Below are 86,351 nucleotides of genomic sequence, written 5' to 3' on the forward strand. Positions count from 1 at the left end.
CGGCCGCTGCACCAGGAGATTGTCGGCAGGTTATATGTCGCGCTGCATAACTTTCTCAAGCAGCGGAACATACAGGGAAAAATTTTTCTCGATGTGGACGTGATTTTTGGCAATCAGGTGGTTTCTCCGGATATAATCTACATCATTCCTGAACGCTTGTCCATTATATCAGAAACAAACATTCAAGGGCCACCGGATCTGATCATCGAAGTCCTCTCCCCATCCACACAAAAATACGACCGCAAGCAAAAAAGCCAGCTCTATTACGCCAACGGAGTAAGGAGTACTGGCTCATAGATCCGGCAACCCAGCTGGCGGAGGTTTTTTCCCGGGAGGATAAAGGCTGGTACCGGGCGGGTGTTTACGACGAAGAGGATACGCTGGTTTCCCCCCTCCTGCCGGAGCTGGAAATTAACATGAAAGAGATTTTTGACGTTTCTTAAAAGGGTTTAAAAGGGTTTTAAGGGACGGGACGCAAAAAGAAGGGACTGTCTTATATGACCGCCAGGGAGAGGAAAATAGCCCGCTTAAAACGCCTGATATCGGAAATAAATGAAGACTTGCGGACAATTGATCAGATTGCCGGTAAAGCCAGGGCATTATTTGAGGAAGTGAATGCCAGAACCGGTCCCGTGCCCGACCGGGATCTGATGGCCATGGCGGCCTATTTGCATCATTTTTACACGGGTGTGGAATCAATGTTCGAGCGCATTTCGCGCCAGATCGACGGCGGGCCGGTTAAGGCCGGAGACTGGCACCGGGAACTTTTAAGAAGCATGGCCGTAGAACTGGAAGGACTGCGGCCCGGGGTCATATCCCGGGAATTAATGGAAGAGCTGGATGAATACCGCCGCTTCCGCCACCTTTTCCGCCATGCCTATGCCGGTGAGCTGCGCTGGATGAAAATGTGCCACCTGGCGGAAAATATGGGCGATATCCTGAGTCTTTTGAAGAGCAAAATGGACCAGTTCAAGGCATTTGTCACGGGTGTGATCGAAGAACTGGAAAAGAACATTGAATAATCGCAGTTTTACCAGTGGGCCTGTTTTTTACAAAAAGCATTGGTGAATGGGTGATTATACGCATGGGCGTCTACCTGGGATTGGACATTTTGCCGTGGGAGATCGAATTGGCGGAGTGGGAAGGTTTTTATGATGAAGTTATGAAAATAATCAATGCCTTTCCCCTACCCGTCCTGCGCCTTGGCTACGAAGAAAAGTTTGGTTATCGCCGGCTTCTGCTCAGCCGGAACCCGGAAAGCCAGAATGAAAGAGGCCGTTACCTGGCCATTTGCGGAGATGCCCGGACAGGACAATGTGCGGAGCAATTTATCATTTTTCGAGATCTACAGGTCTACAGGAAAAGATATGCACCGGACGATTCCCAGGTGAAGAAACCGGAAAGAAAAAACCAGGCCGACTGGCCTATCCTTTTACGGGAAGAAGATTCAGTGCGAGTGTTTTATGAAAAGACGCAGTCCCGTCCCTACCATGATCTAATCTGGTCCATAGTCACCCTGGCAGAGAACCTTTTCCCCGGCCGGGCCTGCGCCACCGGCAACCTTAATGCACGGAGATGGCAGGAGACACTACAGTGGCTGGAAAGCGTTACAGACCGGCGACTGCAAAAACCCCTGCTGTTAGATGCAGAAAGGCTCTGGTATGCCTTTGGTACCGCCTTCACTGCTCTGGAAAGAGCCCAAAAGGTAACAGAAAAATTGGTTGGCGGTCCTGCGCCCTTTTACAGTTTTTTAAAACTGAAAGATCCTGCTCTTTTACGTGTTCTGGTCAAGAATAGACTTAAGGAGTATAACTCCAGGACTGTTGGTGCCCTTTCAGAATGCCTGTACATTCTCGATGGCACGGAAGATTTACGGTTCCTGGTCGAAGTAGCTTGTTTAGAACCGGATGGTCCCCGCTGGGAGTTGACCGATGTCCTGTCTTCTGCCTATTACCTTGGCGCCTTTGTACCGGAGGGAAAAGCGCCCGATGCAACTCTGGCCCTTGGTTTTCTGCCGGCCGAATTTTTACCGAAATATTACCATACCGATTTTTATCTGGAAAAGGAATTGGCCTGCCGGCAAGTAGCTGAGGTGACAGGCTTGCCCGTGCAAAAGATTGAGGAGATGATCCTGGAGATCGAAAAAGAGAACAAATCAGACTCTAACAAGGAGGACAAAGAAAAAATACCTTTTTATACTGCGGACAGTGAGCAGCCATCATCTGATAAACCTGACCATACAGGAGAACCTGCATACCGTAATCCACAGGTAGAAATTCCATACCCGCAGGAATTGATCAATACTCTTAAGGAGCAGGTAGCCGCCATTGGTAAGAATTGGGACAGCTCCACGCTCCATCATCTGGTGGCTGCAATAGCCTCGAAAAAAAATGTTGTGCTTACCGAAGAAGCCTGGAAGATTGTTGATGAGGAAAAAGACCCGGATCTTCTGGCGGTTATTCTGGGGATCATGAACAATTATCACAAATTTGAGAGAGCTACAAATGTTATCGAGTTTATACTGAAACAATTGCCGGATATAAAAGAGTCCTGGGAAAATGGACGGCCCTGGAAATATCCCGGTGGGCATCGACCCATTCCCCTGCATTGACACTTCAATTCCGCATAATGGTAGACTCCTCCGGCACCGGCGGTGTGCAGCCGGTAGCGCCCGTCTTCCCCCAGGCGGTAAAATTCCGCCTGCTGCCGGTCAGGATCGATCAGCCAGTACTCCTTAACCCCCGCCGCCTCGTACTCCACGTATTTCTCGCCGCGGTCCCGGGCGAAACTTTCCGGGGAGGTGATAGGAATTCCTCGAAGGTCATACGGCCCGGCGTCTCTTCGGATTCCCGGTCAACCGCATAAGCTCCGGCGGTCTCCCGCACCGCTTCTTTTCCGGCCTGAGTGCTCATTTACTCACCTTCCTGAAGTGCCTGGCACCAAACACTCATAACCTAATATCTACTAGCCTGAAATATAAATTCAACATCACCCGTTGCCCAGCCAAGCCCTGCCAGTATTTTTAATTCTCCTCCCCATTGCAGTTCTTTTATTGCTTGTGCTAATTCTTTTTTTGCTTCTTCAAAATTTTCATTTCCCTTGTTATTAACTTCGAGGTATCCGCGAGTTAATCTGTTTAACGTAGACTGTTTGGGTTCCCACGGCTTATTAAATATTATAGAGCGAATAAACTCAACCGCAGTCATTTCTCTCACTCCCTACTTATTTCAGTACCCTGGATCTCATTTCTTGAATTTCCTTAAAGCATTCAACCAGGGTATTTTTTAAATCAAGCAAGCTTTCCGGTCTCATTTCATAGACAAACGCTCTCTTAGAGGCAATATCAAAAGGCAGCCTTATTTCTTCTCCCTGCCTCCAAATAAGAATAACCTCATGAATCCTTTTAAAGCAATGGGTTAAGCCGAGTTCATACATTACATTCGGGTTGTACCCGGTTACGTCTACTATAACCTGACCTGCTACGAACAATGCCCTTAAAATGTCATTAATAATATCCCCACCCATTTTTCTGTTATCAATTCTGTAAACCCATAGTCCACATTCCCTGGCGGCAGGTTCAATGGCATCCATTAACACTTTGTCGCTATCATTATTAAACGGTGAAAATACCAGGCACATTCTCTGATCCTGTTCAAACTCACCAGCTAACAAATACTTTCTTAAATCCAGCGGGTACACAATTGATTTATAGGCATCTGCAATAAGCATATTCGATATCAACTCCTCAGTAATTCATCCGGGCCTTTTGTACTTCTCTTTTATCTTCCAAATTATTCCATTCAAGCTTAAGTTTTAAAACTTTTTTGGCAACCTTTCCGCAGATTGCTGGCATCCTCTCCCAGCACCACTCAGTACAGCAATCTATCTTTTTCGTTTATATCAATCTGCGATAATGCCAAGCCACTCATTACTGATTTTGACTTTTTCATCGGGCTGTGGAGGCCGGGGATAACTTCGGAATGGTAGACTCCCCCGGCACCGGCGGTGTGCAGCCGGTAGCGCCCGTCTTCCCCCAGGCGGTAAAATTCCGCCTGCTGCCGGTCGGGATCGATCAGCCAGTACTCCTTTACCCCCGCCGCCTCGTACTCCACGTATTTCTCGCCGCGGTCCCTGGCGAAACTTTCCGGGGAGGTGATCTCCACCACCAGGTCCGGAGCGCCGTCGAAATAAGTGGGCGTCAACCGGTGCAACCGCTCCCTGCTGATAAACACGATGTCCGGCTCGCGCCCCCGTTTTAGTGGTGCAGGCAGCTTGATGATAAAAGGCGCCGGGATTACCTCGCCCAGCTGCCGCATGAGAACGAAGTTTCCCAGCAAATCCACCAGGAACCTGGCAATCCGCTGGTGCCTCACCGCCGCCGGGGTCAGGACCACCACCTCCCCGTCCACCCACTCCGCCCGGGTATCCTCGTCCCCCCACGCCAGGAACTCCTCGAAGGTCATACGGCCCGGCGTTTTTTCGGATTCCCGGTCAACCGCGTAAACTGCGCTGGTCTCCCGCACCGCTTCTTTTCCGGCTTGAATGCTCATTTACTCACCTCCCGACCGGCAGGACTAATGAAATACATTGATATACTAAGTTTACAACAACCCAACAGGCCGGGCAAGGTGACCCAAGGTGAGAGGGGGAAAGACGTTCTGGTCAACGAGGGCAAACAAAATTTTGCCGGCAATAGTTTTACCGGCATGGCCAGCAATTCCATCCATGCGAAGTCCAGCTTAATCCAGACCTGTTACACTTTCCATTCCTGAAGGGCAAACTCAACCAGGCGGGTGGTACGGGCATTGATGAATTTTTCAGCGTCGTTAAGCATCCACCTGGTCCGGTAAGCGCCAAATGAAGTGTAGGTGGCAAGTTTTTCGAAACCTTCATCATTGGCCAGTTCCCTGACCATAGCCAGGTTCGAGCCTATTTTTTCACGATTTAAATATTCGTCCCTCTTCTGGGAGGGTAGACGGTTAGAAAGGGAAGCGTTCCACGATTGGTCAAGCAGGATCAAATTACCCAGCAGGTCCACAATTTTGGTGTGCTTTTCCTTAAGCTCGGGGCGCCAGTTCCCGTAATCGCTGTCCGGCGGAATCTGCGGCCAGACGTGTTCAACCTGCATATTTCTTGCCTCTTTCCAGTCCAAAAGGGAACTCTGTCCGCTTTGCCGCGCCAGGTGCAGCTCCCACCTGTATAAAAAATAACGTCTCTCCGGACCGGAAAGAGTGTTCCGCTCCAGGTTGTCTTTAAAAATGTTGTCCCCGCCGTAATATTCAATCAACTGTTTAAGACTGGCGGTAATCTCCTCCAGCCCGGTCTGGCCGTGCCAGAGCCGGTGGGCCAGGGAAGAAAGGGTGCCGATGCCCGCATCGCTGCGCCGGTTGCACACGCGGTAGGCCCGCCAGGAAAACAGGTAGCAAAGCCGGAGAACTTCGCAAACATCCTCCGGGGAACCCGGCATGAACCTTTTAAAGACGGCCATCAGCAGGGGGGCGAAGTTGGCCATGGTGCCGATAGCCGGGTCGTTAAGTAATTCGAAGTACTGCCCGGCAGCGCCACGGACGGCGCCAAAGCGGGCTAAATCAGGCTTTCTCAGCCCTGCGTACAAATTCGCGGCTTCCACCAGGTTTTCCACGTAATCCCTGGCGTGGCGTAAAACCTCATCGGAGTTCGGTGCACGGTTTTTCTCATCCCGGTGCTTGTCCTTCAACGCCCGGTAAACGTCGTAAATATTATAGACCCCTGTCAATACTATCCAGTGGTATCTGGCCAGGCTGTTTTCCAGGTCCACCGTGTCCTCGGCGTACCCCTCAATGCGGTAAAGGTTCCGCAGGATCTTCTCCCAGGCCGCACCAACGGCTGCTTCCAGATCTCTGCCCGCCACCGTGTCAGGAGTTCTGGCCGCCAGGTATAGGAGATAATTCTTTATTTTATCCAGTTCAGAAAGGGGCTTACCGCGGTCGTTGGTGGTTTCGAATACCACCCCCGCCGTTTTGTTATCTTCCACCTGATAGGTAAGAAAAACAATTTTTTCGGCGATGTCTTCAAGAAAGGTCCGGAGCGATTGGCCTTCGTTACCGTAAACCTGGAAAATTTTCTGATCAAAATAGGCGCGGGCTTTCTGTAAACGGACTTGCCCCGGCGTTTCGGGGTCCCTTGTTTGCGGCTCCGGGGAAAGCACGCAATGCCAGAAAAAGTCGTCATCGGTGGGGGGCGCAAGCTGTAACCTTCTCAAGCCGTAGCTGGGCCTTCGATCGTGGCAGCCACAGACGTATTTCTCAAAGAATTGCCAGCTGACGTCCTCAAAACCGGCCTGCTTGCGCAGAAACCGGCAGGCACAGGCAAAAAGAAATCACCAGTGTGGTAAGGCGCTGCTGACCATCCACTATTTCAAAGCTACCTGGCTCAGAAGAAGGCTTAAAGATAAGCGTACCCGTAAAATGGGAGGACACTTCGCGGAGATTCTCCATGTCCTGCCAGATATCTTCAAGCTGCTTCTCGGTCCAGGCATAGGACCGTTGATAGGGTGGAACCAGGAACTTCACACCACCGTTAAAGAGGGCGGAAAAGGTTAACGGCTCTGATGAAATGTTTTTCATTTTTTTGCCTCCCGGGATAATACTACCATAGAGTGGGCTATGAAACCGATCTCTGGAAGCCTTGTCATTCCTGAATTTCTCACGTGGCATTATTTGGAGGGTCTGAAAGTTAGAAGTGCCTTAGTGCCTACAGCCACAAGTATTTCTAATCTTTAGATTTCAAAGTCAAGTAAAACCGTTAAAGCCCGTGTGTATTCCCATTCAGACCCGCTCCTAAATGTGACACACCCGGCACGAGGCATGCTCTGGTTGCTGCCAACAACTGTACCGGGTGTATCATTGACTCAACAACCATAATTCCCAGCTTACCACTATTTGAAGCATATTATTTTGCAACATATATAAGTTAATAAGTTAAGTGCCTGGCACCAGGTTCCTAAAGGGGTTTCAAGGGACGCGGGACGATGAACAATTACTGGAAATACATGCAGGGCCACCTGAAAGAAGTGGCCCGGGAAGAAAAAGAGCTGGAGCAAAAAGCAGGCCTGGCCCGGGAAAAGGCCGGGGAAATAGCCCGGCAGCTGGCCCGCCGGTTCGGCGTGACAAAGGTCTGCCTTTTCGGCTCCCTGGCCACGGGTTATAGGGAGATGAAAATAGCCCGTTTAAACGTCTGATATCGTTAATGGGTTTGTTGCTCAAGATAAAAGGTGACCTGGCGGGCGAATTCTTCGAAATCGCCCAATTCTTCGGTAACGGTTTTATAAATTGCCCGGTAATCCAGGCGCCAGTAAACGTGAACGATGGCATTGCGCATACCGGCCATACCTTTAATCCGGCGGGCGAAGCGGTGATCCAGCAATCCTTTTTCCCCGGCCAGTTCGATCAGGCTGGTGGTATCATACTCACTCAACGCCACCCCTTTGACTGCCAGAAAGTGCCGGCAAATATCCAGGACACTTTCCAGGGCGATACGCAGGTGATGCACGCACAGGTCCCGGGTGTCAAGATCAAACGTAAACTCCTCGTAGGACGAAAAGCGTGCCTGCAGGTCCTTTAACCGCTGAACCGCCTGATCCATTTGAGATAAGCAGGTTTCAATCCGCTCGCGGTTAAGCCGCCTCCCGGCCACAAGCAAGCCCTCCCTCGCCCGTTCCCGCCAGCATGTGTTGTACTCGCACTTAAAGTAAAGGTAGTCTTCGAAATCGAAAAAAGTATCCGTGGCAAAGCGGGCAAAGCTTTCCTCATCTCTACTGTAAAGCAAAATACCTTTAGTTAAAGCTTCCATCTTCAGCGCCGGACTGCACAGGTTCAATGCGACCAGGTCTACGTCCCGGCGCTTTATGAGCGCGGATAGTTCATCAAAGGTCTTCAGGTAACGTTGAAAATGATAGTCCGAAAAAAGTACGGCCACATCCAGATCCCGGGGAGTCGCCGGGGGATCTTCAACGGCAGAACCGAATAAAAAAGCCAGTTCTATCCCGTGCCGCTCATAAAAGGGCGCGGGTATTTTTAATAACTCTTTTGGCAACCTTTCCGCAACTGCCGGCATTGCCCCTCAACACCTCCCCGAATACTCACCTGTTTTTCATTTGTACCAATATCCGGGATAACAACCTCTTGCGGTTTCCGGTTACGGCTTGCCTCGCGCCACGTTAACGGCCGCGCGATTTTGTCATACCGGGAAAATATCTCTCGCCCTTGCTTCCAAACCGGGCAGTACCGTGGAAGCGATAAACTCTTCATCCTCCTCCTCGTATACCCCGGTGCGCTGCCAGTCTTTTTCGCCGGGCACAAACACCTCCACCAGCCGTTCCTGCGGGTCTACAAGCCAGAATTCCCTGACCCCACTTTTTAAATACTGCCGGCTTTTCCTGCCCCGGTCCCGCCGGATGGTGCCCGGGGAAAGAACCTCCACCACCAGATCCGGAGCGCCGTTGATCCGTGTTTCTTCTATAATGCCAAGCCGCTCATTGCTGATAAAGATTACGTCCGGCTGGAAAGTGTTCATTTTTACCGGTTCGTCCAGGACCACATCCAGGGGAGCAAAAAAAACCTGCCCGGAGCCGGTCCTCTGGGCATACTGGTCAATGATCTTAAAGAGCCTGCCCACCAAAAGCTGATGTCGTGTGCCCGGCGATGGCGCCAGGACCAGTTCCCCCTCGATCAGTTCATAACGGTTGCCATCGTCTATCTTCAAATAGTCGTCGTAGGTATAGAACTTTTTGACCTCTCTAGCGGGTTGAGTCGCCACTGGCTGTCCTCCTTTCATCGCAACGCTGCCCCGACAGACATCACTGTTTCATTTTTGCTATCAACTTCTATCAAGTAGCGATAAAAGTGACAGCAAAAGCAGTTCACGCTCTCCGAGAGGCCGGGTACCCCCACCTGCCCGGCTGACGGGGCAGGCGGACCACGGGCTTCTGGAGTCCCGCCCGAAACAGTCACCGCCAAACCGGTACGTCATCCGGCAGACTCACAGGCCCACCGTCTTTATCCAGCCCGACGGCTTCCAAACGGCGGGGTGGTCTTATCGCCTAAAGGCTCCCACCTGAAGGACAGGGACGGTTTGGCCGACCGGAATGCCGTTTCCCGTACACCCCAGTGCACGGCTACCCGGCAGTGCTCAATCCCCCAAAGGAAACCTCATCGTTAAAGCCCGCTTCGCGTGCGCCACTACCAGCCAGCGCACGTTCCGTCGGAGCTTTCTCCCACCGGGCCAGCCCCTGCCCTTTCCCGGGAACATCCCGGGAGAATAAAGGATTAATTGGCCTGCTGTTTCTGATAATAACGCTGGAGTAAAAGTTCTTTTACTTTCTTATATGGCATATACCGGGTTATTTCTTCATCGTGCAATCTCATCTTCAGGTTTATGCCCGAAACCTGGTCAGCGTCGCATGTAAAACCGCATTTTTGGCATTTGAAAACGTCCCCGTGGCGGTTCTTCGCGTCCACCCACCCGCACACGGGACACGTCTGGCTGGAGTACGCCGCGTTCACCGGACCGGGGTCGGTGACGGAGTAAATGTAATTTTTGTATCCCAGCCGCTCTTTGATGATGCTGCGCTGCCAGCCGCTCACCTTGCGGGAGAGACCCCTGCTCCCGGCCTTCCCGCGCAGATGGGCAAGGTCTTCGTAGGCAATTATCTTCGGTCGGCGTTCTTTGTAGAATTCGTTAAACGCCCGGTTGATTTCGTTCTCGCACCTGGTTCGGTATTTTTTGTTTCTTTTGGTTTGCTTGGTAAGGCCCAGGTTGTGTTTTAAGATCCGCCGGACCTTGTTCGGGTCCTGTTCGAGGAACTTCCGGCGCAGCGCCCACAGCTTGCCGCGCTTCCGGCTCTTGTCCAGGATGTGGTCGGACATTTCCTGCAGGGCCTCACCGTATTCGGGCCGGTATTTTTTGCCCGTGTCGTCGGTGAACACCTCAGTCACGCCCAGGTCGATGCCCGCCTCTCCCTCACCGGGCGGGAAAGTCCGCGGTTCCCTGGTCAGATGGATTTCCACGCAGTTTTCTTCGGGAATCAGAACCACCCGCACGTTGCCTTCTATGGCGTGCACGCCAGCCAGCGGGATGATCACCCTCTCGCCGGGAGTTAGAGTCGCTACAGCAATGTACTGCCGCTTTTCACTGGTGAAAACCCGGTACATCTGCTGGTCGACGGTGAAGCTGCGGGCTTTCTTGACCCGGGGCTTTCTGCCCAGAACGCGCCGAAAAACGCGCTTTAAGTACTTTCTCACCCTGGCGCGGCCTCCCGCGTCCAGCTTTATCTCTTCGCTGACAATATCTTCACCGGTGAAGACCGCCCGGATGCGTTTCCAGTCGCGACCGTGCTTCACGTGCCTGTACAGCAACCAGAAGGCGTAGTGCTTTTCTTCATCGGTCAGCCCTTCGTGGCGGTAAAGGTACTCTTTGACTTCGGCAATGGCGGCCTCCCACTGCCTCTCCAGGGTGTAAAGAGCATCTTCCAGGGCCAGCTTCCACTGCCGGGCCTGCAGGCCAAAGGGACTGACGAAACCGGCGGAAACCAGTTCGTCCCGCAGCTTGCGCTTTTCGCCCAGATAGTGCAGGTATTTTACATGCCCGTACTCCACCAGGAAGGCGTCCTTCTGCCGGGCATATGCTTCGGCAGTTTCAGTTATCCTGGCCCACTTCTCATTGTTCAGCGGCAGGCTCTTCTGCCTTACTGTCTGCTGCATCTTTCAGCGCCTCCCGGACGGTTCTGGTGAGCTTTCGCGCCTTATATGTCCTCTGGCCGTACAACCTGGCCGCGAAGTGCTGGACGATGCTGATCAGGTCTTCGGTCAACTCCCGGGCCGGGGACATGTCGTAAAGCAACCAGTTTACCCTCTTTATCCCAAGCGCGGAGCGTTGATACGCTGACACCAAGTTTTTCGGCAAACTCGCTTATTGTGTAAAGTTTCATAAAACACCACCTGATATTAATTTATATCAGATGGTGTTGGTTGGCAATGCCTATTTAGGATAATTATTAAAAGAGAAGAAGCTGTTTTCTACCTCCTGATACACAAAGTTTACAACATCCAGCCTGTTCGTGGCAAGACGACGCAAGGCGAACGGCGCAGGACGTTATGCCCGGAAGGTCCTTCCAAAACCACGTCGGCGGGGGCAAACAAAACCTTTCCGTCAATGCTTTTGCCGGAGTATGCTTTAGTCCTGCCGCTCATTTTTTTCCAGTATATCTGATGCCGGGAACAGCGCAATAAACCTGGCCAGGCCCAGTAAAAGTGCCTGGCACCAGATATAACCGGGCTATTATGCTTTTCGTGTTTTTGGAAAGGTCTGTTGTCAAAACCTGGTGATAGGGGGTATAATTTAAGCATCGTGGATATTCCGGTTACAAGGGACGTGGGACGATGAACAATTACCGGAGATACATGCAGGGCCACCTGAAAGAAGTGGCCCGGGAAGAAAAAGAGCTGGAGCAAAAAGCAGGCCTGGCCCGGGAAAAGGCCGGGGAAATAGCCAGGCAGCTGGCCCGCCGGTTCGGCGTAACAAAGGTCTGCCTTTTCGGCTCCCTGGCCACGGATGATTTTGATCAGTTTTCGGACATAGATCTGGCCGTGGCCGGACTCCCGGAAAGGGAATACCTGAAGGCCTACGGGCTGGCGGAAGAGATAGCCCGCCCTTTTGCGGTGGATCTGGTGCTCCTGGAAAATGCCGTGGAAACATTAAAGGAACGGGTGCAAAAAGAAGGGATTGTCTTATATGACCGCCAGGGAGAGGAAAATAGCCCGCTTAAAACGCCTGATATCGGAAATAAATGAAGACTTGCGGACAATTGATCAGATTGCCGGTAAAGCCAGGGCTTTATTAGAGGAAGTGAATGCCAGAACCGGTCCCGTGCCCGACCGAGATCTGATGGCCATGGCAGCCTATTTGCATCATTTTTACACGGGTGTGGAATCAATGTTCGAACGCATTTCGCGCCAGATCGACGGCGGGCCGGTTAAGGCCGGAGACTGGCACCGGGAACTTTTAAGAAGCATGGCCGTAGAACTGGAAGGACTGCGGCCCGGGGTCATATCCCGGGAATTAATGGAAGAGCTGGATGAATACCGCCGCTTCCGCCACCTTTTCCGCCATGCCTATGCCGGTGAGCTGCGCTGGATGAAAATGTGCCACCTGGCGGAAAATATGGGCGATATCCTGAGTCTTTTGAAGAGCAAAATGGACCAGTTCAAGGCATTTGTCACGGGTGTGATCGAAGAACTGGAAAAGAACATTGAATAATCGCAGTTTTACCAGTGGGCCTGTTTTTTACAAAAAGCATTGGTGAATGGGTGATTATACGCATGGGCGTCTACCTGGGATTGGACATTTTGCCGTGGGAGATCGAATTGGCGGAGTGGGAAGGTTTTTATGATGAAGTTATGAAAATAATCAATGCCTTTCCCCTACCCGTCCTGCGCCTTGGCTACGAAGAAAAGTTTGGTTATCGCCGGCTTCTGCTCAGCCGGAACCCGGAAAGCCAGAATGAAAGAGGCCGTTACCTGGCCATTTGCGGAGATGCCCGGACAGGACAATGTGCGGAGCAATTTATCATTTTTCGAGATCTACAGGTCTACAGGAAAAGATATGCACCGGACGATTCCCAGGTGAAGAAACCGGAAAGAAAAAACCAGGCCGACTGGCCTATCCTTTTACGGGAAGAAGATTCAGTGCGAGTGTTTTATGAAAAGACGCAGTCCCGTCCCTACCATGATCTAATCTGGTCCATAGTCACCCTGGCAGAGAACCTTTTCCCCGGCCGGGCCTGCGCCACCGGCAACCTTAATGCACGGAGATGGCAGGAGACACTACAGTGGCTGGAAAGCGTTACAGACCGGCGACTGCAAAAACCCCTGCTGTTAGATGCAGAAAGGCTCTGGTATGCCTTTGGTACCGCCTTCACTGCTCTGGAAAGAGCCCAAAAGGTAACAGAAAAATTGGTTGGCGGTCCTGCGCCCTTTTACAGTTTTTTAAAACTGAAAGATCCTGCTCTTTTACGTGTTCTGGTCAAGAATAGACTTAAGGAGTATAACTCCAGGACTGTTGGTGCCCTTTCAGAATGCCTGTACATTCTCGATGGCACGGAAGATTTACGGTTCCTGGTCGAAGTAGCTTGTTTAGAACCGGATGGTCCCCGCTGGGAGTTGACCGATGTCCTGTCTTCTGCCTATTACCTTGGCGCCTTTGTACCGGAGGGAAAAGCGCCCGATGCAACTCTGGCCCTTGGTTTTCTGCCGGCCGAATTTTTACCGAAATATTACCATACCGATTTTTATCTGGAAAAGGAATTGGCCTGCCGGCAAGTAGCTGAGGTGACAGGCTTGCCCGTGCAAAAGATTGAGGAGATGATCCTGGAGATCGAAAAAGAGAACAAATCAGACTCTAACAAGGAGGACAAAGAAAAAATACCTTTTTATACTGCGGACAGTGAGCAGCCATCATCTGATAAACCTGACCATACAGGAGAACCTGCATACCGTAATCCACAGGTAGAAATTCCATACCCGCAGGAATTGATCAATACTCTTAAGGAGCAGGTAGCCGCCATTGGTAAGAATTGGGACAGCTCCACGCTCCATCATCTGGTGGCTGCAATAGCCTCGAAAAAAAATGTTGTGCTTACCGAAGAAGCCTGGAAGATTGTTGATGAGGAAAAAGACCCGGATCTTCTGGCGGTTATTCTGGGGATCATGAACAATTATCACAAATTTGAGAGAGCTACAAATGTTATCGAGTTTATACTGAAACAATTGCCGGATATAAAAGAGTCCTGGGAAAATGGACGGCCCTGGAAATATCCCGGTGGGCATCGACCCATTCCCCTGCATTGACACTTCAATTCCGCATAATGGTAGACTCCTCCGGCACCGGCGGTGTGCAGCCGGTAGCGCCCGTCTTCCCCCAGGCGGTAAAATTCCGCCTGCTGCCGGTCAGGATCGATCAGCCAGTACTCCTTAACCCCCGCCGCCTCGTACTCCACGTATTTCTCGCCGCGGTCCCGGGCGAAACTTTCCGGGGAGGTGATAGGAATTCCTCGAAGGTCATACGGCCCGGCGTCTCTTCGGATTCCCGGTCAACCGCATAAGCTCCGGCGGTCTCCCGCACCGCTTCTTTTCCGGCCTGAGTGCTCATTTACTCACCTTCCTGAAGTGCCTGGCACCAAACACTCATAACCTAATATCTACTAGCCTGAAATATAAATTCAACATCACCCGTTGCCCAGCCAAGCCCTGCCAGTATTTTTAATTCTCCTCCCCATTGCAGTTCTTTTATTGCTTGTGCTAATTCTTTTTTTGCTTCTTCAAAATTTTCATTTCCCTTGTTATTAACTTCGAGGTATCCGCGAGTTAATCTGTTTAACGTAGACTGTTTGGGTTCCCACGGCTTATTAAATATTATAGAGCGAATAAACTCAACCGCAGTCATTTCTCTCACTCCCTACTTATTTCAGTACCCTGGATCTCATTTCTTGAATTTCCTTAAAGCATTCAACCAGGGTATTTTTTAAATCAAGCAAGCTTTCCGGTCTCATTTCATAGACAAACGCTCTCTTAGAGGCAATATCAAAAGGCAGCCTTATTTCTTCTCCCTGCCTCCAAATAAGAATAACCTCATGAATCCTTTTAAAGCAATGGGTTAAGCCGAGTTCATACATTACATTCGGGTTGTACCCGGTTACGTCTACTATAACCTGACCTGCTACGAACAATGCCCTTAAAATGTCATTAATAATATCCCCACCCATTTTTCTGTTATCAATTCTGTAAACCCATAGTCCACATTCCCTGGCGGCAGGTTCAATGGCATCCATTAACACTTTGTCGCTATCATTATTAAACGGTGAAAATACCAGGCACATTCTCTGATCCTGTTCAAACTCACCAGCTAACAAATACTTTCTTAAATCCAGCGGGTACACAATTGATTTATAGGCATCTGCAATAAGCATATTCGATATCAACTCCTCAGTAATTCATCCGGGCCTTTTGTACTTCTCTTTTATCTTCCAAATTATTCCATTCAAGCTTAAGTTTTAAAACTTTTTTGGCAACCTTTCCGCAGATTGCTGGCATCCTCTCCCAGCACCACTCAGTACAGCAATCTATCTTTTTCGTTTATATCAATCTGCGATAATGCCAAGCCACTCATTACTGATTTTGACTTTTTCATCGGGCTGTGGAGGCCGGGGATAACTTCGGAATGGTAGACTCCCCCGGCACCGGCGGTGTGCAGCCGGTAGCGCCCGTCTTCCCCCAGGCGGTAAAATTCCGCCTGCTGCCGGTCGGGATCGATCAGCCAGTACTCCTTTACCCCCGCCGCCTCGTACTCCACGTACTTCTCGCCACGGTCCCGGGTGAAACTTTCCGGGGAGGTGATTGGAACTCTTCGAAGGCCATGCGGCCCGGCGTCTTTTCGGATTCACGGTCAACCGCGTAAGCTCCGGCGGTTTCCCGTACCCTTTCTTTTTCGGCCTGAGTGCTTACTTCCTCCTCACCTCCCGGTCAGCATGACGGGTGGCAGACATCAGAAATTTTCCATAGCAACATTATACCATTCAAATGCTTCTCCTAAAGGGTTCATGCCAAAAAAACCCCTTCAAGATGTCGATAAACTGTTCCTTTGTCAACCTGGCATAAATCTTTCTCCCCCGCTCCTGCAAATGCACCGCGGCCACGGGATTGTCGCCGCTAATGTAGTTGCGCCAGTTTTGAACAGACGGTCGTGGTCAATCTGATTTTTGTTCATCAGGCCGTATCCTTTTTTATCCTGGTTACAGTCTATACCGGGCGGGTGCGGGCCGACAAGGGTTTTTCCCAGCGCTACGTCGCAGGGCAAGCCGGGTTTGCAGTGTTCTCGTTATGCTGTAAAACTGTTTAAACCCATTGCCCGTTCAGACATAAGTTAATAAGTTAAGTGCCTGGCACCAGGTTCGACATTCGGATGTTACCCTGGTCGGCTGCTGGGCCCACGCCCGTCGCAAGTTTGATGAAGCCTTAAAGGCCCTGCCGGAAGATAAACGCAATAAAGCAGTAGCCGCCCGGGAGGGGCTGGAGTTCTGCAACCGGCTCTTTGCCATTGAGCGCGAGTTGAAAGAGGCAACACCGGAAGAACGCTATCAAATACGCCAGGTGCGCAGCCGGCCTGTGCTGGGCGCCTTTTTGGCGTGGCTAAAAAAACAGAAAACGCAGGTACTGCCCAAAAGTTCCTTTGGTCAGGCAATCAACTATTGCCTGAGCCAGTGGGATAAACTTATTGCCTTTTTGCAGGATGGGCGCCTGGAACTGGATAACAACCGGAGTGAGCGGTCGATCAAACCCTTTGTCATTGGCCGCAAGAACTGGTTGTTTGCCAATACCCCGCGGGGTGCCCGGGCCAGCGCCATTACTTACAGCATCATAGAAACGGCGAAGGAAAATGGTTTAAATCCTTTCCAATACCTCAGCTATCTTTTTGAAAGACTTCCCAACCTGGACCCCACAGACGGTAACGCCCTGGATCAGTTACTCCCCTGGTCCGATTCGCTGCCCCCTGTCTGCAGGGCCAGTAAATAAGCTGGATTTTGTCCCCACCTGATTGCAAGGTGGGGATTATTTTACGCTTACGTCACCCCGAATAAAGGCGGTAAATTCCCAGGCATTAAATGGTATTGAGTGGAATTTATTTTAAACCGATCACGCATCAACTATTCCCTGGTTTTTATAGCCATCTGCCCATAATAAGGGGGTTTGCGGAAAAACCTCTGCTCCTCATCAAACAGTGCACTTTCGGGGGTTCTCTGAATTTGCCTTAAAGGACTCAACGGTAATTCAATTGTCACTGCCGACTCCACATTGTTCCCCTCCACCTGATAGACCAACCGCTCGTAGGGCTTGCGATAGGGAGCATATGCCAGCGATCCGCCATATCGTCCTGTATTACAGATTACTACGTTACACAATAAAAGGCGAATGTCAGTCTCTGCCAGGGCTTTAAAAGCAGATACGTCTTTATTAAAAGCTACGATAAATAATGTCTGGATAGAACTTTGCAAAAGAACCTGAACGGGGAGGTTCATGAAATCAAAACAGATTAACACGGCAAATTCGCCCAATATTTCACTTTGAAAAATATATATACCATTTCCCTCACGATATTTATAGTTATTTTTTAAAATTATCTTTTTCTCCTCAGGAGCAAGACTTAATTTAGTAATTTTCACTATGGTTGCTTCTTTGCGGTAACGGAAGGAATAGTTGTCTGGACGTAAGAGGTTTTTTGGAATAATCACAAATGCCTGGTTAATTAAAGGATAATTTTTGTCGTTGTCATCACACCATCCTGGTCCGTATTCCATTCCCCCGATAATAATAGCGCCTAATTTTCCTGCCCACTGTTCTAAGTTGGGTAAATACTTGCGCGGTACACAAAATTCCGGCAAAAGCACAAAATGTGCTCCTGACTTTCGCGCTACCTGTAATACTTTTTCTATTGACTCATAATGTTTTATGGGGTTTTTTATTCTTAAACGGCTTTCCGGTATAAAATCCTCTTTCTTTAAACAGACCTGTCCAATGGTAACTTTCACTTTTTCAAGCATTTTCCCAATCAAACCTTCCCCTTTCAACAAAAAGATCAAGATTAATCAGGACAATTTCTGGTAAACCATATTGCGAGGTGTACCTTTGTTTTATCTCCTCAAGATGAACTTCCAGTTGTTTTTTAAAATTTCTTAAGGTTTTGATTGGCTCTACTTCAATAGGTAAAAGAGGTAAATTTACACCCCACTCCTCCGCAATTTTCCTATTATAGAAGTACCGGTAATTCAACGCGCCGGCAATAAGGATTAGGAGACCAGTAGATGGGTAACGGGAAAGGCGCAGCAATTTTTCAAGTGAATACCAGTTATTAAGCCGGGAAATTTTTTCTCCCCAGGTTCTAAAACTTCTACCGGCTAGTATACGTAAAAGCAGCATGGACAGAGAGTAACAGACATGATATTCCCGGTATTCTTCATCATCAATTTGCAAATAAGAAACAGGCGTAAGATACCATTCATATGAAGGACGGCTATGTTTGAGAATGAGCTCAAGTTCATTATTAGGTAGCTCTTCCTTCCGGAATTTTTGCCATTGGTCGGGAGTTAAAAAAATATTACCGGCGTTGATTTGAAATTTATTTTCATACTTGCTATCTAGTACCTTACAGATAGCAAGCATTAATTTTGTAATTTCCATTTCGTTTAACGCGCGTTTTTCCAGCAAAGTGTCCGTACCGTTTCTAATATTTGTCTCAATCATTAATAACCAATCATCAAGCGATATCATCATGTCTTTTTCGAAAACCATCTCGGAACAAGGTTTTAGGCCTTCTACCAGGGCGGGAGTAGCCTCCCAGGCACCTATGGCACTTAAATAATAGAGGCGAGACAAGATTGTTTTAGCAGATTCAGTGCTACTCTCTTTAAGCGCACCAAGAAAATCCCTTACATCTTTTTTATCCAACACCAGCGCCTCAAGAGCAGCATCTACCAGCTCATAATAACTTATTTCCTCACTTGTCCAACCAGTTAAATTATTCAACTGAATTTCATCAATTTTTGTAAAAACTTGTTTCCATAGATGCTTGGGAAATAAATCAATCTGTAACAAGCCTAAGCGCACAATAAGCCTTGGTGAATCAGCAAGATTAAGCTCCCGGATAATACTCCAGATCCACTTTAACCATTTTTCCCTCTCATCTAATTTATGTTTTTGGCTATCAGCCCAGGACGGCTGTAGCTTCCGTTTAACAAAATCTGCAGTCGCAATAACCGCCAGATTTTCCTTTATATCACCAGATATATACTCAAATCTCTGAAATAAGTATACCTTGCCGAGTTCTTCATTTTTCCAGTCCTCTTTTTTGATCAATTCATGCAAATCCAAATCAAGCACGGCAGAGACCCACATGAGCGCCATCTTCTCATACCATAAAAGCTTTGCAGATTCGTTCAATCTATGCCAGTTCCAAAGCTTAATCCCTTTAGTTATTGCACTGATTATCTCGGGTCGAACATTCGGTAAAACTCTTTGCCAGTTAGCAGCAACTGTATATAAAAATCTTGTCCGCAAAAATACGGGATCCTTTTTCCATTCTTTGCAAGGCTTCATTTTTGCCATCATTCTTTCAAGCCGCGTGGCTACGTCCCTTGGCGCACATTCCAGGAGAAAAATTACATAGGAATCTAACACACCGGGTTTAAATAAAAACCTATTGAACGACTTTTCCAGTGCGTTTGCAATATCTTTCAGTTCGTTCTGGAAAATATCTTCCAATCCCCGCTCTTGCACTTCTCTGCTCCATTTTCTCAATCTCCAATCCGCAAAAGAAATGCGCGTTTCTGTTTTAATTTCTTCCTCGGTAAAATCTGATTCCAATAGATCCTTGACTAATTCCAGGTAGTCCCGTAGTTCATACCGATCCATAGCCTTCAATTGCTGATCTCCTATCTGAGATAAGCGGTCAATAGCCCTGGTACTTTTAGGGAGGCGGTCATTTTCGGTTACATAGGGACATTCTCCTTGGCTCTTCAGGAGTTCTAAAATCTTTTCCTTCTCCTCATCGGAAAGATCTTCTTTCTTGATAATACCCAATTTACTTTTAAGTTCCTCAATATCAAGACGCGGTTTCATTTTCTGCTCAGATAGTTTCAGACCTGTGATATTTTTCACACATTCATTTAATTTTTTAAGACCTTCTATAACCACCTCTTTTGATGAAGAAATGATAGTAAAATCATCAGTGTATCTGGTTATGTAGGTAGGAGTTCCCTGCCTTGTTTTCTCCTTGCAAAATTTATCCATCTCTTTATCGACTTTTTCTGTAAGGACACAATTAGCCAAAAAACCTGCTGCTATTAAGCCTGTCGGCAAAAATTCTTCCGGCGATCCATTTTCCCCAAACATTTTTTCTTCTTTTATTACTTCATAAAGTTCCTTTGCGCTCTCTTTCTCATCAAGTTTAAATGTACAAAGTTGTTTTAATAGAATAATCCATTGTTCTGCTGCATATTTACATTGATATTCTGCGCTTAATTCATTCAACCTTTGCTCTAAAACTTTATGCACATGTTCTAACTTTAACGTTGGATAAAATTTCTCTATATCAGCATTTCCGTAATAAGCTTTTCTTTCTTCTCTGTCCTTTTTGCTTTTAAAAACCTCTCGAAATTGTTTCTCCTGCAATTCTCTCCATCTTCTAAGACTCCATTGAAAGCTTTCATAAATCTCTTTACTGGAAAGATTTATAAACATACGCTCATATTGAAACACATTCCCATTCCAGATCGGGTAATATACTCTGCGAAGGCGATTATTGCAACTCCAGGAAACCATCCACTCCAGTTTTTGGTGTTCCAAAGAATTGGTAAAGTTATGCGTATCAAACCATTCCCCAATAGCAAGCATGACTGTTGCCCACGCCACCTGATCGCGAAGAGCGATTTGAAACACGGGCCGGTATTGCATGTTTCCGTCTTCAGCGAGAGCTTTTGGAAAAAGAAGTAATTTGATCGGACTCGTATTATAAATACACCTTTTAAAATCACTTTGGATATCCCTTAATTCCCTTTCCAAGTTTAGTTCAAACCTTTTTAACTCTACTGGATCATAAAAACCTGTGTTCTTTAGATAAAAATTGCGTGCTTTCTTCCAGCCAAAGTAGAACAATGAGATTGGAAGCTCTTCTGGAGAAGGGATAATCTTCATAGCATCACTTCCTTCTGGTGAAGCGTACCCGGCGGCGCTAAAACCAGTTCCCCCTTGAATCAATTGGGGCCTTTATTAAATTAACAAATCCGTAAAATTATGTATTTGGCGCTTGGCTTTATCTTTGCTCACTTTCTTACCCCGGTTAACACCGTGGGCGGCAGACATCGTTCCTGATACAGAGTTTACAACATCCAACGAGGTGAGGCAAGGATACCGCGCAAAAAGTTATACACGGACAGCTTTTCCAGAATCACGCCAGCGGAGATAAATAAAATTTTCCCGGCAATACTTTTGCCGGCGTATGTTTTTAGTCCTGACGTTCGCCTTTTTCCAGTGTACCTGGTGCCGGGAGCAGCGCAATAAACCTGGCCAGGCTCAGTAGCGTCATAAACAGCCCGGTTATCGACTGCGCCCACAAAACATACAGACCAACCACTGTCTGCGCTTTTATGCCCGGAGAACCGAAATTGGTCATGACCACAAAACTGGAGTATATTACCCCAACCAATGACCCGTTCATATTTTCAAATCTAAATTCACCTGCCAGGACAAGGTAAGCTGCCGCAAACCAGAATATTATTTCAAAATAATTATGCAAAAGCAGCAGAACGGTCCGGCGGTAGCTTCGCACGGAATAATCCCTGTTCCGGGCCCTGGCCCTGTGCTCATCAAATAAAAGGACGTTTACCTGGTAGACGATAATTTTTCAAACATCCTCAGGAAGGCATAGAACAGAATAAAATACCGCAGGGGGTTAAAATCTATATACCTGATCAATACTACGGCTAAAAAAGAGGCGATTAAATGACCCAAAACCCACCCATCCACAAAAAAATAACCAACCCGGTCACGGGAGAAATGGCGGATGAGCTGGAATAAGGTATCCACCTTAAGAAAGCGAAAATCCTGGCCCAGAAGTCTACTATAAACGTTCGTTCCTCCCGGCTGTCCCTCATTCGCTGTTCCATATTTTTTGAAAAATGCCCGTCATTCATTCGCCCGTTTTCCTGGACGTCTTTCCACAACTTATATTGTACGACAATAACCTAAATTTCTATTTGTTAAGAATGGTTTATCAACTTTTATGAGGGTACTCACCTTACTTCTTTCCGCGTCAAATCTAACTTTATCGATTCCTTTCCCCAGATTAAACGTTACGGAGCCAGCCGGAAGGCTGGCTCCACGTGCAAATGCCGCAATTACCGCAGGAGCTGGAGGACTGCCTGGGGCAGCTGGTTGGCTTGACTGAGCATGGCCGTGGCGGCCTGCTGCAGGATGTTCATCTTGGTGAACTCCATTATTTCCTTGGCCATGTCCACATCGCGGATGCGGGATTCGGCTGCGGTGAGGTTCTCGGAAGCGGTGCCCAGGTTGTTTATGGTGTGCTCGAGGCGGTTCTGAATAGCACCGAGTTTAGAGCGTTCGGCAGATACTGTTTCAATAGCGGCCTCTATTTTGGTTATAGCTGTATTTGCGTTCTGCTGCGTACGAACATCTATACCTTTTACGGCAACGGCCTCTTTGTCCAGTACACCGTCACCATTTGAATCTACAGCCGCCGAAGAAGTGCCTGATGTGTAATCAGTATTCACTACAGTAAATGTAGCAGTATTACCTATTGCAGGTGTATTGTTACCAGTAGTAAAGGTAAGCGTCTTGCCGTTAGATAGCGAAATAGTGTAAGCGCTATTTACAGCAAGATTAGAGGTATAAGTAGCAGTAGCAATAACTTTCCCATTGCTATCAGTAATTTCAGCTATATCAACCTTTGTACCATCACTACTTTTAATTGTAAGTGTATAAGTTCCATCTGCCAAAGCATCTTTTGCGCTAACTTCTACTGCCACAATATTCGTGCCCGATGTCAAATCAGCACCCGACGCACCAATATAAATAGTTGCTGTCTCACCAGCGGCCATTGCAGCATCATATGCTAACGTAATAACATCTGTCCCACTGTCATCGACTAAGGTTACAGGACCTGCTGCAGCCGTATGACCAGTTTTGGACGCAATAACATTGCCTTCAGCATCTTTTAGTGTTATGTCGACACCGGCTGTAGCATTTGCTGCAACTTCAACAGTATAGTTACCTTCCGTCAAATACTGAGTTCCTACGATATCTGCACCTACAAGTTTATCTCCGGTACTAGACACAACTTTTGCACTTATGGAGGCCACATCCTCAGTTAACCCGAGAGTATAGGCATCCATCGCATTAATGCTTAAAGACAGGTTCTGGTTTTCGTTCGCACCGATATGGAAGATACCTGCAAAAGCACCACCCAGAAGATTCTTGGTGTTGAACTCTGTATTATTGGAAATACGGCTAAGCTCTTTTGCCAGCTGGTCTACTTCCTTCTGAAGCTCGACACGGTCAGCCTCCGTATTCGTATCGCTGGCTGATTGCACGGCGAGTTCTCGCATTCTCTGCAGGATAGAGTGAGTTTCGTTCAGTGCTCCCTCAGCAGTCTGGATCAGGGAGATAGCATCCTGCGCATTTTTGGAGGCCATCTCTAGTCCGCGAATCTGTCCGCGCATTTTTTCGGAGATGGCCAAGCCTGCCGCATCGTCTCCAGCACGGTTGATCCTTAGACCCGACGACAATTTCTCCAGCGACTTGGCCGCCATCATGTTGTTAATCGACAACTGACGATAGGTGTTTAGGGCTGAGATGTTGTGGTTGATGATCATCCCTTCTCATTCCTCCCTGAATTTTTACTCGCCGCCTTCCCTGGCGGCGGCTTTGCGAAGGCGCCGCTACCGTCGGCCGCCCGGTACCGGTTCCTTCTAGTTACTTAATTCGGAAGGAATTTGAGAAGGTTTAGGGGGGAAGAAGGCACTTTTTAACGAACCGCCCCGCCGGGCACGGCAAGAAAGCGGCCTGACCTCCCTTTTAAGCCACTCCCGGCTGCCAATTACAACCCCCTGGCGGCTGTTTCCACGGAAAATGGGCGTGCGGGCCGGCCTTTAAATGTTCCCTTATAAGTCAATATCCTCTTCAAAGGGATTCAAAAAAGTTATGCCTTCCACACTGCTGCCGGAAGCAAAGTCTTCACTTAAAACCACCGGTATCTGGTTCAACCGGGCTGTGGCCCAGATCTGGGCGTCCCAATATGAAAATTTGTGTTCTCGAACGCCGCGAATCGCCTCCAGGATAATCAGGCCGGTAAGATCAAACACGGTCCAGGAACACAGGTAATTTTGAACACTATTCCGGGCAGCTTCAAAATCAAGGGGTTCGGCAATCTTCCGGGTAACCGCGACGACAAATTCCGCCAGCACCTGAACGCTTAGCGCACCGGTACGGGAAGAAGCAAGTTTGTCCAGCGTCTTTATGGATTTTTCTTGTTTAAGGGGGTTTGCCGGATCGTAAGCGTAAACAAGAATATTAGTATCCACCAGCACTTTAGCGCTCATAAAGTTCCTCCCGCCGCCACCGCCGCCCCTGATCCTGTTTGCTACCGGGCTCGACCTGCGCTCTCAGCTTTGCCGCCAGCTCCCTGGTGACCAGGGCGGTGAGGTTTTCCTCCTGCACGTCCCGGTAGATTTCTTCCCGGAAGACGGCCACTTCCGGCGGCGCCTCGATGCCCAGGCGCACGAAATCGCCGCTGACCTCCACCACTACGACGCGGATGTCCCGGCCGATGACCAGGGACTGGCCTTTTTTTCTGGTGAGCACCAGCATTTATTTCCCCTCCCCGGCGGGGCCTGCCCCTTTGCCCGTTCCGGCATCGCCCGGCGGGGATTCGGGCCCGGTTCCGGAAAGGTACCGTGGCGGGGGGTCTTGCTGGGGCCGGGGGCGGTTGGGGGAGACCGGCCGGGGCTGGGAACGGGAATGAGCCGGTGGACAGGGTTCGCCGGCCGGCCCGGCCTCAGGTCCGGCCGGGTCCCGGTTTTCCGACCGCTGTCCGAAAAGCGGGTGCCTGATGGAGTAGCGCCCGTCCACCAGCACCACCTGGCGGGCCGTGCCGGTGGCCGCGTTCACCACCACCGGGGCCAGGAGGTTGACGGTGGCGCGGGCCAGGCCCCGGCTGGCGTTGACGATGCAGAAGACGGCCACCTCTTCCGGGGCCTTTATGCCCAGGGCCCGGGCATCCTCTTCGGGCAGGTCGAACTCGTAGTCCGGGAAAAAGGCGAAAGGGTTCACCAGGATGAAGCCGGTGTTTTCGTCCTGCAGGCACTGCAAAAAGAAAAAGGGCGAATCTTCCGCTGCGGCTACCAGTTCGAATTCGGTCAGTTCCGCGGGCAGGCCCGGCAGCCCGGCGGGAAAAGTGATGGTTTTATTTTGACCGGCAGACAAACTGATTCCTCCACTCATCAGCCAAAATTTGCATATTCAAGGTACCGTCAAGGGTAATGGCAAGCCCGTTCAGCAGCTAAACAATCAGACTTTCAGGCCAATCTCACCCTGTCTTTTAATATTTCCCGGAGAAAAGGATTGTTTTTATGTTTCTCCAGCTCCTCCCTGGTGTATGGAAAAATGTCCACCCCTATCCCCAGGCCGCTGAAAAATCCATAAAATCTGTTACCCGCTCGAGGGGTGGCCTGGGAGAATTTTTCAAGACAATTAAGATGTCGGCGTCACTTCCCGGCACGGCCCTTCCCTTTGCCAGGGAGCCGAAGAGAGAAACTTCCAGGACGTTTTCATCAACCTGTCTCAATCTCCTGGCGGCAGACTGCAGGCCCTTGAAAATCCGGTCAACATCAAGCGAGATTATCCGCACAGAACCGGATGATCTGCTCCGCATAGCCGACGTCCTCGCGGGCTTCCTTTTCGGTAAAATAATCCATCGGAGCACCCGTGACAAACCCGTTCGGATACCTTGCGGGAATGCAATATTATCAACACCCCTGCTCTAATAGTACAATGAACCGGTAGAATTTACAACTTAATCAAAGGATCTTGGAAGGTACCGGTGTATGCTTCTCAAGTTTTGCTTTCTCCTGCCGAGCTTATAAGTAAGGAAAATTATTTACGCAAGGGTGAGCAATATGGTCTCCAGCCTTTACACCAGCTCCAGCCTGCGCATCGGCGGGCTGGCGTCGGGCATAGACACAGATTCTATCATCAAGGAACTGATGAAGGCGCAGAGGATACCCCTGGACCGCTTGAACCAGGACAGGCAGATCCTCCTCTGGCAGCAGGAGGACTACCGGGCTATCTACGACAGCCTGCGCTCCTTCCGGGATAAGGTCTTCAATATGAAGCTGCAGGCCACGTACCTGGCGAAGAAGGCTTCTTCGTCCAACGAGGCCGCTGTAACCGCCACGGCCAACCCTACCGCCACGCCCGGGACGTATACTGTAACGGTAAATAAGCTGGCCACAGGGGTGTCCAAGGTAAGCCAGATAAAGTTGAATGACGAAACCAAGGACGGGACCATCCTAACCCTGGCTGAGCAGTTTGGAATAACGGGGACTATCTCCTTTGCCCTCGAAGGCAGCAAGGGGAAGAAGGGCACAGACTACTTCAATTTTGACACCACCAAGGACACTATCTATGACGTCGTCAAGAAGATCAACGACGCAGACCTGGGGATAACCGCCTCCTACGACTCCAACTTGAACCGCTTTATTCTTGCCACCACCTCTACGGGCACGACGGCGATAATAAAGGTGACCGAAGATAGCTCTTATTTCTTATCCGGCGACAAGGACCTCAAGGATCCGACCCAGAAAAACGGAAATAACTACCTAAAGCTGCTTTTAAAGGGTGATGGTACGGCCGATACCGGCCAGGACGCTGAGTTCAACCTCAGCATCGGTGACGCCACCGTGCAGAACTATACGAGCCCCACCAACACCCCGACGGTGGCCGGCATCACCCTCACCCTGAAACAGGGAGGGGGTACTTCTGCCACCATCACCGTCTCCAACGACACCGACGCCGTGTTCAACGCCATCAAGGATTTCGTCAATGCCTATAACGAGCTCATCGATAAAATCAACAAAAAGCTTACCGAGCCCCGCTACCGGGACTACCTGCCGCTTACCGACGAGCAGCGGGAACAGCTTTCCGACGAGCAGGAAAAGAAGTGGGAGGAAAAGGCCAGGAGCGGCCTTTTGCGGGGCGACAGCCTCCTGGAGAGCGTGGTTTCCAGGATGCGCGCTACAATGTCCGCTATTGTGCCGGGGCTGGCTGCCGGGTGTGATGCGCTGGCCGATGTTGGAATCACCACCCTTTCCTATGAGGAAAGGGGGAAACTCTACATTGACGAAGCAAAGCTGAAAGACGCCCTGCAAAAGGACCCGGACGGGGTAATGAATTTATTTACGAAGAGTGCGGAGAAGTATGCGGAAAAGGGCATCGCCATGCGGCTTTATGACGACGTGAACAGCGCCATGGACCTGATATCCGACCGGGCCGGTACCAGCAGTTCCTACAGCACGGCGGACAACAGCGCCATCGGCCGGCAGATAGCCGCCGTGAACGAGCGCATCAGCATCATGGAAGAACGACTGCAACAACTGGAGGACCGCTACTGGCGGCAGTTCACCGCCATGGAGCAGGCCATCCAGCAGATGAACGCCCAGAGCGCCTGGCTGGCCATGCAGCTCGGCATGGGCCAGGGCCGTTAAGGGCCGTTTCCCGCAGGGAATAAGTATTCAGTCAAACCAAACGGTTGAAAAGCGGCAAGAAGAAACGCGTATCCAAGGGGTGAGTTTTAAAAATGCAGGCGGCTTCAAACCCCTACCAGCAATACCTCCAAAACGCCGTGCTCACCGCCGACCCGGGGCGGCTGACGCTCATGCTTTACACCGGCGCGGTCAAATTCATCCGCCAGGCCAAAGACTGCCTGGCCGCCCGGGACATCCCCGGCGCGCACCGGGCCTGCCTGCGCGCCCAGGACATCATCATCTACCTCCTGGAAACCGTCAACCGGGAGATGGAAGTCGGCAAAAACCTTTCCGCCCTCTACGATTACATGTACCGGCGCCTGGTGGAGGCCAACGTGAAAAAGGATGCGGCCGTCCTGGACGAAGTGGCCGGGCTGCTGGAAGACCTGGCCGGCACCTGGGAACAGGCCCTCAAATTGAAAGGTCAACAGGCGGCGGGCGGCTGATCAGGTATAAACCCCAGAGTGTAACTCAGGGGTAAGTGTTAAGTGACCCCGCTATGGTGCCGCCCAGCACTCACTAAAATACGGCTCTGCTCCTGATATTTCAGGTTTAATCGTCACTTCCGGTTTTATGTAGAGCTACTATGCCAGTGAGTGCTGGGTCCACGCTCATTCCAGTGCTCCGCGTAAGATGCGCACCGCGGCTCGCTTCTGACTGGACAAGCGGCTTGAGCCGAGCAGAAAGACAAAGGGATGATTCCACAATGCCCCCACAAAATCAAGACGAAAAAAAACTCAGGCTCCTGCAGAAAATGCGCGGTGAAGTGCTGGCCCTAAAGGCCGTACTCGAGCGCCTGTGTGCGCTCCAGGATGGGCTGGCGACGGAGGAATCACTGGGTGCTGTTTCCCGGCACCTTGCCGCCATTGAAGAGATAAGAGCAGGGATTGATGAGCTGGACAGGGCGGGGGGCTCCGGCACGGGCGGGCCGGAAGTCTCCGCCCTGCTCCTTGAAATCGATGAGATCCACCGGCAGAACCTCCGGCTGGCCGCAAAGGTTAAAGAACGCCTGGCCGCTGCCCTGGCCAACCTCCACAAGGCCGGGCAGGCCAGGGCCTACATGAAGAAAAAAGGCGCCGCCGAAAGTTATTTTCTGGACCGGCGGGGGTAACAAAGAAAAAGGGGATTGTGGCCCGGGGATGAACGGTGGGAACTCATTGACGGGAAGGGACATCCAGGGCATCGAAGTTCCCCTCCGGGAAATATTTGAGACAGTGAAGCCTGCGGGAAAAAGATAATTGATGATTTTTAAAGATACCGGTCCAGGAGCAGGCCGATGGCTTTTTCTGGCTCCCGCGCCGCCTCCAGCACAACCTGTCCGGGCACTTCCCCTTTCACCGTACCCGTATCCTTTTCCACCACTTCCACCCGGAGGTTTTCCCCGTCTTCCCGCACCAGAAACTCCAGGGGCTGGTTGTAGGCCTCTGCCGCCTGGTTCAGCCGGCCCACTGCGGCCACCAGTTCCTCCCGGCTGAAGCCCCCTTCTTCCGGTGGAGGCGCACCCTGGGGAAAGACATCCTCCCGCTTTACCGCCGCCGGAGGCTCAACCCGCCGCAGCGGCGCCACTTCCTGGGAGGCCAGAGACTGCAATCCACCCGCACCCACTTTCATAATCAGCCCTCCTCTCCTGACTGGTTCAACAGCCCTTTACACTCTCTCACACGGTCCGCACCAGCCTCACCATCTCCCCCGCCACTTCATCCAGGGGGACCACCTTCAGCGCCGCCCCCAGGTCAATGGCCGCTCTGGGCATGCCGAAGACCACGCAGGTGGCCTCATCCTGCGCGATGGTGGGGCCGCCCTTTTCCCTGATGGCGGCCATGCCCCTGGCGCCGTCCCGGCCCATGCCTGTGAGGAGCACCCCCATCACCCGGCCCCGAAAACTTCCGCCGCCGAGAGCATCACCCCGTCCACCGAGGGGCGGAACCCCCCGGGAGGCACAGGCCCGCTGCCGGCATCCAGGTGCACGGTGACGCGGCCGGGGTGCCCCCGGAAAGTCAGGTCGAAGCCGGCCGGGGCCACCAGCACCCGGCCCGGGACCACCGGGTCGCCCTCCTCCGCGTGCTTCACCGGCAGGCGGCTGCGCCGGTTCAGGTGCTCAGCCAGGGGGCCGGAAAAGCCCACCGGCAGGTGCTGCACCAGCACCACGGCGGCGGGAAAATCCTCCGGCAGGGCGGGGATGATCACCTGCAGGGCGGCCGGGCCGCCGGTGGAGGAACCCACCACCACCAGGTCGACGCGGGGGGAGCGCTTCGGCAGCAGCACCGGCCGGGGCAAAGAGCCGCCGGCCACAGTACCCCGGGCCGCCTCCGTCCTGCCGGCGCCGGTAACCCCGGCAGCCGCACCGGAAAAAGCCCCGGACGGTAAAAAGCCCGGAGGCGGGAAGAGGATTTTCTCCCGGGCGGGCTGGACCCCGGAGGGGGATGTTCCGGCGCGCCGCTCCGGAAGGGTACCTGAGTCCGCCGGAGCCGCCGGGGATGCACCCCTTTTGCCGGAAGCACCGGGGCGGCCGGCCGGCCCGCCGGGGGCCGGCCGGGCATCCGGGCGCCTTTTTTCTGGCAGAGAAGGCCGTACAGGTCCGGCCTTTCCTGCGGCAGGCGGGTGCAACACCTCGCCCGCTCCCGGGCGGGCCAGTTTTCCCGCGGCTACGGAAGCGGCGGCGTGCAGCTTTTCCACCAGCTCTCCAACCACGGCCTCCAGCTGGTCCCGGCTGGGGGGCTTGGCCACAAAGTCTACCGCCCCCAGGGAGAGGGCCTGCATGGTGGCCCGGGCGCCGGCGGTGGTCCGGGAGCTGAGCATGACCACCGGGACCGGGCACTCCCTCATCACCCTGCGCAGCACCCCCAGGCCGTCCAGGACCGGCATTTCCAGGTCCAGGGTGACCACGTCGGGCTTTAAGGCGCAGATCCTGGCCACCGCCTCCTCCCCGTCCGCCGCAGTGCCGATCACTTCAAACCCCCGGCTTTCCAGCAGGCGGCTGAACAGGCGGCGCATGAGGGCCGAGTCGTCCACCACCAGCACGCGAATTGCCGCCAATTCCCATACCCCTTTTCAGCAGATTTTAACCGTAAAACCGTCCTACCCGGCCCTGCTCATCTCCAGGGCGGCGTCCTCCACACCGGTTTCCTTGACAATGGCCCGGGCGTCCACAATCAGGGCCACCTTCCCGTCCCCCAGGATGGTGGCGCCCGACAGGCCGGGCACCTGGCCCAGGTAGCCGCCCAGGGACTTGATCACTATTTCCTGCTCGCCGATGAGCCGGTCCACCACCACGCCCACCTTCTTATCCCCGGAGCCCAGGACAACCACGGATAGCCGGCCTTCCTCCCTGCTCTTTTCTTGAAAAAGGTGGGCCAGTCGCACCAGGGGCAGCACCTGCCCGCGCACCACCACCACTTCCGCGTGGCGCACCCGCTGTATCTCCCCGGGCTTGAAGGTGAGGGTTTCCAGCACGTTGGTCAGGGGAAAGGCGTAAACATGGTCCCCCAGGGTCACCATCAGCGCCCGGATGATGGCCAGGGTCAGGGGCAGCTTGATGGTGAAGGTGGTCCCCCTGCCGGGAGTGGTGGTAAATTCCACCGACCCGTTGATCTGCTCGATCTGGTTGCGCACGATGTCCATGCCCACTCCCCGGCCGGAAATGTCGCTCACGCTGGAGGCGGTGGAAAAGCCGGGGGCGAATATGAGGTCCAGGACTTCTCTTTCCCCGGCCCGGGCGGCCTGTTCCGGGGTCAGCAGACCCTTCTCCACCGCCCTCTGCCGGATTTTTTCCGGGTCCATCCCCCTCCCGTCGTCCGAAAGGGTGATTACAATCTGGCTCTCCACATAGGCCGCCTTCAGGAGCAGCCGGCCGGCGCGGGGTTTGCCCAGGCGGACCCTCTCTTCGGGCGGTTCAATGCCGTGGTCCACGGCGTTGCGCAGGAGGTGGATCAGGGGGTCGCTGATGACTTCGATCACATTGCGGTCCAGTTCCGTTTCCCGGCCCTCGATGATGAAGTCTATTTCCTTGCCCAGCTTGTGGGCCAGGTCGCGCACCATCCGGGGAAGGCGGTTGAAAACGTGGGCCACGGGCAGCATGCGCGCCTTCATGATTTCTTCCTGCAGGTCGCCGGTCACCTGGCCCAGATGGTTGGAAATTTCCACAATATTCTCCACCAGATCGTCGGAGCCGTAGCGGCTCTCGAAGACCTCCACGAAGCGGTCCAGGCGGGTGCGGTCGATGACCAGTTCCCCCACCAGGTTCATCAAATTGTCCAGCTTCTGCACGTCCACCCGCACGGTCTTGATATTCTCCCGGCCCGGCGAAGCGTTTGCCTCCTTCCTGGCCTGCTGGCCGGCGGCTTCCCGGGCGGCGGGCTGCTCCCCGGAACGCAGCTTGATGGGGCGGACCTCCACGCTGCTCACCTCGGCAATGGAAAAGACCAGATCGCGCACCTGACCGGCGTCTTCCCTGGTCAGCAGCACCACGGTGAACCCCTCGCCGTACCGGCCTTCCTGCAGGTCCTCCGCCGGGGGCACGCTTTTAATAATTTCACCGGCCTGCTGCAGGGTCTCAAAGATCAAAAAGGCCCGCACCCCTTTCATCTGGCAGCCCCGGTCGATGCCGATATCCACCTGGTAGGCCTGGAAACCCCGCACCTCCGCTTCCCGCACCACTTCTTCCACGGCTTCCTCCAGCTCCAGCTCGAAGCGGTAAGCGGAACCCCCGGCGGGCAGTTCATCCGCTGCCGGTGCCGGCGGCAGCTCACCGCCGGCCGGGGCGGCATCGGGCTCCCCCGCCCCGCAGCCGGCCCGGCAGGAACGCAGCTTTTCTATTACCGCCGAAACGTCCACCCCGCCGCCGGCGCCGGTAATCTCGTCCTTTAATAGCTTGAGAGCGTCCAGGGCCTCGAACAGGACATTCACCAGGTTTTCGGAAACTTCCATCTTGCCCTGGCGCAGAAGGTCAAAAAGGTTTTCTATCTCGTGGGTCAGGGAAGTAATTTTTTCATAGCCCATGACGGCCGAAGAGCCCTTTATGGTGTGGGCAGCCCGGAAGATTTCCTGAATTACTTCGGGACTGCCGCCCTCCCGCTCAAGCAGCAGAACATTGTCGTTGATTGCCTGGATTTTTTCCTCCAGCTCTTCCAGGTAAATGGCAATTTCTTCACCGGTAAACATCTTGGCCACCGTCCTTCCCCAAGCTCATTGCGCGAGCGGTCAGATCGTCTATAATTCGGGAGAAGCAGCTTTTCAGGCTTCCCGGGAAAGCTCCCGCAGGGCTTCCTTTTCCTCCCGGTGGAAGATACGGGTCACATCCAGGAGAATTACCAGCCGCTCCCCAACCAGGGCAATGCCCCGCAGGAAGGCGGCGGAAACCCCGGCCACCATGGCCGGGGGCGGCTGGATGTCGTCCGGAGAGAGGCGCAGCACCTCCGACACCCCGTCCACCACCATCCCGGCTGTGGCCCCGCCCACCTCGACGATGATAATGCGCGTATTCTCAGATCTGCCGGTGGTTCCCAGGCCCAGGCGGCGGGCCAGGTCTATTACCGGTATGACCCGCCCCCGCAGGTTGATCACCCCTTCCACAAATGCCGGGGCACCGGGAATAGCCGTAACACCGGCAGCCCTGATTATTTCCAGGACGTGGTTTATATCAACGCCGTAAACCTGCTCCTTTAAACGGAACACCACCAGCTGCAGCTCGCCCCGCCCTTTATCCATGCCATCCTCCCCTTTGTCCAGCAGGTCCGGGTGTCTTCTGGGTCCCGGCCACTCCTTTTACTCTTCTTCTGAACGGCTCCTTTCCTCTTCCCGCCTGGCTTCGGGCTTGAGGAAAGCGGTCAACCGCTCCCGGATCAAGATGGGGTTGTAACCGGCCTGCAGGGAAACAATACCCTCCAGCATCAACTGCCGGTGCAGCATCTCCTTCTTGCTCAGGTTCTGCAGCTTGGCCGCCAGGGGCAGCCAGAATATATTGGCACTGGCCACGCCGTAAAGGGTGGCGATGAAGGCCACTCCAATGGCCGGCCCCAGGGACTCCGGGGATTCAATGGAGCTGAGCACGTGGACCAGACCCATCACCGTCCCGATAATCCCCATGGTGGGGGCATAGCCTCCAGCTGCCTCAAAGATGCCCGCCCCCATACTGTGGCGCTCCTGGGCGGCGTACAGCTCGGCCTCCAGGATGCTGCGCACCAGCTCCGGGTCGGTGCCGTCCACCACCAGCTGGATGCCCTTGCGCAGGAAGGGGTCGTCAATATCACCCAGGCGGTTTTCCAGGTGCAGCAGCCCCTCCCTCCTGGCCTCGTCGGCCAGGCTGACAATCAGCTCAATGGTTTCAATGGGCTCGGGAATGTTGCTGAAAAAGCTCACCCGCAGGAGCTGCGGAACCTGCTTCAGATCGTTGAAGGTAAAACTGAAAATGGTGGCACCTATGGTGCCGCCGAAGACAATCACCGCAGCTGTGGGCTGCAGGAGGGCGGTGGCGTGTCCCCCCTCCATCAAAAATCCGCCCACCAGGGCTACAAAGGCAATTACAAATCCAAGTACGGCTAAATCCATCCTTCATCCCTTTCCCCAGATTCAATTCCCCGTTGCCTACGGCAGGGAAGCCGGCTCAGCCCCCTTGTACTTGCTGCGCAGGATGACTATATCAACCCGGCGGTTCAACTGCCGGTGGGCTTCCGAATCGTTGGGAAACCGGGGACGGTACTCGCCATATCCCACGGCGGAAAGGCGCCCGGGTGGGAAACCGGCCGTGCGGATCAGTTCCCTCACCACCGCCGTGGCCCTGGCCGCAGACAGTTCCCAGTTGGAAGGGTAGAGCTCCGTGTGAATGGGCAGATTGTCGGTGTGTCCTTCAATGCGTATGTAGTTGGGGGTTTTCAGCAGCACCGGGGCTACCGCGGCAATGATCTCCCTGGCCCGGGGGGTGAGTTCCGCCGAACCCAGCTTAAAAAGGACCTCTTCCTGGAAGCTGAGGACTATGCCCCGCTCTTCAATGGTAGCCGAAACCCTGGCTCCCAGGCCCTGGGCCTGTACTTCCCGCATCAGCTCCCTGCGGATATTCTCCATCTCCGCCCGGTCGGCCATATCCTCCTGCAGATCCGCTTCCGTTTCCGTACCGCTGATCCCGGGGACTACCGAAGGCCCCAGGTTATCCAGAACAACCCCGCCGCCCCCCATGGCCTCACTTAAAGATTCGGCCAGCATGCGGAACTTCTTGATATCAATCTGGCTTAAGGAATACATGACAATAAAAAAAATCAGCAGCAGGGTAATCATGTCGGCATAGGTGATCAGCCACCTTTCCATGCTGCCGTAACTGGTTTTGCGGCTGCTTCTTTTCACGCCATAACCCCCTTTTTACACATTTCACCTGCCGCCTCAAATACACTTCCAGTATTCTCCTCAAAAAGGAAACTTCCTCCCGCAAAAGTTTTTTTGACGACAATTTTCTTACTGTCTCAAGAGCCAGACAAAATGTCCGAAAATTTTATATAAGAAAACTGCGCACGGAGGGATAGAATGTGGGTAAATTGCGCCGCCAGCTCGTTCTATTGACTTCCGCCCTGGCCCTGCTGGCCGTGGCGGCAACGCTCCTGGCAGGCTGGTTGGCCCGGGGCAGCGTGCCCGCCACTCTGGCCGGGGCAGCAGCAGGGATTCTCCTGGCCGGAGTTCTGGCAGCCTTCGCCTTCGCTTCCCTGCAGGCCACCGTGAACATGGTTATCGTCAACACAGACAAGGCCATTGCCGGTGACCTTACCGGAAAGATTGAGGACCGCCATTTCGGCTGGGGAGAAATAAACAGGCTGGTAACAAATATCCGCAAGGTTTTAAAAGGCGTGCACAAGTGGTTTGGCCTGGTGCGGGAGTATTCGGATCAGCTGACCGCCGCCACCGCCCAGATCACTTCCGGCACGGAGCAAATCAGCACCGGCAGCCAGGAACAGGCCGGGCAGGTACAGAAACTTCTGCAGGAAATTGAGAACCTGGCCCAATCGGCCCGGCAGTCGGCGGAAAAAGCCCGGCAAACGGCAGATGTGGCCCGGGAGACAGACCTGACCGCCCGGCAGGGTGGTCAAGCGGTGGACAGGGTTATCGAAAGCATGAATCTGATCCATGAAAAGATCAAAACCCTGGATGAAAGTTCCGCCCGCATCGGCCAGTTCGTTCAGGTAATTGAAGATATCGCCGCCCAGACCAACCTCCTGGCCTTAAACGCAGCCATTGAAGCAGCCCGGGCAGGAGAGCACGGCCGGGGGTTCGCAGTGGTAGCCCAGGAGGTGCGCGAACTGGCGGAAAACTCCGCCCGCGCCACCCGGGAAATCACCCAGTTGGTGGCCGGCATCCAGGGAGCCGCGGGGGAAAGCGTGGCGGCGGTAGAGCGGGGCCTGCAGGTTACCGGGGAAGTTCAGGAAGCTTTCCGGAACATCGTATCCCAGATCGAACGCACCGTGGAGAGCATCGAGGAGCTGGCTTCCGCCTCCCAGGAACAGGCGGCCAGCACGGAGCAGATGGTGGGGGGAGTGGAAGCCATTGCGGCTGTCGCCGAACAGGCGGCTGCCAGCTGCCAGGAGACGGCCGCCATTACCGGCGAGCTGTCCGGCCTGGCCGACAGGCTGAAATCCGTGGCCGACATCTGGAAATTCAACCAGGACGGAGGGGAAGACAGGCGCAAGGGCGGGCCTCACGTTGATGCGCAGGAGCATAAAAACGGTGCGGCAGCATAGGCCGGAATGCCGGGGGCCGGCGGGATCTCCCACACCGGAACGAGCACCAATGCGGCCCCGGGTTTACCCTTTTAAGTCCCGGCCTTTCGATCCGGCCTTTTCCGGGGAGAGTGCAATTGTTAACGCCCGGAGATCAGGCTGCCGGAGGGAACACTCGACCCCGCCGCGGGCTGCCTGACGGCAGAACACCTCCACCACGTGCGGGTCAAACTGGGTGCCCGCACAGCGGTACAGCTCCTGCAGGGCCTCGAAGCCGGATTTTGCCGGCCTGTATACCCGGTGCGAGGTCATGGCGTCGTAGCTGTCCGCCACCGCCAGGATACGTGCTCCCAGGGGGATTTCTTCCCCTTTCAGCCCCGCGGGGTAGCCCCGGCCGTCGTAACGCTCATGGTGGTAGAGTACCAGGCGGCTGACGGTTCCCATTTCTGGAATGGGGGAGAGAACGTTAAAGCTGTACACCGGGTGGTTCTTCATCTCCTCCCACTCTTCACCCGTGAGCCTGCCCGGTTTGAAGAGAATACCGCCCGGCACCCCCATTTTGCCAATATCGTGGAGCAGGCCGGCAGTATAAATTATTTTTTGTTCTTCCTCCCCCATCCCCAGCCAGTCCGCCAGCAGTGCGGCCAGGGAAGCCACCCGCCCCGAGTGAAGCCAGACAACTTTCAACCGGGCCTCCAGCATCCTGTACAGTGCTCCAACCACATGCGCCATGGAACCCACAGAATCACCCCAAAAAATTTTTTCAACTGACTGCTCAGGCAAAACAAAAGCTACAGGAGAAAAGCACTTCCCTGTAGCCACTTTTCTCCCCTGCAGCCCAGCCGTCATAGTTCTCCGCATATAGCGTTCTGCGGGAAACCTTAGACCTGTGGCTTTGCGTCCCCGGCTTTCGCGCGGGTTTGCCCTCCGGGAGCCGTTTGATGCCCCTCCGGTTTTGCATCTTTGCGGTTGAGACCTTTTTTAGATCTTAAACTCGTTGGCCGCTGACTGCAGCCTGGCCGCAATCTCCGCCAGCTCCTGGGTGGCCCCGGCCACCTGCTGGATGGTGGAGGTTACCTGCTCGTAGCTGGCAGATAGCTGCTCCACCCCCTCACCGGTCTGCCTGGTGCCTTCGATGATTTCTTCCACCAGCTCGATGTTTTTCCCAACGGCATCAATAATACCATCAAGAGCCTCGCCTGCCCGGGAGGCCAGGGCCACGCCTTCCTGTACTTCGGCAGAGCCGCGCTCCATGGCTGCTACGGCCGCTTCCACCCCCGCCTGGATCTGGCTGACCAGCCGGCCTATCTCCCCGGCGGCTCCGGCCGATTGTTCGGCCAGCTTCCTTACCTCTTCCGCCACTACAGCAAAACCGCGTCCCTGCTCGCCGGCCCGGGCCGCTTCGATGGCTGCGTTCAGGGCCAGCAGGTTGGTCTGGTCGGCTATGCCGGTGATGATGCCGGTAATGTTACCGATGCGCGCCGAGAGTTCGCCCAGGCTCCGGATGGACTCGCCCATGCGCCCGGCAGAAGCAGCAATGGAGTGGATCTTACCGATTGTCTCTTTCACCGTCTTTCCGCCGCTTTCGGCCACGGCAACCACCTTCTTCGACTCACTGGAGGTGCGGCTGGCGTTTTCCAGACTCTTTTCCGCCGTTGCGGCCACCTCGCCGGTGGTACTGGCCAGTTCTTCCACGGTTGCGCTGACCTGCTGGGTGGAAGCAGCCAGTTCCTGGCTGTGGGCAGCCAGGGTTTGAGCCTCCCTGACCAGGCCTGAAAGCAGTTTCCTCACACTGTCCTGCAGCCGGTTCACGGCCAGGGCCAGCTTTCCTATCTCGTCCTTCATACGCAGGATTTTTTCCGGCACCGGCCGGGTAAAGTCACCGCTGGCTATGAGCCCCAGATGGTCCACCATTTGCACCAGGGGTGAGGTAATTCTGCCGGCCATCATTAAGGTCAGCCCCAGGGCAACAAGAATTATCAGCAGCGATAAGAGCAGCATAGTTTGCTTTAATACCGACACCCTCTCCAGGACCTCGGCAGTGGGAACATTGATGCCCACAGACCAGCCGGTAGATTTAATGGGGGCAAATCCCACAAACCTTTCCTGCCCCTGGAAGACGTACCGCCCCACGCCTTCCTCCCCTTTCGCCATCCGGGAAACCACCGCTGCCAGCTCCTTCAGGGAGGAGTCGGTTCTGGCCTGCTCGATGAAATTCTCCTGGGCTGCCACCCGGGTAAATTCCTTATGGGCTATGACCTTGCCTGTGTTGTCCACGGCAAAACCGTAACCCGTGCGCCCGTAATTGATGGAAGAAACCAAAGTGCTCATCTTGCTGCCATCCATAACCCCGATAACCGCGCCGTTTACCTCTCCAGTGGCATAATGGCGAACCGGAGCGGAAAAAACAAAGACCACAGCATTATCCAGCCTGCTCACCAGCGTGCTGGAAACGGCGGTCTTTCCTTCCAGGGCCGCTTTGAAATAATCCCGGTCGGCAACCCTGGCCTTACTGCCATCGCTGAAGAAAGCATTTCCTTCCCTGTCGGCAATGCCCAGCTGTTTGAAGCCCAGGCTTTCCGCCCTTTTCCACTCCTCGCGCAGGGCCTGCAGTTTTTCCTCCAGAGTGGCCTCCCGGTCACCCCACCTGCCGCGGATGACGTTCCTGCTGGCTATGCTTTCAACCGCATATTTTCGCGCCTGGATACGGTTGTCCAGTGTTTCGGCAGCCTGCCTGGCCGTCTTAAGCAGGGCCTCCTGGCTCTGTTCCTGCAGGGCCTGTTCGGCGTAATGATCGCTCACCAGCCCCAGCACCAGGCACCCCATGAGCACTATAAAGCCGAAGAAAACGGCCATCCTGATCCGCAGGCTTCCCGCAAGCTGTCCCGTAAGTCTTCCCTTCATCCCTGTCTGCAGCCGCCCCTGCACCGTGACGGCAAGCAGGAACAGCGCCGCCAATCCTCCTTCCTTACAATTTTGCTTCTTCAGGCAGTAACCGGAACCGGCAGATCCCGTTTAAGGGTATAGAAACAACCGTTCCCCGGTCTTAAACTTCTATATTTTTATTTCGGCATAATTCAGGGTTACTTGAGCCCGCTGCCAGAGCTTATAGCCTTTTTTTAAACCATAAAAATAGCCGGCAGTTGTGACGGCCGGCTTTAAATAAAACGCTAAAATAATTTTAGTTGTTGGTGCCCTAAACCACCAGCTCATCGGCCAGCTTCTTTAGCCGCGCGGATACCGCCGTCAGCTCATTCACCGAAGCGTTGATTTCCTGCGACGAAGCGGCCTGCTCCTGCACCGCGGCAGATAACTGGGTAATTGAATCCGTCAGCTCCAGAACGGACTGCTGCACCTCCTGCAGGGTCTCCAGGATTTCCCTGGCCGAGCGCTGGGTATCCTGGGATAACTTGCGTATTTCCCCGGCCACCACGTTGAAACCCCGCCCGGCATCGCCCACCCGGGCCGCTTCGATGGCCGCGTTCAACCCCAGCAGGTGGGTTTGCTCGGCAATTTCCTCGATGAGGTTGACAATGCCGTCGGTTTTCTTGATTTCATCCCTGATCTTCTGCGCGCTGCTGTTCAGGTTTTCCGTTGTTGCCGCCACTTCTTCCGAGGTGGCGGAAAGGTTGGAGGTAGCCATGGCTATCTGGTTGATCTGGCCATCCATTTCCTGCGACATTGCAATCAGATTTTCCTGGCGGGTGATGGGGGTGGTCATGCCAATGGTGCCGATTACTTTACCTGTACCGGGATCGGTAATGGGGTAGGAAACGCCGATGTAAGGTATGCCGTAGACCTCCTTCCCCGTCCGCCTGGCCTGCCTGCGGCCGGTGCGCAGGGTCAGGGCGGTTACGCTGCCTTCATTGATGGTGTCACCCGCCTTTAAAGAAAGGCCCACCTGACCGGGGTCGCAGTAAATATACCGCTCCAGGTCCGATACATAAATTCCCATCTCTTCCCCCAGCATCCCCTTAATAAAGGGGGCCAGCTTCAGGGCGCATTTTAAAAGGTCGGGCTCCGCCTGCTCCGCCCGGCGTTCACCCCCGTTATCGCCGGCAGCTGCAGCGGGTTCCACCGGCTCGACCGCTGGAGGTGGAGATATTTCTTCCGGTTGAGCTTTCTTGTTTTTAAATGAAAGCAGGTTCACTAAAGAACACTCCCCTTTCTTTTATCCGCAATCACATCTGACGCTGATGAGATATATCACCAACCTGAAGGAAAACAAGAACATGGGGCAGAACAGGAAGAAACAAACTGGAGGTAGAAAATAAAGCCCCCCTTCCAGGAACGCAAACAAAGAAAAAACTACAGGGAGAAAAGCATCCTGCCCCGTAGTTACTTTTCTCCCCTGCAACCCAGCCGTCATAGCTCCCCGCTAAAAAGCGTCCTGCGGGAAACCTTAGACCTGTGGCTTTGCGTCCCCGGCTTTCGCGCGGGTTTGCCCTCCGGGGTTAAACTTTATTCGCTATTTTTCTACTTATTTCATAATTAATTCTATTGAACCAGCACAATTTTCCTGTGTCAAGTAAATAATGTCATTTTATGTCGAACAGCAATAGTTTGCAGCTTCCACACCAAAGCAAAAAGCCCCGTTTTCCGGGGCTCCCGTTTTTATAGTGGGCGCACCAGGGATTAAACCTGCGACCTCTTGAATGTGAGTCAAGCGTCAGAAAAAACTAATGGACGGTAAACGCCGTATTCTTTCGCATCGTCTATCTTTTCGAGGCACTCTTTTTGGTAAAAACGGAGTTCAAACATTTATTTATCCCCCGTTTCTGGTTGCGAACTTTCCTGGGCTGGTATATACTTTGTATAAACACCTCTTCGAAAGGGTGGGGCACATGCAAAGCCAGATCGCAAAGTGGGGAAACAGCCTGGGCATCCGTATTCCGAAATCAATTATCGAAAAAGTCGGCTTCACTGAAGGAACGCCAGTGATATTGGAGATAGTGGACGAGGCTATCGTCATCCGTAAAAAAAAATACGACCTAAAAGCACTTCTCTCCCAGGTCACTTCCGAAAATCTTCATGCTGAGATAGATACCGGTTATTCGTTAGGGCGGGAAACATGGTAAGCGACAAAAAGCCGTATATTCCGAAACGCGGCGACATAGTATGGTTGCAATTCAATCCACAAACCGGCCACGAACAAGCGGGAAGGCGGCCGGCACTGGTTGTCTCCCCCCGTGTTTACAACGAAAAGGTCGGTCTGGCCCTCTTTTGCCCGATAACCTCAAAAATAAAAGGGTATCCTTTTGAAGTTGAACTGCCGGAAAAATTAAAGGTCTCCGGGGCCGTCCTGGCGGATCAAATCAAGAGCCTGGATTGGCGGGCAAGACGAGCTGAATTCGCCTGCAGAGCCCCGGCGGAGGTTGTCGCAGAAACTCTCGCCAAAATCCGTACATTAATCGAGTGACGACCGGGCATTGCTACCGCCGCCCCCAGCTGCTTTCACCGCTTCTTCCTAAAATTTGCTCTGCTTCCCGAAATGGGAAATTGTTATTTTTAACGAAGGTTTCGGCCATGTGGCGGCCGTCAAAACCCCGGCAGGCTTAAGGTTTTTCGAGCAAAGCAAAAGCCCCGTTTTCCGGGGCTCCCGTTTTTCTGGTGGGCGCGGTAGGGATTGAACCTACGACCTCTTGAATGTGAGTCAAGCGCTCTCCCACTGAGCTACGCGCCCACTTGAAGTTTTACCGCTGCAGGTGTTATTTTAACACATTTGCCGGCCGGGTGCAAGGGGGGCCGGCCTGTTTTTTTATTCCCGGACAGGCGGGGCGCACAGGTATCAGCTCCTTACAATTACGGGGCAGCCGGGAATTATTTCCTTCCCCTCCCCAACCACCGGCACCACCTCACAGGTGTTCAGGGAAGCGCACCAGTCCAGGTCGGCCGCCAGGCCCATGCTGAAAAGCTTGCGCCCGTGCAGGGAATGGTCAAAAGCTCGCCGGGGGTTGTCTTTATAGGCCAGGGCCAGGTGCAGGGCAGCCACGGCAAAGTCGGACAGATCCAGCCCGGACGCTCCGGGAGTAGGGCAGTACAACCAGCCCGGGTCCGCCATTTTCATCATCTCCAGCACCACCATTCCAGCCCCCAGGGCATCTTCCAGGGAAAACTCGCCCTGCGTGCCGGCGCAGGCCAGGATTACGTCCCTGCCCAGCCGGCAGGCCTCCCGGGCCACCGCCCGGGCATTGAGCAGGCTTCCCACCAGCACCGTACCGGCTCTTCCTGCCGCGAGGTTCAGGGCGCGGGTGCCGTTGCTGGTGGTGAGAACCAGCATCCTGCCGCCCACCACTTCCGGCCGGAATTCCAGCGGGGAGTTGCCGTGGGGGAAGCCGGGAATTTTTTCGCCGCCCCTTTCACCGGCCAGCAGTACCGGTATATTCCCCCCGGCCAGCCTGGCTGCAACTTCCTGTGCTTCCGCCGGATCGACAACGGTCACCACACCCCGGCAACCATGGGCCAGGGCGGTAACTATGGTGCTGGTAGCTCTCAAAACATCAAAAACCACCGCCGTCCCCCCGGCCAGAAAGGCCTGTTCCAGGCTTTCAGCTGTTGGATAAAGGGTCACACGCATATTTAAACCTCCACGCGTAAATATTATACTGTTTCCTATCCCGGGCGGCAAGAAAATATTCTCCAGCAGTTTCCAGGCCGGTGAAAGCCCGTACGCTCAAAAGAAGGGTTTTCAAAATCACCCGTGGAAAAAATAAGTAATAAGGGTGGTTCCTGGCGGCAGGGAGGTGCAGTGAAATGCAGCTATACCTGCGTAAAAGATATAAACACTTTGCCCGTTACCGGGAAATTACCAATATACTGGTCCGCCACGGCTTTGGCTACCTGGCTTACCAGCTGGGGTTAACCGAATTCTTGAATTTTGGCCAGCGGTACAGGCTGCGCCGGCGGCTACCCGGCGAAGGAGCCCTGACCGTCAGGGAGCAGCCCTCACCACCTGAAAGATTGCGCCAGGCTCTGGAGGAACTGGGCCCGGCTTTTATCAAGCTGGGGCAGGTGCTTTCCACCCGTTCGGACCTGCTGCCCCCGCAATACATTGCGGAACTGGAGAAGCTGCAGGACCAGGTACCTCCCTTTCCCTTCGCCCAGGTAAGGGAGCGTATTCAAATGGAACTGGGCGCCCCCCTGGAAGAAATATTCGACCAGTTCGAGGCAACTCCCCTGGCTGCCGCTTCCATCGGCCAGGTTCACAGGGCAAGCCTCCGGGATGGCAGGCCGGTGGTGGTAAAAGTTCAGCGTCCGGGCGTCGAAAAAACGATTTTGACCGACATTGAGATTCTTCATGACCTTGCCCGCCTGGTGGACAGGCACGGCCCCTGGCGGGAACTTTATCGTTTTGAAGAGATGGTAGAAGAGTTTGAAAAATTCCTGCGGGAAGAAATGGATTTTACGGTGGAAGGCCGCCATGCCGAAAACTTCCGGCAGCTCTTTGCAGGGGACAGTACCGTCTATTTCCCGGCAGTTTACTGGGATTATACCACCAGCAAAGTATTAACCATGGAGTTTGTTGAGGGGATCAAATTAACCCACCCGCAAGAACTGGCGGGCAGCGGGATCGACCGGAAACTGGTGGCCCGGAATCTGGCCGGTGCTTTACTGCGCCAGATCCTGATGCACGGTTTTTTTCACGGCGACCCCCACCCGGGAAACCTGGCCGCCCTGCCGGGTGGGAGGGTGGTTTTTATGGACTTCGGTATCGTGGGACGACTGGATGAAGAGACCCGGGAAAAAATAGGCAACCTGGTTCTGGGTTTGCTCCGGCGCAATACCGCTCTGGTGGTAAGAGCGGTGGAAGAACTGGGTGTTGTGCCGCCGCATGTGGACCGTACCGCCCTGCAGCAGGATATTGATGCCCTGAGAAAAAAATATTACGAAATTCCCCTGAGCAGGATCAGCCTGAGTGAGTCCCTCAGAGATATCATGGCCGTAGCCTATAAATACCGCATACGCGTTCCCACCCAGTTCACCCTGCTGGTAAAGTCTCTGGTTACCGCAGAGGGCGTGGTTGCCCAATTGGACCGGGAATTAAGCATGGTGGAGATTGCCCGCCCCATGGGCAGGCAACTGCTGGCACGCCGGTTCAGCCTGCCCGGAATAAAAAAAAGGCTCCAGAATTTCCTGGAAGACTACTGCGGGCTCCTTTCCGGGTTACCCCACCGCCTGGACAGGGTGCTGGAGCTGGCTGCTGCAGGTGAATTAAAAATAAAAGCGGTAAACCCGGACCTGGACCGTATGATTGCCCAGCTCAATGCCATGGTCAACCGCATGGTTCTGGGTATCCTGCTGGGTTCTCTGATCGTGGGTTCTTCCCTGCTGATGGGAAAGGGTTACACCATTCTCTGGGGCCTGCCCCTGGCAGAAGCTGCTTTTATTGGAGGAGGGGTACTGGGTTTAGCCCTGGTTTTTTCCATCCTGCGTTCACGCAAGTTTTAGCTCACCGGTGGACGCAGGCCCGGGATCATGAGAACCATCAGGGCCAGGAGCAGAACAAAAAAGATAAACCTGCGCACAAAGGCACCTCCCGTTAACAGTACCGGTCACGGTTAAGATTTTACCTTAAAAGTGTGTCATTTCTACTTAATTTTTGTTAAATTTTCATTAAATATTCTGGTCAATAAAAAACCCTGCCCGCGGCAGGGTAAACATGATATCCAATTTAATCTCTAATAGGTAAAGGTGAAACTATCCAGGATCAGGCTTACAGGGCGTGATTGCAGCCAGCTATTGGGCACCCAGGATTCAAAGAAGTACAGCGCCCCATTGGTGGGGTCAACGCCATTCAATGCGTCCAGGGCAGCCCGCCTGGCTTCCTCGCTGGCCGGGCGGTTAATCCAGCCGTTTAAAACGGGTTCGAACTGGTAAGAACCCGTTTCATCCACCTGGTAGATAACCCCGGGAATGGAATTGGGGAAAATACCGCTCTTTACCCGGTTCAATACCACCGCCCCTACGGCCACCTTGGTAAGGTAGGATTCGGAATCAGCCTCCGCGGTAATCAACCGCGCCAGGAGGTCTACATCGGAACGGCTATAATTAACGGGACCCGAGCTGATGGTACCCCGGCTTACCGGTGCCGGGCTTGTCCCCGCGCTGCGGTTGCCGGGGATAACCAGCTTTTGCCCCGGGTAAATTATGTCGCCGGTCAATCCGTTGGCTGCTTTTATTGACTGATAGGTTAACCCGTAACGCAAGCCAATGAGGTAAAGGGTGTCTCCGGGCTGGACGGTATATGTACCCGGGCTTTCATCTGGAATATAAAGCTTCTGCCCCGGATAGATGAGGTCGCCGTAAATACCGTTGGCCCGGCGCAGGGCGTCCACAGTAGTCCCATAAGCGCGGCTGATCAGGTAAAGGGACTCGCCGGGACTGACTGTGTGGGTGGCTGCTGCTGCAGCACCCGCGGGCAGCAGTAAAAATATGGCCGCCACCGACAAAAGGTAACGAAAGCCGGTGAAAAACCTGTCCATCCTTTCCCCTCCTCGGGCCTCCGGGGTTAGCTGATGGGTTCGGGTAGAGGGTACACCCTTCCACGCGTCCTGCCCTCACCTCCTCAAAACGCGTGGATTCACCCCGCTCGGGATAGAGATTCCCCCGTACCCCGCCTTCTGCATGGCGGGGATTCGGCCGCTGGTAATTCTGTTACCAGTTAGTAATTATACAGAACAGAACCGCCGTTGCCAAGTGACAAATAATGCCAGGTTGGCAGCTTTCCCCCTGGCCCTCAAAAGTTGTTTTTAAACTTCCCCCTGCCTGTTTTTCCCCAGCCTTGCCCTGATCCTGGCATTAATCTGCTCCATTAAAAAAATGGTATTAAAAACATGATGCAGCTGAATGGCAATACTTACCACCGGCCGGTCCAGGTTAACCAGGTGGGGCTCGATAACCAGCTCCACGCCATAAATGGATTCCATCCGCTTTTTAAAGGCCTGCAGGATGGCTTCCCTGGTGCCCGCATCACCCACCTCCAGCCAGGGAGTGGAAGGAAGAATATCTTCTTTTTTTACCATTTCTTTAATTAAGACCAGCAGGTCCTCCTGGAATTGTTCAAAACCGGGTCGCCTGACTGCCGTCATAAAATCCCCCCGTATATTACGAGATTCTGGATTTTATTTCCAGAGCGCGGGCGCCAATGGAGCTGGGCTCCAGAACCAGCGCCCGGGCCGGGATACCGCTTTCCCGGAAAGTATCTTTCATTACCCGGGCAATGAGCTCCGTATTGCTGTCGGCCAGGGCAATTATGCTCGGGCCGGCGCCGCTCAGGCATACCCCCCGGGCTCCGGCCAGGCGGGCGGCTGCCAGCACTTTTTTCATCCCGGGTACGAGGGAAGCGCGGTAAGGCTGGTGAAGCCTGTCCTCCATGGCGGTGGCCAGCAGATCCAGCCGGCCCTGCTGCAGGGCTGCCACCAGGAGGGCCGCCCGTCCCAGATTAAAAACGGCATCCCCCAGGCTGACATGCTGGGGCAGAACCTCCCGCGCCGCCCTGGTACTCAGCTGGAAATCCGGTATCACCACCACCACCTTCAGGCCGGGGGGCGGGTCTATCTTAACGTAACGCACCTCCCCCTCCACGATGGCGGAAATAATAACGCCGCCCAGGAGGGCTGGAGCCACGTTATCGGGATGGCCTTCCAGCTGCGAGGCCATGGTGAGCAGTTCCCGGGGGGAAACCTTGTTTCCGGAAAGCACGTTAGCCGCCACCAGGCCGCCCACGATGGCTGAAGCGCTGCTGCCCAGCCCCCGGGCCACGGGAATATTGTTGAGCAGGCGGATGCGCAGTCCCGCAGGGACAAAGCCCACCTGTTTGAAGAGGTGCATGGCCGCCCGGTAAACGGTGTTGCTTTCGTCCCGGGTTATATCCTGAACCCCTTCCCCGTGCACTTCAATGCTCAGGCCGCTGGACACCTGTGCCATCTCGATAATGTTATAGAATTTTAAGGCCATACCCAGGCAATCAAACCCCGGACCCAGATTGGCCGTAGTGGCGGGCACCTGTACGCGAACCATTTTTATTCACCTTCTACCCGGATGCAGCAGTCTATCCGGTCCACCGAACTCAAGCATTCCACCAGGCGCAGGGCATCCTGCAGGTTCTGCTCCCGCACCCGGTGGGTTACCATCACGATCTCCGCCCTGTCACCATCGGTGTGTTTCTGAATTACCGAAGCCAGGCTGACTTCCTTATCACCGAAAGCGTAGGCAATGGACGCCAGCACTCCCGGCCTGTCGGAAACCGTCAGGCGGATATAATACTTGCTTTCCGCAAGGGCCACGGGTTTGACCGGCTTTTCCTCGTAACAGGTACAGCCCATAAAGGCCGGCACCCGGTGGACTATATGGCGGGCAGCATCCATAATATCGGCCACCACAGCACTTCCCGTGGGCAGCTCCCCTGCCCCCCGGCCGTAAAACATCACATCTCCCACCGCATCACCCCGGATAAAAATGGCATTAAAAACATCGTTAACCGAAGCCAGGGGGTGATATTGGGGGATCATGGTTGGGTGTACCCGTACCTCCACGCCTTCCGGTGTTTCCTTGGCAATGGCCAGCAACTTGATGACATAATTTAACTCCCGGGCGTAGGCAATATCCCTGGCCGTAATTTTACTTATGCCCTCCACGTAAACATCATTCAAAGTTATCCTGGAATTAAAGGCAATGGAAGCCAGGATGGCCAGCTTGCGTGCCGCATCCAGCCCCTCTACATCGGAAGTGGGGTCGGCCTCGGCATAACCCCTGGCCTGGGCCTCCCTCAATACCTGGTCAAAATCCATTCCTTCCAGGGTCATCTTGCTCAACATATAGTTGGTTGTCCCATTAATAATACCCATAATTTCCTGAATCCGGTTGGCCGCCAGGCACTGTTTGAGGGGGCGGATAATGGGAATTCCCCCGGCAACGCTGCCTTCAAAAAAGAAACCCGCCCCGCTGGCCCCGGCAGCGGCAAAAAGTTCTTTACCGTGCAGGGCAATCATATCCTTGTTGGCCGTAACCACACTTTTGCCCCGCTTCAAAGCATCCATAACATAATCCAGCGCCGGGTGAATGCCTCCCATTACTTCCACAATAACATTAATTTCGGGATCATCAATTATATCCTGATAACTATCGGTAAGCAGGGACGGGTCCAGCTGGATGCCCCGGTCCCTGGTCAGGTCGCGGACAAGGATGCGGGAGATTTCTACTGGCGCACCAACCCTTTGCGCGATGTTTGCCGCATTCCCGGTGAGAATGCGGTAAACCCCGCGGCCAACCGTTCCCAGACCTAAAAGCGCTACTTTAACCGGCTGCAAGAAATCCTCTCTCCTTCCTTCCAGCACTTGTCCCGGGTTTGGACATGAATATTTTATCATCGCCTGCCGGTTAAGGGCAAACAAAAAACCGGCCCGGGACCGGTTATTAAATAATTATGCAAATGAGTCCGCCACTTCCTTCATTAACAATACGCTGAATGGTTTCCTGCAGTTTTGCCCTGGCGTTTTCCGGCATGCGGTACAGTTTATTCTGTATTCCTTCTCTAACCAGATCGTGAACCGACTTGCCAAAAATCTCCGATTGCCAGATTTTCTGCGGGTTGGATTCAAATTCATTGAGCATGTATCGCACCAGCTCTTCACATTGTTTTTCCGTTCCAATTATAGGTGTTATTTCGGTAGCAATATCCGCCCGGATCATATGAATGGAAGGAGCTGTTGCCTTCAATTTAACCCCAAAACGATTACCCTGGCGGATCAGCTGGGGCTCTTCCAGAACCATTTCATCCAGGCTGGGAGTTACCACACCGTAGCCCGTTTCCCTTACCTCTGTCAGCGCGTGGGCCACCTTATCATACTCGCGTTTGGCAACGGCCAGCTCTTTAACCAGCCTGAAAAGTTCATGATCCCCGCTGATACTGAAGCCCGATTCTTCGCTCAGCACCTGGAAGAAAAGCTCCTGGGGTGAGGTTATTTCAATGGCTGAAACCCCGGTGCCCATATCCATCCTGGTAATTTTAACGGAAGAAGCAAAGTCGTATTCCCCCAATCTTTCCACCGCGCTATTGATGTCACGCAGGCGGCGCACGTTCTGGATGGTTTCACGAACCGATTCTTCCACCTTCTGTCTCAACCAGTGGCCGCTGTCCAGCTCCTCCACCCACTGTGGAAGCACCACATTAACCTCATTAACAGGGAATTCCATCAGCACAGTTTCCAGAATAAACAGGGCGTCCTGCTGGGTCATCTGCAGGCAGTCCACCGGCAAAACAGGCACATCGTATTTCCCGGCCAGCTCCTCGGCCAGGCTCACCGTCTGGGGATCGAGGGGATGGGTGCTGTTCAGCAGTACCACAAAAGGACGGTTAATGTCCTTGAATTCGGCAATAACCCTTTCTTCAGCTTCCACGTAATTCTCCCGGGGTATATCGGTTATACTCCCATCCGTTGTGACCACCACGCCTATGGTGGAATGGTCCGTAATTACCTTGCGTGTGCCGATCTCCGCTGCCTCCTGGAAGGGAATAGGCTCTTCAAACCAGGGCGTTGACACCATCCGCGGGCCGTTCTCGTCCTCATAACCCAGAGCACCTTCAACCCGGTAGCCCACACAATCCACCAGGCGCATCTTTACCACCAGGTTGGGTGAAATGGTAATTTCCACCGCCTCATTGGGTACGAACTTGGGCTCGGTTGTCATCACTGTCCTGCCGGCACCGCTCTGGGGCAGTTCATCCTTGGCCCGCTCCCGGTCGTAAGGGTTCTCGATGTTCGGAATCATCAGCAGTTCAGCAAAACGCTTGATGAAAGTGGACTTGCCCGTGCGCACGCCGCCACTGACGCCCAGGTAGATATCGCCGCCGGTCCGTTCCGCGATATCCCGGAAGATATCCACTTTCTCCATAATGTATTCCCTCCTTAATAAAGGTTTTTCGGCCGGAATCCATAGGACCAGTTTATTCCAATGGCATACATTAACAATATATATATATTAAGACCCCGGCAGGTTAATAACCGGGGTAAAAATTTTTGTGAACATTCCAGCAGGTATTTCAATCAGAAAAAATTGGTTTTAAAGAAGGATTTTTGCCAGCACTGTCGAATACAATCCATGTCATCTCAAAAAGTTGTCAGAGAGGGGAGTGATGCATGCAAAAATTACCTTACCCGCCCCCCAGGAGCGGGCGGTGGTGGCTGGTTCTTCTCCTGGGTTCCTTAATGCTATGTCTGGTTCCTTCAATTTCCTGGGCCAACCTCAAGCATACGGTAGCAGCCGGGGAAACACTTTATGGCTTGAGCCAGAAATACGGGGTTACCGTAAATGCCCTGCAGGCAGCCAATGGTATCAGCGGGCATTTAATCTACCCCGGCCAGGTGTTAATTATCCCCGGCCAGAGTACAGCAGGGCCGTCCCGGAACAACGCGGTAACCGGGAACGGCAGCACCTCTGACGGGGTTAGTAAATATACGGTTCGTCCGGGAGATTCTCTGTATGCCATTGCCCTGCGTTACGGCGCAAGTGTGGAGGCATTGAAAAATGCCAATAATCTCACCTCCGACCTGATTTACCCCGGGTGGGTTTTAATATTACCCCGGGGCAGCCAGGAAGCCAGCAATGCTGCACCCCGGGTTTCCCGCAGTGGAACAGGCAGCATTAGAGCGGTACTGGCCACGGCCGATTCCCTGCTGGGAAGTCCCTATACCTACGGGGCCAGCGGCCCCGGGGCCTTTGACTGCTCAGGTTTTACCAGCTATGTTTTCCGGAAGGCAGCGGGGATAAACCTGCCCCATAATGCGGCTGCCCAGGCCCAGCTCGGAAAGCGGGTGGAGCGAAGCGACCTGTCACCGGGAGATCTGGTCTTCTTCAGCTACTACGGCAGCGGGAACATTAATCATGTAGGTATATATGTGGGCCAGGACCGGTTTATTCATGCTTCCACCACCCGGGGAGTAATTTATTCTTCCCTTAATGATTCCTATTACGCTGCTAACTACAGGGGGGCAACCAGAATCCTGCCCGGCTAAGGAGTGTACGGTCCGCAGTACCGGGCCCTGCACGCATGCACCTGAAAAAAGCCCGCTTTTTGAAGCGGGCTTTCAGCTTGCAGATAAAAACGGGCTTTTTCTTTTTTACTTGTAGTTCTGGTAGTTTTTCTCGCGCAACTGCACTGCAGCCAGGGCTACCTCTTCCATTTCCCGCCTGCGGCCCCTGCTCATCAGGTTGATCACCGCTTCCCGGGGAGGCATTCCTTCAAAAAGCACCCGGTACATCTGCTCGGTAATGGGCATTTCCACACCGTAACGGCCGGCCAGGCGGTAGGCCGCCCGGGTGGTCCGCACCCCTTCCACCACCATCTGCACCGCAGATATTGCCTCGGAAAGGCTTTTCCCCCGGCCAATCTCAATCCCGGCCCGGCGGTTACGGCTGTGCATGCTGGTACAGGTGACAATCAAATCCCCCACGCCGGCCAGACCGGCAAAAGTCAGGGGATTGGCACCCATGGCCAGACCCAGACGGGTAATTTCGGCCAGGCCCCGGGTCATCAGGGCCGCCTTGGTATTATCACCAAAACCCAGCCCGTCGGCAATTCCCGTACCCAGGGCGATGATATTTTTCAAAGCTCCTCCCAGCTCCACCCCGGCCACGTCGGGGTTGGTATAAACCCGGAAGCTGCCCGTCATAAAAAGTTCCTGGGCAGCCTCAGCCGCAGCCATATTCCGGCTGGCCACCACCACTGCAGTTGGCATCCCCCGCCCCACTTCCTCGGCGTGGCTGGGACCGGAGAGGACCACATAACGGCTGTTATTTTCCTCCCCGGCTTCCCCGGCAAAGACCCGGGAGAGAGGCAGGAGGCTATCTTCCTCAATACCCTTGGCCGCATTGATCAACAGCGCCCGGGGAGAAAGATAGGGAAGCGAAGCCCGCAGGACTTCCCGGAAAGCATGGGAAGGGACACTGTAAATGACCGCCCGGGCATTTTTAACCACTGCGGAAAGATCCACATTTACCTGGACGCCGGGGGGCAGGTAAACTCCCGGCAGGTAACGGCTGTTCTGGCGTTCGCTGTTAATTTGAGCGGCCAGACCCGCCCGCCGTGCCCACATCTCTACCGGTATTCCTTTGCCGGCCAGGAGCACGGCCAGGGCAGTGGCCCAGCTGCCGGCGCCCAGAATGGCCACTTTTTCATTCACCACTGCCAACCCTTTCCTTTAACGAATTTTGGATTCTGTACCTGCCAGCAGCCGGCGGATGTTGGGTATATGCTTGTAAACGGCTATTACCGCCACCAGCAGGGCAAAGAACAGGTGTTCACGGGGCCGGCCCAGCAGGAGCATCCAGAGGGGCATTGAAACGGCAGCCACGATGGAACCCAGGGAAACGTAACCGGAAGCCACCACCACCAACGCCCACAGTCCCAGGGCCAGAAGGGCCGCCACCGGCGCCAGGCCCAGAAAAACCCCCAGCCCCGTAGCTATAATTTTACCCCCCCTGAAACCCAAAAACACCGGCCAGCTATGACCGGCAATTGCAGCCAGACCGCAGGCCAGTTCCAGACCTCCTCCCCCCAGGTAACGCCCCAGGAGCACGGCTAAAAGTCCCTTGCCGGTATCGCCAATAAGAGCAATGGTGCCTGCTACCGGGCCCAGGTTGCGCCAGACATTGGTGGTACCTATATTGCCGCTGCCGTACTTGCGAATATCAATCCCCCGGATTCGTCCCAGCAGGTAGCCCACAGGAATTGAACCAATCAGGTAGCTGACCACCACAGCCAGAACAGCCATTTTCTCCCCCCTTTTTCTTTTTCAATCCCGCTGCCGCAGGATGAAACGGATGGGCGTACCTTCAAAGCCAAAGGCTGCCCGGAGCTGGTTCTCCAGGTAGCGCAGGTAAGAAAAGTGCATCAATTCCGGGTCGTTGACAAAGAGGATGAAAGTGGGTGGCTTCACCCCGCCCTGGGTGGCATAAAATATTTTCAAGCGCTTGTTCTTAGCGGCAGGCGGCGGGTTTCGTAAAACAGCATCCCTGATCAGCCTGTTCAAATCTGAAGTGCTGATGCGCAAACACTGCTGTTGGGCCACCAGGTTCACCATTTCCAGAAGCCTGGATATCCGTTTCCTGGTAAGTGCAGAAACGAAAACTACCGGGGCGTAGGTCATGAAGGCCAGTTCCCGGCGAATAAGTTCGGTAAACCGCTGGTGGGTATGGCTATCCTTATCCACCAGGTCCCATTTGTTGACCACCAGCACGCTGGCCTTGCCCTGCTCATGGGCATAACCCGCTATACGCTTATCCTGATCGGTAACCCCTTCCAGGGCATCCAGCACCACCAGGGCTACCTCGCAGCGATCTACGGCCTTGAAAGAGCGAATCACACTGTACTTTTCCACAGCCTCTTCAATGCGGCTCTTCCGCCGGATGCCCGCCGTATCCACCAGGATGTAGCGCTGCCCTTCCCGCTCAAACCAGGTGTCAATGGCATCCCGGGTGGTCCCGGGAATTTCGCTGACAATCACCCGCTCTTCTCCCAGAATGGCATTGACCAGGGAAGACTTGCCCACATTGGGCCGCCCGATAACGGCAATGCGAATGGTGTCCGCTTCTTCTTCCTCCCCGGTTTCGGGTGGCAGAACCGATACCAGGCGGTCCAGCAAATCCCCGGTATTCATTCCCTGTGCCGCCGAAACGGGGATGGGCTCGCCCAGGCCCAGGCGGTAAAATTCGGCCAGCTGGCCCGGGCGCTGGAAATCCTCCACCTTGTTGGCCACCAGCAATACCGGTTTCCTGGTTCGGCGCAAGAGGGCAGCTGTATCCTCATCTGTGCTGGTCAATCCCGCCCGGGCGTCCACCAGAAAGAGTATGACATCCGCTTCCTCTATGGCCAGCTCAACCTGCCGCCGCACCTGACGGGGAATGTCACCCGATTCTGCAAAATCCAATCCACCGGTATCCACCAGGGTGAAGACGCGCCCGGCCCATTCCGCATCCCGGTAGAGCCGGTCGCGGGTTATCCCGGGTTCATCTTCCACAATGGCGACGCGATTTCCCACCAGGCGGTTAAAAAGGGTGGATTTTCCCACATTTGGACGGCCTACAATTGCTACTACCGGTTTTGGCAAGGGGAGGGCCCTCCCTTTTTCTCCGTAGTTTACTGCTGCGTCAGTGATAATTTAAACAAACTTCTACCAGTCCGGCAGGTCCATCGACCACAAACACGGGGCAATCCAGTCTGGCGGACAATTCCTGCACAGTCATACCGTCGAGAAAGACCTGTTCCGGCTGGCGCACCATAACCCCAGGCAGGATTAACGCCTGCCCCCTGTCCCGGCCTTCCAGGGCTGTCACAATATCCTTCCCGGAAATAAGGCCGGCCACAGTCACCGAAGGGCCAAACAAACCGCTGGGAACGACGGCCAGGTTCACAACCAGGTTATTAACCTTATTCAACCTTTCCACAACCGGCGCCAGGATACTTTCTGCCAGCACCCCTGTAACCACGGTCAACCTGCGTGAAGAGGGCAGCGACGGCGGCAGGGACCTGGATACCCGCTCCCATTCATCCAGAAAGAGGCGCACCAGTCCCACACCGTTTTCCGTCTGGGGAAAATCATCATAACGCAGTCCCGAGGGGATCTCCCTCCCGGCCAGCAGGTAGAATTCATCGCTGGCATAGACCATTGCCCGGGCGAAACGTTCCAGACAATGATCCTGCCACGACTGTACCCGCTCCACCACCTCAACTGATTCTTCACGGTTAAAGGTACGCAGGGGGGTCAACCCTTCCCGGTAACGGGTAAGCCCTACCGGAACAATGGCCGCAGAGCGCACCGCCGGCCAGAGGTTTATCAGGTCGCCCACCGTACGTTCCAGCTCCCTGCCGTCGTTTATCCCCGGGCAAAGGACCACCTGGGTATGCATCTCAATCCCCCCCTGGCCCAACCGCCGCAACTGCTCCATAATTTCCCCGGCCCGGGGATGTCCAAGCATTTTCACCCTCAAAGCAGGGTTGGTGGTATGCACGGAAATATAAAGGGGGGATAACCTGAGCCTGATAATACGCTCCAGATCCCTTTCCTTCAGGCCGGTCAGGGTAATGAAGTTCCCGTGCAGGAAAGAAAGGCGGTAATCGTCATCCTTCACGTACAGGGTGGGACGCAGCCCCGGGGGCATTTGATCCACAAAGCAGAAAAGACAGCGGTTCTGGCAGCGGCGGATGGGTCCCAGGCCCCCGTCAACAAATTCCAGACCCAGATCGTCGTCGAAATCCTTTTCCACATCGCAGAGCCATTCTTCACCGCCGGCTTTGAGCAGGGTAAGCGTCAGTTCCTCCTCGCAGGTTAAAAAGCGATAATCCAGGATATCTTCCACCGGCTGGTTGTTTACCGCCACCAGCCGGTCCCCTGGCTCCACGCCCAGCTCCGCGGCAATACTGCCCGGGGCTACTTTTTCAATTACCAGGCCCTGTGCCGTCATCATGGTCACCTTTATAGAAAAACGTTAGAACACGTAACATTACACTGGGAAAAGTTACGCATACGTAACAGTATTATATTGTAACAACATACCAAATCGCAAGTACTGGAATGCCGCAGCTAAGATTCAGGGTAATTCGCCTTCTGTTTGTCACGGATACAGCGTGTCTTAATCTTTACATCGAGTGCAAAACTACCGGGCGCATATGCAACGCTGCCAGGTTCGCTCCGAGACAAGCCGATGTTTCGCCCGGCCCGGAGCACTGGAGCGACGAGGGACGGCCGTCACCGGCCCGAAACGAACCGCGGCGAAACATCTTACCTAAAAGCCAGGGGATAGCTGTCCAGCGCCGTCTCGTTATTCGTGCTTCACAATGATATACACGCCGTTTTCCAGGTCATGCACCATGGCGTCCAGGGTACGGGCCAGGTAACGGGCCATTTTCACCTGCTCCTCCTGGTTGCGGGCAAAAAAAATGGGCGCTCCCCCGGCCACAATATCCATATTCAAAGTTACCAAAGCCATTATGCGGTTTTCCATAACACCACCATCCATGCCGGTTTACCTGGCGGCCATACGTCCCGCTTCAGTTTTCAATGGCCTGGAACGGGCGCTTTCCAGCACGGGAGTACGCTTTACCGCCAGGATTAACGCATCCTGATCCCTTTCCACGGGTACCGTATAAAGCCCCACCACCCCGCTATCGGGATCAATACGGGCAAGGGGGGTGAACTCTGGAATATCCACGTCTTTCTTGGTTCCCAGAAGCACCGTAACTGTATGCGCTATGGCCTGGCGCTGCCCCAGATCGTGAATGGTGGCCCGGGCATCGGAATTCCTGGGTATAATTAAAACAGCCAGCCCCTCGGCCAGGATCTTCTCCCGTATCTCCTTCAAGCCGACATTGATAAAACCGATGTTTTCCACCATCAGGATAGAATTGTCAAACCATATTCGTGCCGGCACGACTTCGCAGATATCCCCCACTGTCTCCCCGGCCATAAATGTGCGCACAAAGATTATGGAAAGTAAGGCAATAAGAACGGCCGCCGGAAATCTCCCCAGTTCATAGGCAATGCTGGTCAAAAGGGCACAGCCCATGGACAGGTAATTACGGGCTTCAAAGGTACGGGCTATTCCTTCTATATAATCACTGCCCCGCTTGACCAGTTCGTTTTCATCCAGGTGTTCCAGGGTTTTTCTTTCAATACCCCTTATTTCCCGGAACTGACTGGCAGCCAGCGCCAGGAAAGTTACCGCGGTATAATCCGGTTTCAAAATAGCCGGAATGGCTACCGCTCCCAGGGCAGAGGCGATAAAACCCAGGAAAAGGTGAGAAAGATAACCATGAGGGTAGCCGGGATACTGGCGGTAATCCAGGTGCAGCATAACCATCCTGGCTATCGTACCGGCCATTGTCCCGGCTATGATGGTGCCCAGGTAATGTTCCAATTTCCCCCACCTCTAGTCCTGGCGAATACGTTCCAGATGATCCCTGGCCGCCTCACCCGCATCCGGATCCCGGTGGCCTTCTGCCGGCGTTTCGGTTGCCTTTTCAGCGGTATCCAGGTCCGGTTTTCGGGCCCGCCGGGGAGCGAAGAAACTCGCAAATTCCCGGCCAAAGAAATCGCTTAACCTGCTTTTGGCCCTGTCCCAGCTTCCGGCACTGATGAGCAGAAACGCACCTCCCCCCAGCAGGGTCAGGGCAATGATCCAGCCCAGAGCCTTCCAGCTGCCGGGCGTTCCCGCCGTACGGTCGGTAACCGGTTTGGGTGCTCCCCCGGGGGCTGGTCCGGTGAGGCCCAGGACAACCGGCACAGCATCGGCCAGAAGAGCGATGCCTCGCTCGGCCTCTCCCTTCGTGTTGGTGTGGGTGCCCGCTTCGATGAGCAGGGCGGTAGGCATCAGGTCCTGGTTATAATTGCCCTGTGCGGTAAATATTTCTTTAACCACCGGTTTATGCAGGCTGTTGGCGTAGGACATCAACCTCTTGGCAAAATCAAGGTTGGCCTGCATCCGCGGATTTTCCCGCCCCACCACCAGCCGTGTCTGGGCCACATCCTCATTGGAAATATAACGCTGGTAATAGCTGGGATCGGAAATGCCGTCCCTGTGCACGTCAAAAATGGCAATGGGGTTATTCTGCATCAATTTTACAGCCGTTCTCCGGGAACGGTAATAGGCGTTATCGTCATGGGGGTCATGGGGGGTCCTGTCATAATCCACCCTTACACCGCTGTTCTTTAAGCGGTTTACCAGGGCTTCCCCCACCTGGTAAATACCTCCCTTAAAGGGAATGGATTCCGAACCGTCTGTGGGCACATAGGATTCATCGCTGTGGGTGTGGTAAATACCTACCGGCCGGGTACTGCGGGCCATCATCCGGACAGCGGGAACGCCCAGGTGACTGTAATACTCATTATAGGCCAGCAGGTCCCTGTCCATTCCCAGATAACGGGCGTAAGCGGTGTTACCCTTTACCCCGGTAACCCGGTAATGCCGGCTTTCAGCAGTAAAAATTTCGTCTCCCACCGTAACCCGCCGGGAAGCCTGGCTGATCACGCGTCCCTGCTCGTCCTTTACAGTATAGACAACGCCGGCCTGGTGGTCGTTTTCTGCCTCTTTAAAGAAGGTGGTTACCGACCATACCGGCCGGGTAAGCCGTGAAACGGATAACCCCAGGAGCAGGGATATTCCCACCAGAAGCAGGCCGATTCCCCAGATAATCCTGCTTTTTGCCCCGGTCACTTTAAAGTTCCCCCCTCGTCATTCTCAGGACTTTCCCTGCCGATCCTGTTCCCGCCATTCTCCACGGTAGCCATTTCCGGTTTGCGCAAAGCCCTGAGCAAGGCTTCCGGCCGTCCTTTCGATACCGGTCCTCCCTGCAGGCGCTCTCTCACCTCGCCTACCACTTCGGCCAGGAGCACGGCCAGGATCCCGGCCAGCACAATGGCATCGAAGGCGCCAGCGCCGCCAATAGCCACCCGGCCTGCCGGGGCACCGCGGCTGACCAGCCAGAAATAGTAACCCACATCCAGAACCAGCAACCCCAGCGTGGCGGAAACAAAGGCAGCCCGTCTTGAACGCCCGGCAAGGTAACCCACCAGCCCGGCAACCAGAGGATAAAGCCACAGGGCATCCAGAATTTCATACCTTCCTCCGGGTTCGGGCAGACCCCTCATTACCAGGGAGCCCACGGCATAGACCACCACAGCAGTTATCCCTGCCCCCACCAGGGCACGGATACGCTCCGCAGCAGTCCCCGCCCGGGAGAGCAGGTAAATAGACAAACCCAGCGGGATCAGGCCGCCGCCGACGTTTATGGAAACCGGGTAACGGCCGCCGGGAATGGGCAGGGAAATGAAACTGCCCACAATCATGGCCACAATTACGGCCAGGGCACCCCGGTCAGTCAGGCGCATGCGATCCAGGGCCCGGTGGGCCAGGCCCAAAAAGATCAAGAGGGAGATAACTATCAGTGCCGTGATACCCACAGGAAAACCGGTCATGTACCATCCTCCTCTATACTTAAGCTTTTTTTAGCGTGCCCCGGCCAGGTATAAATATGCACAAAAAAAGTGGCGCTTTGCACGCCACTATGCTTTGCCACCGGAAACAAGCTTATTTTTCAAAAAGATCTCCCACCACTTCCCCTATAGTTACGCTGGCACCGTCACTGCTGTGCTGGTAGCCCGGCTCTTTGGCACGCCGGCTCCCCCTTTCCCGATCCCGGTTGACTTCCCGGATGGAAAGGCGGATTCGTTTTTCAGCACGATCCACATTAAGCACCTTAACTTCAACTTCTTCTCCTTCCTGAACCACTTCATCGGGAGTGGCCACATGCCGGTCCGCCAGGTGAGATATATGCACCAGCCCTTCCACTCCCGGCTCCAGCTGGACAAAAGCTCCAAACGGTGCGAGCCTGACCACTTTGGCCTTCACGATGCTGCCCACGGGATATTTTTCCTCCACATTATCCCAGGGGTTGGGCAACACCTGTTTTAAGCCCAGGGAAACTTTTTCATTCTCCCGGTCCACCCGCAGAACCATTACGTCCACTTCGTCGCCTACATTTACCACTTCTGAAGGGTGGTTAACCCGGTACCAGGCCATTTCCGATATATGCAGCAGCCCATCCACGCCGCCAATGTCCACGAAGGCACCAAAATTGGTCAGCCGGCGAACCACGCCCCGCACAACCTGGCCTTCCTGCAGGCTTTCCAGCAACTCCCGGCGCCTGCGCACCGCTTCCTCTTCCAGCACAGCCTTGCGGGAGAGGATAACCTTCCGCCTGCTGCGGTTCAACTCGATTACCTTGGCTCTGATCTTTTCCCCTACATATTTGCTGAGGTCCTCTACGTAACCCCTTTCCACCAGAGAGGCCGGCAGGAAGGCCCTCAAGCCCACATCCACCAGAAGGCCGCCTTTAACCACTTCCCGCACGATGCCCTCGACGGGCTCACCGTTTTCCAGGTGCTCATTTAATTTCACCCAGGCTCTCTCCGCATCGGCCCGTTCCTTGGAGAGGATCAGCCGCCCCTCATTATCTTCAGCTTTAATAACGGCAACTTCTATTTCATCCCCGACCTTTACCACATCCGCGGGGGAACTTACATTGTAGCAGGACAATTCTCTCAGGGGAATTATGCCTTCCGACTTGGCGCCGACATCCACCAGCACCTCATCGGCACCTACCTGAACCACCACGCCCTTCACAATTTGCCCTGGCCGCAATGATCTGACCTCTACGGCTTCTTTCATCCCTTCCTCGCCGCTGGCTGTCTCCCCGGCACTTTCCCCGGCACCGGGTGTTTCACCGGTTGTACTGTCGGCAGCGGGTATACCCTGCACAGCTTCCCGGGCGGCGGCGCTGGCAGTGGTGTCCTGGGCGGCAGGGGAAGCTTCCCCGGCGGTTTCCCCGGTGGCTCCGCCCGGGGATACCACCTGGTCTTTCTCCCCAGCGACACTGGTGTCTTTAATGTTTTCCTCCACAGCTACCATCTCGCCCAACTCCTTCATCCGTCGTTCTACCTCCTCTATAATCCAGTCAGGTGTGGATGCCCCCGCTGTCAATCCCGCCACCTTCACCCCTTTAAACCAGGAGGGGTCCAGTTCCCGGGCGGTTTCCACCTGATAGGTTGGTACACCCGCCTGGCGGCACAGGGCGGCCAGCTTGCGGGTATTGGCGCTGGACGCACCACCAACCACCACCATCACATCCACCTCCCGGGCCAGTTCCAGGGTAGCCCGTTGCCTGGCCCCGGTGGTATGACAGATGGTATTGTATACTTTTAATTGTCCCACTTTTTGCAGCAGGACATCCACCACTGCCTGGAAGTTGGCCAGCGGCTGGGTGGTCTGGGCCAGCACGGCCATGCAGGCCATTGCCGGCAATTTCTCGGCCTCCCGGGGCCCTTCCACCACTACCGCCCGCCCACCGGTCCAGTCCACAATACCCTGAACCTCGGGATGGTTCTTATCACCCACCACCACCACCAGCGTACCGCTGGCAGCTTCAGAGTGGGCCAGCTTCTGTGCCCTGCCCACAAAGGGGCAGGTCGCATCCACTACCTTCAAATCGCGTTTCCTGGCAGCGGCCAGAATGCCTGGGCCTACGCCATGGGAGCGGATAATCAGTTTCCCTCCGGGACGGGCTTCCTCCACCCTGCTTATCTCCTGTATCCCCGCCGCCGCCAGTTTATTCATTACCTGGGGGTTATGAATCAGTGGACCGAGGCAGTAGACCGGCCCGTCCCGCTCCCTGGCCGTAGCCATAGCCAGCTTTAAAGCCCTTTTTACACCAAAACAAAAACCTGCTTCTGCCGACCGCCGCACTTGCATTTAAAAATCACCGACTTACTTCCCGCTGTTCATTAACCTGGCAATCTCATGCATCAGCTTCCGGCTGACTGCCAGGTAATCAGGCCGGCCGCCTGAGCTGTGCTCAAATACCAGCGGCTTGCCTATATTTACCCTGACCTTGCCGAAAAGGCCGCGGGTATTAATCACTGCTACCGGCAGTACCGGTACTTTTGCCCGCAAGGCCAGCATGGCAGCCCCCATATGTGGCTCGAGGAGCTCACCGCTCTTGCTCCTGGTTCCCTCCGGGAAAATACCCACCACCCGGCCCTGCTTTAGCAGCTCCAATGCCCGCCGGACAGCCTGCCTGTCGCCACCACCGCGGCGTACCGGAAAAGCACCCAGAGCCCTTATCACCGGGCCGAGAAGGGGTATCCTGAACAACTCGGCCTTGGCTATAAAATGTACCTGGCGGTCCAGCGCACATCCCACCACCACGGGGTCCCAGTAGCTGACGTGGTTGCTGACCACCAGCACCCCCCCGGAAGGGGGTAGATGATGCGCTCCCACCACTTCCCACCGGCGGACAAGGGCAAGTACTATCCGGCAGATAGCCCGGGCTACGCGATAGAACATCAGGAAAACCTCCCCCGAACCCGGGCAGTTATCATCTCCACTACCTGCTCGACGCTCAAATTTGAACTATCAATAACCCAGGCATCGGGTGCAGGCATGAGCGGTGCTACCGGGCGGCTGCTATCCAGCCTGTCCCGTTCCGCGATTTCCCGGATAAGCAGGTCCAGGGGAACGTGGTGCCCCTGGGCCTGCAAATCCTGCTGCCGGCGCCTGGCCCGCGCTTCCGGCGAGGCAGTAAGGAAAATTTTCAACCCGGCGTCCGGAAGAACCACCGTACCCACGTCCCGGCCATCCATAATCACGTTTTTGCTTTCAGCCATTTCCCGCTGGCGGTGGACCATAACTTCCCGTACCCCGGGCAACCTGGCTACCAGGGATACGTGGCGGGATACTTCCGGCTCCCGGATGGCCCGGGTGACATCTTCCCCATCCAGGTAGATCCGCGTTGCATAACCCGGGTCGGTGGTCATTTCAATCCGGCTTTCCCTGGCCAGTGCTTCCAATGATTTTTCATCTTTAAGGTTCAACCCCCGGCGCAGGGCTTTCAGGGTTATGGCCCGGTACATGGCTCCTGTATCAATGTACAGCCAGCCCAACCTCCGGGCCAGCTCCCGGGCCACCGTACTCTTACCCGCCCCGGCCGGACCGTCGATGGCAATAGACTGCCTGCTAACCATGCCCATCTCCCTATTATAGTAACACAAATACCCTCTTTAATTTCGACACTGCACTGATATTTCCTTCAAGAGATAACAAAGAAAAAAATAAACCGGGAAAAACTCTCCCGGTATTATTCTACCCGCAGGGAGCCCAAAATACCGGTGAATCCGGGAAAAGAAACATCAATACACCCTGCGTCCTGAATTACCGTTTTGCTCCGGGCGGCCAGTCCGGCTACAGCCATAGCCATGGCTATGCGGTGATCTCCATGGCTGGCACATGAAGCTCCGGTAAGGGGGCGGCCACCCCGTACCCGCAGGCCGTCGGGCAGCGCCTCTGCCTCCACACCAAACTTCCTCAACTCCTGCACCACGGTATCGATACGGTTGCTTTCTTTCACCTTCAGCTCCGCGGCATCCCTTACCACCAGTTCTCCTTCTGCCAGGGCGCCAGCCACAGCCAGTACGGGAATCTCATCGATGAGGCGGGGGATCATATCTCCACCAACAGTTACCCCCCTGAGCCGGGAATGACGAACCCGGATATCGCCCACCGGTTCATTGGCAAGCCGGTAACGGTTGGTAATTTCCAGGTCGGCGCCCATAGCCTTCAACACATCCACTATCCCATCCCGGGTGGGATTGAGTCCCACTCCCCGGATGGTTACATCGGAACCGGGCACTACCGCCGCGGCCACCATAAGAAAGGCCGCGGAGGAAATATCCCCGGGAACCACAATCCGGCGCCCGGTTAGAACCTGGCCGCCCTTAATGGTGACGGCTGTTCCCTCTTTAAATACCTCCGCACCGAAAAATTGCAGCATGCGCTCCGTGTGATCCCGGGACGGAACCGGTTCAACAACCCGCGTCTCGCCCCTGGCCAGCAGGCCGGCCAGAAGGAGAGCCGACTTCACCTGGGCGCTGGCCACGGGAAGGGAAAAACTGCAGCCTTCCAGTGCGCCCCCCTGAACGGCCAGGGGAGCCAGGCTGGCCTCCCGGCGGCCCCAGATACGGGCACCCATCCGGGACAGGGGAGCGGTAACCCGCTTCATGGGCCGGCGGCGCAGGGAAGCATCTCCGGTAATAACGGAGAAAAAGGGCAGCCCGGCCAGTATGCCCAGGAGAAGGCGCATGGTTGTGCCGGAATTACCCGCATCCAGCACGTCTCCCGGCTCCTTTAAGGCTGACGGGCCGCGCCCGTGCACGGTAAGCCGTCCTTTCTCATCGGGCCCGGTGAAGGACACTCCCATTTCAGCCAGGCATTTTATTGTGGCCAGGCAGTCGGCCCCCATAAGAAAATTTTCAATTAAGGTTTCACCTTCGGCCAGGGCGCCCAGCATGGCCGCCCGGTGGGAAATGGACTTATCCCCGGGAACTGTGGTGCTCCCCCGCAACGCCCGGGGTGGGGTTATTTCCAGATTCATATTTCGCCTGCCTTTCTGTGTACCTAGCCCCTGCTATGCTTGTTTACACCCGCAGGTCAACAATGTCCGGAAAAGTGACTCCAGACTCTATAATAAAAGCAGCGGGCTGGAAGGTAGAAATGTCCTGTTGTTAGCGCTTAACCACCTGGTAGCCGGCCTGTCTTAAGATGCGCACCGCTTCCTCCTGCCCGGCGGCGGTAGCAAAGGCCAGGCGGATGGAACCGCCTTCTCCCTCCCGTACCCGGAGGATCTCGATATCGCTGATGTTAATACCCGCTTCCCCCAGCAGACCGGCTATCCCGGCAATCATTCCCGGCCGGTCGGGAATGCCCACCACTATTTCGAACATGGACCCCAGATAACCCCGCATACGGGCGGGTATTTTTTTACGCACCCGGCTGGCCTGCTCTAAAAGGGTAAGGATCTCTTCTTCCCGGCGGTCGCTGATGGCCCTTTCCAGGCGTTCCAGTTCCCGCCGGAAACAGGCCAGAACCTCAATCACAGCTCCCCGGTTGGAGAGAAATATGTCCCGCCACATCAACGGATTACCTGCCGCCACGCGGGTAGTGTCCCGGAATCCCCCGGCACCCAGGGGGAGAAAATCCTCTCCCCCTGGCATCTCCACCAGGGTGTTCACCAGGGCCGCCGCCACCAGGTGGGGAACATGGCTGACAGCGGCCACCGCCCGGTCATGCTGCTCCGGCGTCATCTGAACGACCCTGGCTCCCACCCCGGCAGCCAGCAATTTCACCCGCTCAACGGCCCGGGCAGGAGTATCCGGAAAGGGAGTGATGATATAAAAGGCATTTTCAAAAAGGTAGGGATCCGCCCCCGCCATACCCGAATATTCCGAACCGGCCATGGGGTGGCCGCCAACAAACCAGGTTCCCGGCGGCATCATTTCCGCCGCCCGGGTACAAACCTCCACCTTGGTGCTGCCCACATCGGTGACCACCGCCCCGAAAGACAGGTAATTCCTCAGCTGCTTCAGCACGGACGTGGTTTCACCCACCGGTGTGGCAATAACCACCAGTTCCGAGCCCCGCACCGCACCTGCGGGATCGCATGTCGTTTCATGCACCGCCCCTGACTCCATGGCCAAACGGAGGTTTTCGGGATTCTTATCCACGCCTACCACCCGCCGGGCCAGGGAACGGCGGCGCAGGGCCAGCCCGAGGGAGCCGCCTATTAAACCCACGCCAATAATGACCACCCGGTCAAACATCGGTGTCCTCACCGGCCAGCCGGCGGTTGACAGCCCTGGCCACACGGCGCAGCTCCTTCATCATCCGGGCAAAATTCTCCGGGGTCAGGGACTGCGGGCCGTCGCACAGGGCTTCCGCAGGGTTGGGGTGCACCTCAATTAAAAGGCCGTCGGCGCCGGCAGCAACGGCTGCCCGGGCCATGGTGGGTACGAATTGCCACTTGCCTGTACCGTGGCTGGGATCGACCACCACCGGCAGGTGGCTGAAATGTTTGACCACCGGCACGGCAGAAAGATCCAGGGTGTTGCGCGTATAGGTTTCAAAGGTCCGGATGCCCCGCTCACACAGGATAACCCTCTGGTTGCCCATGGACATAATATATTCTGCCGCCATAAGCCATTCTTCAATGGTGCAGGAAAGTCCCCGTTTCAAAAGTACCGGTTTGTCAAGCCGGCCCACCTCCCGCAGGAGGAAAAAGTTCTGCATGTTCCGGGCACCAATTTGCAGGATGTCGGCATATTCCGCCACCAGGGGAAGGGTGCGGGCATCCATCACTTCTGTAACCACCTTCAGGCCGGTAACTTCCCGCGCCTCAGCCAGGAGCTGCAAACCCTTTTCTTCCAGTCCCTGGAATGAATAGGGGGAAGTACGGGGTTTGTAGGCGCCCCCTCTTAAAATAGTAGCCCCGGCAGCCTTCACCTGCCGGGCTGCCTCCAGCAGCTGCTCCCGGCTTTCCACCGCGCAGGGACCGGCCATTACATGAACCGTTTCTCCACCAATGGCCAGGTCTCCCACCATAATCACACTATCCTCGGGATGAAAAGCCCGGCTGGCCAGTTTATATGGTTGAAGCACCGGCATAACCTTTTCCACACCGGGCATGGCCTCCAGAGCCGTATCTTCCAGCCGGGTGCGGTCGCCAATAATCCCGATGATGGTCCGCTCCACCCCCCGGGAGATATGCACCTGAAAACCGCTGTTTTGCAGCCGCTCCACCACCGCACGCACCTGGTCAGGGGTTGCACCCTGCTGCATGACAACAATCACTTTTTACCCCTCCGTCCTATCCATACTGCTATTTTCCCCTGAAAACGAACAAGGCACCAAGGAGGTGCCTTAATACCCGTTAAAAGACATGGACATCCCTCCCCTGCCGTACTACCATCCTGCGCTGAACTCAGTTTTATCTTAGCACAGATTACCTGAAGCGGCAACGCTTTTTTATATGGAGCCGGATAACCTGCGCCCAAGGCTTTCAGCCATGGGGCGCAGTTCTGCCAGCAGGTGTTCCAGCTGTGCGGGAAGCAGGGACTGGGGACCGTCGGAAAGGGCTTCCTCGGGACAGGGGTGTACCTCCAGCATCAATCCGTCAGCCCCCGCCGCCACCGCCGCCCGGGCCACGGGAGCCACCAGGGAACGCCGCCCCGTACCGTGGCTGGGATCGGCAATTACAGGCAGGTGGGAGAGTTCCTTAATAGCCGGAATGGCGCTTATATCCAGGGTATTACGGGTATAGGTTTCATAGGTGCGTATACCCCGTTCACAGAGGATTACATTCCGGTTACCTTCCGCCAGTATGTATTCCGCCGCCAGCAGCCACTCCTCAATGGTGGCGGCAAGCCCCCTTTTAAGCAATACGGGACGATGCACCCTGCCCACTTCCCGCAGCAAATCAAAGTTCTGCATGTTGCGACTGCCTATCTGGAGTATATCCGCATATTTTAAAACCATGTCCAGGTTACGCACATCGGTAATTTCAGTAACCACGGGCAGGCCGGTCAATTCCCGGGCCCGCGCCAAAATACGCAGTCCTTCCTCACCCAGCCCCCGGAAAGAGTAGGGAGAGGTACGGGGCTTGAAAGCTCCACCCCTGAGGATATGGACGCCCATCTCCTTGAGGGTCGAAGCCAGCCCCAGCATCTGCTCTTCGCTTTCCACGGCGCAGGGTCCGGCAATTATTACCACCTGACCGCTTCCAATGCGGCAGGTTTTGAGTTCGATAACCGTATCCTCCTGTTGATATTCCCGGCTGGCCAGCTGGTAGGCAGGCAAGATGTGTACCCCCTTACATAACCTTTGAGGTTAGATCATGGCAATTTTCAAGAGCAGATTTAATCTCCTTGACCAGGGCGGCCACCAACGGAGCCGGGTCGCCCGTACCCGCCCGGTCCACCAGCTCGACGATGGCACTACCCACAACCACGGCGTCGCAGTACGGTGCCACCGCCGCAGCCTGCACCGGGCCGGCAATACCAAAACCAATGGCGCAGGGCAGATGAATACGCCTGCGTACTGTTTGCATGAATTTCGCCAGATTGGTGTTGATCTCCTCCCTGGCACCGGTTACTCCGGTAACGGAAACGCAGTACACAAACCCCCGGGCCGCGGAGGCAATAACGGCCATTCTTTTTTCGGTGGTGGTGGGAGCTACCAGTGGTACGAGGGCAAGACCGTAATGATCGGCATGCCCCAGCAATTCCCCGCTTTCTTCAACGGGCAGGTCGGGCACGATCAGGCCATCTATCCCGGCCCCGGCAGCATCCCGGGTAAACTGCTCCAGCCCGTACTGATATACGGGATTATAGTAAGTCATCACAATGAGGGGAATGCCCGTTTTCTGCCGGATACCGGCGCACAGGCTTAAAATGTCCCTGACCCTTATGCCCCCGGCCAGAGCCCGGGCTGAGGCCCGCTGGATTACCGGGCCGTCGGCTACGGGATCCGAAAAAGGGATGCCCACTTCCACCAGGTCGGCCCCGGCTTCCACCATGGACATGATGAGCCCGGCAGTTGTGCTCAGGTCTGGATACCCGGCAGTAATATAAGTGATGAGCCCTTTTTTCCTCTCCCGGGCCAGGGCGGAAAACTTCGCGGTAATACGGTTTGCAGTCATAATTTCCCCTTCCCCCCTTCCAGGATGCGGGCCACAGTCTCCACATCCTTGTCTCCCCGGCCGGAGAGGTTCACCACGATGATGGCCTCCCGGGGCATTTCTGCGGCCATTTTTACGGCCTGGGCCAGGGCATGGGCGCTTTCCAGCGCCGGAATGATCCCTTCCGTGCGGCAGAGCAATTGAAAAGCTTCCAGGGCTTCCCCATCGGTCACAGCCGTATAGGTAACCCGGCCCGATTCTTTGAGATAGCTGTGCTCCGGGCCAACACCGGGATAATCCAGCCCGGCGGAAATGGAGTGGGCCAGCCTGATCTGTCCGTCTTCATCCTGCAAAACGTAGCTTTTCGAGCCGTGCAAAACACCCGGGCGGCCCCGGTTAAGGGTGGCAGCGTGCTTACCCGTTTCCAGCCCGCAGCCGGCCGCCTCCACCCCCACCAGTTTTACCTCCTCCTCTTCAAGGAAGGGGTGAAATATGCCCATGGCATTGCTTCCTCCCCCCACGCAGGCTATAATCACATCGGGCAGCCTGCCCGTTTGCTCCTGTACCTGCCGGCGGGTTTCCACCCCTATGACGCGCTGAAAATCCCGTACCATCATGGGGTAGGGATGGGGACCGGCCACAGAGCCAATCAGGTAATAAGTGGTATCAACGTTGGTTACCCAGTCCCGCATGGCTTCATTCATGGCATCTTTCAGGGTACGGCTTCCAGCGGACACCCCGATCACCGCAGCACCCAGAATACGCATACGGAAAACGTTCAGGGACTGGCGGGCCATATCCTCTTCACCCATGTACACGGCACATTCCATGCCAAAAAGGGCGGCAGCGGTGGCCGTAGCCACCCCGTGCTGGCCGGCACCCGTTTCGGCTATAATGCGCTTCTTGCCCATCCGCCGGGCCAGGAGAATCTGGCCAATGGTGTTGTTTATTTTATGTGCACCCGTATGATTGAGATCCTCCCTTTTAAGATAAATCCTGGCACCCCGGCAGTATTCGCTCAGGCGGCGGGCAAAATATAACGGTGAGGGCCGGCCCACATACTGCTGCAGGTAATAATCCAGCTCCTGCCAGAAAGACGGGTCCTGCCGCACATCCAGGTAGGCCGATGCCAGTTCCTCCAGGGCCGGCATGAGGGTTTCCGGCACGTAACGACCCCCGAAGGGCCCAAAATAGCCCCGCTCATCCGGTAGTGACATAATTTTTCCCTCTCCTTCCTCACGGTAAGGGTTGGATCTCGCCGTCAACTGCCTTAATTTACGCCGGGCTCCAGCCGGAAGCCCGGGCGGCAGCAATGAAGCGGCGGATTTTCTCCGGGTCCTTTTTCCCCGGCCGGCCTTCCATTTCCACCCCGCTGCTGACGTCCACTCCATAGGGTCGCACCAGCTCCACGGCCCGGCCCACGTTCTCCGGCGTCAGGCCGCCCGCCAGAATGAGGGGGCGGGGTAGTTTCAGGCCGGCAGCCAGGTGCCAGTCAAAGGGCTGCCCGGTACCGCCTTTCCGGCCGGCCACAAAGGTATCGAGCAAAATGGCATCTGCCGGGTAACCGGATACCGCCTGCGGATCTATTTTTAATTCACCACCCACCCGGAAAGCCTTGATCACCCTGCGACCAACAGCGCGGCAGTAATCCACCGGCTCGTTGCCGTGCAACTGGATCACATCCAGCCCGCAGTAATCCGCCACCGCCCTGACTTCCTCCAGGGGAGCATCCACAAACACTCCCACCCGGGTTATGAAGGGCGGCAGTTCCCTGCAAATAAGCCGCGCTTCCACCGGGGTGATGCACCGGGGGCTGGGGGCAAAGACAAAGCCAAGGGCGTCCGCTCCGGCTTCTGCAGCCGCAAGGGCGCCGGAAATATCGGTAATACCACAGATTTTTATCCTGACCATGGAAGGACATCCTCCCCCAGCAGCTCTTTCACCTTACGCTCCATATCCCCGGCTTTGACCAGCGCCTCGCCCACCAGAGCCGCATCGACCCGGTGGCGGGCCAGGGCCAGCATATGTTCCCTGGAATTAATTCCACTTTCGCTGACCACCACCACACCCGGATCGGTAATTTTCTCCCGCAAACGGAAAGTAGTGCTGAGATCAACAGAAAACGTGCGCAGGTCCCGGTTGTTGATGCCAATTATGGAGGCCCCGGAGGCCCGGGCCCGCTCCAGTTCTTCCGCAGTATGCACCTCCACCAGGCAGCTCAGGCCAAGCTCGGCCGCCAGGGCCTGGAAGGAGGAGAGCTGGCGGTCGTCCAGTGCCGCCACAATCAGCAGGATGGCATCCGCCCCCAGATAGCGGGCTTCATAGATCTGGTAGGGGTCGATGATAAAGTCCTTGTATAAAAGGGGCAGGGAAGTCTCACGGCGCACCAGGGGCAGAATCAGGCGGTGCCCCCGGAAAAAATGGCTATCGGTGAGTATGGAAATGGCAGCGGCACCGGCCCGGGTATAAATCCGGGCCACTTCCACCGGCTTCATACCCCTTACCAGCCAGCCTTTGGAGGGCGAGGCCCGTTTAATCTCAGCCATAAGGGTTACTTTTCCCGGGCGGCGCAGATGGTCACGCAGCGATCTGGTAGCTCCAGATGACTGAACCCGACCGGCAAGCCAGGCCAGGGGCCTGATGGCGCGCCGGCATTCAACTTCCCTGCGCTTATGGGCAATAATTTTTTCCAGAATCAAAGGCTGATCACCTGCCGGCCGGCCCGGCGGGTAAAGGCTATTAACTCCTCCAGCTTTCCGGCAGCAGCACCGCTATCTATACTGGCAGCAGCCAGTTCCAGTCCCCTGCCAAGATCTTCCGCCCTGCCGGCAGCAACCAGCCCTAAAGCGGCGTTTAAGAGTACAGTATCCCGGCAGGGACCCCGGGCGCCCCGCAGTATTTCCCTGGCCAGCGCGGCATTAAATTCCGGATTACCCCCGGCCAGGGATTCCACGGGAGTATACGCAAAACCATAATCCGCCGGGTCCAGGGAGTACTCCCGGATATCCCCCTCCCGCACTTCGGCCACCACTGCCGGCCCGGCCGGGGATATTTCATCCAGCCCCCCGGCCCCGTGGACTACAAAGGCACGTCTGGTCCCCAGGCGGGCCAGCACCCGGGCAATTACGGGCACCAGCCCGGCACTGTATACCCCCACGATCTGAACTTTGGCCCCGGCTGGATTCGTCAGGGGGCCGAGCACGTTGAAAACAGTGCGAATACCTATTTCCCGCCGGGGACCTGCAGCGTGCTTCATTGCCCTGTGCAGGGCCGGCGCAAAAAGGAAGGTTATGCCCACCTTATCCAGGCATTCCTCCAGTTCCGCAGGAGATAACTCCAGATTCACCCCCAGCGCCTCCAGCACATCGGCTGACCCGCAGCGGCTCGATACGGAACGGTTGCCGTGCTTGGCCACCGGAACTCCCGCTCCGGCCAGCACCAGGGCAGCAATGGTAGAAATATTAAAAGTACCGGCGCCGTCCCCTCCCGTACCACAGGTATCCACCACCACGGGGTGCCTGGAACGCACCGGCGTGGCATGACGGCGCATGGATCTGGCGAAACCGGTAATTTCCTCTATGTTTTCCCCTTTTAAACGCATGGCAGTCAAAAGCGCGGCAATTTGCGCCGGGCTGGCCTGCCCGGTCATGATTTCATCCATTACCCGCTCCGCTTCGCTCTCACTCAAGCTCTCCCCGGCCACCACACGGCCAATGGCTTCTTTAATCATACTCAATCTCCCCTCAGCCAGGTTTTCAGGCAGGCCACCGGCCTCCCCGGTAAAACAGGAAGTTAGCCAGCAAATCCCGCCCGTATTCGGTAAGGATGGATTCGGGGTGAAACTGCACCCCTTCCACGGTAAATTCCCGGTGGCGCAAACCCATAATTTCTCCTTCAGACGTCCACGCACTCACTTCAAGACACGGGGGAAGGCAGCTGCCATCCACCAGCAGGGAATGGTAGCGGGTAGCCCTAAATGGGGAAGGCAGGCCCTTGAAGATCGTCCTGCCGTCGTGATAAACGGCTGAAGTTTTTCCATGCATCAATCTTTCAGCCCGAATAACCCGACCGCCGAAAGCCTGGCCTATGGTTTGATGGCCCAGGCACACCCCCAGGACCGGTATTTTTCCGGCCAGGTCCCGCACCAGTTCCAGGGAAATACCCGCCCTGCCGGGTACCCCGGGGCCGGGGGAAATGACCACGTGGGTAGGATTCATGCCTCTGATCTCTTCAAGGGTCACCCGGTCGTTGCGCCTTACTTCAACCGGTATTCCCAGTTCCCCAAAATACTGCACCAGGTTATAGGTGAAGGAATCATAATTATCGATCATGAGCAGCCTGATTTCCTCTTCTCCCGGCAGGCAAACCGGCCCGTTCTTTAAATGTGCAACCGGCATCCATTCACCTCCTCATCCAGGGCAAGGGTCTGCAGCAGCGCCTTTGCTTTGTTCAGTGTCTCCAGGTACTCCCTTTCGGGTACGGAATCAGCTACAATACCGGCTCCTGCCTGGATACTGGCGAAACCCCGGTAAAAGGTAATTGTGCGAATGGTAATGGCCATATCCAGGTTACCGTTGTAACCCCAGTAACCGACGGCACCGGCATAAGGGCCGCGGCGCGATGGCTCCAGTTCATTGATGATCTCCATGGCCCTGATTTTTGGCGCCCCGGAAACCGTGCCGGCCGGGAAACAGGCCTTAAAGGCATCGAAAGCCGATACTCCGGGAGCCAGGACTCCCTGTACCGATGAGACAAGGTGCATGACGTGGGAATATCTTTCCACACTCATGAACTGGGGTACGGTCACACTCCCCGGCAGGCACACCCGGCCCAGATCATTACGCCCCAGATCCACCAGCATGATGTGTTCGGCCCGTTCCTTGGCATCGGCCAGCAGATCTGCAGCCAGCTCTTCGTCCTCTGCAACGGTGGCTCCCCGGGGACGCGTACCTGCAATGGGCCTGGTTTCCACCGCGTTGCCTTCCACACGCAGCAGCATTTCCGGCGAAGAGCCGGCCAGGACCACTGATCCCAGATTCAAGTAGTAGAGGTAGGGGGAGGGATTGATACGGCGCAACCGCCGGTAAACCCGGAAGGTATCCCCGGAAAAAGGTAGCTGCAAACGCTGGGACAGAACCACCTGCAGGATCTCTCCCTCCCGGATGTATTCTTTGGCCTTTTGTACCAGGGAGATAAATTTCTCCTGAGCAAGGTTGGAGGTAAAAGATCCTGGACGGGAGCCTGTTTTCTCCGGCGCGGTAACCCGGGCCTTCAATTCCTGACGGCTCATACTATTTACAGCAAACCCGTGGTTATTAATTAACCGGCTTATTTTTTCAATGGTTGCCAGTGCCCGTTTATAGGTGGTTACCGGTTCCCTCCCGGGAACGGTATTGACCACCACCCTCAAGGTGTGACAGACATGGTCCAGGATAAGTACCGTGCCGGTAAATATGAGGATCAGGTCGGGCAATCCCGGATCATCACCCGGTAAATTGGGCAACCTTTCCAACCAGCGCACCAGGTCGTAACCCCAGTAACCCACGGCTCCCCCGTAAAAACGGGGTAAATCCGGCAGGTAAGGGCCCCGTAAGTAATTCATCAGCTGCTCGACAAGGCACAGGGGATTTCCCTCCACCCAATAACCTTCAGGGGAGCAGGTACCCGATATATCTTCAACCGTGCCGTTAAATAGCGGAAACCCTGTTTCCGGGTAACATGGTACTCCCTTTTTACCACCCCAGGACGCGATGAATTCGAGCAGACCGGCAGGGCACCCGGCTCCGGGGATAAAACATCCCCGGTTATCCTTCTGGCTGTAAAGAGCCAGGGGATGAAGGCCGATAAAGGAATAGCGGGCCAGCTTCTCACCACCCTCCACGCTTTCCAGAAGAAAGGAAGGTCCTCCCGTATCCAGCCGGGAAAACAAGGAAATAGGTGTCTCCATATCAGCCTCCCACTCGGCGCTTACAGGTACCAGCCGGTAATGGGAGGCCAGGTGAAGGTATTCCTCTACCGAGGGAAAAATCAATTTAACCCCTCCCCCTGGTGCACAAAGTAAAAAAGCCGGCGCTCCAATGAGCACCGGCAGTCCACACCCCAATGAAGACTCGCCATGCCTCACCTGAAGCTCCCCTCAACTCAACTCAGCTAAACTGGCTCTCCACCTTATTCAGTTCAGTTAACTGTACCATATCACGGGAAAAGCCATTTGTCAAGGTTTTCAATTGCCTGCCGAAAATTTTTACGCGACCCTGCGCGCGGGAACGGAACCAGCTCCGGTAACCCCTTGATGGGCCATAACCGGTACAAATTCTTCACTGGGGAAGCAAATCTTTACGCAGCCTGGTGGCTTCCCGGAGGTAAACGTGCTTGATCTCGCGCTGGGAGCGGGTCGTATTTACATGTACCAGTACCCTTATGCACATGGGCAGGCGGCCGGGTACGGCAATTTCCCGGGCACATAACAGGGGCACATACTTCCACCCCAGCAGTTCCCGGGCCGCCGTAGCCGGAAACTCCGCATTGAGATCGTCGGTAACGGTAAAAAAGGCACTGGCGATATCCTCCGGGTCGAGGTTATTTTCCGCCATAATGGCCTGTAACAGTTCTCCCGTAGCCTGAATAATATCCTCAGGCGTATTCCGTTCTACCGTAATGGCCCCCCGGATACCCCGCACGTAAGTTCTATCCATCCTGCCGTCCCTCCGTTCATAGAGTTTATGGTGAAGTCCTCGCCGGTTTAAGAAGAAACTGCCCTGTGTCCCAGTCCCACCGCCACATCATCCAGATGCAGAAGTCCCACGCCAAAAAAAACGGCAACACTGATATGATCCTGGTAGCGGGCGATACCTATTTTACCACCCACGTTTAATCCAATGGCTTTGGGCATGATCTGGGAAAGGGCTTCCCGGGTTGCCCCGGCTACCGCCCCCTCCTCGGCGTGGATTTCCCTGATAACGCCTTCCCGCTTGGCGGCCACCACTGCCCGCTCGGTAATCTTGTTTACCGAAGAAATAAAATCACCACCGTAATCCACGGCAGCAGTTTTAAAACCATCCCTGGCGTAACGGGATTTTAACTCCCGCTCGTGCTCTCTATCCTCGCTTAAAGCCATGGTCAGGGCTACCCGGGCCACCTGCCTGCTTCCCTGCGGGACCATTCCCCCACCTCCATTCGGGCACAAAACAAGCCAAACCGGTAAAAACATTATAGGACAACCGGAGTAAAAAAACAACCGGGAGCCTGGCTGCCGCTCCTTTTATTTCATATTGTACTTTCGCTCCAGATGCAGGCGGTAACTGGTGAATTCCTCGTAGATGCGGAACATCAGCCTTTCCATTTGCTGCTTGTTCAGCGATAAACTATCGGGTGCAATGATCTCGATCTTGCGGAATTCATCCCGGGCAACAAAGCGGACCAGGTCTTCCAGAGTATCGGCGGTCAGCTGTAAAATTACCGGTGCGTAGGCAACCTCCTGGTTGTTCACTTCGTCATATACGACATAAATATCATGGCTTAAATCCACGTCTTCAATTTGTATCCCCTGAATGGGCACATTGCGCAGCAGGGCCACCTGCTGTTCCCGGGCCTCTTCGGCCACCTTATCATTTGACTTGCCACCAAAAATAAGGCGCCCGGGACGCCCCACCCCTTTAAAGTCCAGCCTCACTTTCGCCCTGATCCCGGTGGTGAGGTCCTCCAAAACTTCACCCCCCAGCAAAAAAATACACATTCCTGGATATTTCGCCGGGGGCCGGGAAATTCCTGCCGTCTGGAAATTTAAGTCTTTAGCCCCGCTGCCTGCCGCAGCTGGCGGACCTCCTCCCGGGTTAAAAAGCGGTAACGGCCGGGCCCGAGTCCCTTCAGGGTTAACGGGCCAACTTTAACCCTTTTCAAGCGGATTACGGGATGGCCAATCCGGGCGCACATCCGGCGTACCTGACGCTTGCGTCCCTCGTAGATGGTAATTTCCAGAAGAGCATTGCCGTCTTTTTTCCCGATCAGTTTCACTTTCGCCGGTGCCGCAGGTCCATCCTCCAGCATAAGCCCGCCGGCCATGCGCCACAGCTTTTCACCGCCCGGAGTGCCCTTCACCAGGACCAGGTAGGTTTTGGGAACCCGGTGGCGGGGATGGGTAAGGGCGTAGGCCAGCTCCCCGTCATTGGTCAGCAAGAGCAGCCCTTCACTGTCAAAATCGAGCCTCCCCACAGGATATACCCGTTCCTTAATTCCCCGCAACAGGTCCATTACCTTGGGCCTGCCCTGGGGATCCCTGACCGTGGTCACATAACCACGGGGCTTGTTCAGTAATATGTATATTTTTTCCTGCGGCCGGCGGGGTAAAACGCGTCCGGCCACTTCAATGGTATCCTTCTCGGGGTCCACCCGGGTTCCCAGCCGGGTTACCACCTGCCCGTTTACCCTGACCAAACCGGCAGCAATCATTTCCTCGCAGTGCCTCCGTGAAGCCACCCCGGCCCGGGCCATCACTTTCTGCAGCCGCTCCAAAGGTATCACCCCAGAAGCATTTTACCACAGATGCAGGTGAAAGATGCACAGGCCCAATCTCAGCCGCAGAGGATGATTATCCCGGAAAGCCGGGTTTAAAGCGGCCAACCGCCGGCCCGTCTAACTGAACATCCGGTTGACGATGAACACTGAAGCCACCAGGCTGGTGAAATCCGCGGCCAGGCCGGAAATAATGGCGTAGCGGTAGCGGGTTATTCCCACGGAGCCAAAATAAAGGGTTAAAACATAGAAAGTGGTATCGGTGCTCCCCTGCATGGTGGAAACCAGCCGGCCAATAAAACTGTCCGGCCCGTGGGTGGCAATGAGATCTGTGGCGATACCCAGGGCCGCCCCACCGGACAGCGGGCGCATAACCGCATGGGGTAGTACCTCTGGAGGAAAACCCAGGGGATCGAGAATGGGGGATAAAACGTGCACCAGCACTTCCATGGCCCCGGAGGCCCTGAAAATGCTGATGGCCACCAGCATGGCCACAAGATAGGGAATTGTTTTGATGGCCGTGGTAAAACCTTCCGCCGCCCCTTCAACAAATATTTCAAAAACGGGAACACCCCTTATGAACGCCAGCAGGGGAACCAGAAGGAGGGTAACCGGAATAGCCCAGCGGGAAATTTCACCAATCAGCTCATACATGCCAAGATCACCCCTGGCGACCGTAAATAGCACGCAGAATCCAGTCCACAATTATGGCTACAGTCATCCCGCATGCCGTGGCAAAAATGGTTGTCCCTACAATAGCCGTGGGATCGCTGGAACCGTACATCACCCGGATACCAATAATGGTAGTGGGAATCAGGGTGAGACACGAAGTGTTGAGAGCCAGGAAGGTGCACATGGCAGTGGTAGCCGTTTTGGGATCTCCCCGGTTCAGCTTTTGCAGTTCCTGCATGGCAATAAGGCCCATGGGAGTAGCAGCATTACCAAGACCCAGAATATTGGCACTCAGGTTCATAATGATGGCACCCATAGCCGGATGGTTGGCCGGTACATCGGGAAAAAGAAACCTGGTCATGGGCCTGACCAGACGGGCCAGGGCGCGCACCAGCCCGGCAGCCTCGGCCAGCTTCATAATCCCCAGCCAGAAGGTAATTATGGCAATAAGGTTTAAAGAGGTTTTGACGGCCTTGTCAGCTCCCTCCAGGGCCGCCCTGGTTACCACCTCCACCTGGCCGTTGGCTCCGGCCACGAGAATACCGAAAACGATCATCCCCAGCCAGATATAATTAACCATTCCTGCCACCCCCGGAAAACCACTGCTTTATTTCACAGTATTATGAGGGCAGGCAGGGGATTAGAACCCTTATGGGTAATATTTACTACACTGGTTTATATTGTTACAGCACTTTCTTTTTATAAATATTCAGCAAACCCAGCCGGGCTACCCTTTGCCTGATCAGCTCAACATCGGTGGTGTACAACCCCAGGTCCTGCATGCGCTGAAAATAAACTGCACCGGAAAAAGTATACTTCTTCTTCAGCCCTTCGGGTTTCTTCATTTCCCTGTGCATAAAAGAGATGATATCCCCGGTGGCCAGGCTGTCGGGCAGCACAAGGGGTTTCTTACCGGCAAGATAACGGGCTGCGTTATAACCCGCCAGAAAACCAGTAACGATAGCTTCAGTATGCCCCACCAGGAGACCGGTCTTCTCCCCTGCGCAGAAAAGGTTATCCACCCCTTCTACCTGCAGGGCGTCATCGCACGGCGCAATAGCCATAAACCGGATGGAATTCCCCTTGCTCCCGGAATAGGGGTCGGCATAACGGGCATGCTCGAAACCTTCCAGTTTCCGCAGCACTTCCAGAGGAAAGTATGGCGCCATCAGCTTGGCATGGCCCGTATCCAGCAGGATCAAATTGCGGGCGAATTCTTCCAGGTTATACTGCTGGCAGGCTTTTTTATTTAACAAATCATGTTTGTGCAGGTACTCCGGGAGGGCAATGATCACCTTGCCTTCCCTCTCCAGCCTTTCCACCAGCCACGGAGCCAGGGATTTTTTATCCAGCTTGCAGGAACCGCTCATGGCCTCAAAATGGGGAAATCCGTCACCGGCTCTTATCTCTTCAATACCTGCTTTGGCCGTCAGGCTTACCCGGGGGCCGAAGGCGGGGCAGCGCAGGATACACATGGCGCACCCGGAACCATAGCGGGAACAATTTTTAACCGGGCCGGCAGTACCGGTGGTATCAATGAATACATCACCGTTGAAAGTATCCCCCTGGGCCGTGTACACCCCGGCAATACTGTTCCCCTTTTTTAAAACCCCCACCACCCTTTTCGGCAGTTTCACGTCAATACCGGCATCCAGGAGAACCCGGCGTATTACCGGCTCGATTCTGGTTACATCATAAAGGGTGGCATGCCGGTGACCCGGAAAATCCAGCCAGCGATGCCTGGCCACACCCTCAATATGGCGCAAAAAGTCCCCTGCCCCCATGGCCCATACTTCTTCCAGAGCCGTAAAACGTCCGTTATTTCTCATTATTCCACCTACCAGGCCCGTACCCAGGAGCATATCGGTCTTTTCCAGCAGCATCACCCGGGCACCGGCCTGCGCCGCAGCAAAGGCTGCCGCACATCCCGCCCATCCGCCACCCACGATAATAACCATCGCCACACCCCCAAAAAAGCCTGTTTTTGCCAGTATATTCCGCAGAATAGTAAAAAGGTCCTATCCAGAAAGTAAACCCGACCATACCCGCCACAGCCCGGAAAACCAGAAAAGCCCGCCCTTCCGGACGGACTTATAAATATGTATTAATCATGTTTGACCTGTATACTCATTCAGTGCTGAGGGTCCCTCAAAATTAATTATAAAGTAGGGACAGTTCCTCCCGGGGGCGGTGGTGGTGGAACCATGGTTACCTGGTTCTTGCCCTCCCGCTTAAACATACCCTGTATCTGGGAAACCAGCTGGGGAGCCAGATCTATCAGGCGATCCACCACAGCATTACCATCCACGGGCAGCAGGCGGACCTGACCCTGGCCCACCACCAGGAAACCCACCGGCTGGACAGACACTCCAGCCCCGCTTCCGCCGCCAAAAAATGGTAGCTGCTCACCCTCCTGCTTCTGGCGGCCCTGGGCTTCCAGTTCCCCACCGCCGGCACCAAAGCCGCAGGCCACCCGGGAAACCGGTATAATAACTGTCCCGTCGGCAGTCTCCACGGGATCACCCACTACCACGTTCACATTTACCATTTCCTTGATGCTTTCCATGGCCGTTTTCATTAAACCCTCGATTGGATGTTCCGGCACCTCTACCTCACCCCTTGAAGGAGTCTATAAAAGATAAGATTCTTTTTAAGCCCTGGCGGCCCGTTAAACAGGCCAGCTTTACTGCCGTAACCATAATATGGCCCAGGCGGAAGGTAAATATGCAGTGAATCAACAAGCCGAAGGACGAACCGGTAAAATGGGGTAAAACGGCTACTTCGGGCAGGGTGGACTTTTTGCTGACCAGCCGGTAGAGAACCGTTAAAACAGTTCCTTTGAGGGACCACAGCCCTCCCACAACCATTCCGGTATGGGCGGCATCGGGCAGGCCGACCAGGGTCCGCCATTCAAGCCGGCACAATCTGGTACGGCGTAATAAAAACTTCAGGGCAGGCCAGATCTCAAGGCCCAGGCGAATACATTCCACCAGGCGGCCGGATGAGATTAAAGATACCTGCCCGTCCGGATTTTTTCCGGGAAGCAGCTGGTATTTTATATTGAACCAGGTCCTGATCACCAGTAAGAGACGCCGGTCATGACCCCGGCGGCAGTAATAAAACTCCAGTTTTAAAGGGATTATTGTAAACAGCGCCATCAGTAAAAGAAAGATTACAACCAGCCACCATAGCCACACACCAAACACCACCGGTCATATTTTCCCGCCATCCCTCAAATGTATGTAAAAGGAATTTCAGGGAGAGAAAAAAAGAACCGGCAAGCCGAAGGCTGCCGATGCACAGAAAGCCTTTAAACATTACTTCATGGTTACCGGTACCCGGGCCAGGCTTTGTTCCCCATCCTGGCCCGGAGCGACCACTTCCACAAATCCTTTCCTGGGGGAAGCAACAGGGCTGTAGCTGAGCAAAGTTTCAAACTCGGTGAAACTTTCCTTCCCGACGGAAAGGGATTTTTCCGCCAGGACAGTACCCCTCTCATCCACCAGGCGCACCCGCACCTCTCCGGCGGAGTGCCTGGCCTTCCCCACCACCTTTACCGGGCTGGTAGTCTCCTGATCCGGGGAAGGCTCACTTATTGCTGCTTCGCCCCCTGTCACGGCAGCTGGTTCCGGGGTTCCTGCCGGAGCAGGCCTGGCAGCCGGCTGCGGCCCCGGTCCACCTGCTTGACCGGCCTGCTGTCCTTTCTCGCGGGAAAATTGAAAAGCAACGCCGTTTACCGGCCGGTCCAGCTTCCCTACCCGTACCACTGTTAGAACTGGAGCACTGGCAGCTGCTTGCCTGACGTACCTGGCCTTAACATCCAGCCAGCTGAAGTCCGCCCTGGGATTGCGCTGTTGAATTTCAGTTACCTCTGCCCTGTACATCCTGTTGCGGGGACTCGTACTGAACAGCAGGTACAGGTTATTATTTGCCCGCACCCATGTACTGGCGTCGGTGTTCTCCAGGGTCCTGGCCACATCCTTAACCTCGGCCGGTGCTTTCGCCAGGTCAATCTTTTCAAAGGAAACTCTGGTGGCTTCCGGTATTATTACGGTTCTGGGCTGTTCCGGCGCCGGTTTCCTGGCCGCCGTGCAGCCGGCCATACCCCCAATCAAAACCAGTGCAGCCATAATCAGCAACAACCTGCGCAAAATAAATACCCCCTTTTGGGGCATATTCTTTACCGCCAGGGGGGAAATCATGTATCTAAATTTGCATGGCTTCGCGGACTAAAGACATGGTTCTGGCTGCCTCCGCCCTGGCCCGGCGGGCGCCTTCAGCAAGCACTTCCTCGACATAACCCTCACGGGCAGCAATCTGTAGCCGCCGCTCCCTCAAGGGAGCCAGGACAGCTTCCAGTGACTCGGTCAGCAACCTCTTGCAGGCCACGCAGCCCACCCGGCCCGCCCGGCACTCCTCTTCAATTTCCGCCAGCCGGTGGCCGGTATAGATACCGTGGTACTTGTGCACCACACAAACTTCCGGGTGGCCGGGATCAGTTTTGTGGATGCGCGCCGGGTCGGTAACCATGGCATTAACCCGCCGCCTGATTTCATCCAGTTCGGCCATCAAACCTATATCGTTGGCATAACTTTTGCTCATTTTTCGTCCATCCACACCGGGAAGCACGGGAACACGGGACAGCCTGGCCTGGGGCTCGGGGAAAACAGGACGGTAGAGGTGGTTAAAACGCCGGGCCAGTTCCCGGCACAGTTCCAGGTGGGGAAGCTGGTCCTCTCCCACGGGCACCGCGTCAGCCCGGTAAAGTAAAATATCCGCCGCCATTAAAACGGGATAACCCAGGAAACCGTAAGTCATGATGTCCCTGCCCTGCTGCTTGAATTGCTGCACCTGATCCTTGTAAGTGGGCACCCTCTCCAGCCAGCCCAGGGGAATAATCATGGAAAATAGGAGATGCAGTTCGGCAGTCTCCGGAACATCCGACTGAATAAAGATCACGCTTTTTTCCGGATCGAGCCCCACGGCCAGCCAGTCGGTGACCATTTCCCGGATATTTTCTTTAATTCCTTCTGTATGTTCAAAAGCCGTGGTCAGGGCGTGCCAGTCGGCGGCAAAAAAGAAGCACTGGTTTTCCCTTTGCATCTCAACCCAGTTTTCCAGCACGCTCAGGTGGCCGATATGTAACCGGCCCGTAGGACGCATGCCGCTTAAAATTCTCTGCGTGGCCATTGGTACAGATCTCCTTTCCATTTTCCTGTAACATTTTCCCTGTAACATTAAGCTACCAGTAAGGCAATGGCTTTGGCGAGACCCAGGAGGACTTCATACAGCGGGACAATAATCCACCTGAGCACCTTCCCGATAATACCGGTAAATAACAGCAGTAAGAGAATTATTATACCGTAGTTTTCCAGCATATACAGCCATGGTTGCCGGCCGGGCAGAACACCGGCCAGTATCTTCGACCCATCCAGAGGGGGAATTGGCAGGAGATTAAAAACAGCCAGGATGACGTTGATATGAATAATATTTATAACAATCTCCTGCCCGTAAGGCAATTTCCAGGCCCCCAGGCCCAGCGCCACTGCCCCGGCCACTGCCAGCAACATATTGGTAGCCGGTCCGGCGAGGGAAACCAGCATTAAACCGCGACGCATATCACCGCGAAAATTATAGGGGTTGACCGGCACCGGTTTCGCCCAGCCAAAACCAGCGATAAAAAGCATTATCAAACCAATGACATCCACATGGGCCAGGGGGTTTAAGGTTAAGCGGCCCTGGTAGCGGGCAGTGGTATCTCCCAGCCGGTCGGCCACCCAGCCGTGGGCCAGCTCATGGAAGGTAAGTCCCAAAATAATGCCCGGCAGCATAAGGGCCATTTCATATAAACTGGGAAGGTTAATCATGGGGACCCTCTCCATAATGGCGGCTCAAAAATTCTTTCACAAACGCCTTTTCTTCTTCGCTGTTTTTCACCAGGCCATCCAGCCGGGCGCGCCAAACCGCATCCAGCGCCCTGCGGAAAACAGGGCCGGGCCGGTAACCCAGGCTCCTGATGAAATTACCATCCACCGACGGCCTGCTCTCCTTCAGCAGTAAAAGCAGCTGCCGGAAGCGCTCTTTCAACCACTCCTCGTCCAGCAGGGTTAAAATCAGGGGATAGGCCTCCGGGGGCAGAAGGAGAAGGCCCCGGGCCAGCTCGCTGTTGCGCACTTCACCTCGCCGGCTGAGCAATGATAGAACCTGCTGCCAGCTGGACAGGGAGGATACAACCTTACCGGCCTGCCGCTTGCTTAAATGATAGCGCTCGCAGAGCGCCCTGGCGGTTTCCGGGCTACTCCAGTGCAGGACCGCAATAAAATAGCAAAGCCAGGAGTCATGCCCCGTGGCAAAACCCCATTCATCCAGCGCCTGCATGGCCGCACCCAGATCATGCAGTACCGGCTGAACCTCCCAGTATGTTACCCCCGGAAAAACGAAGGGCCACATACCCAGCTGATGCAGGCGCTCCAGCATTCTCCCGGCTTCCTTTTCCAGCAGGATGTGTTTTAACTCCTCCCACAGACGTTCGGTGGAAACCCGGGTGAGAACTTCCCGGCGCACCGCTTCCTCCATCAGCTTTAAAGTCTGCGGTTCAATCTTAAACCCGTAACGCTGTTCAAAACGCACAGCCCGCAACAGGCGGATGGGATCTTCGATAAAACTCAAATTATATAATACCCGGATTAACCCCTGCTGTAAATCCTGTCGCCCGCCAAAAAAATCAATTAAATCACCAAAATTTTCCCCGTTCAGGTCTACGGCCATGGCGTTGATGGTAAAGTCCCGCCGGTAGAGGTCATGGCGCAGGCAGGAACTTTCCACCCGGGGCAGGGCCGCCGGGTATTCGTAAAATTCCACCCGTGCCGTAGCTACATCGACTTTAAAACCATCGGGAAAAAGAACTTCCGCCGTGCCGAAGCGGCGGTGGGCACGTACCTGAGCGCCATAAGCACCGGCCAGGGCACCGGCCAGGGCAATACCATCCCCTTCCACCACCAGGTCGATGTCCAGATTTCCCGCTTGGAGCAGAATATCCCGTACCACCCCGCCAGCCGCAAAAACCCGGCAACCCAGGCGGGCAGCGGTCTCTCCCGCCCGGCGCAATATATCCCATTCCCTGGGAGCCAGCACCTGGCGCATGAGTTCGGAAATGTTTGTTCCGGCAGTTGCCAGGTGGCCGGAATAAATGGTCCGGTAACGGGAGGGTAAATCCCCGCCGTGCAGGGTGCGCAGGACATCGGTCCGGGATACAATACCCACCAGCCTGCCTCCCGCTACTACGGGAACGCGCCCGATATCGTGCTCGATCATCAATTGCTGTACCTCGGTTACAGGAACATCGGGAGTAACCCAGACCACATTCTGGCTCATGAAACCTTTCACCGGGGCATGTCCCAGGCCATGGAGATTGGCTTTTTCCACATCCCGCCGGGATATTACACCCACCAGCTGGCCATTTTTCACCACCGGCAGGCCAGTGTGACCGTAGCGCATCATGATACGCCCGGCTTCTCTGATAGTAGTTTCGGGAGTTACAGTTTTAACCGGACTGGACATAATCCCTGCCGCCGTAAGGGGAGGACGCACCTTCTGGCGGATGATTTTCATGAGCGTCCTGGCCACCTGGTCAAGGGGGGCCCCTTTAATTGTGGCCGAGGCCGCCGCCGGGTGGCCACCACCCCCAAAGGGAGCCACAATTTCGGCCACATCCACCTGAGCCACGTTGCTGCGGCCCACTATATATACCCGGTCTTCCATTTCCACCACGGTAAATACAGCATCAAGTTTTTCTATTTCGGAAATGGTATGGGTAAGCAGGGCCAGGCCCACCACAAATTCTTCCACCGAAGCAGTAGCCAGCAGCACTTTGACCCCGTTTACCTGGTAACGGCGGGCCGAAATCAACAGGGACTTTAACAGGGACTTTTGCTCCTCGGTCAGGGGCCGGCCAAGAAACTCGGCCACCACCCCCAGATTGGCCCCCTTTTCCAGAAGAAAGGCCACTGCCGCCACATCCCGGGGAGTGGTGCTGGTAAACACCAGGGAACCGGTGTCACCATAAATACCCAGGGCCAGAATTGTTGCCTCCAGGGGATTCAGGGGCACATTGTGTTCCTTTATTTTCTCCACCAGCAGGGTAGCAGTGGCCCCCACCGCTTCCACCACTTCCAGCGTCCCCCTGATATCACCTTCCGCCCGGGGATGGTGGTCGTAAATATGCACCTCCACCCCGGGACGGTTGACTATCTCCGCCAGCTTGCCCAGCCGCCTGGGGTTTTTGGTATCCACCAGTATCACCCGCCGTATCCTGTCCAGCTGAATATCCCGCAGGCTGGAGATAGTCAGGGCGTCCTTATGCAGGGCCATAAATTCTTCCACATTCCTGGAAAGCTTACCCGGAAAGACCATGACCGCTTCAGGATAAAGCTTTTGCGCCCCCACCATGGCGGCCAGGGCATCCAGATCCGTATTGCTGTGGGTGGTAATAATATCCATTGCCGGCTCCACTCCCCCGGTCTTCTTGCTGCATTATCATTAGATTATATCATGCCTGGCAGCTTTCCGGCCAACAACAATTTCAAGGCCGGCCCGAATCGAGTAGGAGGGGGCGGCTAGCCCCCGTCCTCTCACACCACCGGACATGCGGGTCCGCATCCGGCGGTTCACCAAGCTTGACGAAGATAAGAATAACGTTCGGTTAAGCTCATCAGGCCCTGGGACTGCCAGTAGGCGTTGCCCAGGGCTCTATTCATTGGCCCGTGGGCCATCCGCCATGGCCCTTTGCGAGCGTTGGCGAATTCATGTACCACCCATTCAGGCAGTCCCAGTGCACGCAGCTCGCGGTACCTTGTCCGCACTCGCTTCCACTGCTTCCAGAGGCACATGCGCAGCCTCCTCCGCATCCAGCCTTCCAGGTTCCTGAAAATGCTGGGCGTTTCAGCCAGGGCAAAGTAGCCCATCCATCCGCCCAGGTAGGCGTTTAACCGCTCTATGCGCTCAGCCATGCTTACGG

General features: G+C 55.0%; 83 protein-coding genes, 1 tRNA gene, 7 pseudogenes and 3 riboswitches (1 of these 94 cut by a window edge). Of the genes and pseudogenes, 16 read left to right on the plus strand and 75 right to left on the minus strand.

The features are described from left to right. The 3 genes and pseudogenes from BUB44_RS03495 to BUB44_RS15715 all read left to right on the plus strand — a co-directional run. Window positions 1-443 (plus strand): annotated as a pseudogene (locus tag BUB44_RS03495) (Uma2 family endonuclease); it begins 15 nt to the left of the window's first position. 54 nt (window positions 444-497) lie between these two features. Beyond that, the gene (locus BUB44_RS03500; RefSeq protein WP_073163251.1) at window positions 498-1,022 is read left to right on the plus strand and encodes a ribonuclease toxin HepT-like protein; all 525 of its coding nucleotides are present in this window, start codon (window positions 498-500) and stop codon (window positions 1,020-1,022) included. A gap of 14 nt (window positions 1,023-1,036) precedes the next feature. Continuing rightward, complete coding sequence (locus BUB44_RS15715; RefSeq protein ID WP_242655822.1) at window positions 1,037-2,611, plus strand: hypothetical protein; 1,575 nt, start codon at window positions 1,037-1,039, stop codon at window positions 2,609-2,611. Window positions 2,612-2,709: 98 nt separating this feature from the next. Here BUB44_RS15715 and BUB44_RS15720 read toward each other — a convergent pair. The 6 genes and pseudogenes from BUB44_RS15720 to BUB44_RS03535 form a co-directional block, all read right to left on the minus strand. Then, a pseudogene (locus tag BUB44_RS15720) lies at window positions 2,710-2,760 on the minus strand (hypothetical protein); the annotation flags it as partial. A gap of 194 nt (window positions 2,761-2,954) precedes the next feature. Next, window positions 2,955-3,206 (minus strand): hypothetical protein, encoded by a 252-nt coding sequence (locus tag BUB44_RS03510; protein ID WP_027356853.1) that lies wholly within the window; start codon window positions 3,204-3,206, stop codon window positions 2,955-2,957. 16 nt (window positions 3,207-3,222) lie between these two features. Then, window positions 3,223-3,729: a hypothetical protein gene (locus tag BUB44_RS03515; protein ID WP_073163254.1), complete on the minus strand. Its 507-nt coding sequence runs from the start codon at window positions 3,727-3,729 to the stop codon at window positions 3,223-3,225. 140 nt (window positions 3,730-3,869) lie between these two features. Continuing rightward, entirely contained in the window at window positions 3,870-4,550 is a 681-nt protein-coding gene (locus tag BUB44_RS03520) for a Uma2 family endonuclease (RefSeq protein ID WP_242655823.1), read from the minus strand. 203 nt (window positions 4,551-4,753) lie between these two features. Further along, on the minus strand, window positions 4,754-6,241 hold the full coding sequence (locus BUB44_RS03530; RefSeq protein WP_073163257.1) for a DUF262 domain-containing protein: 1,488 nt from the start codon (window positions 6,239-6,241) through the stop codon (window positions 4,754-4,756). Between the two features lie 67 nt (window positions 6,242-6,308). Further along, on the minus strand, window positions 6,309-6,605 hold the full coding sequence (locus tag BUB44_RS03535) for a DUF262 domain-containing protein (protein ID WP_073163259.1): 297 nt from the start codon (window positions 6,603-6,605) through the stop codon (window positions 6,309-6,311). A 404-nt stretch (window positions 6,606-7,009) separates the two neighbouring features. Between BUB44_RS03535 and BUB44_RS03540 the strand changes: the two genes are divergently transcribed. Continuing rightward, complete coding sequence (locus BUB44_RS03540; protein ID WP_073163261.1) at window positions 7,010-7,219, plus strand: nucleotidyltransferase family protein; 210 nt, start codon at window positions 7,010-7,012, stop codon at window positions 7,217-7,219. A gap of 5 nt (window positions 7,220-7,224) precedes the next feature. Here BUB44_RS03540 and hepT read toward each other — a convergent pair whose 3' ends face one another. The 5 genes and pseudogenes from hepT to BUB44_RS15725 form a co-directional block, all read right to left on the minus strand. Then, the gene (gene hepT / locus BUB44_RS03545; protein ID WP_073163263.1) at window positions 7,225-8,094 is read right to left on the minus strand and encodes a type VII toxin-antitoxin system HepT family RNase toxin; all 870 of its coding nucleotides are present in this window, start codon (window positions 8,092-8,094) and stop codon (window positions 7,225-7,227) included. A 123-nt stretch (window positions 8,095-8,217) separates the two neighbouring features. Continuing rightward, complete coding sequence (locus BUB44_RS03550) at window positions 8,218-8,796, minus strand: Uma2 family endonuclease (protein WP_073163265.1); 579 nt, start codon at window positions 8,794-8,796, stop codon at window positions 8,218-8,220. A 509-nt stretch (window positions 8,797-9,305) separates the two neighbouring features. Beyond that, window positions 9,306-10,739, minus strand: coding sequence for a zinc ribbon domain-containing protein (locus BUB44_RS03555; RefSeq protein ID WP_073163267.1), 1,434 nt, complete (start codon window positions 10,737-10,739; stop codon window positions 9,306-9,308). Further along, window positions 10,696-10,869, minus strand: a pseudogene (locus tag BUB44_RS03565) (IS607 family transposase); the annotation flags it as partial. The pseudogene BUB44_RS03565 and the gene BUB44_RS03555, both read right to left, overlap by 44 nt. A 40-nt stretch (window positions 10,870-10,909) precedes the next feature. Then, window positions 10,910-10,966: pseudogene (locus tag BUB44_RS15725) on the minus strand (hypothetical protein); the annotation flags it as partial. A 451-nt stretch (window positions 10,967-11,417) separates the two neighbouring features. Here BUB44_RS15725 and BUB44_RS03570 point away from each other — a divergent pair. Genes BUB44_RS03570 through BUB44_RS15730 form a run of 3 tightly spaced genes read left to right on the plus strand, consistent with a single transcriptional unit; the run spans window position 11,418 to window position 13,883 of the window. After that, window positions 11,418-11,828, plus strand: coding sequence for a nucleotidyltransferase family protein (locus BUB44_RS03570; protein WP_073163268.1), 411 nt, complete (start codon window positions 11,418-11,420; stop codon window positions 11,826-11,828). Then, window positions 11,770-12,294 carry a ribonuclease toxin HepT-like protein gene (locus BUB44_RS03575; RefSeq protein ID WP_073163270.1) on the plus strand — a complete coding sequence of 175 codons (525 nt, stop codon included), beginning with the start codon at window positions 11,770-11,772 and terminating at the stop codon, window positions 12,292-12,294. Before BUB44_RS03570 ends, BUB44_RS03575 begins: the two co-directional genes overlap by 59 nt. A gap of 14 nt (window positions 12,295-12,308) precedes the next feature. Next, window positions 12,309-13,883 (plus strand): hypothetical protein, encoded by a 1,575-nt coding sequence (locus tag BUB44_RS15730; RefSeq protein WP_242655822.1) that lies wholly within the window; start codon window positions 12,309-12,311, stop codon window positions 13,881-13,883. A gap of 98 nt (window positions 13,884-13,981) precedes the next feature. Here BUB44_RS15730 and BUB44_RS15735 read toward each other — a convergent pair. The 4 genes and pseudogenes from BUB44_RS15735 to BUB44_RS03595 form a co-directional block, all read right to left on the minus strand. Beyond that, window positions 13,982-14,032, minus strand: a pseudogene (locus BUB44_RS15735) (hypothetical protein); the annotation flags it as partial. A 194-nt stretch (window positions 14,033-14,226) separates the two neighbouring features. Continuing rightward, complete coding sequence (locus tag BUB44_RS03585; RefSeq protein WP_027356853.1) at window positions 14,227-14,478, minus strand: hypothetical protein; 252 nt, start codon at window positions 14,476-14,478, stop codon at window positions 14,227-14,229. Between the two features lie 16 nt (window positions 14,479-14,494). Then, complete coding sequence (locus tag BUB44_RS03590; protein WP_073163254.1) at window positions 14,495-15,001, minus strand: hypothetical protein; 507 nt, start codon at window positions 14,999-15,001, stop codon at window positions 14,495-14,497. A 140-nt stretch (window positions 15,002-15,141) separates the two neighbouring features. Next, window positions 15,142-15,384, minus strand: a complete 243-nt coding sequence (locus tag BUB44_RS03595) for a Uma2 family endonuclease (protein ID WP_073163271.1) — start codon at window positions 15,382-15,384, stop codon at window positions 15,142-15,144. 593 nt (window positions 15,385-15,977) lie between these two features. On the opposite strand from BUB44_RS03595, the pseudogene tnpC reads away from it, so the two are divergent. Then, window positions 15,978-16,604, plus strand: a pseudogene (gene tnpC, locus BUB44_RS03600) (IS66 family transposase); the annotation flags it as partial. 131 nt (window positions 16,605-16,735) lie between these two features. On the opposite strand, the gene BUB44_RS03605 reads toward tnpC, so the two are convergent. The 8 genes from BUB44_RS03605 to BUB44_RS03640 all read right to left on the minus strand — a co-directional run bounded on the left by BUB44_RS03605 (window position 16,736) and on the right by BUB44_RS03640 (window position 25,530). Continuing rightward, entirely contained in the window at window positions 16,736-17,629 is an 894-nt protein-coding gene (locus BUB44_RS03605) for a carbon-nitrogen hydrolase family protein (RefSeq protein ID WP_131821574.1), read from the minus strand. Continuing rightward, window positions 17,622-20,777, minus strand: a complete 3,156-nt coding sequence (locus BUB44_RS03610) for a reverse transcriptase domain-containing protein (RefSeq protein ID WP_073163273.1) — start codon at window positions 20,775-20,777, stop codon at window positions 17,622-17,624. Before BUB44_RS03610 ends, BUB44_RS03605 begins: the two co-directional genes overlap by 8 nt. Window positions 20,778-21,087: 310 nt before the next feature. Further along, a complete protein-coding gene (locus BUB44_RS14960) occupies window positions 21,088-21,411 on the minus strand; it encodes a hypothetical protein (protein WP_083543074.1) in 324 nt (107 codons plus the stop codon). Between the two features lie 568 nt (window positions 21,412-21,979). Then, window positions 21,980-23,473 (minus strand): flagellin N-terminal helical domain-containing protein, encoded by a 1,494-nt coding sequence (locus BUB44_RS03620; protein ID WP_073163274.1) that lies wholly within the window; start codon window positions 23,471-23,473, stop codon window positions 21,980-21,982. A 288-nt stretch (window positions 23,474-23,761) separates the two neighbouring features. Next, window positions 23,762-24,199: a PIN domain-containing protein gene (locus BUB44_RS03625; protein ID WP_073163275.1), complete on the minus strand. Its 438-nt coding sequence runs from the start codon at window positions 24,197-24,199 to the stop codon at window positions 23,762-23,764. Beyond that, on the minus strand, window positions 24,189-24,467 hold the full coding sequence (csrA, locus tag BUB44_RS03630) for a carbon storage regulator CsrA (RefSeq protein ID WP_073163276.1): 279 nt from the start codon (window positions 24,465-24,467) through the stop codon (window positions 24,189-24,191). Before csrA ends, BUB44_RS03625 begins: the two co-directional genes overlap by 11 nt. Next, window positions 24,468-25,082: a flagellar assembly protein FliW gene (gene fliW / locus BUB44_RS03635; protein WP_073163278.1), complete on the minus strand. Its 615-nt coding sequence runs from the start codon at window positions 25,080-25,082 to the stop codon at window positions 24,468-24,470. A 190-nt stretch (window positions 25,083-25,272) separates the two neighbouring features. Next, the gene (locus BUB44_RS03640) at window positions 25,273-25,530 is read right to left on the minus strand and encodes a nucleotidyltransferase domain-containing protein (RefSeq protein ID WP_073163280.1); all 258 of its coding nucleotides are present in this window, start codon (window positions 25,528-25,530) and stop codon (window positions 25,273-25,275) included. Window positions 25,531-25,774: 244 nt separating this feature from the next. Between BUB44_RS03640 and BUB44_RS03645 the strand changes: the two genes are divergently transcribed. The 3 genes from BUB44_RS03645 (at window position 25,775) to BUB44_RS03655 (ending at window position 28,511) form a co-directional block, all read left to right on the plus strand. Beyond that, window positions 25,775-27,361, plus strand: a complete 1,587-nt coding sequence (locus BUB44_RS03645) for a flagellar hook-associated protein 2 (protein ID WP_073163281.1) — start codon at window positions 25,775-25,777, stop codon at window positions 27,359-27,361. Window positions 27,362-27,453: 92 nt separating this feature from the next. Beyond that, entirely contained in the window at window positions 27,454-27,846 is a 393-nt protein-coding gene (gene fliS / locus BUB44_RS03650; RefSeq protein ID WP_073163283.1) for a flagellar export chaperone FliS, read from the plus strand. Between the two features lie 260 nt (window positions 27,847-28,106). Beyond that, window positions 28,107-28,511: a hypothetical protein gene (locus BUB44_RS03655; RefSeq protein WP_073163285.1), complete on the plus strand. Its 405-nt coding sequence runs from the start codon at window positions 28,107-28,109 to the stop codon at window positions 28,509-28,511. Between the two features lie 137 nt (window positions 28,512-28,648). On the opposite strand, the gene BUB44_RS03660 is transcribed toward BUB44_RS03655, so the two are convergent. The 6 genes and pseudogenes from BUB44_RS03660 to BUB44_RS03685 all read right to left on the minus strand — a co-directional run bounded on the left by BUB44_RS03660 (window position 28,649) and on the right by BUB44_RS03685 (window position 34,735). Continuing rightward, window positions 28,649-29,011: a flagellar protein FlaG gene (locus tag BUB44_RS03660; RefSeq protein ID WP_073163287.1), complete on the minus strand. Its 363-nt coding sequence runs from the start codon at window positions 29,009-29,011 to the stop codon at window positions 28,649-28,651. Between the two features lie 46 nt (window positions 29,012-29,057). After that, window positions 29,058-30,394: pseudogene (gene cheB, locus BUB44_RS03665) on the minus strand (chemotaxis-specific protein-glutamate methyltransferase CheB). A gap of 84 nt (window positions 30,395-30,478) precedes the next feature. Beyond that, window positions 30,479-32,560: a chemotaxis protein CheA gene (locus BUB44_RS03670; protein WP_073163289.1), complete on the minus strand. Its 2,082-nt coding sequence runs from the start codon at window positions 32,558-32,560 to the stop codon at window positions 30,479-30,481. A gap of 72 nt (window positions 32,561-32,632) precedes the next feature. Continuing rightward, window positions 32,633-33,106, minus strand: a complete 474-nt coding sequence (locus BUB44_RS03675; RefSeq protein ID WP_073163291.1) for a chemotaxis protein CheW — start codon at window positions 33,104-33,106, stop codon at window positions 32,633-32,635. Between the two features lie 57 nt (window positions 33,107-33,163). After that, window positions 33,164-33,946 carry a flagellar motor protein gene (locus BUB44_RS03680; RefSeq protein ID WP_073163293.1) on the minus strand — a complete coding sequence of 261 codons (783 nt, stop codon included), beginning with the start codon at window positions 33,944-33,946 and terminating at the stop codon, window positions 33,164-33,166. A gap of 36 nt (window positions 33,947-33,982) precedes the next feature. Further along, window positions 33,983-34,735, minus strand: coding sequence for an OmpA/MotB family protein (locus tag BUB44_RS03685; RefSeq protein ID WP_073163294.1), 753 nt, complete (start codon window positions 34,733-34,735; stop codon window positions 33,983-33,985). Between the two features lie 179 nt (window positions 34,736-34,914). On the opposite strand from BUB44_RS03685, the gene BUB44_RS03690 reads away from it, so the two are divergent. Continuing rightward, on the plus strand, window positions 34,915-36,117 hold the full coding sequence (locus BUB44_RS03690) for a methyl-accepting chemotaxis protein (RefSeq protein ID WP_073163296.1): 1,203 nt from the start codon (window positions 34,915-34,917) through the stop codon (window positions 36,115-36,117). Window positions 36,118-36,180: 63 nt separating this feature from the next. Here the strand turns inward: BUB44_RS03690 and BUB44_RS14970 are convergent, their stop codons facing one another. The 3 genes from BUB44_RS14970 to BUB44_RS03705 all read right to left on the minus strand — a co-directional run bounded on the left by BUB44_RS14970 (window position 36,181) and on the right by BUB44_RS03705 (window position 40,246). After that, window positions 36,181-36,828 carry an HD-GYP domain-containing protein gene (locus tag BUB44_RS14970; protein WP_083543080.1) on the minus strand — a complete coding sequence of 216 codons (648 nt, stop codon included), beginning with the start codon at window positions 36,826-36,828 and terminating at the stop codon, window positions 36,181-36,183. A gap of 97 nt (window positions 36,829-36,925) precedes the next feature. After that, window positions 36,926-37,031: riboswitch (cyclic di-GMP riboswitch) on the minus strand. A gap of 46 nt (window positions 37,032-37,077) precedes the next feature. Further along, on the minus strand, window positions 37,078-39,054 hold the full coding sequence (locus BUB44_RS03700) for a methyl-accepting chemotaxis protein (RefSeq protein WP_242655825.1): 1,977 nt from the start codon (window positions 39,052-39,054) through the stop codon (window positions 37,078-37,080). Between the two features lie 238 nt (window positions 39,055-39,292). Next, window positions 39,293-40,246, minus strand: a complete 954-nt coding sequence (locus BUB44_RS03705; RefSeq protein WP_073163297.1) for a methyl-accepting chemotaxis protein — start codon at window positions 40,244-40,246, stop codon at window positions 39,293-39,295. Between the two features lie 199 nt (window positions 40,247-40,445). Continuing rightward, a riboswitch (cyclic di-GMP riboswitch) is annotated at window positions 40,446-40,552 on the minus strand. 226 nt (window positions 40,553-40,778) lie between these two features. Here BUB44_RS03705 and BUB44_RS15740 point away from each other — a divergent pair. Then, a complete protein-coding gene (locus BUB44_RS15740; protein WP_242655826.1) occupies window positions 40,779-41,174 on the plus strand; it encodes an AbrB/MazE/SpoVT family DNA-binding domain-containing protein in 396 nt (131 codons plus the stop codon). Further along, the gene (gene mazF, locus BUB44_RS03715; RefSeq protein WP_073163301.1) at window positions 41,168-41,515 is read left to right on the plus strand and encodes an endoribonuclease MazF; all 348 of its coding nucleotides are present in this window, start codon (window positions 41,168-41,170) and stop codon (window positions 41,513-41,515) included. The genes BUB44_RS15740 and mazF overlap by 7 nt, the downstream gene beginning before the upstream one ends. A gap of 189 nt (window positions 41,516-41,704) precedes the next feature. Here mazF and BUB44_RS03720 read toward each other — a convergent pair. Beyond that, window positions 41,705-41,779, minus strand: a tRNA-Val gene (locus BUB44_RS03720). Window positions 41,780-41,884: 105 nt separating this feature from the next. Further along, window positions 41,885-42,673 (minus strand): 2-phosphosulfolactate phosphatase, encoded by a 789-nt coding sequence (locus tag BUB44_RS03725; RefSeq protein ID WP_073163303.1) that lies wholly within the window; start codon window positions 42,671-42,673, stop codon window positions 41,885-41,887. Window positions 42,674-42,849: 176 nt separating this feature from the next. Between BUB44_RS03725 and BUB44_RS03730 the strand changes: the two genes are divergently transcribed. Then, entirely contained in the window at window positions 42,850-44,544 is a 1,695-nt protein-coding gene (locus BUB44_RS03730) for an ABC1 kinase family protein (RefSeq protein ID WP_073163304.1), read from the plus strand. Window positions 44,545-44,774: 230 nt separating this feature from the next. Here BUB44_RS03730 and BUB44_RS03735 read toward each other — a convergent pair whose 3' ends face one another. From BUB44_RS03735 to spoIVA, 5 genes are all read right to left on the minus strand, one after another. After that, window positions 44,775-45,578 (minus strand): LysM peptidoglycan-binding domain-containing protein, encoded by an 804-nt coding sequence (locus BUB44_RS03735; protein WP_073163306.1) that lies wholly within the window; start codon window positions 45,576-45,578, stop codon window positions 44,775-44,777. 1 nt (window position 45,579) lies between these two features. After that, window positions 45,580-45,747, minus strand: a riboswitch (cyclic di-AMP (ydaO/yuaA leader). A gap of 98 nt (window positions 45,748-45,845) precedes the next feature. After that, on the minus strand, window positions 45,846-46,184 hold the full coding sequence (locus BUB44_RS03740; protein ID WP_073163307.1) for a hypothetical protein: 339 nt from the start codon (window positions 46,182-46,184) through the stop codon (window positions 45,846-45,848). 16 nt (window positions 46,185-46,200) lie between these two features. Further along, complete coding sequence (gene thrB / locus BUB44_RS03745) at window positions 46,201-47,115, minus strand: homoserine kinase (protein WP_073163309.1); 915 nt, start codon at window positions 47,113-47,115, stop codon at window positions 46,201-46,203. A 2-nt stretch (window positions 47,116-47,117) separates the two neighbouring features. Then, window positions 47,118-48,404, minus strand: a complete 1,287-nt coding sequence (locus tag BUB44_RS03750) for a homoserine dehydrogenase (RefSeq protein WP_073163311.1) — start codon at window positions 48,402-48,404, stop codon at window positions 47,118-47,120. A 106-nt stretch (window positions 48,405-48,510) separates the two neighbouring features. Further along, window positions 48,511-49,989 (minus strand): stage IV sporulation protein A, encoded by a 1,479-nt coding sequence (gene spoIVA / locus BUB44_RS03755; RefSeq protein ID WP_073163313.1) that lies wholly within the window; start codon window positions 49,987-49,989, stop codon window positions 48,511-48,513. Between the two features lie 245 nt (window positions 49,990-50,234). Here spoIVA and BUB44_RS03760 point away from each other — a divergent pair, with 245 nt between their 5' ends. Then, a complete protein-coding gene (locus tag BUB44_RS03760) occupies window positions 50,235-51,110 on the plus strand; it encodes a C40 family peptidase (protein WP_073163315.1) in 876 nt (291 codons plus the stop codon). Window positions 51,111-51,215: 105 nt separating this feature from the next. Here BUB44_RS03760 and BUB44_RS03765 read toward each other — a convergent pair whose 3' ends face one another. From BUB44_RS03765 to BUB44_RS03940, 36 genes are all read right to left on the minus strand, one after another. Beyond that, entirely contained in the window at window positions 51,216-52,277 is a 1,062-nt protein-coding gene (locus BUB44_RS03765) for an NAD(P)H-dependent glycerol-3-phosphate dehydrogenase (protein WP_073163368.1), read from the minus strand. Between the two features lie 18 nt (window positions 52,278-52,295). Further along, on the minus strand, window positions 52,296-52,868 hold the full coding sequence (plsY, locus tag BUB44_RS03770; protein WP_027356828.1) for a glycerol-3-phosphate 1-O-acyltransferase PlsY: 573 nt from the start codon (window positions 52,866-52,868) through the stop codon (window positions 52,296-52,298). 21 nt (window positions 52,869-52,889) lie between these two features. After that, window positions 52,890-54,203 carry a ribosome biogenesis GTPase Der gene (der, locus tag BUB44_RS03775; protein WP_073163316.1) on the minus strand — a complete coding sequence of 438 codons (1,314 nt, stop codon included), beginning with the start codon at window positions 54,201-54,203 and terminating at the stop codon, window positions 52,890-52,892. 40 nt (window positions 54,204-54,243) lie between these two features. Next, complete coding sequence (locus BUB44_RS03780; protein ID WP_341349363.1) at window positions 54,244-55,560, minus strand: DUF512 domain-containing protein; 1,317 nt, start codon at window positions 55,558-55,560, stop codon at window positions 54,244-54,246. Between the two features lie 354 nt (window positions 55,561-55,914). Further along, complete coding sequence (locus BUB44_RS03785) at window positions 55,915-56,097, minus strand: capping complex subunit for YIEGIA (RefSeq protein WP_073163320.1); 183 nt, start codon at window positions 56,095-56,097, stop codon at window positions 55,915-55,917. 21 nt (window positions 56,098-56,118) lie between these two features. Beyond that, window positions 56,119-57,009 (minus strand): YIEGIA family protein, encoded by an 891-nt coding sequence (locus BUB44_RS03790; protein ID WP_027356824.1) that lies wholly within the window; start codon window positions 57,007-57,009, stop codon window positions 56,119-56,121. A gap of 12 nt (window positions 57,010-57,021) precedes the next feature. After that, window positions 57,022-58,305, minus strand: a complete 1,284-nt coding sequence (spoIIP, locus tag BUB44_RS03795; protein ID WP_073163321.1) for a stage II sporulation protein P — start codon at window positions 58,303-58,305, stop codon at window positions 57,022-57,024. Beyond that, complete coding sequence (locus BUB44_RS03800; protein ID WP_073163323.1) at window positions 58,302-59,066, minus strand: DUF1614 domain-containing protein; 765 nt, start codon at window positions 59,064-59,066, stop codon at window positions 58,302-58,304. The genes spoIIP and BUB44_RS03800 overlap by 4 nt, the downstream gene beginning before the upstream one ends. 112 nt (window positions 59,067-59,178) lie before the next feature. Next, complete coding sequence (locus tag BUB44_RS03805) at window positions 59,179-61,398, minus strand: bifunctional 4-hydroxy-3-methylbut-2-enyl diphosphate reductase/30S ribosomal protein S1 (RefSeq protein ID WP_073163325.1); 2,220 nt, start codon at window positions 61,396-61,398, stop codon at window positions 59,179-59,181. A gap of 15 nt (window positions 61,399-61,413) precedes the next feature. Continuing rightward, window positions 61,414-61,992, minus strand: a complete 579-nt coding sequence (locus BUB44_RS03810; protein ID WP_073163327.1) for a lysophospholipid acyltransferase family protein — start codon at window positions 61,990-61,992, stop codon at window positions 61,414-61,416. After that, window positions 61,992-62,669: a (d)CMP kinase gene (gene cmk, locus BUB44_RS03815; RefSeq protein WP_073163328.1), complete on the minus strand. Its 678-nt coding sequence runs from the start codon at window positions 62,667-62,669 to the stop codon at window positions 61,992-61,994. The genes BUB44_RS03810 and cmk overlap by 1 nt, the downstream gene beginning before the upstream one ends. Before the next feature lie 113 nt (window positions 62,670-62,782). Further along, on the minus strand, window positions 62,783-64,075 hold the full coding sequence (gene aroA, locus BUB44_RS03820) for a 3-phosphoshikimate 1-carboxyvinyltransferase (RefSeq protein WP_073163330.1): 1,293 nt from the start codon (window positions 64,073-64,075) through the stop codon (window positions 62,783-62,785). Window positions 64,076-64,205: 130 nt separating this feature from the next. Then, window positions 64,206-65,300 carry a prephenate dehydrogenase gene (locus BUB44_RS03825; protein ID WP_073163332.1) on the minus strand — a complete coding sequence of 365 codons (1,095 nt, stop codon included), beginning with the start codon at window positions 65,298-65,300 and terminating at the stop codon, window positions 64,206-64,208. Further along, window positions 65,293-66,327 carry a 3-deoxy-7-phosphoheptulonate synthase gene (gene aroF, locus BUB44_RS03830; protein ID WP_073163334.1) on the minus strand — a complete coding sequence of 345 codons (1,035 nt, stop codon included), beginning with the start codon at window positions 66,325-66,327 and terminating at the stop codon, window positions 65,293-65,295. Before aroF (BUB44_RS03830) ends, BUB44_RS03825 begins: the two co-directional genes overlap by 8 nt. A 174-nt stretch (window positions 66,328-66,501) precedes the next feature. Further along, on the minus strand, window positions 66,502-67,332 hold the full coding sequence (aroF, locus tag BUB44_RS03835; protein WP_073163335.1) for a 3-deoxy-7-phosphoheptulonate synthase: 831 nt from the start codon (window positions 67,330-67,332) through the stop codon (window positions 66,502-66,504). Window positions 67,333-67,345: 13 nt separating this feature from the next. After that, window positions 67,346-68,173 (minus strand): tryptophan synthase subunit alpha, encoded by an 828-nt coding sequence (gene trpA / locus BUB44_RS03840; protein ID WP_073163337.1) that lies wholly within the window; start codon window positions 68,171-68,173, stop codon window positions 67,346-67,348. Then, window positions 68,170-69,369, minus strand: a complete 1,200-nt coding sequence (gene trpB, locus BUB44_RS03845) for a tryptophan synthase subunit beta (protein ID WP_073163339.1) — start codon at window positions 69,367-69,369, stop codon at window positions 68,170-68,172. Before trpB ends, trpA begins: the two co-directional genes overlap by 4 nt. 58 nt (window positions 69,370-69,427) lie before the next feature. Continuing rightward, window positions 69,428-70,063 (minus strand): phosphoribosylanthranilate isomerase, encoded by a 636-nt coding sequence (locus BUB44_RS03850; RefSeq protein ID WP_073163341.1) that lies wholly within the window; start codon window positions 70,061-70,063, stop codon window positions 69,428-69,430. Further along, on the minus strand, window positions 70,051-70,851 hold the full coding sequence (gene trpC, locus BUB44_RS03855; RefSeq protein WP_073163342.1) for an indole-3-glycerol phosphate synthase TrpC: 801 nt from the start codon (window positions 70,849-70,851) through the stop codon (window positions 70,051-70,053). The genes BUB44_RS03850 and trpC overlap by 13 nt, the downstream gene beginning before the upstream one ends. Further along, a complete protein-coding gene (trpD, locus tag BUB44_RS03860) occupies window positions 70,848-71,882 on the minus strand; it encodes an anthranilate phosphoribosyltransferase (RefSeq protein WP_073163344.1) in 1,035 nt (344 codons plus the stop codon). Before trpD ends, trpC begins: the two co-directional genes overlap by 4 nt. Before the next feature lie 25 nt (window positions 71,883-71,907). Further along, a complete protein-coding gene (locus BUB44_RS03865) occupies window positions 71,908-72,549 on the minus strand; it encodes an anthranilate synthase component II (protein ID WP_073163346.1) in 642 nt (213 codons plus the stop codon). Then, the gene (locus BUB44_RS03870) at window positions 72,531-74,183 is read right to left on the minus strand and encodes an anthranilate synthase component I family protein (protein WP_027356809.1); all 1,653 of its coding nucleotides are present in this window, start codon (window positions 74,181-74,183) and stop codon (window positions 72,531-72,533) included. The genes BUB44_RS03865 and BUB44_RS03870 overlap by 19 nt, the downstream gene beginning before the upstream one ends. Before the next feature lie 286 nt (window positions 74,184-74,469). Continuing rightward, complete coding sequence (gene aroH / locus BUB44_RS03875) at window positions 74,470-74,847, minus strand: chorismate mutase (protein ID WP_027356808.1); 378 nt, start codon at window positions 74,845-74,847, stop codon at window positions 74,470-74,472. A 47-nt stretch (window positions 74,848-74,894) separates the two neighbouring features. Further along, window positions 74,895-75,314, minus strand: coding sequence for a HutP family protein (locus BUB44_RS03880; protein WP_027356807.1), 420 nt, complete (start codon window positions 75,312-75,314; stop codon window positions 74,895-74,897). Between the two features lie 99 nt (window positions 75,315-75,413). Continuing rightward, a complete protein-coding gene (locus tag BUB44_RS03885; RefSeq protein WP_027356806.1) occupies window positions 75,414-75,857 on the minus strand; it encodes a hypothetical protein in 444 nt (147 codons plus the stop codon). Window positions 75,858-75,934: 77 nt separating this feature from the next. Then, entirely contained in the window at window positions 75,935-76,669 is a 735-nt protein-coding gene (locus tag BUB44_RS03890) for a pseudouridine synthase (RefSeq protein ID WP_073163372.1), read from the minus strand. Window positions 76,670-76,783: 114 nt separating this feature from the next. Then, window positions 76,784-77,317 carry a spore maturation protein gene (locus BUB44_RS03895; RefSeq protein WP_073163348.1) on the minus strand — a complete coding sequence of 178 codons (534 nt, stop codon included), beginning with the start codon at window positions 77,315-77,317 and terminating at the stop codon, window positions 76,784-76,786. A gap of 7 nt (window positions 77,318-77,324) precedes the next feature. Continuing rightward, complete coding sequence (locus tag BUB44_RS03900; protein ID WP_073163350.1) at window positions 77,325-77,915, minus strand: nucleoside recognition domain-containing protein; 591 nt, start codon at window positions 77,913-77,915, stop codon at window positions 77,325-77,327. A 103-nt stretch (window positions 77,916-78,018) separates the two neighbouring features. Continuing rightward, entirely contained in the window at window positions 78,019-79,293 is a 1,275-nt protein-coding gene (locus BUB44_RS03905) for an FAD-dependent oxidoreductase (RefSeq protein WP_073163352.1), read from the minus strand. 200 nt (window positions 79,294-79,493) lie between these two features. Continuing rightward, on the minus strand, window positions 79,494-79,940 hold the full coding sequence (ytfJ, locus tag BUB44_RS03910; protein WP_027355979.1) for a GerW family sporulation protein: 447 nt from the start codon (window positions 79,938-79,940) through the stop codon (window positions 79,494-79,496). Window positions 79,941-79,947: 7 nt separating this feature from the next. Continuing rightward, window positions 79,948-80,532: a DUF2953 domain-containing protein gene (locus tag BUB44_RS03915; RefSeq protein ID WP_073163354.1), complete on the minus strand. Its 585-nt coding sequence runs from the start codon at window positions 80,530-80,532 to the stop codon at window positions 79,948-79,950. 120 nt (window positions 80,533-80,652) lie between these two features. Then, window positions 80,653-81,486, minus strand: a complete 834-nt coding sequence (locus BUB44_RS03920; RefSeq protein WP_165611000.1) for a Gmad2 immunoglobulin-like domain-containing protein — start codon at window positions 81,484-81,486, stop codon at window positions 80,653-80,655. Between the two features lie 55 nt (window positions 81,487-81,541). Further along, entirely contained in the window at window positions 81,542-82,525 is a 984-nt protein-coding gene (trpS, locus tag BUB44_RS03925) for a tryptophan--tRNA ligase (RefSeq protein WP_114362069.1), read from the minus strand. 47 nt (window positions 82,526-82,572) lie between these two features. After that, a complete protein-coding gene (locus tag BUB44_RS03930; protein ID WP_027355983.1) occupies window positions 82,573-83,202 on the minus strand; it encodes a site-2 protease family protein in 630 nt (209 codons plus the stop codon). After that, window positions 83,195-85,834, minus strand: a complete 2,640-nt coding sequence (locus BUB44_RS03935) for a CBS domain-containing protein (RefSeq protein ID WP_073163357.1) — start codon at window positions 85,832-85,834, stop codon at window positions 83,195-83,197. The genes BUB44_RS03930 and BUB44_RS03935 overlap by 8 nt, the downstream gene beginning before the upstream one ends. A gap of 167 nt (window positions 85,835-86,001) precedes the next feature. After that, window positions 86,002-86,351 (minus strand): group II intron maturase-specific domain-containing protein (locus BUB44_RS03940; RefSeq protein WP_278247930.1); only part of this gene is annotated, 350 nt, incomplete at its 5' end.

Source organism: Desulfofundulus australicus DSM 11792 (assembly GCF_900129285.1).
Lineage (GTDB): Bacteria > Bacillota > Desulfotomaculia > Desulfotomaculales > Desulfovirgulaceae > Desulfofundulus > Desulfofundulus australicus.

Excerpts from the sequence above, each read along its gene's own strand:
- BUB44_RS03895 (WP_073163348.1), bottom strand. The coding sequence starts at position 77,317 with ATGTATGAGCTGATTGGTGAAATTTCCCGCTGGGCTATTCCGGTTACC.
- BUB44_RS03880 (WP_027356807.1), bottom strand. The coding sequence starts at position 75,314 with ATGGTCCCGCAGGGAAGCAGGCAGGTGGCCCGGGTAGCCCTGACCATG.
- plsY (WP_027356828.1), bottom strand. The coding sequence starts at position 52,868 with ATGGCTGTTCTGGCTGTGGTGGTCAGCTACCTGATTGGTTCAATTCCT.
- BUB44_RS03760 (WP_073163315.1), top strand. The coding sequence starts at position 50,235 with ATGCAAAAATTACCTTACCCGCCCCCCAGGAGCGGGCGGTGGTGGCTG.
- BUB44_RS03850 (WP_073163341.1), bottom strand. The coding sequence starts at position 70,063 with ATGGTCAGGATAAAAATCTGTGGTATTACCGATATTTCCGGCGCCCTT.
- BUB44_RS03825 (WP_073163332.1), bottom strand. The coding sequence starts at position 65,300 with ATGTTTGACCGGGTGGTCATTATTGGCGTGGGTTTAATAGGCGGCTCC.
- BUB44_RS03645 (WP_073163281.1), top strand. The coding sequence starts at position 25,775 with ATGGTCTCCAGCCTTTACACCAGCTCCAGCCTGCGCATCGGCGGGCTG.
- BUB44_RS03905 (WP_073163352.1), bottom strand. The coding sequence starts at position 79,293 with ATGGTTATTATCGTGGGTGGCGGATGGGCGGGATGTGCGGCAGCCTTT.
- BUB44_RS03620 (WP_073163274.1), bottom strand. The coding sequence starts at position 23,473 with ATGATCATCAACCACAACATCTCAGCCCTAAACACCTATCGTCAGTTG.
- fliS (WP_073163283.1), top strand. The coding sequence starts at position 27,454 with ATGCAGGCGGCTTCAAACCCCTACCAGCAATACCTCCAAAACGCCGTG.
- BUB44_RS03510 (WP_027356853.1), bottom strand. The coding sequence starts at position 3,206 with ATGACTGCGGTTGAGTTTATTCGCTCTATAATATTTAATAAGCCGTGG.
- trpD (WP_073163344.1), bottom strand. The coding sequence starts at position 71,882 with ATGATTAAAGAAGCCATTGGCCGTGTGGTGGCCGGGGAGAGCTTGAGT.
- BUB44_RS03805 (WP_073163325.1), bottom strand. The coding sequence starts at position 61,398 with ATGCAAGTGCGGCGGTCGGCAGAAGCAGGTTTTTGTTTTGGTGTAAAA.
- BUB44_RS03585 (WP_027356853.1), bottom strand. The coding sequence starts at position 14,478 with ATGACTGCGGTTGAGTTTATTCGCTCTATAATATTTAATAAGCCGTGG.
- BUB44_RS03900 (WP_073163350.1), bottom strand. The coding sequence starts at position 77,915 with ATGGTTAATTATATCTGGCTGGGGATGATCGTTTTCGGTATTCTCGTG.
- csrA (WP_073163276.1), bottom strand. The coding sequence starts at position 24,467 with ATGCTGGTGCTCACCAGAAAAAAAGGCCAGTCCCTGGTCATCGGCCGG.
- BUB44_RS03935 (WP_073163357.1), bottom strand. The coding sequence starts at position 85,834 with ATGGATATTATTACCACCCACAGCAATACGGATCTGGATGCCCTGGCC.
- BUB44_RS03610 (WP_073163273.1), bottom strand. The coding sequence starts at position 20,777 with ATGAAGATTATCCCTTCTCCAGAAGAGCTTCCAATCTCATTGTTCTAC.
- BUB44_RS03930 (WP_027355983.1), bottom strand. The coding sequence starts at position 83,202 with ATGATTAACCTTCCCAGTTTATATGAAATGGCCCTTATGCTGCCGGGC.
- BUB44_RS14970 (WP_083543080.1), bottom strand. The coding sequence starts at position 36,828 with ATGGCGCATGTGGTTGGAGCACTGTACAGGATGCTGGAGGCCCGGTTG.
- BUB44_RS03730 (WP_073163304.1), top strand. The coding sequence starts at position 42,850 with ATGCAGCTATACCTGCGTAAAAGATATAAACACTTTGCCCGTTACCGG.
- BUB44_RS03515 (WP_073163254.1), bottom strand. The coding sequence starts at position 3,729 with ATGCTTATTGCAGATGCCTATAAATCAATTGTGTACCCGCTGGATTTA.
- BUB44_RS03740 (WP_073163307.1), bottom strand. The coding sequence starts at position 46,184 with ATGACGGCAGTCAGGCGACCCGGTTTTGAACAATTCCAGGAGGACCTG.
- BUB44_RS03865 (WP_073163346.1), bottom strand. The coding sequence starts at position 72,549 with ATGCCGGTTGCACATTTAAAGAACGGGCCGGTTTGCCTGCCGGGAGAA.
- BUB44_RS03800 (WP_073163323.1), bottom strand. The coding sequence starts at position 59,066 with ATGACCGGTTTTCCTGTGGGTATCACGGCACTGATAGTTATCTCCCTC.
- BUB44_RS03575 (WP_073163270.1), top strand. The coding sequence starts at position 11,770 with ATGACCGCCAGGGAGAGGAAAATAGCCCGCTTAAAACGCCTGATATCG.
- BUB44_RS03625 (WP_073163275.1), bottom strand. The coding sequence starts at position 24,199 with ATGAGCGCTAAAGTGCTGGTGGATACTAATATTCTTGTTTACGCTTAC.
- aroH (WP_027356808.1), bottom strand. The coding sequence starts at position 74,847 with ATGGATAGAACTTACGTGCGGGGTATCCGGGGGGCCATTACGGTAGAA.
- BUB44_RS03590 (WP_073163254.1), bottom strand. The coding sequence starts at position 15,001 with ATGCTTATTGCAGATGCCTATAAATCAATTGTGTACCCGCTGGATTTA.
- trpA (WP_073163337.1), bottom strand. The coding sequence starts at position 68,173 with ATGACTGCAAACCGTATTACCGCGAAGTTTTCCGCCCTGGCCCGGGAG.
- BUB44_RS03780 (WP_341349363.1), bottom strand. The coding sequence starts at position 55,560 with ATGATGACGGCACAGGGCCTGGTAATTGAAAAAGTAGCCCCGGGCAGT.
- thrB (WP_073163309.1), bottom strand. The coding sequence starts at position 47,115 with ATGGTTCGCGTACAGGTGCCCGCCACTACGGCCAATCTGGGTCCGGGG.
- BUB44_RS03500 (WP_073163251.1), top strand. The coding sequence starts at position 498 with ATGACCGCCAGGGAGAGGAAAATAGCCCGCTTAAAACGCCTGATATCG.
- BUB44_RS03540 (WP_073163261.1), top strand. The coding sequence starts at position 7,010 with ATGAACAATTACTGGAAATACATGCAGGGCCACCTGAAAGAAGTGGCC.
- BUB44_RS03655 (WP_073163285.1), top strand. The coding sequence starts at position 28,107 with ATGCCCCCACAAAATCAAGACGAAAAAAAACTCAGGCTCCTGCAGAAA.
- BUB44_RS03640 (WP_073163280.1), bottom strand. The coding sequence starts at position 25,530 with ATGCGGAGCAGATCATCCGGTTCTGTGCGGATAATCTCGCTTGATGTT.
- cmk (WP_073163328.1), bottom strand. The coding sequence starts at position 62,669 with ATGGTTAGCAGGCAGTCTATTGCCATCGACGGTCCGGCCGGGGCGGGT.
- BUB44_RS03520 (WP_242655823.1), bottom strand. The coding sequence starts at position 4,550 with ATGAGCATTCAAGCCGGAAAAGAAGCGGTGCGGGAGACCAGCGCAGTT.
- aroA (WP_073163330.1), bottom strand. The coding sequence starts at position 64,075 with ATGAATCTGGAAATAACCCCACCCCGGGCGTTGCGGGGGAGCACCACA.
- BUB44_RS03785 (WP_073163320.1), bottom strand. The coding sequence starts at position 56,097 with ATGGAAAACCGCATAATGGCTTTGGTAACTTTGAATATGGATATTGTG.
- BUB44_RS03535 (WP_073163259.1), bottom strand. The coding sequence starts at position 6,605 with ATGAAAAACATTTCATCAGAGCCGTTAACCTTTTCCGCCCTCTTTAAC.
- BUB44_RS03570 (WP_073163268.1), top strand. The coding sequence starts at position 11,418 with ATGAACAATTACCGGAGATACATGCAGGGCCACCTGAAAGAAGTGGCC.
- BUB44_RS03725 (WP_073163303.1), bottom strand. The coding sequence starts at position 42,673 with ATGCGTGTGACCCTTTATCCAACAGCTGAAAGCCTGGAACAGGCCTTT.
- BUB44_RS03660 (WP_073163287.1), bottom strand. The coding sequence starts at position 29,011 with ATGAAAGTGGGTGCGGGTGGATTGCAGTCTCTGGCCTCCCAGGAAGTG.
- BUB44_RS03670 (WP_073163289.1), bottom strand. The coding sequence starts at position 32,560 with ATGTTTACCGGTGAAGAAATTGCCATTTACCTGGAAGAGCTGGAGGAA.
- BUB44_RS03680 (WP_073163293.1), bottom strand. The coding sequence starts at position 33,946 with ATGGATTTAGCCGTACTTGGATTTGTAATTGCCTTTGTAGCCCTGGTG.
- mazF (WP_073163301.1), top strand. The coding sequence starts at position 41,168 with ATGGTAAGCGACAAAAAGCCGTATATTCCGAAACGCGGCGACATAGTA.
- BUB44_RS15740 (WP_242655826.1), top strand. The coding sequence starts at position 40,779 with ATGGACGGTAAACGCCGTATTCTTTCGCATCGTCTATCTTTTCGAGGC.
- BUB44_RS03605 (WP_131821574.1), bottom strand. The coding sequence starts at position 17,629 with ATGCTTGAAAAAGTGAAAGTTACCATTGGACAGGTCTGTTTAAAGAAA.
- BUB44_RS03675 (WP_073163291.1), bottom strand. The coding sequence starts at position 33,106 with ATGGATAAAGGGCGGGGCGAGCTGCAGCTGGTGGTGTTCCGTTTAAAG.
- spoIVA (WP_073163313.1), bottom strand. The coding sequence starts at position 49,989 with ATGGAGAAAGTGGATATCTTCCGGGATATCGCGGAACGGACCGGCGGC.
- BUB44_RS03555 (WP_073163267.1), bottom strand. The coding sequence starts at position 10,739 with ATGCAGCAGACAGTAAGGCAGAAGAGCCTGCCGCTGAACAATGAGAAG.
- hepT (WP_073163263.1), bottom strand. The coding sequence starts at position 8,094 with ATGCCGGCAGTTGCGGAAAGGTTGCCAAAAGAGTTATTAAAAATACCC.
- trpS (WP_114362069.1), bottom strand. The coding sequence starts at position 82,525 with ATGGCCACGCAGAGAATTTTAAGCGGCATGCGTCCTACGGGCCGGTTA.
- BUB44_RS03810 (WP_073163327.1), bottom strand. The coding sequence starts at position 61,992 with ATGTTCTATCGCGTAGCCCGGGCTATCTGCCGGATAGTACTTGCCCTT.
- trpB (WP_073163339.1), bottom strand. The coding sequence starts at position 69,369 with ATGTCACTACCGGATGAGCGGGGCTATTTTGGGCCCTTCGGGGGTCGT.
- BUB44_RS03735 (WP_073163306.1), bottom strand. The coding sequence starts at position 45,578 with ATGGACAGGTTTTTCACCGGCTTTCGTTACCTTTTGTCGGTGGCGGCC.